General features: G+C 60.0%; 98 protein-coding genes, 1 tRNA gene and 1 pseudogene (1 of these 100 cut by a window edge). 56 read left to right on the top strand and 44 right to left on the bottom strand.

What is annotated here, in order from left to right; all coding sequences use genetic code 11:
• On the bottom strand, positions 1-260 hold a 260-nt coding region (locus tag TSA66_RS28205; protein ID WP_232429446.1), incomplete at its 3' end, for a hypothetical protein.
• A gap of 29 nt (positions 261-289) precedes the next feature.
• Between TSA66_RS28205 and TSA66_RS10020 the strand changes: the two genes are divergently transcribed.
• Both TSA66_RS10020 and TSA66_RS10025 read left to right on the top strand, forming a co-directional pair.
• Positions 290-832, top strand: coding sequence for a YggT family protein (locus TSA66_RS10020; RefSeq protein ID WP_040039891.1), 543 nt, complete (start codon positions 290-292; stop codon positions 830-832).
• Positions 829-1,137, top strand: a complete 309-nt coding sequence (locus TSA66_RS10025; RefSeq protein ID WP_040039892.1) for a DUF167 domain-containing protein — start codon at positions 829-831, stop codon at positions 1,135-1,137. Before TSA66_RS10020 ends, TSA66_RS10025 begins: the two co-directional genes overlap by 4 nt.
• A gap of 43 nt (positions 1,138-1,180) precedes the next feature.
• On the opposite strand, the gene TSA66_RS10030 is transcribed toward TSA66_RS10025, so the two are convergent.
• The 9 genes from TSA66_RS10030 to TSA66_RS10070 all read right to left on the bottom strand — a co-directional run bounded on the left by TSA66_RS10030 (position 1,181) and on the right by TSA66_RS10070 (position 8,360).
• On the bottom strand, positions 1,181-1,642 hold the full coding sequence (locus TSA66_RS10030) for an outer membrane lipoprotein (protein WP_084199462.1): 462 nt from the start codon (positions 1,640-1,642) through the stop codon (positions 1,181-1,183).
• A gap of 8 nt (positions 1,643-1,650) precedes the next feature.
• A complete protein-coding gene (locus TSA66_RS10035) occupies positions 1,651-2,583 on the bottom strand; it encodes a carbohydrate kinase family protein (RefSeq protein ID WP_040039893.1) in 933 nt (310 codons plus the stop codon).
• 85 nt (positions 2,584-2,668) lie between these two features.
• The gene (locus tag TSA66_RS10040) at positions 2,669-3,799 is read right to left on the bottom strand and encodes a DUF3426 domain-containing protein (RefSeq protein ID WP_040039894.1); all 1,131 of its coding nucleotides are present in this window, start codon (positions 3,797-3,799) and stop codon (positions 2,669-2,671) included.
• Between the two features lie 2 nt (positions 3,800-3,801).
• Positions 3,802-4,713, bottom strand: coding sequence for a 50S ribosomal protein L11 methyltransferase (gene prmA / locus TSA66_RS10045; protein WP_040039895.1), 912 nt, complete (start codon positions 4,711-4,713; stop codon positions 3,802-3,804).
• A 13-nt stretch (positions 4,714-4,726) separates the two neighbouring features.
• Positions 4,727-6,106: an acetyl-CoA carboxylase biotin carboxylase subunit gene (accC, locus tag TSA66_RS10050; RefSeq protein ID WP_040039896.1), complete on the bottom strand. Its 1,380-nt coding sequence runs from the start codon at positions 6,104-6,106 to the stop codon at positions 4,727-4,729.
• 57 nt (positions 6,107-6,163) lie between these two features.
• Complete coding sequence (gene accB / locus TSA66_RS10055) at positions 6,164-6,628, bottom strand: acetyl-CoA carboxylase biotin carboxyl carrier protein (protein WP_040039897.1); 465 nt, start codon at positions 6,626-6,628, stop codon at positions 6,164-6,166.
• A gap of 79 nt (positions 6,629-6,707) precedes the next feature.
• Positions 6,708-7,145 (bottom strand): type II 3-dehydroquinate dehydratase, encoded by a 438-nt coding sequence (gene aroQ / locus TSA66_RS10060; RefSeq protein ID WP_040039898.1) that lies wholly within the window; start codon positions 7,143-7,145, stop codon positions 6,708-6,710.
• Positions 7,146-7,227: 82 nt separating this feature from the next.
• The gene (locus TSA66_RS10065) at positions 7,228-7,749 is read right to left on the bottom strand and encodes a TlpA disulfide reductase family protein (protein ID WP_040039899.1); all 522 of its coding nucleotides are present in this window, start codon (positions 7,747-7,749) and stop codon (positions 7,228-7,230) included.
• Positions 7,746-8,360, bottom strand: a complete 615-nt coding sequence (locus TSA66_RS10070; RefSeq protein ID WP_040039900.1) for a hypothetical protein — start codon at positions 8,358-8,360, stop codon at positions 7,746-7,748. The genes TSA66_RS10065 and TSA66_RS10070 overlap by 4 nt, the downstream gene beginning before the upstream one ends.
• A 141-nt stretch (positions 8,361-8,501) precedes the next feature.
• Between TSA66_RS10070 and mpl the strand changes: the two genes are divergently transcribed.
• The 9 genes from mpl (at position 8,502) to corA (ending at position 17,234) form a co-directional block, all read left to right on the top strand.
• A complete protein-coding gene (mpl, locus tag TSA66_RS10075; protein WP_040039901.1) occupies positions 8,502-9,878 on the top strand; it encodes a UDP-N-acetylmuramate:L-alanyl-gamma-D-glutamyl-meso-diaminopimelate ligase in 1,377 nt (458 codons plus the stop codon).
• The gene (locus TSA66_RS10080) at positions 9,875-10,453 is read left to right on the top strand and encodes a YqiA/YcfP family alpha/beta fold hydrolase (RefSeq protein ID WP_040039902.1); all 579 of its coding nucleotides are present in this window, start codon (positions 9,875-9,877) and stop codon (positions 10,451-10,453) included. Before mpl ends, TSA66_RS10080 begins: the two co-directional genes overlap by 4 nt.
• On the top strand, positions 10,450-11,013 hold the full coding sequence (locus TSA66_RS10085; protein ID WP_040039903.1) for a chorismate--pyruvate lyase family protein: 564 nt from the start codon (positions 10,450-10,452) through the stop codon (positions 11,011-11,013). Before TSA66_RS10080 ends, TSA66_RS10085 begins: the two co-directional genes overlap by 4 nt.
• Positions 11,014-11,036: 23 nt before the next feature.
• On the top strand, positions 11,037-13,031 hold the full coding sequence (locus TSA66_RS10090; protein WP_040039904.1) for a ribonuclease catalytic domain-containing protein: 1,995 nt from the start codon (positions 11,037-11,039) through the stop codon (positions 13,029-13,031).
• Positions 13,032-13,124: 93 nt separating this feature from the next.
• Complete coding sequence (locus TSA66_RS10095) at positions 13,125-14,012, top strand: TonB C-terminal domain-containing protein (protein WP_040039905.1); 888 nt, start codon at positions 13,125-13,127, stop codon at positions 14,010-14,012.
• On the top strand, positions 14,009-14,821 hold the full coding sequence (gene aroE / locus TSA66_RS10100) for a shikimate dehydrogenase (protein ID WP_040039906.1): 813 nt from the start codon (positions 14,009-14,011) through the stop codon (positions 14,819-14,821). Before TSA66_RS10095 ends, aroE begins: the two co-directional genes overlap by 4 nt.
• 6 nt (positions 14,822-14,827) lie before the next feature.
• A complete protein-coding gene (mtgA, locus tag TSA66_RS10105; protein ID WP_040039907.1) occupies positions 14,828-15,523 on the top strand; it encodes a monofunctional biosynthetic peptidoglycan transglycosylase in 696 nt (231 codons plus the stop codon).
• 15 nt (positions 15,524-15,538) lie between these two features.
• Positions 15,539-15,943 (top strand): hypothetical protein, encoded by a 405-nt coding sequence (locus tag TSA66_RS10110; RefSeq protein ID WP_040039908.1) that lies wholly within the window; start codon positions 15,539-15,541, stop codon positions 15,941-15,943.
• A 328-nt stretch (positions 15,944-16,271) separates the two neighbouring features.
• Positions 16,272-17,234, top strand: coding sequence for a magnesium/cobalt transporter CorA (gene corA / locus TSA66_RS10115; RefSeq protein WP_040039909.1), 963 nt, complete (start codon positions 16,272-16,274; stop codon positions 17,232-17,234).
• Positions 17,235-17,282: 48 nt separating this feature from the next.
• Here the strand turns inward: corA and hemL are convergent, their stop codons facing one another.
• Both hemL and thiD read right to left on the bottom strand, forming a co-directional pair.
• Entirely contained in the window at positions 17,283-18,566 is a 1,284-nt protein-coding gene (hemL, locus tag TSA66_RS10120; protein WP_040039910.1) for a glutamate-1-semialdehyde 2,1-aminomutase, read from the bottom strand.
• A 24-nt stretch (positions 18,567-18,590) separates the two neighbouring features.
• On the bottom strand, positions 18,591-19,421 hold the full coding sequence (gene thiD, locus TSA66_RS10125; RefSeq protein WP_040039911.1) for a bifunctional hydroxymethylpyrimidine kinase/phosphomethylpyrimidine kinase: 831 nt from the start codon (positions 19,419-19,421) through the stop codon (positions 18,591-18,593).
• 96 nt (positions 19,422-19,517) lie between these two features.
• On the opposite strand from thiD, the gene TSA66_RS10130 reads away from it, so the two are divergent.
• The 12 genes from TSA66_RS10130 to TSA66_RS10185 all read left to right on the top strand — a co-directional run bounded on the left by TSA66_RS10130 (position 19,518) and on the right by TSA66_RS10185 (position 34,203).
• The gene (locus tag TSA66_RS10130; RefSeq protein ID WP_040042419.1) at positions 19,518-19,670 is read left to right on the top strand and encodes a rubredoxin; all 153 of its coding nucleotides are present in this window, start codon (positions 19,518-19,520) and stop codon (positions 19,668-19,670) included.
• A 155-nt stretch (positions 19,671-19,825) separates the two neighbouring features.
• Complete coding sequence (locus TSA66_RS10135) at positions 19,826-20,227, top strand: response regulator (protein ID WP_040039912.1); 402 nt, start codon at positions 19,826-19,828, stop codon at positions 20,225-20,227.
• Between the two features lie 22 nt (positions 20,228-20,249).
• Entirely contained in the window at positions 20,250-20,615 is a 366-nt protein-coding gene (locus TSA66_RS10140) for a response regulator transcription factor (RefSeq protein ID WP_040039913.1), read from the top strand.
• 7 nt (positions 20,616-20,622) lie between these two features.
• Positions 20,623-21,192, top strand: a complete 570-nt coding sequence (locus TSA66_RS10145) for a chemotaxis protein CheW (protein WP_040039914.1) — start codon at positions 20,623-20,625, stop codon at positions 21,190-21,192.
• Positions 21,193-21,236: 44 nt separating this feature from the next.
• Entirely contained in the window at positions 21,237-23,561 is a 2,325-nt protein-coding gene (locus TSA66_RS10150) for a methyl-accepting chemotaxis protein (RefSeq protein ID WP_040039915.1), read from the top strand.
• Positions 23,562-23,651: 90 nt separating this feature from the next.
• Positions 23,652-29,531 (top strand): hybrid sensor histidine kinase/response regulator, encoded by a 5,880-nt coding sequence (locus tag TSA66_RS10155; RefSeq protein ID WP_040039916.1) that lies wholly within the window; start codon positions 23,652-23,654, stop codon positions 29,529-29,531.
• Between the two features lie 88 nt (positions 29,532-29,619).
• A complete protein-coding gene (locus TSA66_RS10160) occupies positions 29,620-30,297 on the top strand; it encodes a YqgE/AlgH family protein (RefSeq protein ID WP_052452225.1) in 678 nt (225 codons plus the stop codon).
• Between the two features lie 7 nt (positions 30,298-30,304).
• On the top strand, positions 30,305-30,694 hold the full coding sequence (gene ruvX, locus TSA66_RS10165) for a Holliday junction resolvase RuvX (RefSeq protein ID WP_040039917.1): 390 nt from the start codon (positions 30,305-30,307) through the stop codon (positions 30,692-30,694).
• The gene (pyrR, locus tag TSA66_RS10170; protein ID WP_094299002.1) at positions 30,681-31,187 is read left to right on the top strand and encodes a bifunctional pyr operon transcriptional regulator/uracil phosphoribosyltransferase PyrR; all 507 of its coding nucleotides are present in this window, start codon (positions 30,681-30,683) and stop codon (positions 31,185-31,187) included. The genes ruvX and pyrR overlap by 14 nt, the downstream gene beginning before the upstream one ends.
• Positions 31,180-32,139, top strand: a complete 960-nt coding sequence (locus TSA66_RS10175; protein WP_040039919.1) for an aspartate carbamoyltransferase catalytic subunit — start codon at positions 31,180-31,182, stop codon at positions 32,137-32,139. The genes pyrR and TSA66_RS10175 overlap by 8 nt, the downstream gene beginning before the upstream one ends.
• Positions 32,140-32,142: 3 nt before the next feature.
• Complete coding sequence (locus TSA66_RS10180; RefSeq protein WP_040039920.1) at positions 32,143-33,429, top strand: dihydroorotase; 1,287 nt, start codon at positions 32,143-32,145, stop codon at positions 33,427-33,429.
• Between the two features lie 9 nt (positions 33,430-33,438).
• A complete protein-coding gene (locus tag TSA66_RS10185; protein ID WP_052452226.1) occupies positions 33,439-34,203 on the top strand; it encodes a lysophospholipid acyltransferase family protein in 765 nt (254 codons plus the stop codon).
• Here the strand turns inward: TSA66_RS10185 and TSA66_RS10190 are convergent.
• Positions 34,182-35,003: a symmetrical bis(5'-nucleosyl)-tetraphosphatase gene (locus TSA66_RS10190; protein WP_040039921.1), complete on the bottom strand. Its 822-nt coding sequence runs from the start codon at positions 35,001-35,003 to the stop codon at positions 34,182-34,184. The genes TSA66_RS10185 and TSA66_RS10190 overlap by 22 nt on opposite strands.
• 128 nt (positions 35,004-35,131) lie before the next feature.
• On the opposite strand from TSA66_RS10190, the gene TSA66_RS10195 reads away from it, so the two are divergent.
• The 3 genes and pseudogenes from TSA66_RS10195 to TSA66_RS26845 all read left to right on the top strand — a co-directional run.
• A complete protein-coding gene (locus tag TSA66_RS10195; protein ID WP_040042422.1) occupies positions 35,132-36,538 on the top strand; it encodes a mannose-1-phosphate guanylyltransferase/mannose-6-phosphate isomerase in 1,407 nt (468 codons plus the stop codon).
• 74 nt (positions 36,539-36,612) lie between these two features.
• A complete protein-coding gene (gmd, locus tag TSA66_RS10200) occupies positions 36,613-37,716 on the top strand; it encodes a GDP-mannose 4,6-dehydratase (RefSeq protein ID WP_084199464.1) in 1,104 nt (367 codons plus the stop codon).
• Between the two features lie 127 nt (positions 37,717-37,843).
• Positions 37,844-38,008, top strand: a pseudogene (locus TSA66_RS26845) (IS256 family transposase); the annotation flags it as partial.
• A gap of 40 nt (positions 38,009-38,048) precedes the next feature.
• Here the strand turns inward: TSA66_RS26845 and TSA66_RS10210 are convergent.
• From TSA66_RS10210 to TSA66_RS26855, 5 genes are all read right to left on the bottom strand, one after another.
• Positions 38,049-39,136 (bottom strand): IS3 family transposase gene (locus tag TSA66_RS10210; protein WP_094299003.1). Its coding sequence is split into 2 segments (ribosomal slippage): positions 38,049-38,887 and positions 38,887-39,136, totalling 1,089 coding nucleotides; the frame shifts between segments, so codons are not numbered across the junction.
• Positions 39,137-39,424: 288 nt separating this feature from the next.
• A complete protein-coding gene (locus TSA66_RS26145; protein ID WP_232429448.1) occupies positions 39,425-40,861 on the bottom strand; it encodes a phosphomannomutase in 1,437 nt (478 codons plus the stop codon).
• Between the two features lie 34 nt (positions 40,862-40,895).
• A complete protein-coding gene (locus TSA66_RS26150) occupies positions 40,896-42,788 on the bottom strand; it encodes a WecB/TagA/CpsF family glycosyltransferase (RefSeq protein ID WP_084199468.1) in 1,893 nt (630 codons plus the stop codon).
• 514 nt (positions 42,789-43,302) lie between these two features.
• On the bottom strand, positions 43,303-43,539 hold the full coding sequence (locus tag TSA66_RS26850; protein WP_157691651.1) for a hypothetical protein: 237 nt from the start codon (positions 43,537-43,539) through the stop codon (positions 43,303-43,305).
• Positions 43,540-43,894: 355 nt separating this feature from the next.
• Positions 43,895-44,224, bottom strand: a complete 330-nt coding sequence (locus TSA66_RS26855) for a hypothetical protein (protein ID WP_157691652.1) — start codon at positions 44,222-44,224, stop codon at positions 43,895-43,897.
• 520 nt (positions 44,225-44,744) lie between these two features.
• On the opposite strand from TSA66_RS26855, the gene TSA66_RS10225 reads away from it, so the two are divergent.
• From TSA66_RS10225 to TSA66_RS10235, 3 genes are all read left to right on the top strand, one after another.
• On the top strand, positions 44,745-45,416 hold the full coding sequence (locus tag TSA66_RS10225; RefSeq protein WP_157691653.1) for a hypothetical protein: 672 nt from the start codon (positions 44,745-44,747) through the stop codon (positions 45,414-45,416).
• Positions 45,417-45,554: 138 nt separating this feature from the next.
• On the top strand, positions 45,555-45,872 hold the full coding sequence (locus tag TSA66_RS10230) for an H-NS histone family protein (protein WP_040039925.1): 318 nt from the start codon (positions 45,555-45,557) through the stop codon (positions 45,870-45,872).
• Positions 45,862-46,563, top strand: coding sequence for an SRPBCC family protein (locus TSA66_RS10235; RefSeq protein WP_157691654.1), 702 nt, complete (start codon positions 45,862-45,864; stop codon positions 46,561-46,563). Before TSA66_RS10230 ends, TSA66_RS10235 begins: the two co-directional genes overlap by 11 nt.
• Before the next feature lie 31 nt (positions 46,564-46,594).
• Here TSA66_RS10235 and TSA66_RS10240 read toward each other — a convergent pair whose 3' ends face one another.
• Positions 46,595-47,455: a sulfurtransferase gene (locus TSA66_RS10240; RefSeq protein WP_040042425.1), complete on the bottom strand. Its 861-nt coding sequence runs from the start codon at positions 47,453-47,455 to the stop codon at positions 46,595-46,597.
• 147 nt (positions 47,456-47,602) lie between these two features.
• Here TSA66_RS10240 and dnaE point away from each other — a divergent pair, with 147 nt between their 5' ends.
• From dnaE to galE, 3 genes are all read left to right on the top strand, one after another.
• Complete coding sequence (dnaE, locus tag TSA66_RS10245) at positions 47,603-51,055, top strand: DNA polymerase III subunit alpha (RefSeq protein WP_040039927.1); 3,453 nt, start codon at positions 47,603-47,605, stop codon at positions 51,053-51,055.
• 295 nt (positions 51,056-51,350) lie between these two features.
• Entirely contained in the window at positions 51,351-51,689 is a 339-nt protein-coding gene (locus tag TSA66_RS10250; RefSeq protein WP_040039928.1) for a hypothetical protein, read from the top strand.
• A 114-nt stretch (positions 51,690-51,803) separates the two neighbouring features.
• Entirely contained in the window at positions 51,804-52,781 is a 978-nt protein-coding gene (galE, locus tag TSA66_RS10255; protein ID WP_040039929.1) for a UDP-glucose 4-epimerase GalE, read from the top strand.
• Positions 52,782-52,820: 39 nt separating this feature from the next.
• On the opposite strand, the gene TSA66_RS10260 is transcribed toward galE, so the two are convergent.
• From TSA66_RS10260 to TSA66_RS10335, 16 genes are all read right to left on the bottom strand, one after another.
• Positions 52,821-53,807 carry a glycosyltransferase family 8 protein gene (locus TSA66_RS10260; RefSeq protein ID WP_052452228.1) on the bottom strand — a complete coding sequence of 329 codons (987 nt, stop codon included), beginning with the start codon at positions 53,805-53,807 and terminating at the stop codon, positions 52,821-52,823.
• A complete protein-coding gene (locus TSA66_RS10265) occupies positions 53,808-54,908 on the bottom strand; it encodes a glycosyltransferase family 9 protein (RefSeq protein ID WP_040039930.1) in 1,101 nt (366 codons plus the stop codon).
• 39 nt (positions 54,909-54,947) lie between these two features.
• Positions 54,948-56,702: a lipid A export permease/ATP-binding protein MsbA gene (gene msbA, locus TSA66_RS10270; RefSeq protein ID WP_040039931.1), complete on the bottom strand. Its 1,755-nt coding sequence runs from the start codon at positions 56,700-56,702 to the stop codon at positions 54,948-54,950.
• Positions 56,703-56,788: 86 nt separating this feature from the next.
• Positions 56,789-58,018 (bottom strand): O-antigen ligase family protein, encoded by a 1,230-nt coding sequence (locus tag TSA66_RS10275; RefSeq protein WP_232429449.1) that lies wholly within the window; start codon positions 58,016-58,018, stop codon positions 56,789-56,791.
• Between the two features lie 214 nt (positions 58,019-58,232).
• A complete protein-coding gene (locus TSA66_RS10280) occupies positions 58,233-59,108 on the bottom strand; it encodes an ABC transporter ATP-binding protein (protein ID WP_040039932.1) in 876 nt (291 codons plus the stop codon).
• Entirely contained in the window at positions 59,105-59,782 is a 678-nt protein-coding gene (gene modB / locus TSA66_RS10285; protein WP_040039933.1) for a molybdate ABC transporter permease subunit, read from the bottom strand. Before modB ends, TSA66_RS10280 begins: the two co-directional genes overlap by 4 nt.
• Complete coding sequence (locus TSA66_RS25495; RefSeq protein ID WP_052452229.1) at positions 59,779-60,189, bottom strand: TOBE domain-containing protein; 411 nt, start codon at positions 60,187-60,189, stop codon at positions 59,779-59,781. The genes modB and TSA66_RS25495 overlap by 4 nt, the downstream gene beginning before the upstream one ends.
• A complete protein-coding gene (gene modA, locus TSA66_RS10295; protein WP_040039934.1) occupies positions 60,186-60,938 on the bottom strand; it encodes a molybdate ABC transporter substrate-binding protein in 753 nt (250 codons plus the stop codon). The genes TSA66_RS25495 and modA overlap by 4 nt, the downstream gene beginning before the upstream one ends.
• Before the next feature lies 1 nt (position 60,939).
• Positions 60,940-62,403 (bottom strand): ribonuclease G, encoded by a 1,464-nt coding sequence (gene rng / locus TSA66_RS10300; protein WP_040039935.1) that lies wholly within the window; start codon positions 62,401-62,403, stop codon positions 60,940-60,942.
• Entirely contained in the window at positions 62,400-63,020 is a 621-nt protein-coding gene (locus TSA66_RS10305) for a Maf family protein (RefSeq protein WP_040039936.1), read from the bottom strand. Before TSA66_RS10305 ends, rng begins: the two co-directional genes overlap by 4 nt.
• Positions 63,021-63,026: 6 nt before the next feature.
• On the bottom strand, positions 63,027-63,497 hold the full coding sequence (gene rlmH, locus TSA66_RS10310) for a 23S rRNA (pseudouridine(1915)-N(3))-methyltransferase RlmH (protein ID WP_040039937.1): 471 nt from the start codon (positions 63,495-63,497) through the stop codon (positions 63,027-63,029).
• Positions 63,498-63,505: 8 nt separating this feature from the next.
• Positions 63,506-64,174, bottom strand: a complete 669-nt coding sequence (gene rsfS / locus TSA66_RS10315) for a ribosome silencing factor (RefSeq protein ID WP_040039938.1) — start codon at positions 64,172-64,174, stop codon at positions 63,506-63,508.
• Entirely contained in the window at positions 64,174-64,827 is a 654-nt protein-coding gene (locus TSA66_RS10320) for a nicotinate-nucleotide adenylyltransferase (protein ID WP_408639476.1), read from the bottom strand. Before TSA66_RS10320 ends, rsfS begins: the two co-directional genes overlap by 1 nt.
• A complete protein-coding gene (gene hemF, locus TSA66_RS10325) occupies positions 64,824-65,744 on the bottom strand; it encodes an oxygen-dependent coproporphyrinogen oxidase (protein ID WP_040039939.1) in 921 nt (306 codons plus the stop codon). The genes TSA66_RS10320 and hemF overlap by 4 nt, the downstream gene beginning before the upstream one ends.
• A 106-nt stretch (positions 65,745-65,850) precedes the next feature.
• On the bottom strand, positions 65,851-67,128 hold the full coding sequence (gene purD, locus TSA66_RS10330) for a phosphoribosylamine--glycine ligase (protein WP_040039940.1): 1,278 nt from the start codon (positions 67,126-67,128) through the stop codon (positions 65,851-65,853).
• A 92-nt stretch (positions 67,129-67,220) separates the two neighbouring features.
• Positions 67,221-67,946: a YebC/PmpR family DNA-binding transcriptional regulator gene (locus TSA66_RS10335; protein ID WP_040039941.1), complete on the bottom strand. Its 726-nt coding sequence runs from the start codon at positions 67,944-67,946 to the stop codon at positions 67,221-67,223.
• Positions 67,947-68,103: 157 nt separating this feature from the next.
• Between TSA66_RS10335 and TSA66_RS10340 the strand changes: the two genes are divergently transcribed.
• The 6 genes from TSA66_RS10340 to TSA66_RS27310 are packed head-to-tail and all read left to right on the top strand — an operon-like array spanning position 68,104 to position 72,980.
• Positions 68,104-69,642: a helicase HerA-like C-terminal domain-containing protein gene (locus TSA66_RS10340; protein WP_040039942.1), complete on the top strand. Its 1,539-nt coding sequence runs from the start codon at positions 68,104-68,106 to the stop codon at positions 69,640-69,642.
• Between the two features lie 60 nt (positions 69,643-69,702).
• A complete protein-coding gene (locus TSA66_RS10345; RefSeq protein WP_040039943.1) occupies positions 69,703-70,626 on the top strand; it encodes a DMT family transporter in 924 nt (307 codons plus the stop codon).
• A gap of 12 nt (positions 70,627-70,638) precedes the next feature.
• Positions 70,639-71,418, top strand: coding sequence for an SDR family oxidoreductase (locus tag TSA66_RS10350; RefSeq protein WP_040039944.1), 780 nt, complete (start codon positions 70,639-70,641; stop codon positions 71,416-71,418).
• A gap of 21 nt (positions 71,419-71,439) precedes the next feature.
• Positions 71,440-71,829 (top strand): methylglyoxal synthase, encoded by a 390-nt coding sequence (locus TSA66_RS10355; RefSeq protein ID WP_040039945.1) that lies wholly within the window; start codon positions 71,440-71,442, stop codon positions 71,827-71,829.
• A gap of 10 nt (positions 71,830-71,839) precedes the next feature.
• Positions 71,840-72,814, top strand: coding sequence for a quinone oxidoreductase family protein (locus tag TSA66_RS10360; RefSeq protein WP_040039946.1), 975 nt, complete (start codon positions 71,840-71,842; stop codon positions 72,812-72,814).
• A 7-nt stretch (positions 72,815-72,821) separates the two neighbouring features.
• Entirely contained in the window at positions 72,822-72,980 is a 159-nt protein-coding gene (locus tag TSA66_RS27310) for a hypothetical protein (protein WP_198358766.1), read from the top strand.
• Positions 72,981-73,019: 39 nt separating this feature from the next.
• Here TSA66_RS27310 and TSA66_RS10365 read toward each other — a convergent pair whose 3' ends face one another.
• Positions 73,020-73,658, bottom strand: a complete 639-nt coding sequence (locus TSA66_RS10365) for a DUF4136 domain-containing protein (RefSeq protein ID WP_052452230.1) — start codon at positions 73,656-73,658, stop codon at positions 73,020-73,022.
• A 216-nt stretch (positions 73,659-73,874) separates the two neighbouring features.
• Here TSA66_RS10365 and pepN point away from each other — a divergent pair, with 216 nt between their 5' ends.
• From pepN to TSA66_RS10380, 3 genes are all read left to right on the top strand, one after another.
• Positions 73,875-76,544, top strand: coding sequence for an aminopeptidase N (gene pepN, locus TSA66_RS10370; RefSeq protein ID WP_040039948.1), 2,670 nt, complete (start codon positions 73,875-73,877; stop codon positions 76,542-76,544).
• A 24-nt stretch (positions 76,545-76,568) separates the two neighbouring features.
• Positions 76,569-77,570 carry a class 1 fructose-bisphosphatase gene (locus tag TSA66_RS10375; protein WP_040039949.1) on the top strand — a complete coding sequence of 334 codons (1,002 nt, stop codon included), beginning with the start codon at positions 76,569-76,571 and terminating at the stop codon, positions 77,568-77,570.
• A gap of 152 nt (positions 77,571-77,722) precedes the next feature.
• Positions 77,723-77,798: transfer RNA gene (locus tag TSA66_RS10380), tRNA-Thr, on the top strand.
• Between the two features lie 131 nt (positions 77,799-77,929).
• Here TSA66_RS10380 and hpaR read toward each other — a convergent pair.
• A complete protein-coding gene (hpaR, locus tag TSA66_RS10385) occupies positions 77,930-78,493 on the bottom strand; it encodes a homoprotocatechuate degradation operon regulator HpaR (protein ID WP_052452231.1) in 564 nt (187 codons plus the stop codon).
• Between the two features lie 132 nt (positions 78,494-78,625).
• Here hpaR and TSA66_RS10390 point away from each other — a divergent pair, with 132 nt between their 5' ends.
• The 3 genes from TSA66_RS10390 to TSA66_RS10400 all read left to right on the top strand — a co-directional run bounded on the left by TSA66_RS10390 (position 78,626) and on the right by TSA66_RS10400 (position 84,273).
• Positions 78,626-80,152, top strand: coding sequence for an acetyl-CoA hydrolase/transferase family protein (locus tag TSA66_RS10390; RefSeq protein WP_040039950.1), 1,527 nt, complete (start codon positions 78,626-78,628; stop codon positions 80,150-80,152).
• A gap of 185 nt (positions 80,153-80,337) precedes the next feature.
• Complete coding sequence (locus TSA66_RS25500; RefSeq protein ID WP_052452232.1) at positions 80,338-83,523, top strand: MASE3 domain-containing protein; 3,186 nt, start codon at positions 80,338-80,340, stop codon at positions 83,521-83,523.
• Positions 83,524-83,613: 90 nt separating this feature from the next.
• A complete protein-coding gene (locus TSA66_RS10400; protein ID WP_040039951.1) occupies positions 83,614-84,273 on the top strand; it encodes an energy-coupling factor ABC transporter permease in 660 nt (219 codons plus the stop codon).
• 33 nt (positions 84,274-84,306) lie between these two features.
• On the opposite strand, the gene TSA66_RS25505 is transcribed toward TSA66_RS10400, so the two are convergent.
• Positions 84,307-86,505, bottom strand: a complete 2,199-nt coding sequence (locus tag TSA66_RS25505; protein ID WP_198358769.1) for a CHASE domain-containing protein — start codon at positions 86,503-86,505, stop codon at positions 84,307-84,309.
• 262 nt (positions 86,506-86,767) lie between these two features.
• Positions 86,768-88,351, bottom strand: a complete 1,584-nt coding sequence (locus tag TSA66_RS25510) for a GGDEF domain-containing protein (protein ID WP_052452234.1) — start codon at positions 88,349-88,351, stop codon at positions 86,768-86,770.
• Positions 88,352-88,508: 157 nt separating this feature from the next.
• Here TSA66_RS25510 and TSA66_RS10415 point away from each other — a divergent pair, with 157 nt between their 5' ends.
• Positions 88,509-89,777, top strand: coding sequence for a glycerate kinase type-2 family protein (locus TSA66_RS10415; protein WP_040039952.1), 1,269 nt, complete (start codon positions 88,509-88,511; stop codon positions 89,775-89,777).
• Positions 89,778-89,930: 153 nt separating this feature from the next.
• Positions 89,931-92,294 (top strand): penicillin-binding protein 1A, encoded by a 2,364-nt coding sequence (locus TSA66_RS10420; protein WP_084199474.1) that lies wholly within the window; start codon positions 89,931-89,933, stop codon positions 92,292-92,294.
• A gap of 88 nt (positions 92,295-92,382) precedes the next feature.
• Here TSA66_RS10420 and TSA66_RS10425 read toward each other — a convergent pair whose 3' ends face one another.
• A complete protein-coding gene (locus TSA66_RS10425) occupies positions 92,383-93,840 on the bottom strand; it encodes a HupA family protein (RefSeq protein ID WP_040039953.1) in 1,458 nt (485 codons plus the stop codon).
• A 333-nt stretch (positions 93,841-94,173) separates the two neighbouring features.
• Between TSA66_RS10425 and TSA66_RS10430 the strand changes: the two genes are divergently transcribed.
• From TSA66_RS10430 to TSA66_RS10445, 4 genes are all read left to right on the top strand, one after another.
• Positions 94,174-94,638, top strand: a complete 465-nt coding sequence (locus tag TSA66_RS10430; protein ID WP_040039954.1) for a hypothetical protein — start codon at positions 94,174-94,176, stop codon at positions 94,636-94,638.
• Positions 94,639-94,772: 134 nt separating this feature from the next.
• The gene (locus TSA66_RS10435) at positions 94,773-96,449 is read left to right on the top strand and encodes a TonB C-terminal domain-containing protein (RefSeq protein WP_157691655.1); all 1,677 of its coding nucleotides are present in this window, start codon (positions 94,773-94,775) and stop codon (positions 96,447-96,449) included.
• A gap of 256 nt (positions 96,450-96,705) precedes the next feature.
• A complete protein-coding gene (locus tag TSA66_RS10440; RefSeq protein WP_040039956.1) occupies positions 96,706-97,671 on the top strand; it encodes an alpha/beta fold hydrolase in 966 nt (321 codons plus the stop codon).
• 169 nt (positions 97,672-97,840) lie between these two features.
• A complete protein-coding gene (locus TSA66_RS10445) occupies positions 97,841-98,806 on the top strand; it encodes a bile acid:sodium symporter family protein (protein ID WP_040039957.1) in 966 nt (321 codons plus the stop codon).
• Positions 98,807-98,840: 34 nt separating this feature from the next.
• Here TSA66_RS10445 and TSA66_RS10450 read toward each other — a convergent pair whose 3' ends face one another.
• From TSA66_RS10450 to TSA66_RS10460, 3 genes are all read right to left on the bottom strand, one after another.
• Positions 98,841-99,287 (bottom strand): hypothetical protein, encoded by a 447-nt coding sequence (locus tag TSA66_RS10450; protein ID WP_040039958.1) that lies wholly within the window; start codon positions 99,285-99,287, stop codon positions 98,841-98,843.
• Positions 99,288-99,586: 299 nt separating this feature from the next.
• Entirely contained in the window at positions 99,587-100,285 is a 699-nt protein-coding gene (locus TSA66_RS10455) for a hypothetical protein (RefSeq protein WP_040039959.1), read from the bottom strand.
• A gap of 178 nt (positions 100,286-100,463) precedes the next feature.
• Complete coding sequence (locus tag TSA66_RS10460) at positions 100,464-101,765, bottom strand: NCS2 family permease (protein ID WP_040039960.1); 1,302 nt, start codon at positions 101,763-101,765, stop codon at positions 100,464-100,466.
• 437 nt (positions 101,766-102,202) lie between these two features.
• Between TSA66_RS10460 and TSA66_RS10465 the strand changes: the two genes are divergently transcribed.
• A complete protein-coding gene (locus tag TSA66_RS10465; protein WP_040039961.1) occupies positions 102,203-102,622 on the top strand; it encodes a hypothetical protein in 420 nt (139 codons plus the stop codon).
• Between the two features lie 51 nt (positions 102,623-102,673).
• On the opposite strand, the gene TSA66_RS10470 is transcribed toward TSA66_RS10465, so the two are convergent.
• Positions 102,674-106,006 carry a hybrid sensor histidine kinase/response regulator gene (locus TSA66_RS10470; RefSeq protein ID WP_052452235.1) on the bottom strand — a complete coding sequence of 1,111 codons (3,333 nt, stop codon included), beginning with the start codon at positions 106,004-106,006 and terminating at the stop codon, positions 102,674-102,676.
• A 242-nt stretch (positions 106,007-106,248) separates the two neighbouring features.
• Here TSA66_RS10470 and TSA66_RS10475 point away from each other — a divergent pair, with 242 nt between their 5' ends.
• The 5 genes from TSA66_RS10475 to TSA66_RS10495 all read left to right on the top strand — a co-directional run.
• Positions 106,249-108,003 carry a GMC family oxidoreductase N-terminal domain-containing protein gene (locus tag TSA66_RS10475; protein WP_040039962.1) on the top strand — a complete coding sequence of 585 codons (1,755 nt, stop codon included), beginning with the start codon at positions 106,249-106,251 and terminating at the stop codon, positions 108,001-108,003.
• A 48-nt stretch (positions 108,004-108,051) separates the two neighbouring features.
• Positions 108,052-109,797, top strand: a complete 1,746-nt coding sequence (locus TSA66_RS10480; protein WP_040039963.1) for an alpha/beta fold hydrolase — start codon at positions 108,052-108,054, stop codon at positions 109,795-109,797.
• Positions 109,790-111,319 carry a hypothetical protein gene (locus tag TSA66_RS10485; RefSeq protein WP_040039964.1) on the top strand — a complete coding sequence of 510 codons (1,530 nt, stop codon included), beginning with the start codon at positions 109,790-109,792 and terminating at the stop codon, positions 111,317-111,319. Before TSA66_RS10480 ends, TSA66_RS10485 begins: the two co-directional genes overlap by 8 nt.
• Positions 111,320-111,526: 207 nt before the next feature.
• Positions 111,527-114,298 (top strand): hybrid sensor histidine kinase/response regulator, encoded by a 2,772-nt coding sequence (locus TSA66_RS25515; protein ID WP_052452236.1) that lies wholly within the window; start codon positions 111,527-111,529, stop codon positions 114,296-114,298.
• 165 nt (positions 114,299-114,463) lie between these two features.
• Positions 114,464-115,343, top strand: partial view of an EAL and HDOD domain-containing protein gene (locus TSA66_RS10495; RefSeq protein ID WP_040039965.1) — the 5' portion only. 365 nt of this gene lie beyond the right edge of the window; only the first 880 of its 1,245 coding nucleotides appear in the window; its start codon is at positions 114,464-114,466; its stop codon lies beyond the right edge, outside the window.

A 115,343-nucleotide genomic window follows, 5' to 3' on the forward strand; every position in this document is an offset into this window, starting at 1 on the left:
GGCAGCTGCTCCGAAAAAGGCAGCTGCTCCGAAAAAGGCAGCTGCTCCGAAAAAGGCAGCTGCTCCGAAAAAGGCAGCCGCTCCGAAGAAGGCAGCAGTCGCCAAGAAGCCGGCAGCAGCTCCTGCTCCCGCTGTAAAGACCACGCTGAACCCGGCAGCGGCTTGGCCGTTTCCGACCGGTACCCGTCCGTAATTGACGGCTTGCTTGGATGCCTGATTAAGTTCAGGCAAAATGCCCGTTGTGTGACCTTGGGTTGCACGACGGGTTTTTTTATTTGGAGATCAGATAGTGCTGGAAAGCATACTTACCTTGATAGTCGATAGCGTGGCCGCAGTGTTGGGAGGCGCGCTGTTACTCCGCTTCTGGATGCAGGTCGTACGCGTGCGGCCGCCGTCATCGATCGGCCAGTTCATCTTCCAGCTGACCGACTGGATGGTCAAGCCACTGCGCAAAATGCTGCCTGGCGTCGGCGGTTATGACTGGGCCAGCCTGATTGGCACCCTCTTGGTGATTCTGCTCGCGGTTGCGATCGATCTTGCGGTGATGTCGCACTTTGTTCCGCAATATCTGGTGCTGCTGTCGCTGCTGCGCTTGTGCGAGTGGATATTTTACGGCTTCATGGGGTTGATCATTATCGAAGCGATCTTCAGCTGGGTGAATCCGCATGCGCCGTTGGCACCGTTCGTGCACGCGCTGAATGAACCGCTGCTGCGTCCGCTGCGTCGCGTGATCCCGCTCGTGGGCAGTATCGACCTGTCACCGCTCGTGGCGCTCATCCTGCTGCGTATCGGCCTGCAACTGGTGAGCACACTCCTTTTGTCGGCCGCATGAAAGACTGGTGCAGCGTAGTGCCGCGCGGCATTCGATTGACGGTGCAAATCATGCCGAATGCGAAAAAGAGCGAGGTGATCGGCGTGCTCGACGACGCGCTGAAAATCCGGCTGCATGCGCAACCGATCGAAGGCAAGGCAAATGACGCGCTGGTGCGCTATCTGGCTGATGTGCTCGACGTTCCCAAAAGCGCCGTGACGATTACCCACGGCCACACCAGCAAGCGCAAGATGATTGAAATTGTCGCTTCGCAGCTGACACCCGAGAAAGTGCGCCTGGCGCTGTTTCCTGGCATAAGTCACTAAGGCGCCGCGCAACGTAGGCCTGGCGACGCCTGTGTCCGCAAGCTCAGCGGCTAAGGCGTGTCACGGCGTTCGTAGCGGTAACCTGCACGGCATCGCCGATACGGAAGTCCTGACCCGGATCGACCGAATAGGTGCGTTCGTCACCGTTATCGAAGCGCACCGTTACTTCGGTATGACTATGGGTTGCCGCCGATTGCTCCGCATGCTGTCCAGCCATCCCGCCAGCCAATGCGCCGCCGATGCTCGCCGCCACGCTGCCGCTGCCATTGCCGATCTTGCTGCCGGCGATGCCTCCCAGAATGGCCCCCGCGAACGAAACCAGCCCGGACGACTGGCTGTTGTCACCGCGCACGGTGACATCGCGCACATTCACCACGGTGGCGCTGCGTACCATGGTCGTTCCCTCGGTCGACATCGTGACCGATGGCGATGGCTGCTGGGATGCGCAGGCGCATAACAGCGAAACCGAGAGCGGCAGCACGACGCGCATGATGTTCGTTCTCATGTCGAAATTCAGAACCGGTATCCGTACGCCTTCTGAAAGCGATCCTCGATTTCATCGCGCGACGGCGCGTGATTTTGTGCGCCCTGATAGGCGATCTTGATTGCGCCCATCAGGCTGGCAAGGCGCCCCGTGGTCACCCAATCCATGCCATTCGTCAGGCCGTACAGGAGGCCGGCGCGGAACGCATCGCCGCAGCCGGTCGGGTCGACCACCTTGTCGGCTTGAACGCAAGGGATGTCGATACGCTTGCCGTCGGTGTAGATTTCCGCGCCTTGTTCGCCGCGGGTGACGATCAATGCCGACACCCGTTCGGCGATTTTTTCCAGCGTCAGGCCGGTTCGCTGCATCAACAATTCCGCCTCATAATCGTTGACCGCCACATAGGTAGCGAGTTCAATGAAGCGCTCCAGCTCCGCTCCGCTAAACATAGGCAAGCCCTGACCAGGATCGAAAATGAAGGGCAGTGCCCGTTCCGCGCAATCGGTTGCGTGCTGCAGCATGCCGTCGCGGCCGTCCGGCGCGATGATCGCCAGCTTCACCGGGCCGGCGTCGGCGATCCGGTTCTCATGCGACAGCGCCATCGCGCCCGGATGGAATGCCGTGATCTGGTTGCTGTCGGCGTCCGTCGTGATGAAGGCTTGCGCCGTATACGAAGTCTCGATGGTGCGGATGCAGCGACGGGAAATTTGCTGCCGGTCCAGACGCTCCAGATAAGGGCCGCCGTCTTGGCCAATGGTCGCCATGATGAGCGGGTCGCCTTGCAGCAGCTTCAGGTTGTAGGCAATGTTGCCGGCACATCCGCCAAATTCGCGCCGGATTTCCGGCACCAGGAAGGCAACATTGATCTTGTGCAGCTGATCGGCCAGTAGCGCCTCGGAAAAGCGTCCCTGGAACAGCATGATGGTGTCGAATGCGAGTGAGCCGCAGATGAGGGATGTCATGGATGCCTGTCTAGTGGAAAAGATAGAAAATTGTACGGGTGATGTTTCGGCCCTGCGCGTTATCTTCATGACCGCACAGCACGGCCTACGGATAGAACAAATAAACCCGATATCCGGAAGCCTTCAGCTGTGCCAGCGCAAAGTAAAGCTTGACCGCTTGTTCCGATTTTGGCGCGAAACCCTTGCTGATCTCTTGTGATGCCGGTAGGTAATCACGCGGCGTAAATATGCGGCGGACAATCGGTTTGTCCTCCGTATCGTTCAGGGTCAGCTCGATGTTGGGCCAGGCTTGCACGGTTGCGCTGTGATTGCCAAGCAGGACAGACAGGCTGAAGGTCTTTTGATCGGCCGACGCCGCCTGCAATTCGCTCGATTCGATGGCCACTGTCTCGATTTGCATCGGCAAGCCGACTTCGCATCCGATCAGTTGGCAGGCAGTGAGCAGTGCCGGTTTGGCGTCAGGGAACCTTGCGGCGAGCTGGTTGCGGAAGATATGGATGCCCTGCGCCAGAACGGCGATCAGCAGTATCGGCAAGCCGATGGCCATCAGTATCCGCATAATCCGATGCATGCGCTGCCGGCGTCGTCCCTGCTTCACGAAGGCGGGTTCTTCATAGGCATTGTCGTCGGCTTGATCCGGTTCGTCAGCCGCCGCAGGCAGCTCTTCCTCTTCGGCCGGATCGCGCCAAGGCTGGCGCTGCATGTCGTCGATGGCCTTTTCCAGCGCATCGAGCTCGTCCGCCATGCCGGGTCGCTCAGACGCCGCACCGCGAGTATCGTCGGCCTTTGGCTCTGCAGGCGAGAATTCCATCAGCGTCATGCGCTGCAACGGGTCGTCGCTTGCGTTTTCGTCGTGATGGATCTGCTCGTCGCGGATGTCTTCTTGTGCGGCCGGAGCCTCGTCTGGAATGGAGGCAGGCACTACTTCGTCCGCCGGTGCCGATTCAGCCAGGTCTTCTGCTTCCGGCGCAGTCGCTGGCTCGTTCATTGGCTGCGGGGATTCTGCCGAGGCGGGGGGCGCTATATGTGGTGATGCAACTTGCGGCGTCGGTGCGGGCAGTGCACGCTCGGCTTCCTCCGGGCGCAGCAGGTTCTCGATACCGTTGAATATCTGTTTGCAGGAGCCGCAGCGCACCAGTCCGGCGCGCAGCTTCAGTTGGTCATGCGCGACCCGGAATGTTGTATGGCAATGAGGGCACTGGGTAGCGAGCGCCATGACTAGCGACTGGCGGCTTGCCCGGATAGCGCAACCCAGCCGTCATGCTCGGCCCATACCGACATGGTGATGAAGGGAGCGTAGGCGGCCGCGACCTCGTCGGCCTGGCGCGCAAGGATGCCGGAAAGTACCAGCGATCCGCCGGGGGCAACGCGCGATGACAGCATGGGCGCCATCAGTTTCAGCGGGCTGGACAGAATATTGGCAACTACCACATCGAAGGTCTGCGGCTGGCCGGCGTCCGCAAATTCCTCCGGCAGGTAAAACGCGATGTCGCAACGATTGCGCTCGCTGTTGTAGCGTGCGGACTCGATAGCCTGCGGGTCGATGTCGACGCCGATGACCTGGTCCGCCCCCAGCTTCTTGGCGACCATCGCCAGAATGCCGGAACCGCAGCCATAGTCGAGCACCGATCCTTGCGGCGCATTGGCTTCCAGCCATTCCATGCAAAGCCGGGTGGTGGGATGGCTACCGGTGCCAAAGGCCAGTCCGGGGTCCAGTTCCAGCAGCAACGCAGTGGGATCAGGAGCGTCGTGCCAGCTTGGCACCACCCAGATATTCTTGCCGATGTGGATCGGTTCAAACTGGGATTGCGTCAGGCGGACCCAGTCCTGCTCGGCTACCGGACGCAGTGTGTATGAAACCTTGCCGGCATCGATGCCGGCAGCAGCGGCGGCGGCGGCCACGATGGCGGCATGGTCCGCATCGGCTTCCGCCAATGCGACCACGCGGCTGTGTTCCCATGCCGCTTCGGGCGGCTCCATGCCGGGCTCGCCGAACAGAGGGCGTTCCGCGTCGGTGCCCTCGTCGGCGTCTTCCACCGACACCGACAGCGCGCCCGCATCCATTAATGCGTCGGACAGCGCCTCCGCATGGTCGCGTGCAACTTCGATGACGATTTCAGTCCAGCTCATGTGCGTGCCTTATTTACTTAGCGGTTTTGCCCGAATTTTTAGGCAGATCGGGCTTCTCGGCCAGCTTTTGTTCCAGGTAATGGATATTGGTGCCGCCTTCGATGAAGCGCGCATCCACCATCAGTTCGCGGTGCAGCGGAATATTGGTCAGGATGCCTTCGACGACCATTTCCGACAACGCGATCTGCATGCGGCGGATCGCCTGGTCGCGTGTCACGCCATACGCAATCACCTTGCCGACCATCGAATCATAAGTCGGCGGCACGAAATAGCCGGCGTAGGCATGCGAGTCGACGCGGATGCCGGGGCCGCCCGGGGCGTGCCAAGCGATGATGCGGCCGGGCGACGGCGTAAACTTGAACGGGTCTTCCGCGTTGATGCGGCATTCGATGGCATGCCCGGCCAAGGTGATGTCGCGCTGGCGGAAGCGCAGTTTTTCGCCGGCTGCCACGCGGATCTGTTCCTGCACCAGATCGACGCCGGTGATCATTTCGGTGACCGGATGCTCCACCTGGATACGAGTGTTCATCTCGATGAAGTAGAACTCGCCGTTTTCATAGAGGAATTCGAACGTACCTGCGCCGCGGTAGCCGATCTTGCGGCAGGCTTCCGCGCAGCGGTCGCCGATGCGTTCGATCAGCTTGCGCGGAATGCCGGGAGCGGGCGCTTCCTCGATCACTTTCTGGTGGCGGCGCTGCATCGAACAGTCGCGTTCGCCCAGCCAGACTGCATTCTTGAACTCGTCAGCCAGCACCTGAATTTCCACGTGGCGCGGATTTTCCAGGTACTTCTCCATATAGACTTCCGGATTGCCGAATGCTGCACCGGCCTCCGTCTTGGTCATGGTAACGGCGTTGAGCAGGGCTGCCTCGGTGTGCACGACGCGCATGCCGCGTCCGCCGCCGCCGCCGGCCGCTTTGATGATGACCGGGTAGCCGATCTTGCGCGCAATGCGGATGATTTCCTTCGGATCTTCCGGCAAGGCGCCTTCCGAGCCGGGCACGCAGGGCACGCCGGCCTTGATCATAGCGTGCTTGGCGGAGACCTTGTCGCCCATGAGGCGGATCGATTCCGGCCGTGGGCCGATGAAGACGAAACCGGATTTTTCCACGCGTTCGGCGAAGTCGGCGTTCTCCGACAGGAAGCCGTAGCCGGGGTGAATGGCTTCAGCGTCAGTGACTTCTGCCGCGCTGATAATCGCTGGCATATTCAAATAGCTTTGAGCGGAGGGGGCCGGGCCGATGCAGACCGACTCGTCGGCCAGCTTGACGTATTTAGCATCGCGGTCGGCTTCCGAATGGACGACCACGGTTCTGATGCCCATCTCGCGGCAGGCGCGCTGGATACGCAACGCGATCTCGCCGCGGTTGGCAATGAGGATTTTTTCAAACATGTTTATTGTGATGCGTTAAGTGCGTTTGGGAACGGCGTGAACTAGGATGCGCGACACTTAACCGATCACGAACAGCGGCTGGCCGAACTCCACCGGCTGGCCGTTTTCAACCAGGATCTGCTTGATGACACCCGACGCGTCGGCATCGATTTCATTGAGCAGCTTCATCGCTTCGATGATGCACAGGGTGTCGCCTTCCTTCACGGTCGAACCGACCTCGACGAATGGCGGCTTGCCCGGGGCGGAAGCGCGGTAGAAGGTGCCGACCATCGGCGACTTCACCACATGGCCTTCCGGCTCGGCGGGAGCAGCCGCAACAGGCGCGGCGGCGGGCGCTTGCGGCGCGGCAGGCGCCGCCATGTTCTGCGGCATCGATTGCTGCGGCATCATGACGACCTGGCTTTGCGGTACGCCAGAGGATTTGACGATACGGACTTTGCTGTCGCCCTCGGTCACTTCCAGTTCGGCGATGTCCGATTCGGCGACCAGGTCGATCAGCGTCTTGAGTTTTCTTAGATCCATATGAAATCCCTCAGATTATTTGTGTGTCACGTTTCAATTCGCCGCAAATTATAAGTTGTTCGCGGCAAAATCCCGGAAATTAGAGTTTTTTCAACGCGAATTCGATCGCTGCCCGATATCCTTCCACCCCCAGCCCGCAAATGACGCCTACCGCGATTGCAGACAGAAAGGAATGATGCCGGAATGCTTCACGTTGATGAACATTAGAGATATGTACTTCGACAAAAGGAATGGCAACTCCCGCCAAGGCATCACGCAGCGCGACGCTGGTATGCGTCAAGCCACCCGGATTGATGACGATGGCATCGATCCCTTCTTTCCTGGCATCGTGAATGCGGTCGATCAGCGCGCCTTCGTGATTGCTTTGATAGCTGACGAGAGCTGCACCGGCAGCTTGCGCTTGCTCGATTGCTGCGCGTTCGATATCGGCGAGCGTCGTCGATCCGTAGACTTCCGGTTCACGCGTGCCCAGCAAATTCAGGTTCGGGCCATTAACCAGAAGAATTTTTTTTGCCATGGAGTTGCCGCTCCGTTTGACGAGAATGGCGCATTTTGCCGCCAAATGATGCCGATTGGCAAGGAGAAAAGATATCTTGCCTTTACAGTGCTTTCAGGTCGTTCTTTAACGCCTGCATCTTGAGTCTGCCGAGATAGGTTTTCCTGACCCGACCATCCGAGCCGATTATGACCGTAAACGGAAGGCCGCCTGCCTGATTGCCAAGTTGGCGCGCCAATTCGGAGGCATTCATTCCGCCCACATAAAGCGGGTAAGCAATCTTATATTTGGTTGCAAATTCGGCGATATTTGCAGCGGAATCAATGCCAATGCCAAGAATCTGGACTTTGGTCGGCGCCAGTTCGGCCTGCAAAGCAGACAACTCCGGCATTTCAGCAACGCACGGCGCACACCATGTTGCCCAGAAATTTACAATCAGCGGTTTCCCTTCCCATTGGTCCAGAACCTGAGGTTTACCGCTGGCGTCGGGCATGGTTTCCGACAATAGCTTGGCCACGGCTGCCATATCGGGCGTCTTGGGTTGCTGCTGGGCGTTGCTCAGGAAAAAGCCGAGCGTAGCGAATGTCAGTGCAATTGCGCTAAATAAGAGAATATTTTTCTTCATTTTTCTTCAGATTCCGCGATGAGCGTGCGGACCGCATCCTTGTCGGCACGAACCAGCTTGCCTTCCGCGCCGCCTTTGAGCGCACCACGCAAGTCATCTATTTCGTATAGAGCAAGATGTATGCCTTCGTTTTGCCAGAGAAAACTCAGGGTTTCCACCGGCTCACCCCGTCCTTTGAAATGCGCGCTTTCCGAGACTTCGAAATCGACATTCTTATTAATAAGAAAAATTTCTACATCCTTGGCGCTGTCTGGAAAAAGTTGCAAGTGGATATCCGAATGCTCGCCCGCCGTACCATTCAATACGGCGCCGATCAGATAGGGCGTAAATTGCGCCAGCTCGTCCATCATGCGCAGCGCTAGTTTCCTAAGATGCAATAGGCGCGCCGGTTGGCTGTCTGCAAAGAACAATTCATTATATTGCCGAACTTCTTCTTCAATCTGGGCGTTATCGGGCATGATGTCGCCACGAACTTTTGTATTCCCCAAGATTTGCTTGGCTGCCTTACGCTTTGCGGTGCCATAATCGGCGCCGTCTTCGGCAATCATGCGCGCTGCTGCTGCTGCAATTTCGGCACGCAATGTCTCTATATTGGAGGAGTAATTGCTCATGGCGTGGATGATACCCCGTAGCGAGGACGAGGGTCAGGTAAAATCTTGGATTCGCCAGAAATTGCTTGCGCGTGCTGGCCAGTCTTTCTGATTGGACCTTTTGCCGCGTGTTTTGGTCAGATTTAATTTTCATTTCATACGATGCACATCCATATTCTCGGCATCTGCGGCACCTTCATGGGCGGCCTTGCAGTGCTGGCCAAGGAAGCCGGCCACAAGGTGACTGGCTGCGACGCCAATGTTTATCCTCCAATGAGCACTCAGCTCGAAGCGCAAGGCATCGAGCTGATTGAAGGCTTCGGCCCGGAACAGGTGGACTTGAAGCCCGACCTGTTCGTGATCGGGAATGTCGTTTCGCGCAGCAATCCGCTGATGGAAGAAATCCTCAACCGCGGCCTGCGCTACACCTCGGGACCGCAATGGATCGGTGAGCACATCCTGCAAAACAAATGGGTGCTGGCGGTCGCCGGCACCCACGGCAAGACCACTACCTCGTCGATGCTGGCCTGGATTCTGGAAGACGCCGGCTACCATCCGGGTTTTTTGATCGGCGGCGTGCCGATGAATTTCGGCATTTCCGCGCGCCTGTCGGGTAAGGAAGCCGATTCTGCCTTTTTCGTGATCGAGGCGGACGAATACGACACGGCGTTCTTCGACAAGCGCAGCAAGTTCGTGCATTACCGGGCGAAGACGGCCGTCCTGAACAACCTGGAATACGATCACGCCGACATTTTCCCGGACCTGGGCGCGATCGAAACCCAGTTCCATCATCTGGTGCGCACCGTGCCCGGCGTCGGACGTCTGATCGTCAACGGCCGCGAAGAGTCGCTGCAGCGCGTGGTGGCACGCGGCTGCTGGAGCGACAAGGAATGGTTCGGCGTGGATGGCGGCAATGGCTGGGCCTTCCGCACGCATGAAGACGGCAGCTTTGATGTGCGCTTCGATGGCGAAGTGCAGGGGACGGTGGACTGGGAACTGACCGGCGAGCATAACCGGCTCAATGCAGTCGCCGCGATTGCCGCTGCGCGCCATGTGGGCGTGCCGCCCGCGCAGGCGATCGAGTCGCTCGGCAAGTTCGAGAACGTCAAGCGTCGCATGGAAGTGCGCGGCGCGGTCAACGGCGTGACGGTCTATGACGACTTCGCCCATCATCCGACGGCGATTGCGACTACCGTGGCCGGCCTGCGCAAGAAGGTGGGGAGCGCGCGCATTCTGGCCGTGCTGGAGCCGCGCTCCAATACCATGAAACTCGGCACCATGAAGGGGGCACTGCCCGACAGTCTGGTCGATGCCGACCTGGTGTTCGGCTACGGCGCGAAATCCGGCAAGGATGCGCTCGGCTGGAACCTGGGCGAAGCACTCGCGCCGCTCGGTGCCAAGGCGGCGGCGTTCGACGAGCTGGATGGGCTGGTGCAGGCAATCGTGAAGGCGGCCAAGGCGGGCGACCATGTGCTGGTGATGAGTAACGGGGGATTCGGCGGGGTGCACCAGAAGATCCTGGACGCGCTCGCGCAATGATTCTTTATCTGCACGGCTTTCGCTCGTCGCCGCAGTCATTCAAGGCACGCCTGCTTGGAGAACGCCTGCGGGCGCTTGGACAAGAAGGTCAATACCGCTGCCCGCAACTGCCGGCGTCGCCGCGCGAAGCGATTGCGCTGGCCTCGCACATCGTGCGAGCTGCCGGTCCAGCGGCGACCCTGATCGGGTCATCCTTGGGCGGCTATTACGCGACCTGGCTGGCCGAGCAGTTCGGCTGCCGCGCGGTGCTGCTCAATCCGGCGGTCAAGCCGCCGCGCGACCTGGAAAAATACGTTGGCGTAAGCACCGCCTACCATTCTGACCAGCCGTTCAAGTTCAAGCGGGAATACATCGATGAACTTAGGGCGCTGGAAGTAGCGCGCGTCACGCGCCCGGAGCGGTATTTCCTGATCGCCGCCACCGGCGACGAAGTGCTCGACTGGCGCGAGATGGTGGCGCATTATCCGGGCGCCAACCAGCTTGTGATCGAAGGCAGCGACCACGGCATTTCCGAATTCGGGCGATACGTGGATCGGGTATTGACATTTTGCGGCGTCGGGGAGGCGTGCAAGTGACATTTCACGCAGTAGGGCATGCGCGCTGGGTGTCGCATGTAAATGGGGTCAATCCGACGCGCGCCATGCGCGGCTGGCTGACCGACACGGAATCGCTGACGGTCAAGCTGATTGCGCACAGCCAGCATTTCCGGGTGCGCCGGCTGCACCAGGCGCGCGCTTTCTGTCTGGCGGACGAGCATGCGATGATCGACCTGCCGCGCCGCGCCTGCGTGCAGGAGCGGGAAGTGCTGCTGCAATGCGACGGCCGCCCGGTCGTCTATGCGCATACGGTGGTGCCGCTCAGTGCAACCACTTCCGACTGGCCGTTTTTCGGCACGCTGGGCGAGCGTTCGCTCGGCACCACGCTGTTCGGCGACCCGCGCGTGATGCGCGGCACCTTGCAATTTGCACGATTGCGCGAGCAGCATCCGCTGGCGCGGCGGGCCCGTAAGGCGGTAGGACGCGACGCAGTCAATTTTCCATTGTTCGCACGCCGCTGCCTGTATCGCCGCAAGAACGGCGTGTTGCTGGTCACCGAGCTGTTTCTGCCGGCGATCGCCGCGCTGACACGAACATAGTTTTTATATAAGCAAAGCAATCGATGAATCTTTTTTTCGAGGAATCCGGCGACTTCAAAGCCGGCACGGTGTTGTCGCAACAAGGCGAGGCTTATCAGGTCGAAATGCAGACCGGCAAGCGCACCAAGGTCAAAGCGCGCGACGTGCTGCTGCAATTTGCAACGCCCGAGCCTGCGCAGCTGATGGCAGATGCACAGGCGATTGCTGACGACATCGACCTGGATTTTTTGTGGGAAGTCGCTGGCGAAGAAGAGTTTGGCTTTGCCGAACTGGGGGCGGAATATTTCGGCCACGCGCCGCGCCCTGACGAGGCCGCCGGATTGCTGCTGCGCCTGCACAGCGCCCCCGTCTATTTCTACAAGAAGGGCAAGGGGCGCTACAAGGCGGCGCCGGAGACCTCGCTCAAAGCCGCGTTGGCAGGCATCGAAAAGAAAAAGCAGCAGGCGCTGATCCAGGCGCAGTATGCGGAAGAGCTGAAAGCGCACCGTCTGCCGGACGCCATGAAACCGCTGGCGCTGCAGCTGCTGTTCAGGCCGGACAAGAACGGCATCGAATACAAGGCGCTGGAGGCGGCGTGCGCTGAGCTGCAGACGTCGCCGCAACGCCTGATGCTGGCCGCCGGCGGGATCGGCTCGCCGAAGCAGCTGCATCTGGCGAAATTCCTGTTCGAGTATTTTCCGAAGGGGACCGGTTTTCCATCCATCGACCTTCCCGTGGTGCCGGAGTTGCCGGTTGCTGATGTGCGGGCCTTTTCGATCGACGATGTGACGACGACTGAAATCGACGACGCGTTGTCGGTTGTGCAGCTGGACGACGGCAAGGTGCGGGTTGGCATTCACATCGCCGCCCCGGCGCTCGGCATCAAGCGCGGCGACGCGATCGACGCGATCGCGCGACAGCGCCTGTCGACTGTCTACATGCCGGGAGACAAAATCACTATGCTGCCGGATGCGCTGGTCGACGCGTTCACGCTGGCCGAAGGCAAGACCTGCCCGGCGGTATCCTTGTACGCGACGCTCGACCCGGCCGACTGGTCGGTGGTATCGACCGAGATCCGCGCGGAAGCAGTGCCGATCGCTGCCAACCTGCGCCACAACGACCTGGATGAACTGGTCACCGAGGAAAACCTGGCGGCCGGCGCCGGCGAGTATGCGCACAAGGACGAGATCGCCTTGCTGTGGCAGTGGGTACAAGTGCTGGAAAAGGCGCGCATGGCCAAGCGCGAGAGCTTCGGCCTGAAGCCGGAGCAGACCAATCGCGTCGACTTCAATTTCTATGTCGAGGATGACGTCGTCTCCATCGTGCGCCGCAAGCGCGGCGCGCCGCTGGACAAGATCGTTGCCGAGCTGATGATCTTTGCCAACAGCACCTGGGGCAAGCTCATGCACGACCACGGCGTGCCCGGCATTTACCGCAGCCAGGGCGGCGGTGGCGGCGGCTGGGCGGCGAAGATGCAGGTGCGGATGGTGACGCACGCAGCGCCGCATCAGGGGCTGGGTGTCGACCAGTATGCATGGAGCACCTCGCCGTTGCGGCGCTACACCGACCTGGTGAACCAGTGGCAGATTCTGGCCTGCGCCGAGCATGGCGTGACGGCGCCGCTGGTGGCGCCGTTCAAGCCCAAGGACGCCGACCTGTTTGCGATCGTTTCCGCGTTCGACGCCGCCTATTCGGCGTATGCCGATTTCCAGTCCGGCATGGAACGTTACTGGTGCCTGCGCTGGCTGGCGCAGGAAAACGCGCGGCAGGTCGATGCCGTGGTACTCAAGGATGAAGTGCTGCGTCTGGTTGACATTCCATTAATCATTCGCCTGCCCGGCATGCCGCAGGCTGCGCGCGGCGTGCACGTCAAGCTCGATCTGATCCGCTGGGATGAAGTCGATCTCACGATCGAGGCAAGACTGATCGAAATGACAACAGAGCCGGCCGACGCCGAGGAGGCGTCCGCGCTGGTGGTGGAGGAGGAAGACGCCGCAAGCGAGGAGGAAGCTGCGGCCGAGTCGCCCCAGCAGCAATAAAGACGGCATTATTCACCGCTATTCACAACACTTTCCGTACGGCCTTTATCGTAAAATTCCATCCTTCTGCAATCGCCGTCTTGTATACGCGTAATGCTATTTGATCAAAACCGCACGTTGTCCATCGCCGTGGCGGCATCGGTGCTGTTGCACGGCGCGTTGCTGGCAGTGCGATTCGCTGCGCCCGAGGCCTTCCAGTTCAAGCCGGTCGACCCCGGTCTGGAAGTCATTCTCGTCAACGCCAAGCATGACAGGAAGCCGCTGAAGGCCGACGCGCTGGCGCAAGCCAACCTCGACGGCGGCGGCCATGCCGAAGCCGGGCGCGCCACGTCGCCCTTGCCGGACATGGGCAAAAGTGCCGATGGCGAAGCGATGAAGGCGCTGCAGCGGCGCATCGACGAACTCGAAAAGCAGCAGCGCATGCTGACCCAGCTGAATAAAAAGGCGCGCTTCACGTCGGCGCCGGTCAGGGATCAGCACAAGCCGGAGGCGCAGGCGCGGCCGGATGGCACCGACATGACCGAGAGTGCGCGCGAAATCATGCGGCGCGAGGCCGAGATCGCCAAGCGCATCGAGGATGAAAACAAACGGCCGAAGAAGACCTTCATTTCGCCCGCCACCCGGGAAGTCGGCTATGCGATGTACTACGACAGCGTGCGACGCCGCATCGAGCAGATCGGCACCCTGAACTTCCCGCAGAAGGACGGCAGGCCGCTGTACGGCAAGGTCATGATTTCGATCTCGGTATTCCAGGACGGGAAGCTGTACAGCGCGGATGGCGACAATGGCATCACCATCGACCGCCCGTCCGGCAACCCGGCACTCGACGAGGCCGCCAAGCGCATCATCCGCCGTTCGGCACCGTTCGGCGTCTTCCCACAGAACATGCGCTCGTCGCGAGGCGACGTCTGGGTGATGACGGCATTGTTCGACTTTACGCGAGAAGGCTTGCAGGCGACCATGCGGGAGGGCGTGAATTGACTGGGCGTTACGTGGTCATCGGCAATCCGATTGCGCACAGCAAATCGCCTGAAATTCATGCGCGCTTTGCCGCACAGACTTGCCAAGACATGGCCTACGAACGTGTCCTGGCGCCGCTCGACGGGTTCGAGCAGACGGTCCGGAGTCTGATCGGGCAGGGCGTCAAGGGCGCCAACGTGACGGTGCCGTTCAAGCTGGAGGCTTACGCCCTTGCCACTTCGCACACCGAGCGCGCGCAGGCGGCCGGAGCGGTCAACACGCTCACGTTTTCCGAGGGCGCGATCGTCGGCGACAACACCGACGGCATCGGCCTGGTCAATGACATCGTTCGCAATGCGGGCACCGAAATCAGCGGGAAAAAGGTCTTGCTGCTTGGTGCCGGCGGAGCGACGCGCGGCGTGCTGCTGCCATTGCTGCAGCAGCGCCCGGCAGCGCTGGTGATCGCCAACCGCACGGTGTCGAAGGCCGACGACCTTGCGCGCCAGTTCGCCAGTCAGGGCAACGTTCGCTCATGCTCCTTTGAAGCCTTGCAGGAATCCTTTGATATTGTAATCAATGCGACGTCCGCCAGCCTGAACGCCGATCTGCCGCCCGTCGCGCCGGTCGTGTTTGGCAAGGACACATTTGCCTACGACATGATGTACGGCGCGGAGCCGACCATCTTCATGCGCTTCGCCGCACAGCACGGCGCTGCCGTGCGTGACGGGCTTGGCATGCTGGTGGAGCAGGCTGCCGAAGCCTTCTTCGGCTGGCGCGGCGTACGGCCGGAAACGGCGCCGGTGTATGCCGAACTGCGCGCGGCGCTCTGATTCCAGATGAAGATGCTGCGCAAGCTATTGCTGTGGCTTGTCCTGGTGCCGGTGCTGTTCGTGCTGGTGATGCAGTTGTTCTTCTTCATCCAGATATGGTGGTGGGTGGACCACAACCCGGACTCGACCAGCTTCATGCGGCGCCAGCTTTCGGTGCTACGCGAAAAAAATCCCGATGCGCAGCTGCAGCACAAGTGGGTGCCTTACGGCCGCATCTCGAACAACCTCAAGCGCGCCATCATTGCTTCCGAGGATTCGAATTTCTCCGAGCATGAAGGCGTCGACTGGGAAGCCCTGCAAAAAGCGTACGAAAAAAACTCCAGGAAGGGCAAGGTGGTGGCGGGCGGCTCCACGATCACCCAGCAGCTGGCGAAAAACCTGTTCCTGTCGGGCGACCGCAGCTATGTGCGCAAGGCGCAGGAAATCGCGATCACCTACATGCTTGAATTCCTGATGGATAAAGAGCGCATCTTCGAGATTTACCTGAATGTGGTCGAATGGGGGAACGGCGTGTTCGGCGCCGAAGCGGCGGCTCAGCATTATTACGGCACGTCCGCTGCCAGTCTGAGTGCGAGCCAGGCTGCGCGGCTTGCCGTCATGCTGCCGCGCCCGCGCTACTACGACAAGAACCGCGCCTCGACCTATTTGGCTCGCCGTACCAACCTGATCTTGCGCCGCATGGGCGCGGCCGAACTTCCCTGAGCGTGGAGGGCGTGGATGAAATTGACGTACCAGAGAGGCGAACTGAGTTTGTTTTGGGCTGCGGTCGTCATCGGTGTCGTGACCCTGGCGGCAGTCGGCACACTGTTGTCAATGCGGCACGAACGTAATCTGTTTGGGGATGCATGGCAACGTGTCAAGCGTACCGATGCCGGCCAAACCGTGCAGGATGTGGCCGCGCAGGCAGGGCGCACGGAATCCGCAGCCATCCGTAAATGCCTAATTGATGGAAAGGTGACCTACTCCAACGTGGAATGCGGCGCGGGAAATCCGACCAGCCGCCGGCTTGCACTGCAGGACACCAAAGGCATCGAGGCGCCGAAGGCGTCGCCTGCTTTGCAGCCGACCAATCTGCCGGAAACAGTGCAGGAAAAGATGATCGAAAAGGCTGTACAGCGCTAAGGTTACGCACGCGAATCACGCACGGAATGAATTGGCGGTTGCCACCTTCAATGACCCTTGCTTGCCGCTATCGTTATCAGTACACTTGCGCTGTTTTTGTTTCCGGAGACCCGACTTGGGTAGTCCCAGTACAACTTGTCAGCCATCAGCGGACAATCCATCGGCAAGCTAGTGCTTTAGCGGCAATCCGTTTCAAAGCGCCACTCGCCGATAGCCGGTGGGCGGCGCGTCCTGACCATCCAGATGGTCGCGCTCCCTGTCATTCAATCGACCTGTGGCTACCCGCCACGGGAGGGCCATGTCATGACACTCATGGCCGGGAGAGCACATGATTAATGTTTTCGTCTTGCAGAACGGACGGTTGAACCAGGTCAACATCGAGAGCAGGCTCGACCTGGAACGAACGGCTCCGGTATGGGTCGATCTGACCGATCCGAATGACGAGGAACGCGCATGGGTGAAGAGCATCTATGGCGTGACCCTGCCGGGCGAAGACGAAGTCAAGGATATCGAGGCCTCCGCCCGCTATTACGAAGCGGAGAATGGCGACCTGCACCTGCGCACCGATTTCCTGCTCGAAGAAGACGATGGGCCGTCGCGGGTCGTGACGGTCGCGTTCATCCTCGCCAAAGACATGCTGTTTTCGATGCACACCGACGACTTGCCGGTGTTTCGCCTGGTGCGCATGCGTGCGCGTTCGCGGCCGGGGTCGATCGGCGATTACAAGGATGTGCTGCTCGACTTGTACGCAACCGATGCCGAATACTCGGCCGACGCCCTCGAAGGCATCTATCAGAGCCTGGAAGACGTCAGCCGCAGCGTGCTGCAAAAGGAATTGAACGACCAGGATGCGGCAGCGGCCCTGAATGCCATTGCGCAGGAAGAAGACTTGAACGGCCGCATCCGCCGCAACATGATGGACACGCGGCGCGCGGTAAGCTTCCTGATGCGCGGACGCCTGCTGAATTCGGAGCAGTTCGAAGAAGCGCGGCAGATCCTGCGCGATATCGAATCGCTCGACGGCCATACCGCCTTCCTGTTCGACAAGATCAACTTCCTGATGGATGCCACCGTCGGCTTCATCAACATTAACCAGAACAAGATCATCAAGATCTTCTCGGTGGCCTCGGTCGCCTTCCTGCCGCCGACGCTCATTGCCAGCATCTACGGGATGAACTTCAAGATTCTGCCCGAGCTGCAGTGGGATATGGGATATCCGTTCGCGCTGGGATTGATGGTGGCCAGTGCCGTCGTACCGTTCTGGTATTTCCGTCGGCGCGGCTGGCTCTGACGAGGGCGATGTCCGCGCGTTGCATGCGCGGACATCTGAAGAGCCGTCTTAGCTCAGCGAGGAAAACGCCTTGCGCGCAGCCTCAACGGTGGCATCGATCACCGCATCGTCATGCTGCGCCGATACGAATCCAGCTTCGAAGGCGGACGGCGCGAGGTATACGCCGAGTTCCAGCATGGCGTGGAAGAATGTATTGAACTTGGCCTTGTCGCAGGCCATCATCTCGACATAGCTGCCCGGGATGCTTGGCGCAAAATACAGGCCGAACATGCCGCCCACCGAGTCGGCGCAGAACGCAATGCCTGCATCCTTTGCCGCTGCCGACAAGCCTTGTGCCAGCTTGGCAGTTTGTGCCGACAAGGATTCGTAAAAGCCCGGAGCCTGAATCAGTTTCAGCGTGGCCATGCCGGCCGCCACGGCCACCGGATTGCCGGACAGGGTGCCCGCCTGGTAGACCGGGCCGAACGGAGCCAGGTGCTTCATCAAATCCTTGCGCCCGCCGAAAGCCGCCACCGGCATTCCGCCGCCGATCACTTTTCCCATCACCGTCAGATCGGGCATGATGCCGAACAAGGTCTGCGCGCCGCCCAGGCCGACACGGAAGCCGCACATCACTTCATCGAAAATCAGCACGGCACCGTGCTGCGTACACATCCGGCGCATCGCCTGCAGGAACTCGGGCTTTGCGCGCACCAGGTTCATGTTGCCGGCCACCGGTTCGACGATCACGCAGGCGATTTCGCTGCCCATCTTCGCAAATACGTCTTCCAGTTGCTGCGCATCGTTATAGTCGAGCACCAGCGTATGCTTGGCAAAGTCTTCCGGCACGCCTGCCGAAGTCGGGTTGCCGAAGGTGAGCAGCCCGCTGCCGGCCTTCACCAGCAATGAGTCGGCGTGGCCGTGGTAGCAGCCTTCGAACTTGATGATCTTGTCGCGACCAGTCGCGCCGCGCGCCAGGCGCAAGGCGCTCATGGCTGCTTCGGTGCCGGATGACACCAGGCGCACCTGCTCGACTGAAGGGAGAATGCGGCAGATCTCCTCCGCCATCTCGATCTCGCCTTCGGTCGGGGCGCCGAAGGACAGTCCGCGCGCAGCCGCATCCTGTACTGCTTTGATGACGTGGGGATGCGCATGGCCAACGATTGCCGGGCCCCACGATCCGATGTAATCGATATAGCGCTTGTCGTCGGCGTCCCAGAAGTAGGGGCCTTCGGCGCGCGTGATGAAGCGCGGCGTGCCGCCGACCGAGCGGAATGCTCGTACCGGCGAGTTGACGCCGCCCGGGGTGCTGGTCTGCGCCCGTGCAAAAAGGGTGTCGTTCCTTGATGTCATATTAAATAGGGTGGTGAGAGGAAGTTACTGAGTTGAGTCGCTGTCGGGCTCGCGCGCCCAGAAGTAGCGGTCGGGCGTGAGTTTGCCCATGCCGAGGCGGTGCGCATTGGATAGCGCCGCATGCGTGAATTCCTGTGCTTCGAACACCGCTTCCGGCACATCGACACCGTTGGCGAGCATTGCTGCAATGGTCGCCGACAGCGTGCTGCCGGCGCCGCTGAAGGAACCGGGCAATCTTTGCCAGCTATCCTGGCGCAGCATTCCCGATTCGTCGAACAGGGAGTTGGCCACGTCATGCACGTCGGAGGGCGTGCCGGTGACGAAGACGTATTCGCAACCCATGTCGATCAGGCGCATGACGTCCAGCGGCAGCATGTCTTCACCGGACGGCTCGCGCCAGGTTTCGGCCAGGCGCGACAGTTCCACGGCCGATGCCAGGAACAGCGTCGTCTGCGGAATCAGCAGTTCGCGGATGGCGACCAGCATGTCTTCGCTGTCCGGCCCCTGATCAGGGATGGCAGAGATGAACGGGTCGAGGATCAGCGGGATATCGGGATAGTCGGACACGATTTCCGCGATCACGGTGACGCTTTCGATGCTGCCCGGCGTACCGACCTTGAATGCCGTCACCGGCATGTCCTCGAGCACGATGCGGGCTTGATCGGCCACCCAGTCAGCGTCGATCATCTGGATGTCTTCGACGCGCGCCGTGTCGCCGATCAACAGCGACGTGACGACCGACAAGCCATGGCATCCCATTGCCGCGAATGACGCGAGGTCCGCCTGTATGCCGATCGCGCCGATCGGATCGGTGGCGCCGAAAGTCAGAATGAGGGGGGAAGTTTGGTTTTGCACGGCCGGTAGATTAAGATATTCGACTTTGCATTTTACTTGATTGAAGGGCAGTCAACTGTGAGTAACAACGAAACGAAGATCGAATACAAGACTTGGATGTGCCTGATTTGCGGCTGGGTCTATGACGAAGCGGCCGGCTTGCCGGAAGAGGGAATAGCACCGGGAACGCGCTGGGAAGATGTGCCGATGAATTGGACTTGTCCGGAATGCGGCGCGCGCAAAGAAGATTTTGAGATGGTCGCCATTTAAGCTTTGACGCTTTGCAGCAATTAACGTTGTCTTTCTGTTAACTTTCGCATAAAAGCCACGTTAGGCGTAACTGAGAGTAACACCTTGTTTTAAAGCATCTTGCTTTTTGTTACAGTTGCGCCGTATATTGGGCAGAAGTTTACTGGGATTACGTCATGACAACATCAGCGGATAGTGCCAGTCTCAAGATCATGGTGATCGACGACAGCAGTACGATTCGTCGCTCCGCAGAAATTTTCTTGGGCCAGGCCGGTTACCAGGTTGTGCTTGCCGACGATGGCTTCGATGCCCTCGCCAAAATGAACGACCACAAGCCAGCCCTGATCTTTTGCGACATCCTGATGCCGCGTCTTGACGGGTACCAAACCTGCGCGCTGATCAAGAAAAGCGCGAAATTCCATTCCACGCCGGTCATCATGCTGTCGTCCAAGGATGGACTGTTCGACCGTGCGCGCGGAGCGATGGTCGGCTCCGACGCTTATCTCACCAAACCCTTTACCAAGGACAGTTTGCTCAAGACGGTGCGCGAATACACCGCTCAAGCGCTTGCCAAGTAATTTCTCGACATGAAGGTTGAAAATGCCGATACAGAAAATTCTCGTGGTTGATGATTCCCCCACCGAGCGCTATTTCCTTACAGATATTCTTGTAAAAAACGGATTTTCCGTTTCCACCGCCGAAAACGGCGAAGAAGCTCTGGCGAAAGTCAAGGCGGACAAGCCGCAATTGATTTTGATGGACGTCGTGATGCCGGGGCAGAACGGATTCCAGATCACGCGCGCCATCGCCAAAGATCCGGAAACGCAAAACGTGCCGATCATTATCTGCACCAGCAAAGGCCAGGAAACCGACCGCATCTGGGGCTTGCGCCAAGGCGCGCGCGACTACATCGTCAAGCCAGTCGACCCGCAGGAATTGTTGTCGAAAATCGCCGCGCTCGGCTAGGTCTCCCATGACCCAATCCACTTCGGATCTGAACTCAGGACTCGCGTCTAAGATGGCCGATTCCGGTGCGCGCCGCACCCGTTTGCGTGAATTCCAGACGCAGCTGGTGGAGCGCATGCAGGCTGCTACCAGCGGCGCGACGTCGCAAGCCCGGCAACTCGGCGTGATGATCGGACAAAGCCGCTGGCTGCTGAACCTGCAGGAAGCGGGCGAAATCGTCTCGGTCGGCACCATTGCCAAGGTGCCGCTGACGCAGGATTGGTTTTTGGGCCTGACCAACATCCGCGGTAATTTGATCAGCGTGGTTGACCTCGCGCACTTTAGCGGCATGCCGCCCACACCGATCGACAAGGAAAGCCGGATCGTCGCGTTTGCCCCGGCGCTCGGCTTCAACTGCGGCTTGCTGGTGTCGCGTGTCATGGGCTTGCGCAACGTGGCCGACATGACGTCTCAATCCGGCGGTGCCGATATTGCCTGGGCGACGCAACGCTATGTCGACCGCGATGCGCACGTCTGGACAGAACTCAATCTTTCTTTCATCGTACAAGATCCACGGTTTTTGCATGTCGGGTTGTAACCCATTGTCGACCGGCTGCCGAATAACAATTAGGAGACTCAGTGATGGCGTTTAATCTTCCGTTCTTTTCCAAAGGTAACAAAGGGGGACTGGCTGCGGAAGCCGCTACGCAGGGATACATTCCTGATGCAGCCGGCGATCATGCAGGGCTTGCCACTGGCATGGTGCACGACGCAACAATGGAAAGCAGCACCGGCAGCGCGGCGTCCGGGCCGACGACTGTCATGCGCAATCCGAATGCGACCTTCATCGGCGATGCGCTGCAGAAGACGGGCGATATCCGCCTGCCGATCATCGGCGCGATGCCATTGCAGGAGCAGGTCCGTATCCTGCTGATGATGCTGGGCGGTTCGCTGGTGCTGAGTGGCGGTTTCGTCTGGTTCAACTCCAATCATTCGATCCTGGCGTCGACCCAGACCCAGATTGCAGGTGACGCGCTGATGCACTCTCAGCGTATCGGTAAGGCCGCACCGAACGCGATCCAGGGCAACCCGGAAGCGTTCAAGCAGCTGGAGGAAAGCCGCAAGGAATTCAATCGCGACCTGACCGTGCTGTCCAAGGGCGGCGAGTACCAGGGGCGCGATATCGACCGGCCCAATGCCGAGATGGAAGCGATGCTGAAGGATGCCCAGAAAGTCTGGAGCAGCTCCGACAAGGCCGCCGAGACCATCCTGAAAATGAAGAAGGAATTGACAGGCTTCGGCACGACTCTGCAAAAGCTGAATGAGCTGTCGCCGGTGCTGCTGGAGTTGACCGAGCAGATCGCAACGCTCAAGGTGCAAGCCGGCGCTTCGCCGCGCGAAATTTCGGCCGCCGGCCAGCTGGTGATGCTGACCCAGCGTCTGGGCCGCAGCGCCAACGAGTTCCTCACTTCGGAAGGCGTGAACCCGGAAACCGCGTTCTTGCTGGGGAAGGATACCAATACATTCCGCGACATTACCGAAGGCTTCTTGAACGGCAGCGAAGTGCTGCGCCTGGCCGCCACCACTGAGCCGGATACGCGTGAAAAGCTGACTGAGCTGAAAAACGCATTCGCGGAATATCAGAAGTCGGTGGCGTCCATTCTCGGCAACCTGCAAAACTTCATCGCGGCAAAGCAGTCCGAGCAGTTGATCTTTGCCGAGAACGAAAGCCTCAAGCAGCGTATCACCAACCTGCAGAAGGCCTATCGCGCGGAGGAAGACTCGTCGCACTGGTCGTTCTGGCTGATGATGGGCTTCGCGCTGCTGGCGCTGACGTCCGCGGTCGGAACCGCGCTGGTCCTGCTGCAGGACAGCCGCAACCGTACCAAGGAAGCGGATCAGCGCCGTCAGGAAGCGGAAGAGCAGCGTCTGCAAGCGCTGCGCCAGGAAGAGGAAGCCAAGCGCGCCAATGACCAGAACCAGGCGGCGATTCTGCGGCTGATGAACGAATTGCAGGAAGTGGCGGACGGCGACTTGACGGTGCAGGCAACGGTGTCGGAAGACATTACCGGCGCGATCGCCGACTCGGTGAATTACACCGTGGAAGAGCTGCGCGGCCTGGTTGGCCGCGTCACGAAGACCGCGGAGCAGGTGACGTCCGCATCCAACCAGGCGCAGAACATTTCCAACGAGTTGCTGGTCGCGTCCCAGAAGCAGTCGCGTGAAATCCAGGAAACCGGCCAGGCGGTGCTTGAAATGGCTTCGCAGATTACCGATGTTTCCAAGTCCGCCAACGAATCGGCAGAGGTGGCGCGCCAGTCGGTGAGCGCTGCGGAGCAAGGCACGAAGGCGGTGGAAGACGCGATCAAGGGCATGAACGAAATCCGCGAGCAGATCCAGGAAACCTCGAAGCGAATCAAGCGCCTGGGCGAATCGTCGCAGGAGATCGGCGAAATCACCGAGCTGATTTCCGACATTACCGAACAGACCAACGTGCTGGCGCTTAATGCAGCTATCCAGGCGGCGTCCGCCGGCGAAGCTGGCCGCGGCTTCTCGGTGGTGGCCGAAGAGGTGCAGCGCCTGGCGGAACGCTCCGGCGAGGCAACCAAGCAGATCGGCGCGCTGGTGCGCACGATTCAGACCGACACGCACGATGCGGTGGCGGCGATGGAAAAGTCGACCCAGGGCGTGGTGGAAGGTGCCAAGCTGTCCGACGCGGCCGGTGCCGCGCTGTCCGAGATCCGCAGCGTGTCGAACCGCCTGGCAGAGCTGATTCAGAGCATTTCCGCCGCAACCGAACAGCAGGCGACATCCGCCAACGGCGTGGCGCAAAACATTCAAAACATCCTGACGGTGACCGAGCAGACGCAGCAGGGTACCCAGCAGACGGCAGAGTCGATTCGCGAGCTGTCCAAGCTGGCCGAAGAGCTCAAGAATTCGGTGTCGCGTTTCCGCGTGACGGCCTGATTCCGATCCATTGTCGGCCTGCATAGGCTCTCTAGTGATGCTTGGCGGCGCGCGTTTCGGCGCGCCGCTTTTTGAACCCGCGAGGCAGTCATGACTACCCCTTCTTCCGCCTCATCACAAGGCGCCCGGGACTTCGATGCCGGGCCGCTGTCCTGGGTGATGGGTGAGATTCGCGAAGCACTCAACCGTTCCAAGACCGCGCTGCACGAAGCAGTAACGCAGGATGCGGAATCCCGGGCGACATCGCTGCGCCATGCGAAAACCTATCTGCATCAGGCACATGGCGCGTTGCAGATCGTCGATGTCGACGGCGTGGCCATCATTACCGAAACGGTCGAGGATTTACTGGACCGCGTCGATGCTGGTCAGCTGGAGCTTAGTTCGGCGCTGTCGGATGCCATCGGCAACGGTTACACGGCCCTGATCGAGTATCTCGACGAGCTCCTGTCTGGCATGCCGCATCAGCCGGTACGCCTTTTCCCGTATTACCGCGCGTTGCTGGAAGCGCGCGGCGCCGAGCGGATTCATCCGGCCGACCTGTTTTTCCCCAACCTCGCGATTCGCCCGCAGCTGCCAATCACTGAGCCGGCAAATGCCGCTTCGCCCGAGCAGTATGTGGGCATGCGCAAGCGCTTCGAGAAAGCGCTGCTGCCGTTCCTGAAAAGTTCGGATCCCGCCGCCGAGCGCGCCACTGCGGCCGCCATGCGCGAGCTGGTCGGCGAAATTGAATGCATGCAAGGCCAGCAGCAAGCTCGCAGTTTCTGGTGGGTGATGCACGGCTTCGCGGAAGCGGTGGCGGCGGGCCAGATTCAGAACGAAATCTACGTCAAGCAGCTGTTTGCCCGCATCAATCTGCAACTACGACGCCTGTCGCAAGGCTCGTCGAGCATCACCGAGCGCCTGCTGCGCGACGCGCTGTTCTTCATCGCGAAGACGAAAAATCCATCACCGCGCGCGCAACAGATCCGTGCCGCCTACAGGCTCGACGGCATGGTGCCGGCCGACTACGACAAGAAGCGCTACGGTCAGATCGACGTCGACGCCCTGGCCGCAGCCAAGGAGCGGCTGTCGCAGGCGAAAAACATCTGGAACCGGATTGCCGGAGGTGATGTCAGCGTGGCGGAATCGTTCGAACACGAGATGCGCATGCTGGCCGATGCCGGTGCCAAGCTGAACGCCCCCTCGCTGACCAAACTGCTGCGCGAACTCAAGGGCATCGCGCGCCATGCCGCGCATGCCAAACCGGGGGAAGCGCTTGGTCTGGAAATGGCAACCAGCTTGCTGTTTGTTGAAAACTCGCTGAACAACATCGGACGCTTGCAGGAAAACTTCGCCGAGCGTGCCGATGCGATGACAGCTAGGTTGCTTGCCGTCGTGTCGGGCGAGGCGCTGGCCGAATCCGCACCCTGGCTCGACGACATGTCGCGCCAGGCGCAGCAGCGGCAAACCATCGCGGCGCTGGCGGGTGAAATGCAAGCCAGTCTGCGTCAGGTCGAGAAGATGCTCGACGAATTCTTCCGGGACCCATCGCAACGCGATCCGCTGGGCCAGCTCGATTCGGTGCTGCACCAGATTGAAGGCGCACTGGTCGTTCTCGATCAGGAAGACGCGGCGCGCACGGTCGAACACACGCGATCGGCAGTACAGCGCTTTGCAGCTGGTGATGTACAGCCGCCGGCCGAGCAGGAATTCCAGCAGGTGGCGCAGAACGTCGGCGCGCTCAGCTTTTTCATCGAAACGCTACAACATCAACCGGACAGCGCGAAAAAGCGTTTTTCGTTCGATGACCGGAGCTGCTCCTTTCGTGCAAATCTGATCGAACCCAAACCAGCTGCAGACGACACCGAGCTCGTCGTGGAGGTGCCGCAAGCGCCCGCAGCGTCGTCCGAGCCGGAGGTGCCGATACTGACGGTGGAGAATGAATTGGCGCAGCACCAGCGCCAGACCGCCGAACTGGCCAAGTCGCTCACGGAGCAACCGGACAACCCTGTTTTGCAGGAACAGCTGAAGGAATCGCTGGAGCAGATCCGGCTCGACGCGGCGCTGATCGACATGCCGGAGGCGACCGATCAGGCGCGAAGCGGCATCGAGCTCCTTGGCAGCCTGGATTGTCAGCCATCGCAGGAAGCGCTGGCCAAGATCATCTCGGCGACCACGCCAGCACCGGCGGCGTCCGCCCCGACGTTGCCGCCGGTGGTGACGCCGGCCAGCGATGAAGCGATCGATGCCGAATTGCTCGAAATCTTCTTGCTGGAGGCGGAAGAAGTGCTGGGCGCCGTGCGCCAGACGCTGCCAGAGTCGCGCAATGCGCCGCACAACCAGGAACATCTGACAACGTTGCGGCGTTCCTTCCATACCTTAAAGGGCAGCAGCCGCATGGTCGGACTGGTTGCGTTCGGTGAAGCCGCATGGAGCATCGAGCAAGTACTGAACCTGCGCCTGGCGGATGGACGCGGCGGGGATGCCGACCTGTATGCATTGCTGGAAAAAGCGGCTGAGATTCTCGCCGCTTGGGTGCAGGATCTGAAGGAGTATGGAAAGTCGGGCCAAACTCAGCACGCGCTGGTGGCTGCAGCCGAGCGAATGAAGGAGGGCGGGGGCTTCGTGTTCGAAGACCGCGCGGCGACGCCGCTGGCCGTGGAACACGAGGCTCCGGCCGATGTGCCTGCATCCGAGCCGTTACCGACATTCGTGTCGGAACCGGTCATGACGACGGAAGAGGTACCGGATGTGGAGGTTGAACCGGCGCTGTCGGATGACGGCATCGACGATGCGCCGTCCATTGTGGCGGAAAGCTTCGCCGAGCCGGTACCGGAGACCTTGCCGGACTTGCCGGTGGCGGAAGAGATCCAGTTGTCCGATGCCGATTTGGCGATGTTCGAGCCGGCGGTGAGCGAAAGTCTGCCACCGCAACCTCCTGTGGTGGAAAACGCCTTGGCGCCGGTGGCATCGATTGCGGAAGTCATCGAATTCCCGACCCTGCAGGCGCCCGAGGTCAAGCCGAACGATACCGTCAAGCGGATTGGCGACCTGGAAATCAGCGTCCCGCTGTACAACATCTACCTGACCGAGACGGACGAACTGGTCAGAACCCTGGCGCAGGACATGGCCGAATGGCGTCATGAACCGGAGCGCGAAGTCAGCATTCAGTCGGTACATGCCGCGCATTCGCTCGCCGGCAGTTCCGCCACCGTCGGCTTTACCTCGCTGCAGGAAGCGGCGCATGCGCTGGAAATGGTATTGCAACTGCTTTCCCGCAAGCCGGTGCGCCTGCTGCCGCATGAATTCGATGCACTGGAACAAAGCGTCGAGCGACTCAAGCTGATGCTGCAAACGTTCGCATTGGGAGAAATGCCGGCGTACCAGTCGGAATTTGCACGCCTTCTGCGCAGCGTACAGCAGGATATCGAGCAGCGCTCGGAGCAGCGCACCGGCGTCGACACCCTGCAAAGGGACGACGAACCCGAACCGCAGGATGAACCAGCGGCCGTGTTGTCTGCACAGCCCGAGCCGGAAGTCGCACCCTTTGCCGAGCCTGTTTTTGCCGGTGAAAGCGGCGCGCCGAGCGAGGCGGCGCTCAAGGATGAACTCGACGCCGATCTGCTGCCGGTATTCTTCGAGGAAGGCCGGGACATTTTCCCGCAGATGGGATCGGTGCTGAGGTCCTGGCAAGAGCAGCCATCCAATGGCGAGCTGCCGCAGTCGCTATTGCGTCAGTTGCATACGCTCAAAGGCAGTGCGCGCATGGCGGGGGCGATGGGACTCGGCCAGCATTTGCACGACATGGAAACGCGCGTCGAAAATCTGATGCATCTCGGTGCGCCGTCGGCGATCGCGCTGGAAGACTTGCTGGTGCGTTACGACCATGGCTTGCAAATGTTCGAGCATTTGCAAAATCCGCAAGCGACGCCAGCGCCCGTCATCGAGACGGCGCCAGCCTCGCCTGTTGCAGACGAAGCCAAGTCGGCGGTTCATGAGCCGGTCGTGCTGGCGCCATTGATGCCGTTACAGGCAGGCAAGGTTGCGCCGACGCCCATTGCGACTGCGCGCGCCGTCGCCACGCCCGCAGCGCCTGCACAACTTGTCCGAGTGCGCGCCGACATTCTCGACCGTCTGGTGAACCAGGCCGGTGAGGTATCCATTTCCCGTTCCAAGCTGGAAACGGAGGTCGGCACGCTGCGTCAGTCGCTGTCCGAGCTGACGGATAACGTATCGCGTTTGCGCGACCAGTTGCGCGAAATCGAAATGCAGGCGGAAACGCAGATTGCTTCGCATATGGGATCGTCTGCCGACCGGGAATTCGATCCGCTCGAGTTCGACCGCTTCACCCGCCTGCAGGAACTGACCCGCATGATGGCCGAGAGCGTCAATGACGTCGGGTCGGTGCACCATAACCTGTCCCGCACGCTCGACAGCGCCGCCGGCGACCTGATCACTCAGGCGCGACTGACGCGCGAATTGCAACAGGACCTGATGCGGGTACGCATGGTCCAATTCGCCAGTATTTCGGAGCGACTGTTCCGCGTTACGCGCCAGGCGGCGAAGGAGGTCGACAAGCGCGTCAACCTCGATATTCGCGGCAGTGCCGTGGAAATCGACCGAGGCGTGCTGGAAAAAATGACCGGTCCGTTCGAGCACCTGCTGCGCAACGCGGTCGCGCACGGCATCGAGTCGCGCGAGGCGCGCCGAGCAGCTGGAAAGAGCGAGACCGGAGAATTGCTGGTTGAAATTCGACAGGAAGGCAATGAGGTCGTCATCCAGTTCTCGGACGATGGCCAGGGCCTGAATGTCGATCGCATCCGTAACAAGGCCAAACACGTCGGCCTGCTGGCCAGCGATGGCGATATGTCCGACGATGAAGTGCGTGATCTCATTTTTCATCCGGGCTTTTCCACGGCCGAGCAGGTGACGGAGCTTGCCGGGCGCGGCATCGGCATGGACGTGGTCCGGTCTGAAGCCGCCGCGCTAGGCGGTCGGGTATCGACATGGTCCGAGCCGGGCACGGGTACGCGGTTCACGATTCACCTGCCGCTGACACTGGCGGTGACGCAGGTCGTGCTGCTTTCCACTGGCGGCAAGATCTATGCGGTGCCGTCGGTGCTGGTGGAACAGGTGCAGCAGCTCAAGACCAATGCGCTGGCGGCCGCCTATAACGATGGCGTCGTGGTGTGGCAGGGCGTGCGCGTGCCGATGTACTACCTGCCGGCGCTGCTGGGCGACACGGCGGCTTCACCGGTGTCGCAGCATTATTCGCCGCTGTTGATCCTCAAGAGCGGCAGTGACCGCGTGGCGATCCATGTCGATGAGGTAGTCGGCAACCGTGAAGTGGTGGTCAAGAATATCGGCCCGCAACTGGCGCGCTTGATCGGCATTGCCGGTGCGACCGTGCTCGGTTCCGGCGATATTGTGCTGATTCTCAACCCGGTCCCGCTGGCGCTGCGGGCTGCGCACGAAAACATGCGTGCACCGCGCATTCTTGCTTCCGATGCCCCGGCGAGCATGGGGGCGATTGCGGAAATGGCGCCGCACGATCCCTCTCCACCTGCGCCGCTGGTGCCGCGATCCGAACCGGTACAGGGATTGCGCCGCCAGCACATCGTGATGGTGGTGGACGACTCGCTGACGGTGCGGCGCGTAACGCAACGCCTGCTGACGCGCGAAGGCTACCAGGTCGTGCTGGCGAAGGACGGCGTGGACGCACTGGAGCACTTGCAATCGGTGACGCCGGATGTAATGCTGGTCGATATCGAGATGCCACGCATGGACGGCTTCGATTTGACGCGCAACGTGCGCGGCGACGAACGCACGCGCCATATTCCGATCATCATGATCACCTCGCGCACTGCGGGAAAGCACCGGAACTATGCGCTGGAACTCGGCGTCAACGAGTATCTCGGCAAACCCTATCAGGAAGAGGAGTTGCTGAGGCTGATCGCCGGATATGTGAACAAGGAGACGCCGGTAGCGTAACGCCGGTTTCCTCCGTGGACAAAGGCCCGCGATGTTGCGGGCCTTTGTTTTTCAAGGGGCCGCTGCCAAAACTGTTAAAATGGCTATTATGGTGAAAGCAAGCAAGAAAGCGAGCAAAATCGGCTCGTTCCGCTCCCCACCCGGATCTTCCCGGGATACTCTCGATTTATCCTCGTCGTCCGAAGCCAGTCCCGCGATTGAACTCAATCTCGTCGATCATTTTCTGATCGCAATGCCGTCCATGCTCGATCCCATCTTCGGCGGCACGGTCATCTACCTGTGCGAGCATAACGCCGATGGTGCGCTTGGCGTCATCATCAACAAGGCGACCGACATGACGCTGGACGTGTTGTTCGAGCGCATAGAACTCAAGCTGGAAGACGTGCCCGGCAGGGCGCCTCTCGGCGGCAAGCCGGTGCTGTTCGGTGGGCCGGTGCAGGTCGAGCGCGGCTTCGTGCTGCACACGCCCCACGGTGGGTATTCGTCGATGATGAAGGTCACCGACGAGATCGCGCTGACGACCTCGAAGGATGTGCTGGAAACGGTCGCGGCCGGCAATGGACCGCAACGCATGCTGGTGACGCTCGGATGTTCCGGCTGGAGAGCCGGGCAGCTGGAAGACGAAATCGTGCGCAACGGATGGCTGACCGTGCGCGCCGATCCCGCCATTATTTTCGACGTCCCGATCGAAGAGCGTTTTACCGCGGCAATGAAGCTGCTGGGCATAGACCCGACAACGCTGACCGGCGATGCAGGGCATGCGTGAGACCTGAGTGGAAACGGTACTTGGTTTCGATTTCGGCTTGAAGCGCATCGGCGTCGCCGTCGGCAATACCTTGCTCAAGCAGGCACAGCCCCTCATCGTGATCTCCGAGCCGACCAACGAGGCGAAATTCGCCACGATTGCCACGCTCATCAAGGAGTGGCAGCCGAAAACCTGCGTGGTCGGTTTGCCCAGCCATCCAGACGGCACCGAGCATGAAATGACAGTGCGGTGCCGGCGCTTCGCCAATCAACTGAATGGACGCTTTGGCGTGGCAACGGCGCTGGTCGACGAGCGTTATTCTTCAGCAGTAATTTCCCAGCAGCGCGGCCAGCTGATCGATGCCGAAGCTGCAGCCATCATTTTGCAACAATACTTCAATGACTATGCCGAATCCTGATTTCGACGCCGAAGCCCTGTACCAGGTGCTCGCGCAACGCGTCAAAGCCGGCCTTTCCAACGCACGCAACACCGCCATCGTCGGCATTTATTCCGGCGGCGCCTGGCTGGCCGAGCGACTGGCCGATGAATTGCAGCTCAAGGACCGACTGGGCTTCATCGACGTCTCGTTTTATCGAGACGACTATGCGGAAAAGGGCTTACACGCCGAGGTCAAGCCGACCCAGATTCCGTTCGAGGTCGAAGGCGCGACCATCGTGCTGGTGGACGACGTGCTCTACACCGGGCGCACCACGCGCGCCGCGATCAACGAATTGTTCGACTACGGGCGCCCGGCCAGGATCATGCTGGCCGCACTGGTGGACCGCGGCGGACGCGAACTGCCGATTGCGGCGGACTTCGTTGCCGATACCGTGTCCCTTTCCGATGACCAACAACTCGTACTGCAACGCGCCGACGACGGCCGATTCTCCCTGACGGTGGACCATGCTTAACCCGCAATTGAACAAAAACGGTGAGCTGCAGCATCTGCTCACCATCGAAGGCCTGCCCAAAGCGGTCATCACCCATATTCTCGATACCGCCTCGTCCTTCGTCAGCGTGAGCGACCGCGAAGTCAAGAAGGTCCCGCTCATGCGCGGCAAGAGCGTGTTCAACCTGTTCTTCGAGAATTCAACCCGCACCCGCACGACATTCGAGATCGCGTCCAAGCGCCTGTCGGCTGACGTGATCAACCTGAATATCTCGGCATCGAGCACCAGCAAGGGCGAGTCCCTGCTCGACACCATCGACAACCTGGCCGCCATGCATGCGGACATGTTCGTAGTCCGCCATGCGCAGTCCGGTGCGCCCTACCTGATTGCCAAGCACCTGGTCGATACCCATCGTCCGCATGTGCATGTAGTCAATGCCGGCGACGGCCGCCATGCGCATCCGACGCAAGGCTTGCTCGACATGTACACCATCCGGCACTACAAGAAAGACTTTACTAACCTGACCGTCGCCATCGTGGGCGACATCCTGCACAGCCGCGTGGCGCGTTCCGACATCCACGCGATGACCACGCTGGGCGTGCCGGAAGTGCGTGCAATCGGCCCGCGCACGCTGCTGCCGGGCGGCCTGGAACAGATGGGCGTGCGCGTCTTCACCGACATCAACGAGGGCCTGAAGGGCGTTGATGTGATCATCATGCTGCGCCTGCAGAATGAACGCATGAGCGGCGCCTTGCTGCCGTCCGCGCAGGAATTCTTCAAGAGCTATGGCTTGACGCCAGAGCGCCTGGCGCTGGCCAAGCCGGACGCGATCGTGATGCACCCTGGCCCGATGAACCGCGGCGTCGAAATCGATTCGGCTGTCGCCGATGGCGCGCAGGCGGTGATCCTGCCGCAGGTGACGTTCGGCATTGCGGTGCGCATGGCGGTGATGAGTATTTTGGCGGGAAATTAATCAATGAAAATCCATATCAAGAATGGCCGTCTGATCGATCCGGCCAACGGTATCGATGCGCAAAAGGATGTGTTCATCGCCGCCGGCAAAGTGGTCGGCATCGGGGAGGCGCCGGCAGGTTTTGCCGCCACCAAGGTCATCGATGCCACCGGGCGGATTGTGGCGCCCGGCCTGGTCGACCTGAGCGCGCGCTTGCGCGAGCCCGGCTACGAATACAAGGCGACGCTGGAATCGGAAATGCAGGCGGCGATGCAGGGGGGCGTCACGAGTCTGGTCTGCCCTCCCGATACTGACCCAGTGCTGGACGAGCCGGGGCTGGTCGAAATGCTCAAGCATCGCGCCAAGGGCCTGAACCAGGCCCATGTCTATCCGCTCGGTGCGCTCACGACAGGCCTGAAGGGGGAATCCTTGACGGAGATGGCCGAACTGACCGAGGCTGGCTGTATCGGCTTTTCCCAGGCGGATCACCCGATCCTCGATACGACGGTCCTGATGCGCGCGATGCAGTACGCGCAGACCTTCGGCTATACGGTCTGGCTGCGGCCGCAGGACCCTTTCCTTGGCATCGGCGGCATTGCGCACAGCGGCCCTGTCGCGTCGCGCCTGGGGCTGTCGGGCGTGCCGGTGATCTCGGAGACAATCCAGCTGCACACGATTTTCGAACTGATGCGCGCCACTGGCGTGCGGGTTCACCTGTGCCGCCTGTCGTCGGCGGCCGGGCTCGAATTGGTGCGTGCCGCAAAGAAGGAAGGATTGCCGGTGACATGCGATGTCGGCGCCCATCACGTGCATCTGACCGATGTCGATATCGGCTACTTCGACTCGAATGCCCGCGTTACGCCGCCATTCCGTTCGCAGCGCGACCGCGATGCGATCCGTAAGGCGCTGCTCGACGGCACCGTCGATGCGATTTGCTCCGACCATACCCCGGTCGACAACGACGAAAAACTGCTGCCGTTCGGCGAAGCCTCTCCCGGCGCGACCGGGCTGGAGCTACTGCTGTCGCTGGCACTAAGGTGGGCCGATGAATGCATCGACAAAGCGCAGCAGCCGCTGCTGAAGGCGCTCGCGAAAGTGACGTCCGATGCTGCGCGCGTGACGGGGCTCGCCAGCGGACGCCTGTCGGTCGGCAGTGTTGCAGACGTCTGCGTATTTGATCCGCAGGTGCGCTGGAAGGTCGACGCCAAGGCCCTTGCAAGCCAGGGCAAGCACACGCCTTTCCTCGGCTACGAGCTGACCGGGCGGACGACGACGACGATCGTCGCCGGCCATGTCGCGTTCGAGCGTTGAGCGACGCGCATGGTCGCTTTCCGCTTGCTGCGCATCGTGCTGCATCTGTTCGCGGGGCTGGGCACCTGTGCGCTGATCTTTCCGTTCATTGACGTACAGGCGCGCACCGCGCGTATCAAGCGCTGGTCGGTCAGGCTGCTTGCGTTGTGCGGCGTGCGGGTGCAGTTCGAGGAAGCTGGCGTGCGCGAGGCAAGCCGTGCGCTCATCGTGTCCAACCATGTCTCCTGGCTGGATATTTTCGTCATTAACGCTCTGCATCCGTGCCGTTTCGTCGCCAAATCCGATATTCGCGGCTGGCCGCTGATCGGCTGGTTGAGCGAACGGGCGGGCACGATTTTCATATCGCGCGGCAAGCTGCGGGATGTGCGGCGGATTTACCAGGGATTGGTGGCCAGCCTGCATGCCGGCGAGCATGTCGCGTTCTTCCCGGAAGGGACGACCTCAGCGCAAGGAACGCTGCTGCCTTTTCATGCCAACCTGTTCGAAGCGGCGATCGAAGCCGAAGTGCCGGTACAGCCATTTGCGTTGCGCTACGTCGACTCCCGCGGGCAACTGCATCCGGCTGCCGATTTCATCAATGACATGACGTTCGTGCAGAGCGTCCTGACAATTCTACGTGCGGGGACAATGACAGCACACTTGATCGTGCTGCCGCCGATTCCCACCGGCGCGGCGTCACATCGCCGCGAACTTGCCGACCTCGCCGGTGATTCAATTGCACAGGCGCTCGGCTACAGTGCGGCGCCGGAACATCAAATGCTGCCCGGCCGCTGATACTGTGGGCAATCGACTTGAATCGGGCGACGGTCCTCCAGGCAGACAGCACTCAGCTTGCCGCCCCATAAACAACCCGTATCAAGGCTGATCAGATTGGGGCGCATGATCAATCCCAATGTCGACCAATGCCCGAAGACGACGGTGACGTCCTCGGTTTTCCGGCCCGGCACTTCGAACCACCGCATGTAGCCCGGCAGTTCCGTTTCCGTTCCCTTGGACGTCAGATCCATGGTTCCGTCCGCCGTGCAGAAACGCAGGCGCGTCAGTGCATTGACAATGCAGCGCAGGCGATCGGCGCCTTGCAGGCTGTCGTCCCATCTTGCCGGAGTATTGCCATACATTTGCCGTAGGAAACTCACCCATTGCGGGCCGCGTAAGACGCTTTCGACTTCCTGCGCAAGTTCCAGCGTCTGTTGTGCTGTCCATTGCGGAACGACGCCGGCATGCACCAGTAAATGGCCGTTTTCGAAAATGGCCAATGGTTGGCGCCTCAGCCAATCAAGCAATTCTTCGCGATCAGGCGCCTGCAAAATGGCATCAAGCGTATCGGAACGATGTGCAGCACGAATGCCTTGAGCAACGGCAAGCAAGTGCAAGTCGTGATTGCCGAGCACGATACGGGCCGCATCGCCAAGCGAACGCACCAGCCTGAGCGTGGCCAGTGAGTGCGGCCCCCGATTGACCAGGTCGCCGACAAAGATAAATTGTGCCTCAGCGGAAGCGGCGCGAATCGCGTGCAGCAATTCTTCCAGCCGATCATGGCACCCTTGTACATCTCCGATTGCGTAAATTGTCATGCAGAAAGTTGTTGGTGAAAAATAACAGACACGCCATTTGTCTAATAACAATAAGGGGGCGCAGGGCGTGCTCTATAAAGTGAGAGTGTCAATTGGCCGCAACGGCCACGTCAACGCTCACTTATATCATGTTAACTCCTATCATTCTTTCCGGTGGTGCGGGGACTCGGCTCTGGCCGGTATCCCGTGAGGCGCACCCGAAGCCGTTCATGCGTATTGGCGACGGCAAGAGCTTGCTGATGAAGACTGTTGAGCGGGCGCAAGCGGTGTGTGGCGACTGCGCGCCGCTGATCGTCACTAACCGCGATTATTACCTGCGTTCGCAAAATGAACTGGCAAGTCAGGAAATCAAGCCGCAGTACCTGCTTGAGCCGGTCGGCCGTAATACTGCGCCGGCAATTGCGTTAGCCGCGTTGTGGGCGGCAGAGCAAGACCCGGACGCCTGCCTGCTGGTGATGCCCGCCGATCATCTGATCACCGACACCGTCTCCTTTCACAAGGCTGCTGAACATGCCGCAACCCTGGCGCGCGACGGCTTCCTAGTGCTATTCGGCATTCGTCCCACTGCATCTGAAACCGGCTACGGCTATATCGAAATGGGCAACCAGATCAGCCAGCAGGCAAATGCGGTGCAGCGCTTTGTCGAAAAGCCGGACGCCGCGACCGCCATTGCTTATCTGGAGCGGGGCAACTACGTCTGGAACAGCGGAATATTTTGCTTCAAGGCTAGCACTATCTTGGACGCGCTTGCCACTTACAACCCGGCCTTGTACGAATCCGCGCGTGCGGTATGGAATGAATCCAAGGCCGACGGCGACAAGGTCGACTTGCATACCAGTTTTTCGCGGCTGGAAAACATCTCCATCGACTATGCAGTCATGGAAATGGCGAAAAATATCGCGGTCGTTCCAGGCGATTTCGGCTGGAGCGACATGGGTGCATGGAGTGCCGTAGCCGACGTCACGCCGGCTGACGAGAACGGCAACAAGGTACATGGTTCCGACGCCATCTTCATCGACAGCCATAACACCTACATCGATTCCAAGGACCGGCTGGTTGCAGCAATCGGCTTGGAAAACATGGTCGTCATCGACACGCCGGATGCGTTGCTGGTCGCCGAGCGCTCCAAGAGCCAGGAAGTACGACAGGTTGTCAGCCGGCTCAAAGCCAGCGGGCACGAGGCCCACAAGATTCATCGCACCGCGGTGCGACCGTGGGGAACCTATACAGTGCTCGGCGAGGGACAGGGATTCAAGATCAAACGCGTCGTGGTCAAGCCCGGCCAGTCGCTGTCGCTGCAGATGCATCACCACAGAAGCGAACATTGGGTGGTGGTCTTCGGCACCGCCAACATCACCGTGGGCGATACGACGACGCTGATGACGCAAAACCAGTCCAGCTATATTCCGATCGGCGCGAAGCACCGGCTGGAGAACCCGGGTATTACCGATCTCGTGTTGATTGAGGTGCAGTGCGGAAGTTATTTGGGGGAGGATGACATCGTACGATTCTCCGATTGCTACGGAAGGATGTGAAACAAGCGCGCATCTAGTAAGACGGCTCCCTCGTTAGTCCTTAACGTAACTGGTAAACTTATCAAGGAAGTCCAATGCTAATGAAGTCAAAAGTAAACAAAGTTGCACTCATCACCGGCGTAACTGGGCAAGATGGTGCATATCTGGCGGAGTTGCTTCTCTCTAAAGGCTACGAAGTTCATGGAATCAAGCGACGCACTTCCTTATTCAACACTGATCGCATCGATCATCTATATCAGGATCCGCATGAGCCTGACGTGCGCTTCAAGCTGCACCATGGCGATTTAACCGATGCGACAAGCCTGATTCGTATTATTCAAACAGTGCAGCCGGACGAGATTTATAACCTTGCCGCACAAAGCCACGTCGCCGTTTCATTCGAAGAACCGGAATACACTGCTAATTCAGATGCATTAGGAGCGCTGCGGATTCTGGAAGCGATTCGTATTTTGGGGCTGGAGAAGAAAACGCGCTTTTATCAGGCATCGACTTCAGAGCTGTATGGATTGGTGCAGGAAATCCCACAAAAAGAAACGACGCCGTTCTATCCGCGCAGTCCTTATGCCGTCGCCAAGCTTTATGCATATTGGATTACGGTGAATTATCGCGAGGCGTACGGCATGTATGCATGTAACGGCATTCTGTTTAACCACGAAAGTCCGAATCGTGGCGAGACGTTCGTTACGCGCAAGATTACTCGTGCGTTGGCTCGCATCAAGCTTGGCTTGCAAGACTGCCTGTATCTCGGAAATTTGAATGCTAAGCGTGACTGGGGACATGCGCGTGACTATGTCGAAATGCAGTGGCTGATGCTTCAGCAAGACAAGCCGGAGGATTTTGTTATTGCGACCGGCGTGCAGCATAGCGTTCGTGATTTCATTAACGCTTCAGCAAAAGAGTTACGCATGCCGATCCGTTGGGAAGGATCAGGCAGTGATGAAAAAGGTTATGACGTGAACGGCAAATGCATTATTGCCGTCGACCCGAAGTATTTTCGACCGGCGGAAGTGGAAACTTTGCTAGGCGACCCGAGCAAAGCTATGGCCAAGCTAGGCTGGTCGCCCAGGACGGCGTTTGCTGATCTTGTCGCCGAGATGGTTCGTGAAGATTTGAAGTCAGCAGAGCGAGATGAGTTGGTTAAGCGGCACGGCTTTCACACTTTTAATTATCACGAGTGATTAACGGTGGTTTGTTGAAATTGGGGGACTAAGGGGCTAGGGTGGTAGCAGGAGGTACCATTGTCAAGGAGTCTGTCAAATTTTTTGTATGCAAGAGGTCATGAGATGATACCGAAAGGGAACCAGCATGACCGTAGCCATGAGCACGACCAAGAAGACGAAGAAACTGAAGGCGCCGAAGCTTTTTCCGGATGAACTGATCGATAAACTGCTGGCGCAAGTCCAGAACAAGGACGCCGAATCGATTCTCGGCGAATCGGGCTTGACAGGCCAGCTCAAGACGCAGCTGGCAGGGTAATCCCCCCATTTTTGAAGCGGCCTGAGAGTAGAAACTAAGCGGACAAGGCCAATTTCTGTTTCGGCGTGATGCCGCCGATGGCCATGTTGGGGCGCTCGTGATTATAGGTCCATAACCAACGGGTCGCGAATTCCTGTACTTCCTCGAAGGTGTCGAACAGATAGTGCGCCAGCCAGTCGTAACGCACCGTCCGGTTGTAGCGCTCGATGTAAATATTCTGCTGCGGCTTGCGGGGCTGAATGAACTCGACGTGAATGCTGCGCCGATTTGCCCATGCCATCAGTGCTGCGCTGACGTATTCCGGGCCATTGTCACAACGTATCCGATCAGGCCTGCCGCGCCATTCGATGATGCGCTCCAGCGAACGGATCACGCGCTCGGACGGAAGGGAGAAATCCACTTCAATGTCCAAGCCCTCGCGGTTGAAGTCATCGATCACATTGAACAACCGAATGCTGCGGCTGTCCGACAGTTGGTCATGCATGAAGTCCATCGACCACACCTGGTTGAGTGCCGTCGGCTCGGACAGCGGCTCCGGCTTCTCGCGCACCAGACGCTTCTTCGGCTTGATGCGCAGGTTCAGTTCCAGCGCCCGGTAAATCCGGTAGACACGCTTGTGATTCCAGACATAGCCTTTGACGTTGCGCAGGTACAGGAAGCACAGGCCGAAGCCCCAGTTGCGCTGGTTCGTCGTCAGACGAATCAGCCAGTCTGCAATCTCGCTGTTCTCTGAAGACAGCTTCGCTTGATACCGATAGCAGGTCTGGCTGATGCCGAACGCTCGGCATGCCACTCGAATACTGACAGCCTTGTCTTGCACTGCCCATTGCGCCATCTCGCGTCGTCGAGATGGCGCTACCACTTTTTTTGCAGCGCCTCAGCGACGATCTCGGCCTTCAGGCGCTCTTCTGCATACATCTTCTTCAGGCGACGGTTCTCTTCTTCGAGTTCCTTCAGCCGCGCCATCATGGAGGCGTCCATGCCACCGAACTTACTGCGCCAGCGGTAAAACAGTGCAGAGCTCATGCCGTGTTCCCGGCACAGTTCCGGGACTGGAGTGCCGCCGTCGGCTTGCTTGAGAATGGCGATGATCTGGCTTTCCGAAAACCGTGGCTTCTTCATGTAAAACTTCCTCGATTCAATGTTGAGAAAATTCTACTTTCAAATCCGCTTCTTTTTCGGGGGGATTACCCCGGCATCTGCCTGCTTCAGAAACCCAATAATCTGCTCGTCGGTAAACCGCTTCTTCACGTTCGTTCTCCCTTTCGAAAACGGACTTTACTAGATCCCGATTGGCACTCTTTATTGGGAGCACATCACAGCAGGCATAATGTGAGGGCCCGGGACAGCAACGATGACCTCCTTCAAACCCTTACGCCGCTTCTCAAGTATTTATTATAAAGAGCGCTTTTAACTATGAATACGCGAAATATGTGCTAAGCAATCGTCGCAGAGCTGTTGCGCTCGTTCTTGGTTATTCGATTCTGCATAGCATCGCAGTTCCGGTGCATTGCCGGAAGGGCGTAGGTGGACAATGTCGCCACTAGTAAACGTCACTCGAAGCCCATCAGTGCTATCAATATGTGTCACCTTTCCAGCGTCCGGGGCCATTAGCCGCTGAGCCGCTGTTGAAGATGCTCGCAGCTGCTCGATAATGGATAGACTGGATTCTATTGAAAAACTCTGTAGTCGATTGCTGAATGTAAAGCGCTGTGGTAGCGAGGCGGTTAATCTCGAGAGTTTCCAACCTCGTTCGCGAGCAGTGCATAACAAAGCTAGCATAGGCAGAACTGCGTCGCGTGTTGGTAAAGCCGAGAGGCGGTGCCCATTTCGCGTTAAATCATTTCCGACCAAAAAGCCACCATTGGCTTCGAACCCAACGACAACAGCATCACTGTTGTTCAGTTCTGTTTCCATGTCAGCGATTACATATGGAGAGCCGATGCGAGTTCGTACCACTTTCTTAAACTGGCCGCATTTTTCTACGGCAGTGTTACTGCTCACCGGGGTGACCACCACCTCCGCATTCAAAAATTGCGCACACAAGATGCCTACTACATCACCACGAAGCCAATGACCATTCTCATCCCCGATCAAAGGCCGGTCCGCGTCGCCATCCGTCGATAGAATCGCATCGAACTTATGATCATTTGCCCAAAGCTTGGCTTGCTTAACGTCTTCGCTGCGTACTGCCTCAGTGTCGATGGGCACAAAGGTGTTTGTTCGCCCCAAGGGAATCACATTGGCTCCCAGTCCCTCCAGAATTTCACGTATTACATCTCGGGCCACACTGGAATGTTCATACACGCCAATCCGCATGTCGGATAATGCATTGGGTTTAAAGAACTGTAAATAACGTTGCACATAGGTTTCATATGCCGAAGAGTCAACTATTGGCAAGGTTGTCTGCAATGTTATAGGCAGCGTGTTGATCACTGCATTTGCAATGGATTCCTCATCGGATTTTGAAATTTCTCCGTCAGCGCGATAGAACTTGATGCCGTTGCGATCGAAAGGGATGTGGCTGCCGGTTACCACAACTGCAGGTAGGCCTGCGTGGAAAGCGTAATAGGCTAACGCCGGTGTAGGAAGTGCTCCGCAGTAGGTTACTTCGCGCCCGCTTTTGCGAATTGCGTCCGCGCATGCTGCTGAAATTTTTGGGCTGCTGGGGCGCAAATCATGTCCCAGCACGACGCATTCGGCAGCGCCTGCGCACGATTCCAGAAAGGCAATGACATAGGCAAAGCAGACTTCATCGGTCATATCAGAAACCAAACCGCGTACGCCGCTTGTGCCGAAACGTACTCCGGACTCGTTTATCAAATCAACAATACGGCGAATACTCACGTTTTCTTCCATCAATTTAGACTGTGCTTTCCTACTATCGCCGCCTCGTTGTACCGAATGAACCTATTGCAAGGTAATAAAAGAAACGGAACGAGAAAAACAGGCGATGTAGTCTTTTCCATGATGGCTCTTGGACCAGGCGATATATTCCCTCAAGCCCAATAGTGCTCAGAAGCCGCGGGGAGCGATTAAATTTCCCAACATAAAAATCTACGCTGCCGCCACAGCAGAAGATTAGATTCAGTTCGTAGATTAACCGCTTGCGCAATTGAAGCGCAAAGAGCTCTTGTTTTGGCGCACCAAGTGCGATGAAAACAATTTCGGGTTTCTCTTCGTTGATTTTCTGAGCGATGTGTTCAATGTCGTCCGATGTCCCATCGGAACTAACTATCGGAGTAAACGCAAATGCTTCGATATTCTTCGTACTTAGGCGTGCGAGGAATTGATCCGCTACGTCAGGCGATCCGCCAATCAAGCATGCCTTCTTGAATTTTCCATATCGCGCCATGTCGAGCAATTCGAAAATGAGATCTGACCCCGATATTTTTTCAATTGTCTTAGTGCGTAAAAGTAAACGTCCTGCGATCACAGGAATTTGTCCATCCAAACATATTTGGAAGTCCTCAGTCGAGCCTTTAAGCGTTGAATTGGTATTTAACAATGTGATTATTTGAGCATTGGCCGTAACCAGAATGGGGCTATTGCCTAAAGTAATTGTGCTGGCCAGAGTTTTACGTGTAGTGCAAGTAACCGGAATGCCGGCTAGATAAATTTTTGAATTTTGTTCAACCAGATTTATTTCACTAGCGATGCTTCTCGAAATTGATCGATGCATAAGTGGAAGCGAAAGCAGGCGAGGTGTTTGAAACCGCGCGATGCTTGTGTACACCCATAGGTACGATACCGCGAACAGAGCAATGAATCCTGCCAGTATTAACGAGTTGCTCCAGAAGATCACGGCCGGAACCGCCGCTAGCAAATTGAGTATCCATAGAAAAGGTGAAGTCATCGCATTCCCCCTGGATCGAATCGAGTCGCCGATCCGGTATGACACACGCCATCTTACTAAGCGCTTGTTGATCATCTGATGTAAATGCATGGCATCAGGTGCGCCTGGAGATTGCCCGCGCACAAACTTGCGCCGGTAAATGCTGAACAACGTTTCGAAGATCGGATAAATTATCAGGAGTAGCGGGAATAAAACGGACACTCCGGGGTTGCGCTCATGTACGAGAACCGACAACTCCGCGATGATGAACCCGACCAGATAGGCTCCGCCATCGCCAAGGAAAATCTTGGCGTTCGGGTAGTTCCATACTAGGAAGCCGGCGACCGCGCCGGCCGATGCGAGCGCAATGATGAAAATCATTTGGTCACCCGCCATATATGCAACTGCACCGAGCGCAAGCAAGGTGGTCACACAGACGAAGCCGGAAAGCCCATTGAATCCATCAATTAGGTTAACTGCATTAGCCACCCCTGCGACTGCAACCACGGTGAACAGCAGGGCAACCAAGTTGATCTGAAAGATCGTATCGATGAACGGAACGCCGAAAGTACGCACAGTTGCGTTGAACAACAGACTTCCGATCAATGCGGCAAACATGGTAACGGTCAATCGCATGCGGACCGATACGCGTTTGGTCAGATCTTCCAGCAGGCCGACAGCAAACACAAAAAACGACGGCACTAGGAATAAGAGGAAGAAGTCGCGGTGCTTCCATTGTGCGAACCATAACCAAAGTACAGTACATACCAGGCCGGAAAAAATACCGATACCGCCAATGCGTGGCACTGGTACCGCATGAACCTTTTGTACTCCGTCTAAGTCGTGGTCAGCACTCATATGTGAGTGCAAGTGATCAAGACGAACAATCAGGAAGGTAATTAAGCTCGAACAGATGAGGGAAAAAACAGAATACATCATAGGGCTTGCCGTAAGTGCAATGACTTCCTTGTTCTATTGCGCTACTGATATGGTGTTCGGCCCCGCGGCGTAGATATCGCAATGTGCCTACCGTCTACAAATCAGCTAGAGCGTGGGATCAGACGTACAACGAAGCTTCAGCCCCAGTTTTACTTCTGATTAACATGAGCCGAGAACGGCAAGTCTTATTTCTTGCCGGTATCAATTTTAGCGGATCGCTATGTTTCTGCTGAGTTATTTTCAGTCTTTTGTATTATTTTGGGCAGGAATGCGGCTCATCGACGTCACTGTGAAAAAGTCAATGCCATATTTATGGGGAAATGAAAGATATGGCTATTAAAGTGTGACCTGCTAAGAATCGTGTAGCCACCCGCTAGGTGAGTCTTCATGTGGTAGGCAACGCAAGGACTGTGCACTGATGCATTGAAAGCGTGGACTTACAATAGGGCAACAGCGAGAAGTGTGTCAACTATGCTACGGGAAGGGTTAGACGGACATACTTGAAATTATTTGCCTAAGGTTGGTGGCGGTTGAATATGTAAGATGGAGCCGTCCACCATGAGGCAATGCTAGATCCAATATGGGCCAACAGGCCGGCAACAAGGAACACATCCGAATAGCAAATCCCTCTGGCAGGCAGGATAAAATAGTGGTCAGACGCTACACCTAAACTAACAAGAGCAGCGCCAATAAAGATCAGGGTGTTTGCGGCAAACGTGATGAGATCGTTGGCATTTAGTTTTGTGACCATGCTGCTTCCCCTGTTGGAGAACTCTCAGATATTGCTAATTGAGATCGCCAAAATATTTGTCCAGATTTGTATTGCTTAGTTACTTTGCTCACGGTAGCAGTCGTGAGCGAAATGAAGTTGATTGGCGTCAAGAAAAGCGATGGGTCGGCGACGAAATAAAGTCGCAGACACAAGCACCGATTGATGGTCAGGATAGGAGGGTGCCGCCGGTGCTAACTCTGTGCCAACGCGTTACGTCGGACGATTTGCATAAGATCCGATGGTGGATTTATGGGGCTGTGCGTCGTTTTATTGCGCTGGAGGGGGGGCTTGATCGGAAGAAAGAAGGTGGCACAGTCCAGTGCCACCTAAGGCATTAATGATGCGTGGTGGTTGTATGGCTGGTGGTAGTCGAATTGTCGCTGGCCACTGCTGCTACGCCGGCAACTGCGGCGCCAATCGCTGCCATAGCACCAACACTGAGTCCCGCAGCGGTTGCTGCGCCAGCGGCCGCCGCAGTACCAGCAGCAGTACCAGCAGCAGTACCAGCAGCAGTACCAGCAGTAGCGGTGCCAGTCGTGCCAGCAGCAGCGCCAGCCGATGTCGTGCCGGTTGTAGAGGAAGTGGCTGCGGCTTCAGTGGACTGAGCCAAAACTTGACCAGAAATCATGCTGAAAATCGCAGCAACCAAGAAAACTTTCTTCATAAGGGAATCCTTTCTTCGGGGATAAGAAGACAAACGCATAAAAAATTTTGCAGCGATTGGCATTGTATCAACTGTTAGTCGCTGACGAAAATTTCATTGACAATTTACAACATCTTACAAAATCGGTCTACGAATTTGCACAGCATGGGGTCAATACTCCATTGAAGCTAATCGATTATCTGTTGCAATGGTTCACGGAATTGCGTCTTTTGCAATCTTTCGACATCGTCGGTTCTCGCCGAAGTCGTAAATTTTTTCCTGCCCGATTTGACGGCAATCCATCTGCCTGATTTTCGTTTTTCTACACTCGGCACCAATTCTGCCCCTTCTATACAGCTTTCCAAAGATAAATTTGGCGTCCTGACGTCAAGCTTGATCCAAGTCCATCTCGTGCCTAAAGAAATTAACGTTCCGTCAATGTTCTGACACCTGAAGATTTTTATCGTTAGGTGTACCCGGCGCGATGTATCGCCGGCCTCAATTAACCGGTTCTTTATGGCGCGGCTAGAGGGAGTTGTTGATGGACGATTGGACACCGCAGAAGTTTTTCCGTGGTAGTAAAGTTGTTGCAGCTTTCTTGTTTTTGTATACGGCGGGTAGTTGTTATGCACAGCAAGTTGCGGAACAGGCGGCCGTTGCGCATAAGTCGCCAGTTGTTTATGAAGCGACTTCGTCACCATCGAGCTCGCCATCCCAAATACTTAATGCAGAAACTTCGCCAATTTCGTCATCGATAACCACAGACGAAATGGCATACAACGCGCACGATAGTGCGATTACTGCAGCGGTAGCAGATAGCGTTACTACCGGTCTCGCGTTATCTGCTGGCGCTGTAGAAACCAATGCATTAATAACGACTACGCCGCTGGGGTTGGTTGCGCTTGCAGGTATGAAGGTCGGGGTAGTGAAATACGCAGACACGTTGCCTGAACAGGAAAAGCGTACAGCCTTTAAGTCAGCGTCGGCATTATGGGGAGGCGCGGCCGTCAATAATATTATGGTGTTCATGGCGGCGCCGCCACCTTTCCCTATTATCGCTGGCTTGATTGCGGGCTTCGTGACTTGGGCACATGTAGATGAAAAATACCGGAAAGAAGATGAGCGGATTGCGGCTCGAAATAGAAAAACTGGGGAAATTGCAGTCAATAATGGAGCCATGACCGCTAATGGGGTAGAAACGTCCGGTAATTAATCGCTTGTTGATTACGGATTGAATGAATCTCGAAATACGAGTAAAAAGATATAATCGCTAATATTGAAAAATAGCTGGACCAGATCCAAGCTTTTTAAGTGGCACTTTTTATTCTCGTTAATTCGAACAGGTTAGGCAATGAAATCATATAAGGAACTCCAGGCAGAGATTAAGGAACTGCAGGCGCAAGCTGAGAAGGCGCGCCAGGCAGAGCTTGCAAACGCCATTACGGAAATCAAAGCAAAAATCCAGGAATATGGGCTGACTGAAGCAGACTTGTTCTCTACTGAAAAGAAAACCAGGAAGGCTGGCGCGACGGTAAAACCGAAATACCAAAACCCGGAAACCGGCGAAACCTGGACGGGAAGAGGCAAGCCGCCGAAATGGATTGCGGGCGCCAATAGGGCTAAGTTCCTGATTGAAGGGGGGAATAATATAGACTTTCTTGATCGATAAGCTATATTGTTTGAAATGTCGTTCGGTCGCCAATATCAGAGATATTGGCGATTTTTACATCAGCCGCAAGCGCGGACTAAAACAAATATATCACTCCATGGATCGTGTTATTGGCTGGGTGCATACTCTTCTTGTGATGATTGCCCTGATCGTTCAGCCGTGGAGTGCCAATGCTGCAGCAAGCGATGGCACGGATATTCACGTTGCAGTCATAAAAAAAGGGGACTCGGTCACAATTGATGCGAGTTACTTGGTATTGGTGACCGCCGATATCGCTTGGGACGTGCTGACCGATTATGAACATATGGCAGAAGTTTTGCCGCAACTGCGTACAAGTAAGGTGCTGGTCCGAAGCGAAAACAAGCTGCGTGTCTCTCAAACCGGCCGGATTTTCTTCGGACCGATTCCGGTAGCGTTCGACTATCTTCGGGATGTTGAGCTCACGCCGCGCAGCCGGATTCGCTCTCATGTTATAGGCGGCAGCCTTAAGCGCGGCGACGTGACGACTGAGCTGATACCGCGGGAGGCGCAGACACGCATTATTTACCATAGCGAGGCGATGCCCGGTATTTGGCTTCCGTTTGGTATCAGTGAGGCATTCATCCGGGACAACGTGCACGATCAATTCATCCACATGCGAGAGGAGATGATGCGGCGGAAAGAAAAAGCAGCAATGCGTGTGAGCAGCTGAGTTCCGCTCCTGGGGAGAGACTAAGTAGTTATTACTCGTTCGGCCTCGTTAACGCCTTGCGGCAATGCGGGCAAGACTTGCCGGGAACATAATACGGCGACAACTGCTCGCGTGGCGTCACTACCGCTCGGCACGCGAAACATTGCTTGGTGTCCGTTGCTTCCAGCTTTGGATTGAGCGCGGTTCGGTAGTCGAACACGAAGCAGTCGCCGCGGTAGTGCGACCCGCCGACTTCCTCGAAATACTTCAGGATGCCGCCTTCGAGTTGATACACGCTGTCGAAGCCAACGTTCTGCATATGGATTGCCGCTTTCTCGCAGCGGATGCCGCCGGTGCAGAAGGTGACCACGGTCTTGCCACTGAAGTCTTCCTTGTGCTGCGCAACGACTTCGGGGAATTCGCTGAATTTTTCAATGCGGTAGTCGACGGTGTTGTTGAAGGTGCCGACGTCGACTTCGAAGGCGTTGCGGGTGTCGAGCATCACCACCGGCTTGCCGGCGTCGTCATGGCCGCAGTCGAGCCAGCGCTTCAAGGTCGGCGCGTCCACTGCCGGGGCACGGCCTTCCTCCGGCTTGATCAGCGGATTTTTCATTGTGATGATTTCACGCTTGAGCTTGACCAGCATCTTGGTGAACGGCTGGCGGTCGGATTGGCTTTCCTTGACTTCCAGGTCGGCAAAGCGTGCATCGGTGTGCAGCCACGCAAGAAAGGCGTCGATCGATTCGCGCAAACCGGCAAGGAAAAGGTTGATTCCTTCGGGGCTGAGCAGGATGGTGCCTTTTAAGCCCAGCTTTTCACAAACGGCGACGAATTGTGGACGTTTTTCGACGGTATCGTCGAGGGTGATGAATTTGTAAGCGGCAATGTTGACGTAAGTGGGGCTGGATGGCATGGGAAAATGAAGGTAAGCCTTTGATTTATCGCCATTATAGGCGTGTATCGACAATGCGATTTCGTTCGTTTCTTTGTGTTGCAAGTGGTGCAGCCAGGCCTGTTGCAATTGCTCAGTGGAAGCGACCTGCCGAGGTAAAATAGCGCGATGACCTCACCGCAATTCATTCATCTTCGTCTCCATTCCGAATACTCGATCGTCGACGGCCTCGTGCGCATCGACGATGTTGTCAAAGCTGCCGCCAAAGACGGCCAGCCAGCGCTTGCGATTTCCGACCTGGCCAACCTGTTCGGCATGGTCAAGTTCTACAAGGCTGCACGCGGCAAGGGTGTCAAGCCGATTGCCGGCTGCGATGTGTGGATCACCAACGATGCCGACCGCGACAAGCCGTCGCGGCTTTTGTTGTTGGTAAAGAATCGTACTGGCTACTTGCAGTTGTGCGAATTGCTGAGCAAAGCTTGGCTGACCAACGTGCATCGTGGGCGGGCGGAGATCCGGACCGAGTGGCTGGAAAACGGCGCTGCAAGCGAGCTGCTCGCCTTGTCGGGAGCGCATTCCGGCGACATCGGGATGGCGATCGACAACGGCAATATCGTGGCGGCCGAGCACTGCGCCGAGCGCTGGATGGGCATTTTCCCGAATCGTTTTTACATTGAAATCCAGCGCTACGGCCAGCCCAACATGGACAATCATGTGCGACAGGCGGTAGCGCTGGCATCGCGCCTGAAGCTGCCGGTGGTGGCCACGCACCCGATCCAGTTCCTGACGCCCGGGGAATTCATCGCGCACGAGGCGCGTACCTGTATCGCGGAAGGCGAAATCCTCGCGAACCAGCGCCGCGTCAAGCGCTTCAACGAGCAGCAGTGCTTCAAGACGCAGGCTGAGATGGCCGAGCTGTTCGCCGACCTGCCGGCGGCACTGCAGAACTCGATCGAGATCGCCAAGCGCTGCAACCTGCAGCTCGAACTCGGCAAGCCGAAGCTGCCGCTGTTTCCGACGCCGGATGGGATGTCGCTCGATGATTTCCTGGTGCAGCAGACCAAGATCGGGCTGGAAGAGCGGCTGCTGCAATTGTTCCCGGACGAAGCCAAGCGCGAAGCGAACCGCGCGCGCTACGAGGAGCGCCTGAAGTTCGAGAACGATACCATCATCAAGATGAAGTTCCCCGGCTACTTCCTGATCGTGGCCGACTTTATTCAGTGGGGCAAGAACAATGGCGTGCCGGTCGGACCGGGCCGCGGTTCCGGCGCAGGTTCGCTGGTGGCGTATGCGCTCAAGATTACCGACCTCGACCCGCTCGCCTACAACCTGCTGTTCGAGCGCTTTCTGAATCCTGAGCGGGTATCGATGCCTGACTTCGATATCGACTTTTGCCAGGAAAACCGCGACCGCGTGATCCAGTATGTGAAGGACCGCTACGGACGTGACGCGGTGTCGCAGATCGCAACCTTCGGCACGATGGCGGCCAAGGGCGCGGTGCGTGACGTGGGTCGCGTGCTCGACATGGGCTACAACTTCTGCGACGGCATCTCGAAACTGATTCCGTTCAAGCCGGGCAAGCTGGTGACGATTGCGGATGCGATCGAGGAAGAGCCGCTCCTGAAAGAGCGGATGGAAAAGGAAGAGGAGGTCAAGCAGATCCTCGACCTCGCGCAGCAGGTCGAAGGCATCACGCGCTCGATCGGCATGCACGCCGGCGGCGTGCTGATCGCGCCCGGCAAGCTCACCGATTTCTGTCCGTTGTACACGCAGGGCGGCGACGCCGGCGTGGTGTCGCAGTACGACAAGGACGACGTGGAAGCAGTCGGCCTGGTGAAGTTCGACTTCCTGGGCCTGACCACGCTGACCATCCTCGACCGGGCGGTGAACTACATCAAGATGCTCGATCCGGCGCAGGCGGACTTCGATCTGGCCAAGCTGCCGCTGAACGACAAGGCATCCTACGAGCTGCTGACCAAGGCCAAAACGGTCGCCGTGTTCCAGCTTGAAAGCCGCGGCATGCAGGGCATGCTGAAGGACGCGCGTCCCGACCGCTTCGAGGACATCATCGCGCTGGTGGCGCTGTACCGCCCGGGCCCAATGGACCTGATTCCGGATTTCTGCAAGCGTAAGCACGGCGAGAAATTCGACTATCCCGACCCGCGTACCGAAGGGATTCTGTCCGAAACCTACGGCATCATGGTGTATCAGGAGCAGGTGATGCAGATGGCGCAGGTGATCGGCGGCTACTCGCTCGGCGGCGCTGACTTGCTGCGCCGCGCGATGGGCAAGAAGAAGGCGGAAGAGATGGCCGAGCATCGCCAGATTTTCCGCGAGGGCGCGGCCAAGAACGGACTGTCGCAGGAGAAGGCCGACGAGATCTTCGACTTGATGGAAAAGTTCGCCGGTTACGGCTTCAACAAGTCGCACGCAGCCGCCTACGCGCTCTTGTCGTATCACACCGCCTACCTGAAGGCGCATCACCCCGCCGCGTTCATGGCAGCCAACATGTCGCTGGCGATGGACGACACCGACAAGATCAAGATCCTGGTCGAGGACTCGATCGATATCTGCAAATTGCAGATCCTGCCGCCGGATATCAACCAGTCGCATTACCGCTTCATGCCGGTGGGCGAGCCGGGCAAGAAGGCGACGCAGATTCGCTACGGCCTGGGCGCCGTCAAGGGCAGCGGACAGAATGCGATCGAGGCCATCATCGCCGCGCGCGAAGCGGGCGGGCCGTTCACGGACCTGTTCGACTTCGTCAAGCGCGTCGACAAGCGCCAGATCAACCGCCGCACGATCGAGGCGCTGATCCGCGCCGGGGCGATGGACTGCTTCAAGGTCGATCGCGGCATCCTGCTGGCGTCGGTTAATTTCGCGATGGAGTGCGCCGAACAGGCACATGCGTCCGCCAATCAGGTCAGCCTGTTCGGGGGCGACGCCAGCGACCTGGAAACGCCGCCGGAATACGTGAGGGTGCCGCCGTGGAGCGACAAGCAGCGCCTGACCGAAGAAAAGACCGCGCTCGGCTTTTACCTGTCCGGCCACCTGTTCAATTCGTATGCGGAAGAGGTGCGCAAGTTCGTCAAGACCAAGCTGGCGAGTCTGGAGCCGTCGCGCGACGCGCGCGTGATGGCCGGAATCATCACCACCGTGCGGGTGCAGATGACCCAGCGCGGCAAGATGGTGGTGGTCACGCTCGACGACAATACCGCTACCGTCGACGTGACGATATACAGCGAGCTGTACGAACCGAACAGGCATTTGTTCAAGGAAGACGAATTCCTCGCGGTACAGGGCAAGGTGTCGGAAGACCGTTTCTCCGGCGGCTTGCGCGTGACTGCCGAAAAGGTGATGGATATCGCCATGGCGCGCGTGGCGTTCGGCAAGCAGTTTGCGTTTTCGCTGGAGGCGCGCCTCGACGCGTTGCAGATCAAGAACGTGCTCACCCCTTATCGCTCCGAGACCGGCTTGCCGCTGACGATGCGCTATATGCAGCAAGGGGTCGGCTATTGCGAAATCCGGCTTGCCGACGACTGGCGGGTGGCACCGGCCGATGGCTTGAAGCAGACGCTGGCCGAGAAACTGGGCGTACAAGGCGCGATGGTGGAATACTGAATCCGCTATGACGGTATACCGACCACGCAGTCGCTTTCGGCTCGTGGTTTTCCATCGGCACAGTTAATGGAAAGCATTGTCATTCCGGCCGCCTGAGTGCTTTTGATACCGGGACAGATATGCAGCGTCCTTATCTGTCATTGTGTTAATACTTTGGTTTCCTGATTGCATGGAAACTGTCGCCAATAGTTAAAAATGTAACTATTCATTTCCCTTGTCAGCTTTGTCGCTTTGGAACCGTTCTAACGGTACACGCTTCCCGTGTTTCGTTTTTCACTCCAGAAAGGGTACTGAAATGAAGAAACTGATTGCAATGTTGATCGCTGGCGTTTTCGCTTCTTCCGCTTTTGCAGCTAGCCATACCGCAGCTGCGGCTTCCGACCAGGGCTCCACTACGACGATGAGCGACAAGACGGATACCAAGGAACAGAAGGCAGACACCAAGGCTGAAAAGAAAGCTGCGAAAGCCGACAAGAAAGCCGCTAAAGCAGAAGCCAAAGCGAGCAAGAAAAAAGTAAAGGCAGACACCGAAGCCAACAAGGAAAAGGCAGAAGCGAATGCAGACAAGGCAGCCGCTGCTGCGGATGCCAAGGCCGACAAGGCTGAGGCGAAGGCTGATAAGGCGAAGAAGTAAGCGTTCCCAGCTTAACAAAAGGCAGGCTTGGCCTGCCTTTTGTTTTTGGTAAACCGGTATTTATCGGAGGCGTTGGTCGTCACAGTACAATGCTTCCTTTTGCGCTTGTTCTGTATGACAACTATCCTGATCACTGGTGGCGCCGGATACATTGGTTCGCACAATGTCAAATATCTGCGCGAGAAGGGCTACGATATCGTCGTGCTTGACGACCTCAGCCGCAGATTTGCCGACGCAGTCATTGATGCGCCTCTCGTCAAGGGTAATATCGGCAACGCTGCGCTGCTCGACAAGGTATTCACCACACATCACATCGATGCGGTACTCAATTTTGCATCCTTCATCCAGGTCGGTGAATCGGTGCAGCAACCATCAAGCTATTACCTGAATAACGTCGGCAATACTCTGGTGTTGCTGGACGCAATGACGCGTCATGGGGTCAAGAAGCTGGTGTTTTCATCGACTGCTGCGATTTTCGGCAATCCGGAATATACGCCGATCGACGAGGCACATCCGAAGAATCCCATTAATCCGTACGGTCGCAGCAAATGGATCGTCGAGCAACTGCTGCAGGACTACGAGCTTGCATATGGCTTGCATAGCGTCTGCCTGCGTTATTTCAACGCAGCAGGAGCAGACCCCGATGCCTTGCTCGGCGAAAGGCATGAACCGGAGACTCACCTGATCCCGTTGGTGCTGCAGGCTGCGTCCGGAAGGCGCACTCAAATTACGGTCAATGGTACCGATTATCCCACTGAAGACGGCACCTGCATACGCGACTACATTCACGTGGAAGACTTGGCGCAGGCACATTGGCTGGCGCTGCGCTATCTCGATACGCATCAGAACAGTGCAGCTTTCAACCTGGGCAATGGCAGCGGATATTCGATTCGCCAGGTGATCGATATGGCCCGTGCGATAACAGGCTGCAATTTTCGCGTGGAGTTCGGGCCTCGCCGCAACGGCGACCCTTCCGTGCTTGTGGCCGACAGCAACCTAGCGCGGCAGCACCTGGGATGGAACCCGAAGTATTGTGCACTGGAAGACATCGTCCGCCATGCGTGGGCATGGGAGTGCAAGCAAAGCCGGTGACCATTCGGTGCGTACGACAAGCCGCCGGCGTAGAGAATCTTACTTGCGCGACCTGACGCGCAAGTATTGCAGATACCACTTCAAGCTTTCCAGCGGCTTGCCCTGCTTGAACAGGAAGCGCGAATGCATGCGCAATTCTTTGGTATTGCGCGGCTTCTGGTCCAGCGGCATATCGGACCAAGGCGACAATGCATGATACTTGCGGAACATGTTCCTCGCATCGTGTCCGCTCCAATCCGTCCACGGCTTGACGGCCCCAGCGAAGTGAATGAACACTGCATTGCCCACCGGGCGCATAGCTGTTTTATTGACGTTTAAGTCGTGGATCAGGTCGTACAGGTAATTGAATTTCGGATCGATATAGCGTGCCCGTCCATCGAGCACGATATTCAACGCATCCTGGTCGTTAAAACGCAGCTTCTTTCCATGTTGCATTAACGCTTCCATGGTTTGTTCGGTGATATGGTTTTCCAGCCATTTATTCACGTTGATGAACAGGACGCCGCCATTGAAATAATGTGGATGCTTCAGGTTCAGCGCCGCAACCCGCCTTTTCGTGGTGACCGGTGCATCGGGTACAACGACAGCGATGTCATTACTGATATCCATCTCGATCAATTCGTCGAGCTTGCCCACGCATAAGATATCCGCATCCAGATACAGCACGCGATCGGTAATTCCTTTCAAAATCGACGGGATCACCAAGCGCGTAAAGATCGACAGCGAGTAGTAGGAAAACTTGATGAAGTGATCGAACTGCTTGAAGTCGCTGGTATTCAGAACGTGCAGGCAGGTGCGGACATTGAATTTTTTTTCCAGCTCCAGCAGGCGACGGCAGTGCTCCTCCGATGCGGCAAAGGTCAGCACGTGAAAGGTGAAGTGCACCCCGGGATTGTTGTCGATGATGGAGGTAATGGTCGCTCCCATCGCACGAAAATAATTGTTATCGACACAGAACGCGATATGGAAGGAATCGCTCTTGTTGGTCGGATTGGCCAAATCGGCTTCTGTTGAAACAGCACCCATTTATAGTTCCTTCATCACTTGTTCTACAGGGATTTCTTTGACCCAGTCGCTGCGCTTGGCGGCGGTAATCACCACGCTATGGTCCCGGTCAAACGGCACCCATTCAGGGTTTTTCTGACGCATTAGTGCGATTACGGGGACATGAATAGCGTTCGCCAGATGCATCACGGCCGTTTCGACTGAAATGATCAGGTCGCACCGGCTCAGAATGGCCGGTAGCTGGAAAAAGTTTTCTTCGGCGCTGAATAATTGCGTACGCTGCAGTCCGTAGCTTCCAATTACCTTTCGTGCGTTATCCAGTTCCTGCGGAACGGCATTGACGACAAAACACGCATCGCGCCACTTTTCTTGCTTCGTCATCGCAGCGATCAACTCGGCGACCTTGTCGAGCGGCCAGCAGCGTTTCTTGGTTTTTGCGTACGGGTTGATGAACACCAGCCTTCCCGCTCCGGGCTTGAAATCCCACTTCGCCAACTGGTCGTTTGCATAGCGCAACCACTGATCCGGAATGCGTACGAAAGGAAAGCGGTCCGCGGGGCTGATGTCCAATCCACAAAGTTGATTAAACCAGTTCGCATAAACGTCAGTAATATGCTGCGGGTTCGCTTTCGATACTGAATAGGGCGGAATGCTTGCATCCAGCTTCTTGTACGCCAGATGGTGATGGAGTTGGAAGAACTTCATTTTCTTCGTCATCCCGACCACGAAACCGCGCGGGCTGATATTGCGCGCTAGCCCGGCGTAAAGATGGGGGCGCAAGGTCGCCAGCGATACCACGATTGGATAGTCTTCGCGCTGCGCTTCCTGTATTGATTCCTGATAGAGCTGTGGGCTGTAGGTGCGGGTATAGACCTTGGCGAAAAACGGACAACTGACAACCCAGTCATACAGGGAATATTTTTTCAGATGCTCCCACTGCGATGCGTCGCTGGTGCGGCGCACCTCATCTACCCATAGATGAATCTTCAGGTGCGGATAGGCTTGCGCGAACGCTTGAAAGCAATTCTGCAGATAAGTGAAGTCGCCCAGTGCAAGGTGAGCGATGAACAATATCTTGTCCGATTTCTTGAGCAGATCTGCAGGAATGAGCGGTTGTGCCATGGTGATTATTTGATGCCTTACGTGAAACGAGGCGGGAAATTATTCGATCAGGCTTGCAAGGCCGGTGTCGTTCTGGGAGAACTGCAGCCGGTACAGGTTGGCGTACACGCCATCCAGCGCGAGCAGTTCGGCATGGGTGCCGATTTCGACAATCTGGCCATGTGAAAGAACCACGATGCGGTCGGCACGTTCGATGGTCGACAGCCGGTGTGCGATCACAAAGGTGGTGCGGCCTTCCATCAGGCGATCCAGTGCCGCCTGCACCGCGCGCTCGGACTCGGTGTCGAGTGCGGACGTGGCTTCGTCGAGAATCAGGATCGGCGCGTCCTTGTAGATGGCGCGCGCAATTGCCAGGCGCTGGCGCTGTCCTCCGGACAGGCGCGAACCGTTGTCGCCGATCCTGGTTTCTGCACCGTCGGGCAAGGCGTTGACCACATCGGTCAGATAAGCCGCGTCGATTGCCGCATTTATACGGTAACGATCGGGGGTATCGTCGCCATAGGCGATGTTGGCAGCCAACGTATCGTCGAACAGGACCACGTTTTGGCTCACCATCGCAATCTGGCTACGCAGGCTGGTCAGCGATACCTCTTCGATCGGCTGGCCATCCAGCAGAATCTGTCCATCGGTGGTGGAATAAAAACCGGGCACTAGGTTCACCAGCGTCGACTTGCCGCCACCCGACATGCCAACAAATGCGACGGTTTCTCCTGGTCGTACGCTCAAGTTGATGTGTTGCAGCGCGAGGTTGTTATGGCCGGGATAGGAGAAGCTGACATCGACGAAGTCGATCTTGCCTGTGCTGCGTCCCGCAAGCGACTTGCCGCCGGTGCGCTCGGTCGGCTTGTCGATCAAATCGAACACGGATTCCGCCGCCGCCATTCCGCGCTGCAGCGGCCCGTTGACCTCGGCCAGTTGCTTTAGCGGCGTGAGCAGCATCAGCATTGCGGTAATGAACGACACGAAGCCACCGACCGTGATCTGACCGTTGCCTGACTGGACCAGTGCCATCACGACCACTGCTGCGACGGCGATCGCGGTCATCAACTGGGTAATCGGCACCGTCGCGGCGAAGGTGCTGGTCATGCGCATCGTGTAGCGACGCAGGTTTTCGGAGCGTTCCTGGAAACGCGATTTTTCGTATTCCTGGCCGCCGAAGATCTTGATGACTTGCTGCCCGCGTGCCGTTTCCTCGATCACCTGCGTCAGTTCGGCGTTGACGCCCAGTGCGTCGAGGTTCAGCTTTTTCAGCCGCTTGCCGGTGGCGCGCACCACCAACGCGATCAGCGGCAGCAGGATCAGGGTAACGATGGTCAGCTGCCAGTTCAGGTACAGCAGCCACAGCAGCAGGCCCACTACAGTCAGCGCGGAGCGCACGATCGAGGTGAACACCTTGGTAATCATCTCGATGATTTGCTGCACTTCGAACATCATCGAGTTGATCACCTTGCCGACGGTTTGCGTTGCATAAAAGCCAAGCGGCAAATCCAGCATGCGTGCATACATCTGGCGCCGCAATTCATTCATCAGTCGCGTCGACACCCAGGTCATCATGTAGGTGCTGGTAAAGGTCGACACACCACGGATGGCGAAAATACCGATCACGGCTAGCGGGACGAGCCATAGCGAAAATGTTGGCTTGCCCACAAAACCCTTGTCCAGCAATGCCTGCAAGAGATAAGGGACTGCAGGTTCCGTTGCAGCGGTCACGATCATGGCGACGAATGCCATTGCCAGCCGATTCTTGTAAGGGCGATGCAGGACCGCGAGTCTTTTGATACTGGATGGAAGCATTCTGTGCCTTGCGTGTATTTCGCCTTGATCGTTAATGCGGCCGGTTATTGCAGCGTGCCCGGCCGTTCACTCGCTTGTCAGGATCGTTATGCCAGAATCGCCGATACGTTACGATCGAAACTGCGCGACATTGCCCAGAGGACGGCGAGCATAAAGACTAGGATCATCACGCCGTTATTGTGTGTCAAAAATGCCTGAGTAAGGCCGAACAGGATGTACGACACGCACAACAGCACGCCGCCGATCGCATAGGGACGCGCTTGCGGGTTTGCATGCCTTACTCGCCGGGAGAACAACACGAGCGGAATCAGGAAAATTGCTAGGGTTGCCGCCAATCCAAGCGCGCCGCGCTTGACCAGTGCATCCAGGTATTCATTGTGAAGATGGGAATGTTCACTGGTAATCGATCCGACTGCACCAGCTCTGATCAATTCGGCATCACGCTGCATATAGCCTGCCTTTCCCCAGCCGATCCATGGGTGCTCGGGGGCGATCATCAGGCCCATGCGCCACATTTCCAGTCGCGCTCCCGACGAGGTATTTGAATTGCCAGATTTGAAATACTCCTGTGTTTCCGCAACAGCGGAATCGACGCGCGACTTTACGCCGGTGCTCGGGAGTGCATAGAGCATGGCGAAAATACTGACAACGACAATCGTGCCTGCCACAACAAAGCGTTTACCGACATTGCCCCCATAGCATTTATATAAAGCGAAAAGGCAGAACGGTAGGCTGATCCAGCTGCCGCGGCTGCCCGTAAAGAGCGAGCCCAGTATTCCTAATCCGGCGCCTATGACAAGAAGGATAGACCACAGGCGGGCGCGAGGTTGATTGGCTGCCCAGGTTAAGCCTGCAAGGCAGAGCACGCCCAATACAAGGCTGATATTGCCGTACTGAATAGGGTTAGTGTGTCCCTCAGCGCGGCTAATCCCGGTCAGGATTTGCCATGCTGCGAAAAGTCCGCTTGAAATAGCACCAACAGCAAGTCCGCTCCAAAAAGCAGCCGCTCGCGGGGGAAAGGCGAGCAGCAAAAGGAGCGCGGGAATCGCAAGAACAAAGCGGAGCGGCGCGTCATATTCGCGGCCAGGTGCATGATGAATCAAATTGGCTAGCACGAACACCAGGAAGTAGCTTACCAACACGGCGATCAAAGCATAATCCTGCTTTTGCAAGTCCAGCTTGGCTCGATGCCACGGCAAAACCAGTGCTCCTGCCACTAGCAACAAAGGGCCAAATGAAAATCCGCTTGGTACGACAAGCGCAATCGCGGAAAAAAGAAAGACGGCAAAAGAGGTATATCTAGTCATTTTTATCATGATGGCGCCGGTGGCATCGATGCAAGAAAGGCAGGAAACTGGCCGGACGGCAAGAGCGGAGCCACATTTTAATCCAAACGCCATCAAGTTTTTCGATGATATTTCCACGTAAAAAGCGCCGGTTCACCGAAGATGGCTGCTTAATCTACTGTTGAAATGGCAAGGTAGAAAGAGATGATAGGCGCTCACGCGGCGATACCCCGATGGATCGCACTTATCTGCTTATGTTAAGTAAGAACGGGCTGACCGTCTTTGTAGCAACGGAAATGATGTCGCCCGAATGTAATTCGGCGACTTCGTCGTCCGATGCAATGACATCAATAATGTCTTGGCCGATCAATAGGGACACGACATGGATTACTTCCTCGCGCCTGATCGAGAGCACCTGCGCTCGCAGATTGAGTTTGCCGGACAAACGCTGTTTCAGGAAAATCTCGGATGGCGTGCCGCAATGCGTAATACGACCAGCATCAAGGCGCAGCACGCGGCTGGAAAGTTTGAACACTTCTCCTAGGTCGTGGCTCACCAACAGCGTGGTGAGACCCAAGCGCTCGTGGATGCGAAGGAGGTCGTCCTGAAGTTGGCTGCGCAAGGCCGCGTCCAGCGCGGAAAGCGGTTCGTCGAGCAACAGCAGTGCCGGCTTTTTCGCCAATGCGCGCGCCAGCGCGACACGTTGCTTCTGGCCCCCGGACAAGGTTTCGGGAAAACGATGCTGCAACGCGCCTAATCCGGCCAGATCGATTAATTCATCAACCCAGGCTGTATCATCCTTGCGTGCACCATAGGCAACGTTCTGCCTAACGCTTAGATTCGGAAACAATGCGTAATCCTGGAACACGATGCCGATCGCGCGTTCCTGGGGAGGTATGTTGATACGCTTGAACGAGTCGAACCAGGTTTGGCCGGCGACGACAAGCTTTCCGCTGTCAGGTGTAATCAAGCCGGCGAGCATGCGCAAAATGGTGGTTTTGCCGGAGCCGGACGTACCAAACAGCGTGACAAAACTGCGCGTATCGAAGATTGCCCGAATGTCCAGATCCAACTGTCCGGCTGCACTTTTCAAACTCTTGCGCAACGCGATATCGATCATGCTCGGTTCGCCTTCAGCCATTTTTTGTTGAGTACGTACACGGCCAGCAGGATCGCAAACGTAACGCCAAACAGCACTAGCGCATAGAAATTGGCGGCCGCGTAATTCAGGCTTTCCACTTCATCGTAGATCGCAATCGACGCGACTTTGGTAACCCCAGGGATATTCCCTCCGATCATCAGAATCACGCCGAACTCGCCTACCGTATGCGCAAAACTGAGCACCGCGCCAGATAACAATGCTGGTTTGATATTGGGCAGCAGCACGCGGAACAAGGTGGTGACATCGGATTTTCCGAGCGTTCTGGAAGCTTCGATCAAGGACACGGGCAATCCCTGAAACCCAGACTGGATCGGATGCACCATGAACGGCAGGCTGAAAATCACGGATCCGACCACCAGCCCGGCAAAGCTGAACGCCAATCGGACATGAAACCATTGCTCCAGCCATTGGCCGAATGCATGTTGCGGACTGAACGCAAGCAGCAGGTAAAAGCCGAGCACCGATGGCGGTAATACCAGAGGCATGCTGACCAGTGTTTCGATCACGGGTTTGAAGCGCGTGCGTGTGTATGCGACCCAGTAGGCGAGCGGAACCCCAATCGCAAGCAGGATGACGGTCGTCAGTGCGGCCAGGCGGAAGGTGAGCAGCAGCGGTTGCCAGTCGTAGCTCATGGGTACGACTCCGGCATGACCGTCATTTCGTTGGCTTTCACCAGTCCTTCCACCACATCGCCGACAGCGAGCCCGAGCGCATGCGACGATCTGGTAGTAATGACCGATTCGATGAGGTTGTCGCCGAACGCCAGCGTTACTTTGGTCAGCAGCATGCCATGTTCAATCGCCCGAACTATGGCGGGAATGCGGTTGCGCATGCTGATCAGACCGCTCAGGTTCTTGGCGAGCGAGACTTCGGTTTCCTTGAACAGCAGCGTCGCCGGCATGCCGGCAGACCAGGATGCGACTTCATCGCTGGCACCGACCAGTGTCGCGGTAAAACAATGGGAGCCGATTGCGGTATCGACAACAGCGATGCTGCCATGTACTTCAACCGCCACGATCGTAACCGGCAGGCGGTTCATGGCAGCAGGTAGCCGTAGCGTTCCAAGATCGTGCGCGACTTTGCGGAAAACACGAAATCATGGAATCGCTGCGCGAGTTTTGGGTCAGTTTGCTGCGCATGCTTGAGGATGACTACACCTTGCGCGATCGGCTGGTATGCGCCTTTGGGCAATTCGATCCACTTTCCCTGACCTTTCATCTGCGGTGCGAGCACCACCGATTTGGCGGTGAAACCGGCGTCGGCCGCCTTCGAATGAATGTACTGGTTGGTCTGTGCAATGCTTTCGCCAAATACGAGTTTGGGCGCTAATACCTGTTCCAGCCCGAGGTAGGCCAACGTTCTGATCGCTTCGCGACCGTAAGGTGCGGTTTTCGGGTTGGCGACAGCAATTTTGTGTACTACCGGGCTTGCCAGCACGCGTTGCCAATTGCCGAGGTCCAGATCCTTCATCGTCCACAACACCAGCGCGCCATACGCATACGCTTTTGGCGCGGCAGCGGCAAAGCCTCCCTGGTGCAGCTTTTCTGGATATTCCATGTCGGCCGACAGGAAGATGTCGAAGGGCGCGCCGTTCATGATTTGTGCGGCGAGCTTGCCGGATGAATTAAATACTGGCTTGAGGTCGTGGCCACTTTCTTTCTTGAATTCCCACCTCAGTTCGTCGAATGCGTACTGCACATTGGCGGCGACGGCAACTGTCAGCGTTCCGGCGCAGGCGAGCGGCGAAACGATCGATAGCAGGACAGCAAGATAAGAGAGTGGTTTCATCCTACATCAGAATGATGTCGTACTGCTCCTGATGGTATGCCGTCTCCACCTGCAGCGAAATCGGCTTGCCGATGAAGTCACCCAACATCGCCAGGTGCTGCGACTCTTCTTCGAGGAACATGTCGACCACCACTTGCGACGCCAGGATGCGGAATTCGCGCGGGTTGAACTGCTTGGCTTCGCGCAACAGTTCGCGCAGGATTTCGTAGCATACGGTGCGCGCGGTCTTGACCTGGCCCTTGCCGCCGCAGGCTGGGCACACTTCGCACAGGATGTGCGCGAGCGATTCGCGGGTGCGCTTTCTCGTCATCTCGACCAGGCCGAGCTGCGAGAAGCCGGACACCGACACCTTGGTGCGGTCGCGCGACAGCGCCTTGTTCAGTTCGGCCAGCACCGCAGTGCGATGCTCGACGCTTTCCATGTCGATGAAGTCGAGGATGATGATGCCGCCGAGATTGCGCAGGCGCAGCTGGCGCGCGATCGCATGCGCGGCTTCGAGATTGGTCTTGAAGATCGTATCGTCGAAATTGCGGCCGTTGACGTAGCTGCCGGTATTGACGTCGATGGTGGTCATCGCCTCGGTCTGGTCGATGATCAGGTAGCCGCCCGACTTGAGGTCGACGCGCCGACCCAGCGCGCGCTGGATTTCCTCTTCCACGCCGTACAGGTCGAACAGCGGCCGCTCGCCGGTGTAATGCACCAGCTTCGACAGCACCGACGGCGTGTAGCTGGTGCCGAACTGCTGCAGCATCTGGAAGTTCTCGCGCGAGTCGACCTGGATGGTGGAGGTGTTGTCATTGACGAAATCACGCAGCACGCGCTGCGCCAGGTTCAGGTCCTGGTACAGCAGGTTCGGCGCCGGCCGCGTTTTCGCCTGCTGCGTAATGGTTGCCCAGGTCTTGCGCAGGTAATCGACGTCCATCTGCAGGTCGGCGTCGGAGGCATCCTCGGCCATGGTGCGGATGATGAAACCGCCTTTTTCTTCCGGCGGCAGCAGCTTTTGCACCTTGCCGCGCAACAGCTCGCGTTCCGCTTCGTTCTCGATGCGCTGCGAAATGCCGATGTGCGCATCCTGCGGCAGGTAGACCAGCATGCGGCCGGCGATCGAGATCTGCGTCGACAGGCGCGCGCCCTTGGTGCCGATCGGGTCCTTGATGACCTGCACCATCACCGCCTGGCCGTCGTACAGCAGCTTTTCGATTGGCGTAGCAGGTGCGCTGGAATTGTCGTGAGGGCGGGCTTCCCAGATATCGGCCACGTGCAGGAAGGCGGCGCGTTCCAGTCCGATATCGATGAATGCCGATTGCATGCCGGGCAGCACGCGTACCACCTTGCCGAGATAGATATTGCCGGCCAGCCCGCGCGATAGCGTGCGTTCGATGTGGAGTTCCTGGACGGCGCCCTGGAGAATCAGTGCAACGCGGGTTTCCTGGGGGGTGATGTTGATGAGGATGTCTTCGCTCATAGCACTGGTATCCCGGCTTGCTGCAATAGCTGCGCTGTCTCGCGCAGCGGCAGGCCCATGATGCCGGAATAGCTGCCCGTAATGGTTTCGATGAATACGGCGGCCAGCCCCTGCACGGCATAGCCGCCAGCCTTGTCATACGGCTCGGGCGTGGCGCAATAGGCGTGCAGCATGGTGTCGCTCAGCGGCGCGAACGTGACGTGCGAAGTCTGCGTCACTTGAAGGGTTTGGTCGTCATGAAGCAGGGCGACACTGGTCAGTACCTGGTGCGTGCGCCCGGACAGCTGTTTCAGCATGGCGCTTGCTTCGGCCGGATCGGCCGGCTTGCCCAGTATCCGGCCGTCGACCACCACCGTCGTATCCGCAGCCAGGATCGGCCGCATCGGCAGCCGGCGCCACAGCATGGTTTTCGCGCTGTATTCGACCTTTTCGCGGGTGACGCGCACCACGTAGTCTTCAGCCTTTTCGCCTGGCAGCACTTCCTCGCTGACTTCTGGGCCGCGCGGCGAGTGGTCGCGTAGCAGCAGCAGTTCGAACTCGACGCCGATCTGGCGCAGCAACTCGCGTCGCCGTGGGCTTTTGGAAGCAAGGTATATCTTGTGGTCTACCGGTTTCATGGCGCTTTATACACGGTGGTACGGGTGGTTTTGCGTAATCGACCAGGCGCGATACAGCTGCTCGGCGAGCAGCACCCGCACCATCCCATGCGGCAGGGTCAGGCTGGAAATCCGTACCAGCATATCGGCAGATGCCTTGAAACCCGCATCCAGGCCGTCCGCGCCGCCGATCACGAATGTAACATCACGCCCGTCCTGTTGCCAATGTGTCAGTAGTTGCGACAACTGTATGGTGGTGAGGTCGCGGCCGCGCTCGTCGAGCGCGATCACGCGCGAACCCTTCGGGATGGCCGCTTCGATCTTGGTGCGCTCGGCTGCCATGGCCGTTTCCGCAGTCTTGCTGCCGGAACGCTCGACCGGCTTGATTTCCTTGAGCTGAATGCGGCATTCCGGCGGCATGCGCTTGGCATATTCGCCGAACCCGTCCTCGATCCAGGCCGGCATCTTGTGGCCGACCGCCGCAATGACCAACTGCATGGCGGGGCTTATTCCGCTGCCTTGGTCCTGGGGGCGCGCTTGACGGCCGTTTTTGCAGCCGTCTTGGTTGCAGTTTTGGCGGCCGGCTTTTTGGTGGCGGGGGAGGCGCTCTTCGGGGCGGCAACCTTCACCTTTTTACCGGCCGGGACCTTGGCGGCAGCCGTCTTCGTGGCCGTTTTCCTCGCCGGTGTTTTTGCAGCCGTCTTGGCAGCGGTCTTGCGTGCCGGCTTCTTCGGTTCGTCGTCGTCCAGGGTGGTCTGGCTGGCCGCCAGATGGCGCGAACGCTTCTTGGGTTCCTGCTCGTCTTCTTCGGCGGCGCGCGTCGACTTGCGCTTGGCGGCGCCGAACTTGACTTCCTTGTCGCCCCAGATCTCTTCCAGGCGGTAGTAGTCGCGGATGGCCGGCTGCATGATGTGCACGATCATGTCGCCCAAGTCGACCAGCACCCATTCGCCGGTGTCTTCGCCTTCGATGCTGACGACTTCGCCGCCTTTTGCCTTGACCTTGTCGCGCACCGATGCGGCCAGCGCCTTGGTCTGGCGGTTCGATGTGCCGGACGCGATTGCCAGGCGGTCGAACATGCTGGTCAGGTGGACCGTGTCATAGACACGAATGTCCTGCGCTTTGACATCTTCCAGGGCGTCGATGACGGTGGCTTGCAGTTTTTTGATATCCATTAATTTTGATAGAGATGATGTTGTTTTATATAGTCTAGCACCCCGGGCGGAATGAGCGAATCCGGCCGCTCGCCGTGTTGGAGTGCAGCACGTATTTCAGTAGCAGAAATATCGATCGCCAGATTGGTCGCCACGTAGGCCAATCCGTGCGCGCAGTTGCGCATCTGCTCCGGCGTGCCGGCGCGGCGCGCGAATTCCTGAGCGACTTGTCCGGGAATATGCGCATCGTCCAGCACGAACCCGGGGCGCGATGCGGCGCAAATGTGCGCGTAGTCAAATAGGCGATTCCACTCCTTCCAGGTGTGCAACTGCAATAATTGATCGGCGCCAATCAGGAACACCAGGCTGATCTGCGGACCGAGGTCGGCGCGCAACTGGCGCAAGGTGTCGATTGTGTACGTTGCGGCATTACGTTCGATTTCCTGACGGTCGATGGTGACGGGAACCGGCAAGCCGTCGAATGCGAGCTTGAGCATGTCGATGCGCTGTTCGGGCGAGGCTTGTAAACCTTTCTTTTGCCAAGGATTGCCCGCGGGGAGGAGGCGCAATTCGTCCGGGAACAGCAGCTTGGCGAAGTAACTGCCAAGTGCGACGTGGCCATTATGCACCGGGTCGAAACTTCCTCCCAATAACGCGATGCAACGACGGCTCACACCCAGTCCTTCGGTACCAGGAAATCGGAATACAGTTTCGCTTCCGGCGTGCCCGGTTCCGGGGTCCAGTCGTAACGCCACTTGACGACGGGTGGCATCGACATCAGGATCGATTCGGTGCGTCCGCCCGACTGCAGGCCAAACAGCGTGCCGCGGTCAAACACGAGGTTGAATTCGACGTAGCGCCCGCGCCGGTAAGCTTGGAAGTCGCGCTCGCGCTCGCCGTAAGACATGTCCTTGCGGCGCTGCAGCAACGGCAGATAGGCATCGATGAAATGGTCGCCGACGCTGCGTATCATGGCGAAGCTTTGATCGAAGCCGAGTTCATGGAAGTCGTCGAAAAAGATGCCGCCGAGTCCACGCGGCTCCTTGCGGTGCTTCAGGTAAAAATAGTCGTCGCACCATTTCTTGAAGCGCGGATGCAGGCCGGAGCCGAACGGCGCCAGCGCATCGCGGCACACCTGGTGGAAGTGCTTGGCATCTTCTTCGTAGCCGTAATACGGCGTCAAGTCCATGCCGCCGCCGAACCACCAGACCGGTTCCTTGCCTTCTGCCGTGGCGGAGAAAAAGCGCACATTCATGTGCGAGGTCGGCGCGTACGGGTTGCGCGGGTGCAGCACCAGCGACACACCCATGGCTTCCCAGTTGCGTCCGGCGATCTCGGGGCGATTGGCTGCGGCAGTCGGCGGAAGGCTGGCGCCGCTGACATGCGAAAAGCCGACACCGCCGCGCTCCAGGACGTTGCCCTCCTCAAGAATGCGCGATATGCCGCCGCCGGCGATCGGTCCCGCGCCGTGCGGGCGTTCCCACTGGTCGGTGAGGAAGGATTGGCCGTCGATATGCTCGAGGGCTTCGACGATGCGGGACTGCAAGTCGAGCAGGTAAGCTTTGACAGTAGCGGTGGAGGGCGTAGTCACGGTGGTTCCGATCAGGGACGAACGCGCCCTCTCCCATCTGCGGAAGAGGGCGCCTCAATTTTGGTGCTTTACATCAGCCGGGCGTGCCAGTTGCCCGACAGGGCGTTTACTGCGCGTGCCGTTTCAGCGCGCGCCACCCAATGTCGCGGCGGAATTGCGCGCCGTCGAAGTGGATCTTGTCGACGGCATCATACGCATGTTTTTGCGCGATGCGCACGCTGTCGCCCAGGCCCACCACGCACAGCACGCGGCCGCCCGAGGTAACCAGCTTGTCGCCATTGAGCGTGGTGCCGGCATGGAAGGTCATGCAATCGGGCGTCTCGGCCGGGATGCCGGTGATCGTGTCGCCCTTGCGCGGCGCATCCGGGTAGCCGGCGGCCGCCATCACCACGCCCAGCGCGGTACGGCGATCCCACTCCAGTTCGACCTGGTCGAGCGTGCCGTTGACGGCGTGTTCCATCACGCCCACCAGATCGGTCTTCAGGCGCGCCATGATCGGCTGCGTTTCCGGATCGCCCATGCGGCAGTTGAACTCCAGCGTCTTCGGATTGCCCTTGGCGTCAATCATCAGACCGGCATACAGGAAACCGGAAAACGGTACGCCATCCTTCATCATGCCCAGCACGGTCGGATTGATGATTTCGCGCATCACGCGCGCATGCAACGACGGGGTAATGATCGGCGCCGGCGAATAGGCCCCCATGCCGCCGGTGTTGGGGCCTTCATCATTGTCTTTCAAGCGCTTGTGGTCCTGGCTGGTCGCCAGCGGCAGCACGTTTTTGCCGTCGACCATGACGATGAAGCTGGCTTCTTCGCCGGCCAGGAATTCCTCGATCACGACGCGCGCGCCGGCATTGCCGAGCTTGTTGTCCGATAGCATCATCTCGACGGCTGCATGTGCTTCATCGACTGTCATGGCCACAACCACGCCCTTGCCGGCAGCCAGACCGTCGGCCTTGATGACGATCGGCGCGCCTTTCTGGTTGATGTACTTGCGGGCGGCTTGCGGATCGGTGAAGGTTTGATAGTCGGCGGTCGGAATGCGGTGGCGCTTCATGAACGCTTTCGCGAAATCCTTCGAGCTTTCGAGCTGCGCGGCTTCCTTGGTCGGGCCAAAGACTTTCAAGCCGTGTTCGCGGAAAATATTGACGATGCCGGCCGCCAGCGGCGCTTCCGGGCCGACCACGGTCAGCGCGATGTTTTCCTTGATCGCGAACTGTGCCAGCCAGGCTGGATCGGTAATGTCGACGTTCTGCAGGCGCGCATCGAGTGCCGTGCCGCCGTTGCCCGGTGCAACATAAACCATTTGAATCCGCTCGGATTGCGCAAGTTTCCAAGCCAGGGCATGTTCGCGGCCGCCTGAGCCGACTACCAGAATTTTCATGGATATAACTACTCGTTGGAAGCGGGGCAGTGCCGACGGCAGCCCCACTGTAATTTACTTGTGAAACGGGTAAAGCGAAAGGCCAAAAACGATCACTCTTCAATCACTGCGTTGGTATAGACCTCTTGAACGTCGTCAAGGTTTTCCAGCGCGTCGAGTAATTTCTGCATCTTGACGGCGTCGTCGCCGGTGAACACGGTTTCGGTCGACGGCTTCATCACGATTTCGGCCACTTCGGCCTTGAAGCCGGCTTTTTCCAGCGCATCCTTGACGGCCGAAAAATCGTGCGGCGCGGTGATCACTTCGATGCCGCCTTCGTCGTCGGTGACCACGTCTTCCGCACCGGCTTCGAGCGCGGCTTCCATCAGCGTGTCCTCATCGGTGCCCGGCGCAAAATACAATTGGCCGCAATGCTTGAACAGGAAGGCGACCGAACCTTCGGTCCCCATGTTGCCGCCGAATTTGGAAAAGGCATGGCGCACTTCCGCCACGGTACGCACACGGTTGTCAGTCATGCAATCGACGATGATCGCGGCACCGTTGATGCCGTAGCCTTCGTAGCGGATTTCTTCGTAGTTGACGCCTTCCAGGCCGCCGGTGCCGCGCTGGATCGCGCGCTGCACGTTATCCTTCGGCATGTTGGCGTCCGCCGCCTTGTCCACCGCCAGGCGCAGGCGCGGATTGCTGGTCATGTCGCCGCCGCCCATGCGGGCCGCGACCGTGATTTCCTTGATCAGGCGCGTCCAGATCTTGCCGCGCTTGGCGTCGGTCGCGGCTTTTTTATGCTTGATATTGGCCCATTTACTGTGTCCAGCCATGGCAAAACTTTCTTGGAAATAGAAGGAGGAGTTGGGCAGGGAAAGCTGATTTTGGAGTAACAATTTAATCCAAAATAAGTGACTGCCCGGCCGAAAAGCAATCTACAATTTTAGCATATCGCCCCCACCCAAAATTTGCCAGGAAGCTTCTACTACGATGTCAAACCCACTACTGATCGCAAAGAACCAGACCCGGGAACTGGAGCTGCTACCCAATCTCGCCAACCGCCACGGCTGCATTACCGGCGCCACGGGGACTGGCAAGACCGTCACGCTGCAAGTGCTGGCGCAGGCGCTGTCCGATATCGGGGTGCCGGTGTTCATGGCCGACGTCAAGGGCGATCTTTCCGGATTGGCAAAGCCAGGCTCGGCGACGCCCCGTATCCGCGAGCGGCTCGACTTGCTCAAACTGGAGGAGCCGGCATGGGCTGGGTGCCCGGTGACGTTCTGGGACGTGTTCGGCGAGCAGGGCCATCCGGTGCGCGCGACGATCTCCGACCTCGGACCGCTTTTGCTGTCGCGCATGTTGAACCTGAACGAGGTCCAGCAAGGCGTGCTGCAACTGGTCTTCAAGGTTGCCGACGACCATGGCTTGCTGCTGCTGGATATGAAGGATTTGCGTGCAATGCTGCAGCATGTGGCTGAGCATGCGAGCGAATTGCAGACCGAATACGGCAATATTTCCGCCGCCAGTATCGGCGCCATCCAGCGCGGCTTGATCGCGATCGAGGAGCAGGGCGGCGACCGCTTCTTCGGCGAACCGATGCTCAATATCGACGATTTCATGCAAACCGACGGCAACGGCCGCGGCATGATCAACATCCTCGCCGCCGACAAGCTGCTCAATTCCCCCCGCCTGTACGCGATTTTCCTGTTGTGGATGCTGGCGGAGCTGTTCGAACGCCTGCCCGAGGTCGGCGATGTGGACAAGCCCAAGCTGGTGTTCTTCTTCGATGAGGCGCACCTGCTGTTCGACGAGGCGCCCAAGGCCCTGCTGCAAAAGATCGAGCAGGTGGTGCGCCTGATCCGCTCGAAGGGCGTCGGCGTGTATTTCGTCACGCAAAATCCGCTCGATATCCCCGACACGGTACTCGGCCAGCTCGGCAACCGGGTGCAGCATGCCTTGCGCGCTTATACCCCGCGTGACCAGAAGGCGGTGCAGGCGGCGGCCGAGACGTTCCGGCCCAATCCGCAGCTCGACACCGCGCAAGTCATTACCGAACTGGGGGTGGGCGAGGCATTGATTTCGTTTCTTGACGATAAGGGCCGACCCAACATCGTCGAGCGCGCCTATGTCGTCCCGCCGGCCTCGCAGATCGGCCCGGTTTCAGCGGCGGAGCGCAGCGAAATCATCGCCAATTCCATGATTGCCGGCGTATATGAAAAGGTCGTCGACCGCGATTCGGCCTATGAAAAGCTGAAGGGCCGCGTTGTCGCCCAGGCGCAAACCAGGGATGCGGCGCCGGCATCCAAGCCGGCCGGCACCGTCCAGAATCAGAATGCGCCGCAAGAAAGCGGGCCGTCCATCGGCGCCTCGGTACGCGACATGATGGGCGGCTTGTTCGGCGGCAGCGGCGTGGGGCGCCGCAAGGACACGATGGTGGAAGCGATGGTCAAGTCGGCCGCGCGCTCGATCGGTTCGCAAGTCGGGCGCGAGCTCATCCGTGGCGTGCTCGGCTCACTACTGAAGAAATAAGGGGCGGGGCCGCTCGAGCCCCGTCCTGCCGGAAAATCATTCGCAGCGTAAAATCGCTGCATGACCGCGACCACCTCTTCCCCTATACATCCTGCATTTTCCCGCCAGGCTTATCTGTCAGGACTGGCGATCGCGATTGCCGGCGCCATCCTGTTTTCTGCCAAGGCGATCGTCGCCAAGCTGATCTACCGCTACCACGTCGATGCCGTCACGCTGATCGCTTTCCGCATGATGTTTTCGCTGCCGTTTTTCGCGGCGGTCGCGTTATGGAAGGCGCGCTCCGAACCGGCGCTGGAAAAATCGGATATCGGCAAGCTCATTTTGCTCGGCTTGCTGGGCTACTACCTGTCGAGCTTCCTGGACTTTCTCGGCCTGCAGTACATTTCCGCCGGGCTGGAGCGGCTGATTTTATTCCTGACGCCATCCTTCGTACTGCTGATTTCGTTTGCCTTCCTGAAGAAAAAAATTACCATGCTCGAGTGGGCTGCGCTCGGCGTGGCCTATCTCGGCACGGTGCTGGTGTTCCTGCACGATGTGCGCTTCGGTAGTTCGAATGTGATGCTCGGCGGCATGTTCGTTCTCGGCAGTGCGATTTCGTATGCAAGCTACCTGCTGTTGTCGGGCGCCCTGGTGCGGCGTGTTGGCGCCATGCGCCTGGTGGCGTACGCGATGTGCGCGTCGAGCGCGGCATGCATCTTGCAATTCTTCCTGTTGCGGCCGAGTTCGATGCTGGTGCAGCCGATGCCGGTGTATGGCCTGTCGCTGCTCAATGCGGTGCTGTGCACCGTCTTGCCGGTTTTTCTGACGATGGTTGCGGTCGCGCGCATCGGTGCGGCGGCGGCATCGCAGGCGGGCATGATCGGGCCGGTGTCGACCTTGTTCATGGGCGCGGCGATCCTGGACGAGCCGGTGACCGGCATCCAGCTGGCCGGCACGGCGCTGGTGCTGGTCGGGATTTATCTGGTTTCAAGGAAAAAGGCGTAGGGGGGGGGCAGCATGGATTTCGGACTGCGCGGCAAACAGGCGCTGGTATGCGGTGCCAGCAAGGGGCTGGGGCGCGGCTGCGCCGAAGCGCTGGCAGGCGAGGGCGTCAACGTGACGCTGGTGGCGCGCACGGCCGAGACGCTGGAGCAGGCGGCAGCCGAGATCCGGAACAGGACCGGCGTGGCCGTGACGACGGTGGCCTGCGACATCACCACCGCCGACGGCCGCGCGCTGGCCCTGGCGGCTTGCCCGAACCCCGACATCCTGGTGACCAATGCGGGCGGTCCGCCGCCCGGCGATTTTCGCAACTGGTCGCGCGATGACTGGATCGCGGCACTCGACGCCAACATGCTGACCCCGATCGAACTGATCAAGGCCACGGTGGATGGCATGATGGCGCGCCGCTTCGGGCGCATCGTGAACATCACGTCCAGCGCGGTGAAGGCGCCGATCGACATACTCGGATTGTCGAATGGCGCGCGCTCCGGGCTGACCGGTTTCGTGGCAGGGCTGGCGCGCAAGACCGTCGCCCACAACGTCACGATCAATAACCTGTTGCCGGGCCAGTTCGACACCGACCGGCTGAAAAAGACGCTCGGCGGAGCCGCCGCTGCCGCCGGCAACAGCGTGGAAGAAGCGTTCGAAGCGCGGCGCAGGCAGATCCCGGCGCAGCGCTTCGGTACGCCGGCAGAATTCGGCGCGGTCTGCGCCTTCCTGTGCAGCGTGCATGCGGGGTACATGACCGGCCAAAATGTGCTGCTCGACGGCGGCAATTACCCGGGCACTTTTTAGTTTTAGCGAAACGGAGTCACGGTGAAAAAGCGCATTGCACTGATCGCCCACGATCAGAAAAAGGACGACATGGTGGAACTCGCCTCGGAGTACGCGGACCTGTTGCGCCAGTGCCTGCTGGTGGCCACCGGCACGACCGGCAAGCGTCTGGCCGACGAGGTGGGCCTGACCGTGGAGCGCAAGCTGTCCGGGCCTTACGGCGGCGACTTGCAGATCGGCGCTGAGCTGGTCGATGGCAAGATCGATTGCGTGATCTTCCTGCGTGATCCGATGACCGCGCATCCGCACGAACCGGACGTCAACGCGCTGGTGCGCGCCTGCGACGTGCACAACGTGCCGTGCGCCACCAATGTCGTATCGGCCAAGCTGTTGCTGGCACAAATGGTTCCCCATCACCATCATCATTCATAAAGGAACAACAATGACGAAGGCAATCCGCATGTCCGCCGCTGGCGGCCCCGAAGTGATGGAATATGTCGATGTCGAGGTCGGCGAGCCCGGGCCGGGCGAAGCGCGCGTGCGCCAGGCCGCCTGCGGCTTGAACTACATCGACGTGTACTTCCGCACCGGCGCCTACCCGCAACCGCTGCCGGCCGGCTTGGGCATGGAGGGCGCCGGCACGGTGGAAGCTGTCGGAGCGGGCGTCACGCACGTGAAACCGGGCGACCGTGTCGCTTATGCGGGGCGTCCGCCGGGCGCGTATGCGCAGGCGCGCGTCATGCCGGCGGCGGTGCTGGTCAAGCTGCCCGACGAGATCGATTTCGAGACGGCCGCCGCGATGATGCTGCAGGGCTTGACCGTGCAATACCTGTTTCGCCGCACCTTCCCGCTGCGCGGTGGCGAAACCATCCTGTTCCATGCGGCCGCCGGCGGCGTTGGCCTAATCGCTTGCCAGTGGGCGCGCGCCTTGGGCGTGACGATGATCGGCACTGTCGGCTCCGACGAAAAGGCGGAACTGGCCAAGGCGCATGGCTGCGCCCACACCATCAACTACAACAAGGAAAACTTCGTCGAGCGCGTCAAGGAAATTACCGGTGGCAAGGGCGTGCCGGTGGTGTACGACTCGATCGGCAAGGATACGTTCATCGGCTCGCTCGATTGCCTGGCCCCCTTGGGCATGATGGTCAGCTTCGGTGCCGCCTCCGGTCCGGTGCCGCCATTTTCGTTGAATGAACTGGCATCGCGCGGCTCGCTGTTCATTACCCGGCCATCGCTGTTCAATTACATTGCCAAGCGCGAAGACCTGGATGCGATGGCGGCCGACCTGTTCAGCATGGTGATCAGCGGCAAGGTCAAGATCGATATCAACCAGCGCTATGCATTGCAGGATGCGGCGCAGGCGCACCGCGACCTTGAGGCGCGCAAGACAACCGGTTCGACCATCCTGATTCCGTGAGCCGATCATGGACCGACCCGACGACAATCCGATGAACCATCCGGCCGAACAGCCGGCGGGGAGCGACGACGATAGCCCGAAGTTCGGACGGCTGCTCATCGTGCTGCTGTGCGCGGTGCTGGTGATCGTGGCGATCACCCTCATTTCGGAAGCGCTGTATACCTGACGCCAGAACTTCGCCCCGCCCGGGGCGAACGCAGATAGATCACTGCATCTTCAATTCCACCCGGTGCGGCACGCCGTTCTTGCCGGGGAAGTCGGCGAAGGCGCTTTTCACCATGTACGGCATCACGGCTGCCAAGGAGCCGTTGCGGCCTTCGCTGACCACCGTCGTTTCATACAGTTTCTTGCCGTCGGCTACCTGCGCCATCACGATGCGCAGCTGGCGGGTGTAGAGCTGGTAATTCTCTTCGCGCTGCTCGACGATCGGCGGCCCGTACCAGAACGGATCGTAGAACGGGCTGTAGTAGCCGCGCCAGGCCGGCCCGTACCAGTACGGGTTCATGATGGGTGCTGGATAGGGATTGACCACCACCGGATACACTTCGCGCACGTCGCGTACCCTGATGCTGTAACTGAGCATGATCTTCAGCTTGGGTGGATGCGCCGTGCTCGCCTCGGTGAAGCCGAGCCGGTTCAGCTCGGCGCGCACTAGGTTTTCATAGTTGCGGTATTCCAGGTTGTTGTCCTGGTCGCGGGTGCGTTCGAAGACATAGGATTTGTCCTGCAGCTGCGCCGGCCATTCATGAAATGCCGTGACCTCGCTCTGGACCGTGGTCGTGGCGCAGCCTGTCAGCAGCAAACCCGACACGGCCAGGCAGGCCGCGATCAGCCAACGTTTCATACCGTCTCTCCAGCTAAACATTCCGAATTTCAGCATAAGCCAGGTGCAATTGAAGTGCGTAAGTATTTGTAACCGCGATGGGATGGCATGAATGCGCATCAGCGAGCTGCGATCACGAAAAGCGCAAATGTCGACTGCGACGGAATAGGCTCGCCTACCATAGGTTGGTAAAATGTGAGTTTGCGCCACATTATCCTCCGATTTACGGACCTCGCTATGCGTACCGATACTCCCCTGACCATTTATCGCAAGGACTATACGCCGCCCGGCTTTTGGGTCGAGACGGTTGAGATGGGCTTCGACCTCGATCCGGAAGCGACTCATGTCGCCACCCGCATGACGTTAAAGCGCAACCCCGCCAGCCAGAACAAGAGCCTGCTGCTGTACGGCGAAGCCTTGCGCCTGGTGCAGCTGCGCATGAATGGTAAGGCGCTCACCAAGCGCGCTTACACACTGGGCCCGGGCACCCTGGAAATCAACAACCCGCCCGACCATGTCACGCTCGAAATCGAAACCGTCACCCATCCGAACCTGAACACGTCGCTGATGGGCTTGTACGTGTCTGACGGCAATTTCTTTACGCAATGCGAAGCCGAAGGCTTTCGCAAGATCACCTATTTCCCCGATCGTCCCGACGTGATGGCGAAGTATAAGGTCATGCTGCGCGCCGACAAGGAGAAATATCCGGTCCTGCTGTCCAACGGCAACCTGATCGAAGAAGGCGACTTGGGGGATGGACGTCATTACGCCGTATGGGAAGACCCGTTCAAGAAGCCGTCCTACCTGTTCGCCTTGGTGGCAGGCAAGCTCGTGTGCCAGGAAGAAAAATATACGCTGCACTCCGGGCGCGAAGTGCTGCTGCAGGTCTGGGTGGAAGAGGGTAACCTCGACAAGACTCAGCACGCGATGGATTCGCTCAAGCGCAGCATTCGCTGGGACGAGGAGCGCTTCGGACTGGAGCTCGACCTCGACCGCTTCATGATCGTCGCCGTCGGCGACTTCAACATGGGCGCGATGGAAAACAAGGGCTTGAACATCTTCAACACCAAGTACGTGCTGGCCAATCCGCGCATCGCGACCGACACCGATTACGCCAACATCGAATCGGTGGTCGGCCACGAGTACTTCCACAACTGGACCGGCAACCGCGTCACTTGCCGCGACTGGTTCCAGTTGTCCTTGAAGGAAGGCCTGACCGTCTTCCGCGACCAGGAATTTTCGGCCGACATGATCGGCACCGACAGCGCGCGCGCGGTCAAGCGCATCGAGGATGTGCGCGTGCTGCGCCAGGCGCAGTTCCCGGAAGATGCCGGCCCGATGGCGCACCCGGTGCGGCCCGATTCCTACGTCGAAATCAATAACTTCTACACGGTCACCGTCTACGAAAAAGGCGCGGAAGTGGTGCGCATGTACCAGACGCTGTTTGGCCGCGACGGCTTCCGCAAGGGCATGGACCTGTACTTCCAGCGCCACGACGGCTGCGCGGTCGAGTGCGACGATTTCCGCCGCGCGATGGCCGACGCCAACGGGCGCGACCTGTCGCAGTTCGAGCTGTGGTACTGCCAGTCCGGCACGCCGCATCTGAAGGTCGATACGCACTACGATGAAGTGGCCAAGACGTACGCCATCACCTTGACGCAATCCTGCCCGGCGACGCCGGGACAGGCACAGAAGCAGCCGTACCACATCCCCGTCGCGGTCGGCCTGCTCGACGGCAGCGGGCGCGACCTGCCGCTGCATCTGGGCGGCGTCGAGATCGACGGCCCCGCGCCGACGACCATGGTGCTGGAACTGACGCAGCAGCGCCAGAGCTTCGAATTCCGCAACGTGCCGGTGCATCCGGTACCGTCGATCCTGCGCGGTTTTTCCGCGCCGGTCGTTCTCGAGATCGACTACTCCGACGCCGAACTCGCCTTCCTGATGGCGCACGACAGCGACCCGTTCAACCGCTGGGAAGCCGGGCAGCGCCTAGCGATGCGCCGCCTGCTTGCGCTGGCCGACGCGGTGCAGAAGGATCATGCCTTGTCCGATTCTGAATTGCAGGAAACCGCGCTTGGCAAGGCCTACCACAAGATCCTGTCCGACCGTATGCTCGATCCGGCGTTCTGCGAACTGGCGCTGACGCTGCCATCCGAGACGGTCGTCGCCGAACAGGTAGACGTGGTCGACCCGCATGCCATCCATGCGGTACGCCAGTTCATGCGCCGCTCGCTGGCAGCGGCCATGCGGGTCGAGTGGGAAGTGGCTTACCAGGCAAACCGCACGCCCGGCTCCTACAGCCCGGACGCGGCAGCGGCCGGCAAGCGTGCCCTGAAAAACCTGGCGTTGTCCTACCTGATGGAACTCGACGAACCCCAGATGCACCTGCTGGCGCAAGGTCAGTATGACCAGGCGAACAACATGACCGACCGCATCGCCGCGCTGTCGGCGCTGGTCAACAGCAGCGCCGCCGGCAGGGACGAAGCGCTGGCGCGCTTCTATGCCGAGTTCGAGCAGGAGGCGCTGGTGATCGACAAGTGGTTCGCGCTGCAGGCCATGGCGCGCACGACCGATGTGGCCAAGGTGCGCGACTTGATGGCGCATACGGCCTTCACCCTGAAAAACCCGAACCGCGCGCGCAGCCTGATCTTCAGCTTCTGCAACGGCAATCCGGCGCAATTCCATGCCGTCGACGGCAGCGGCTATGAATTCTGGGCCGATCAGGTCATCGCCCTCAATGCGATCAACCCGCAGGTCGCCGCGCGCCTGGCGCGCAGCCTGGACCGCTGGCGCAAGTATGCGCCGGCCTTGCAGGAAAAGATGCAAGCCGCGTTGAAGCGCGTCGCCGCCACCAAGTCGCTGTCGAAAGACGTGCTGGAAGTGGTCACCAAATCCCTCGCCAATTAACCAATCTTGATTCTGGAAATGCCTATGAAACGGATCAGCCTCACGCAGTACCTTGTTGAAGAACAGCGCATGAATAACAGCATCCCGGCTGAATTGCGCCTGTTGATCGAAGTGGTCGCACGCGCCTGCAAAACCATCAGCCATGCCGTCAGCAAGGGGGCGTTGGGCGAAGTGCTCGGCAGCGCCGGCAGCGAAAACGTGCAAGGCGAAGTGCAGAAAAAGCTCGACGTGCTGTCGAACGAGATGCTGCTCGAAGCCAATGAGTGGGGCGGTCACCTGGCTGCCATGGCGTCCGAAGAAATGGAAACCATCCACCCCATCCCGCACCGCTACCCCAAGGGCGAATATCTGCTGCTGTTCGATCCGCTCGACGGCTCGTCCAACATCGACGTGAACGTATCGATCGGCACCATTTTCTCGGTGCTGAAGGCGCCCGAGGGTATGTCGACCCCGAGCGAGCAGGATTTCCTGCAGTGCGGCACTAAGCAGGTCGCCGCCGGCTATGCCGTCTACGGCCCGCAAACCGTGCTGGTGCTCACCACCGGCAACGGCGTGAACTGCTTTACGCTCGACCGCGAGATGGGTTCCTGGGTGCTCACGCAGCGCGACATGAAGATTCCCGCCGAGACCAAGGAATACGCGATCAACGCGTCCAATGCGCGCCACTGGTATCCGCCGGTCAAGCGCTATGTCGATGAACTATTGGCTGGCAAGACCGGCCCGCGTGGCAAGGATTTCAATACACGCTGGATAGCCTCGATGGTGGCGGACGTGCACCGCATCTTGAACCGCGGCGGCATCTTCATGTACCCGGCCGACGCGCGCGAACCGGACAAGCCCGGCAAGCTGCGCCTGATGTACGAAGCCAATCCGATGGCCTTTATCGTCGAGCAGGCCGGCGGGGCGGCAACCAACGGCAAGCAGCGCATCCTCGACATCCAGCCGCAAAAGCTGCACGAGCGGGTCGCAGTGTTCCTGGGATCGCGGAGTGAAGTGGAGCGCGTGACCAGCTATCACAACGCATAAGAACGCTTGCGGCAGTGGCGGAAGGCCGATTTAGCCGGCTTTCCGTCAAATTTCATGTCGAAATGCGCTTCGACATGCAAGCTCCCTAGTGACACGACTTACTTTTTTGATAGAATACGCGCTTTCGCTGATGTAGCGCGATTACTCAGCGTGCCGGTGTAGCTCAGTTGGTAGAGCAATTCATTCGTAATGAAAAGGTCGGCGGTTCGATTCCGTCCACCGGCACCAGACATCGGGCAGGCAGCCGTCAAGTGCTGCAGGCCGAAAGAAAAACGCCTCGGTTTCCGAGGCGTTTTTCTTTTATGCGGATCATTTGATGATGATTTCGCGTAACCTAAGTGCGCGGGGGCGGCCACGCCTCATTGTTCTGCCTTGCGCCGCATGGCCGCAACCGATATCCCGCCTGCCTTTTCCGAAGCTGGAAAACGACTGCCTGAATGGGGCGTGACGCTTGCTGCCGGCAAGCTCACATGCTCGACCGACTCCCCTTCCGCCGCTATAAACCCTTCCAGCGCCTTGAACAGCTCGTCGATTGCCCGCTTGCCGAAAGCCTGCTCGATGTGCTGATACTGTAAGTCGATCATTGGTGCCATCTGGCTCATGAGGGCGTCGCCTTCGGGCGCAAGCCGCACCAGGACGCGGCGCTGATCTTCCGCCACCCGGTTGCGCTGGATCAGGCCGGTTTCTTCCATCCTCGCCAGCACGCCGGCCATGCTGGAGCTGAGGAATTGGCACATTTCGCACAGCTCGCGCGGTTCGAGCTGCCCGTATTCGTCGAGCACGCGCAGGATGCGCCACTGCTGTTCGGTCACGCCGAAATGGTTGAGAATGGGGCGGAAATGCGACATCAGGCTCTCGCGCGCTTTCAGGAATAGCTGCGGCAAGTTGCGGTAGTTGATCCGATGTTTTACGTCGTTTTCCATCTCAAGCCTTTCGCCAAGTGGGGTCGAGCGGATTATACCTGTCTTGACTCGCTCACATATGAGTGATCTAATCACTCATATGTGAGTAATTAATCGTCCCCAACCAAAGATTCTTATTAAAAGGGTTTCACCATGCGAGACAACTTCCACGACCGTATCCGTTTGCCGTCCTTGCGGGAAAAGGTGACCAGCGCCGCCGCCGCCGCACATTGGGTGCGCGACGGTATGACGGTTGGCATGAGCGGCTTTACGCGCGCCGGCGATGCCAAGGTCGTGCCGTTGGCGCTGGCCGAGCGCGCGCGCCATGAACAGTTGAAGATCACGTTGATGACCGGCGCCTCGCTTGGCAACGACATCGACAAGACGCTGACCGAGGCGGGCGTGCTGGCGCGGCGCATTCCATTCCAGGCCGACCCGGCGCTGCGTTCGGCGATCAATCGCGGTGAAGTGATGTTTGTCGACCAGCATCTGTCGGAGACGGTTGAATTGCTGCGTACGCGGCAGATGGCGCCGATCGATGTGGCGATCATCGAGGCAATCGCCATTACGGAAACCGGCGCAATCGTGCCGACGACGTCGGTCGGCAATAGCGCGAGCTTTGCAATCCTGGCCGACAAGGTCATCGTAGAAATCAACCTGACGCAATCGCCGGAACTGGAAGGATTGCACGATATTTTCATCCCGAAGCGCCGCCCGCAGCGCGAGCCGATTCCGATCATGAGCGTGCGCGACCGCGTCGGCACCACCGCGATCGAAATTCCTCCGGAAAAGATCGTCGCCATCGTCATCACCGAAAAAGCCGATAGTTCTTCCAACATCCTGCCGCCGGACGCGGAAACGGCACAGATCGCCGGCCATCTGGTGGACTTCTTCAAGAACGAGGTCAAGCAGGGGCGCCTGACCGAAAGCCTGCTGCCGCTGCAGGCCGGCATCGGCACCATCGCCAACGCGGTGCTGGCCGGTTTCATCGACAGCCCGTTCGAGCATCTGACGATGTACTCCGAAGTGCTGCAGGACTCCACCTTCGACCTGTTCGACGCCGGCAAGCTCGACTTCGCCTCCGGTTCGTCGATCACGCTGTCGCCGCAAAAGAGCCGCGACGTATTCGCCAACATCGGGCGCTACAAGGACAGGCTGGTGTTGCGCCCGCAGGAGGTGAGCAATCATCCCGAAGTGATTCGTCGCCTGGGCATCATCGCGCTCAATACCGCGCTGGAAGCGGATATCTACGGCAACGTGAATTCGACGCACGTGCTCGGCACCCACATGATGAACGGCATCGGCGGCTCCGGCGACTTTGCGCGCAATGCGTACATGGCCATTTTCGCGACCAAGTCGCTGGCCAAGGGCGGTGATATTTCGAGCATCGTGCCGATGGTGTCGCACGTCGATCACAACGAGCATGACGTCGACATCCTGGTGACCGAGGTGGGGCTGGCCGACTTGCGCGGGCTGGCGCCACGCGAGCGGGCGCGAGCCATCATCGGCAACTGTGTCGCCGAGCCGTACCGGGAGATGCTGCGCGATTATGTCGAGCGCGCCAGCCGGCGTGGCGGACAGACGCCGCATCTGCTGGAAGAGGCATTTTCCTGGCACGTGCGCTATCGCGATACCAGCTCGATGCTGCTGCCGCTCGAGGAAGCGCGCCTGCGCGCCTAGCAGGCGCAGCGCGTGCGCAAAAGAAAGAAAATTTTGCGTCAGATCAAAGATTGCCGGAATCACTATTTCCGTAGTGGAATAGCAGCGCAATGTGAGATTAAATAAAGGTTGGTAAAAAATTACTGACTGACAATAATCACTGCGCTGCGGTATCCACACGCGCTGTAGCGCGTACTGCGATGACGATGAATCGGCAAGAATCGATGATGGCCCAGCCTGCGCCTCGACATAGCGGCTGGGATCGCGTGCTGCGTTACAGTCGTGCGCTGCAGTGGCAAGGACTGCTGGTATTTCTCCTGGCAGCGCTATTCTTGTTGATCCGGCTGGCGCCGCCGCGCCATGCATTCGAGGGTGCAGCCCACTATGCCTGGCTGCACCTGATGCTGGAAACGCTGTCCATCCTGGTGGCCGGCATGGTCTTCGGGGTGGCATGGAATGCATACAGCCGGGAACGCGCCGGCAATGTCATCGTCCTCGCGGTCGGGCTGCTGGCGGTCGGCATCCTCGATTTCGCGCATGCGCTGTCGTTTCAGGGCATGCCGGATTTCGTCACGCCATCGCACCCGGAAAAGGCAATCAACTTCTGGCTGGCCGCGCGCATCACGTTCGCTGTCATGCTCACGGCGGTGGCCTTGCGCCCCTGGGCACCGCTGCGGCGGCCGTGGCTGCGTTACGCCGGACTTGTCGCGGCGCTCGCGATGGCGGCAGCCGTCGTCTGGGGCGGATTGCTTCATCAAGGCGAACTGCCGCATACCTTTATCGCCGGCAGCGGACTGACGCCGCTAAAAGTCGGGGCGGAATACGCGATCATCGCCATCCTTGCCGTTCCCGCCGTCGTCTTCCTGTGCCATGCGGGACAGGGGCAGGAGTACGATGCGCCCAGCCTGTTTGGCGCGGCGGCGGTGTCGATTCTGGCCGAATTATGCTTCACGCTCTACACGGACGTGACCGATGTCTTCAATCTGCTCGGCCATATCTACAAAGTTGTCGCTTTCGGCATGATTTACCGCGCCGTGTTCGTGGGCAGCGTGAAGGAACCGTTTAAGCGCGTGATCGAGGCGGAAGGCAAGATGCGGGCGGCTTCCTTTTATGCGCGCAGCCTGATCGAGGCGAGCATTGACCCGCTGATCATGATCAACCCCGAAGGCAGGATCACCGATGTCAACGAGGCTGCGCTAAAGGCGGCCGGCCTGAGCCGGGACCGGCTGGTCGGCAGCGATTTCGCCCGTTACTTTACCGAGCCCGACAAGGCGCGCGCCGGCTACCAGGCAGTGCTCGCCGACGGCGTGCTGCGCAATTATCCGCTCGCCATCCGGCATACCTCGGGACACGACCTGGACGTGATCTGCAACGCGACCGCGTATCGCAACCAGGCCGGTAAGATCGAGGGCATCATGGCGGCGGCGCGCGACATCACCGAAATGCGGCGCACCGAGCGCGCACGGGTGCGCCAGCATGCGCTGCTGTCGAAAATCACCGAAACCAGCCCGATCGGCATCACGGTCTGGGATACCGATGGAAAGATCTCGTTTGCCAACGCACAAGCGGAGAAAGTGCTGGGGCGCGCCAAGGATGAACTCATGCGCCTCGCGTATAACGATCCTGCCTGGCGCATCACGGATCATGCGGGCAATGCCGTGCCGGCGGACGAGCTGCCGTTTCGCCGGGTCGTTGCGACCGGCAATCCGGTGTACGACGTCGAAATTGCGCTCGGTACGACCGCGGCAAGCCGGGTTCTGCTGTCGGTGAATGCGTCGCCCCTGCTCGACGAGAATGGCCGGATCGAGGGCGTGGTCGCAACGCTGGACGATAGGACGCAGCGCAAGGCTGCGGAAGAAATGCTGCGCACCAGCGAGGAGCGCCTGAAGATTGTGATGGACGCAGCCCGCATGGGCACCTGGACCTGGGATGTGGCCAACGACCGGATCCATTATTCTCCCGAGTACAGCGCGCTGATGGGGTTGCGGCGCGGCGAGTCGCCGGTGGACCGGGACGCGGCGCTGGCCATGATGCACCCGGATGACCGCGAGCGGGTCGACCAGGCGCTGCAGCAGGCGCTCGTCAAGGAACGCGGCCAATGGGTCGATTTCCGCGTGGTCTGGCCCGACGGCAGTCTGCACTGGGTGAGCGTGCATGCGAGCGTGGTGCGCGATGCGTCGGGCAGGGCGGTGAGCGTGTCGGGTATCGGCATGGATATCACCGAGCGCAAGCAGAGTGAATATGCGCTCAATCGCGCCAACCGCACGCTGCGCACGCTGTCGGCCGTCAACGAACGCCTGATCCATGCACGGGATGAAGCCGAGCTGCTGCATGCGGTGTGCCGCGTAATCGTCGATGTCGGCGGCTACCGCATGGCCTGGGTCGGCAAGGCGATGCATGACGAGCGCAAAACCGTGCAGGCCGTGGCGCAGTGGGGTGACGATACCGGCTATATCGACGTGGCGCAGATCGTCTGGTCCGATACCGAGCGCGGGCGCGGCTCGACCGGAACGGCGATCAGGACCGGCGCGACGCAGGTCAATCAGAATTACGCCACCAGTGCGCAGATGGCTCCCTGGCGCGACGAGGCGCTCAAGCGCGGCTACCAGTCGAGCATCGCGTTTCCGTTGCGCGATGCGGCTGGCGTGCATGGCTCCTTGACCATTTACGCCACCGAACCGGATGCCTTCGACGAGGATGAAGTCAGGCTGCTGCAGGAACTGGCCAACGACCTAGCGTTCGGCATCGTCACGCTGCGCACCGGCGTCGAGCACGACCGGATGATGCAGGAGCAGCAGCACTACGATGCCAGGCTGCGCGCCAGCCTGGTCGATTCGATTCAGGCGATTGCCGCCACACTGGAAATGCGCGATCCATACACCGCCGGCCACCAGCGGCGCGTGGCGGCGCTGGCCACCGCCATCGGGCGCGAGATGGGGCTGACCGAGACGCAGGTGGAAGGATTGCATCTGGCCGCGTCGATCCACGATGTCGGCAAGATCCACATCCCCTCGGAGATCTTGAACAAGCCGGGGCGGTTGAGCGCGCTCGAGCTGGAACTGATCAAGACGCATGCGCAGGCTGGCCACGATATTCTGAAAGACATCCGCTTTCCGTGGCCGATTGCGCGCATTGTGCTGGAGCACCATGAGCGCATCGATGGCAGCGGTTATCCCCATCGGTTACGCGGCGACCAGATCCTGTGCGAGTCGAAAATTCTGACCGTGGCCGACGTGGTGGAAGCGATGACCTCGCACCGCCCCTACCGCCCGGGGCTGGGGCTGGAGGTGGCGCTGGAGCATATCGCCAGCCATCGCGGCGATTGGTACGACCCCGATGCGGTCGATATCTGCCTGCGCTTGTTCCGCGAGTCGCGCTACAGCTTCCAGTAGCCGGCGCGTGCCCTGGTTTGACATTTGGTAATGCCGGCGTGGGCGAGAATGCTTTGATTACGGACGGGTAATTCCTATAATGGTCACGTCATGGGCATCTTTCTTTTTTCATTACCGGTCGCGACCGGTTTCCTGGCCAGTCTAGCCTCGCTCATCCTCATCGCCCAGGCGGTCAGGACCGCGCCGTGGAAGGCGCTGCTTGCGCCCGGCGCGTTTTCCGCGTGGTGCGCGTTCATCATTGCGCTGCCGCTGCTGTGGCGCTTTGACGTGCCGATCACCGGCGGCATGGCGCTTCACCTGCTGGGCATGCCCCTGTTCGTGCTGATGTTCGGACGGCAGCTCGCCATCGCCGGCATCGGGATTTCGGTCATCGCGTACACCGTCATACACGACGGCCTGTGGGCCAACCTCGGCATGAATCTGTTGCTGCTGTCGATACTGCCGGCTTACTGCGGCGAAATCGTCATGCGCCTGACGCAGAAGTATTTCCCGCGTAATATTTTTGTGTACTTGCTCGGCAATGGTTTTTTCGGCGCGATGGCCATGCTGGCGACCATCGGCATCATGTCGCTCGGCGCCAATGAATTGTGGGTGATGCATGCACCGACCCGTGGCGACACTGTTGCCTACATGCTGCTGCTGGCGTGGGGGGAAGCATTCCTGACCGGGTTTTTGCTGACGATCTTTACCGTCTATCGCCCGCAATGGGTGCTGACCTTCGACGACGAGGTGTATTTGCGCGGAAAGTGAGCTGCCGGCGCCCCCGGCAATGCGTTGCGCCAGTCACTCCCGCCGATTGGAGCGTGCGCGTTCCGCGCCGGTGGCGTTTTCCTGCGGCTTTTCCGCCGTGGCGAGCGGGATGTGGATGGTAAGGGTCGTGCCCTTGCCGGGCATGCTCGTGATCACGAACTTGCCGTTCAATCCGTGCACCCGCTCTTCCACACCGACCAGCCCGAACGAGTTGCCATTCTTGCGTGCGTCGGGATAAATGCCGATGCCGTCATCGGCGATCCGCATGACCAGATGCTCTTCTTCCTTGGTCAGCTCGATGCGCACGCGGGTCGCCTTGGCATGGCGGATCACGTTGGTCAGCGATTCCTGCAGAATGCGGAACAGCGTGGTGGCGCGCGCATCGTCGACCGCGAATTCTTCTTCGCCCAGCACCAGGTCGCAGGAAATGCCGCTGCGGCGCCGGAACTCATTGACCTGCCATTCGATGGCGGCGGTCAAGCCCAGGTCGAGTACCGCCGGGCGCAGGTTGTTGATGATGGTGCGGATGGTGCGCACGGTGGCGTCGATGTACTGCAGGGCGCTGCGCACCTTTTCGTTGAGCCGCGGGTGCGACTTGCCGGTGCGCGCTTCCAGCATCGACACGTCGATGCGCAGCGCCAATAGCGTCTGCCCCAGTTCATCGTGGATTTCGCGCGCGATGCGCCGCCGCTCGTCTTCCTTCACGCGGTCCTGGTAAGCGGTCAGCTCGCGCAGCAGTTCGCGCGAGCGCTTCAGCGCCTCGACCGTCTGCTTGCGTTCGGTGATATCCATGATGGTGCCGCGCAACACGATCACGCCGTTGTTGTTGCTCGGTCGGCAGATGGTTTGCACCCAGCGCGTGGTGCCGTCCTGTCGCACGATCCGGTGCTCGGTGCTGAATTCCTCTCCGCTGCGCAGCGACTTCGCCAAGCCGGACTGAACCCGTTGCCGGTCTTCTTCATGGATGCGGCGCAGGTAGTCCGAATAGTCTGGAAGCGCCGAATACCGCTCCAGGCCGAACAGATGGAACGTTTCGGCCGACCAGGTCATCGTCTGCGTGGTGATGTCGAGCAGCCAGCTGCCCAGATGCGCCATGTGCTGCGCCTCGGCCAGGCTGGCTTCGCTGGCACGCAAGTCCTTGGTCATTTCCTTGGCCAGTTCCACCGCCCGCCGGCGCGCGGAAGTCAGCGAATAGATGATGCTGAATAACAACCCTGCCGCAAACAGACCGATCACAAGAACGATGTGCGGCAGGGAAGTGTCGAATTCATCCTTCATGTCGGCCTTGCTCGCGGTGAATTCGACCTCCCACACGCGCGGCCCGACCGTCATCGCGACCCGTTTGACGAACACCGGCCCAGACAGGGCGGGCGACCTGGTTGCATCGCCTGTTTCGCTATCGAACATCAGGCGGCCCGGATCCCTGGTGCCGGACTTGGAATGGTCGTCGGACAAACCGATGTCATAGATCCGGTATCGCAGGTGCGGCAGCACGTTTTTGTCGACCGCGCCCAGCATCAGCTTGCTGATGTCGAAACCGGCTCCCACCGAGCCGTAGTAGGCGGCACGCCTTTCTTTGATGGTTCTGGCAGGCATGCCAAGCCGGTACAGCGGCATACGCATTGCCATGCCCACGTGCTGGTTGGCGCCGGCAACCTGGATGAGACGTCCCGATGACACCAGCTGGCCGGTATCGCGCGCCACGGCCAGCGTCTTGGCGACGAGATCGATCGATGCGATATCGAGGCCGAACGACAACGGACTGGCATGCAGCGGCTCCAGGTAAGTCAGCACATGGTAGTCGGGACGTTCGCCGGCGGGCGTGATGTGAAAGTCGGGGTATCCGGCGGCGTTCAGGCTGGTGTCGGCGCGTACCGTTGCTTCGAATCCATCCTTTTCGGCCGCCGTGACATGAAAGGCGACGTTCAGATTGGTAATGCCCGGGAAGCTTTGCTCGAGCCGCAGCTGCGACACATAGGCGTGGAACTGTTCCCGCGACACGTCCTTGCTTGTATAGAACAGGGCGTTCGCGCCGCGCAGTACATCGATATAGGAGCGCATCCGGGTCTGGATCGCCAGTTGCGCATTGTTGACCTGATAATCAAACACGGCTTCGGTTTTACTATCGACCATCCTGGCCACGAGCAGGGCCAGCACAAGCGATATCGCTACCCCTAGCCACCAGACGGTGGAGGAGAGCAAGGCTTTGATGAATCGAACCGAAAGGCGCATCTTGCGGCGCATAAATTTCGTTGGCTGACGGGGCTTTCCGATGCGAGATAAGGGGTGCGGGAAATTACCGTTTAGAAAAAATGAAGCCGAAGTGTATAACTTTTCTTGCCAGTAGTTGTCGAAATTGCTTGACGTTCCAGCGTCGTTTAATGATGCCAGAAGGCATTGTCTAGCGGATAGCTAATTTCATCGCCTTTGGTAGGAAAAAGGTGTAAATGCTACATTAAATTTCCAGAAGGAAATATTTTCAGCCTTTTTCTGCTCAGCGCAGCACCACCCGGTTGCGTCCACTGTTCTTGGCTTCATACAGGGCTTCATCGGCGCGCTTGAGCGTTTCATCGATGCTTGCTTCCTGCGCGCGAAATTGCGATACGCCACAGCTGAGCGTGATGCGCAGCGGCGTATCACTGACCACGATGGTTTGTTCCATCATCGTGGTGCGCAGCCGTTCCGCCGCCGCGCAGGCTGCGGTACTGTCGCTGTTGGGCAGTGCCATGATGAATTCCTCGCCGCCGAAGCGCGCAAACACATCGGTCTCGCGCAGCGTCTCCTTGCAGATTTCGGTCAGCTTGCGCAGCACCTGATCGCCGGCCGGGTGTCCGTACAAGTCGTTGATGCGCTTGAAGTGATCGACATCGATTGTGACGATCGACAGCGCGGACTGATGGCGATGGACGGCGCTGACCAATTTGCCGGCCGTTTCGAAAAAGAAGCGCCGGTTGTAGGCGCCGGTCAGCGGATCGGTGATCGCGGTGATGCGCAGCTCCTCGGTCAGTGTCTGCAGTTCGCGGTGCTGCTGTTCCAGCGCCTTGTGCGTGCGCTCCAGCTCCTGCCGCGATTTTTCGCGTTCCCGCGTGCGGTGGCGTGCCTGCCGCACGTACATTACGGCCAGCATGAAGAACGCGAGTGCGCCGGCGCCGGCCACTCCCGTGCTCACCGCGCGCAGGTTGGCGTCCGCCGCCGGAATGAGCACGTTGACGGCCCAATCGGAGCCGGCCAGCGGCGCGCGCTTGATCAGGTAGCGCGCTTGCCGACGGCCGTTCGCGCCGTCGTTTTGGGCGATATCGGCCAACGCTTCGTTCGGCTGCAACTGCGCAAGCGTCGTGATCGGCAGCGGCTCCTTGAGCACTGCGTCGTACTGGCGCGTGCGCCTGACCTGTTCGCGTGTGGCCGCCGATAGTGGAGCGAGCGGCCGGTACTTCCAGTCGGCGCGCGAACTCAGGAAGATCACGCCGTGCTCGTCCGTTACGAAGAATTCGCCGCCCAGGCGGGTGCTGTCCCATCCCGCATCCAGGTCGCTCAAGTCGACCTTGACCACGGCCACGCCGAGCACCTTGTCGCTGTCGCGCACGGCATGCGAAAGGAAAAAGCCGGGTGCCAGGCTGGTCACGCCGACGCCATAAAACTGGCCGCTGCCGTCGCGCAGCGCATCCTGGAAATACGGGCGAAAGGTGTAATTCTGGCCAACGAAACTGGTTGGCTGCTGCCAGTTGTTGGCCGCGATCACTACACCCTTGTCATTCAGGATATAGGTGGCGGCCGATTTGGCACTGTCATTGATGCGGTCGAGAAAGATATTGGCCAGGCGCAGCCGCTGCTTGTCGTCCTGATGCTGCAATGCATCGATGATCTGGGGCTGCAGCGCGACGAGCGCCGGCAGGTAACTGTATTTGTTGATCGGCGCGAACAGCGTTGCGCTGGACATCACCAGCCGACGTTCCGCCTTCTCATGCAAGGCGCGCATTTCGGCATTGCGGCTTAAGCAATACGACAGGTAACCGGTCGCGGTAATCGCGGACAATGCCAGCAGCATTCCTCCCAGCTTCTTTATGATCTCAGCGCGCATCCATTATTCTCGTTAAACTGCTGAAATCAGTTTCAGCCTTATTACGTTTTACGTCAATGTGTGACGCATCCTTCGTCGCCTCAGCAGCAACGACGGGCGTGCTCGCCATGTATTTTTGCTAATCCGCTTGTCCGGTCAATCCATCTCCCGAACTCCTATGCACGCAATCGATCCCCGTCAACTGCTGCTTGACATGTATGCCAGCGCCGTTGGTGCCGTCAGCGCCGAAAAGTGCCTGCCCGCTTTCCTGCCGGAGCCGCAAGCCGGCGGGCGCACGCTCGTCATTGGCGCAGGCAAGGCAGCTGCGGCCATGGCCAGCACGGTGGAGCAGCATTGGCAGGGCGAACTTTCCGGGCTGGTGGTGACGCGCTACGGCCATGGCGCTCCATGTCGGCATATCGAAGTCGTCGAGGCGGCGCATCCGGTGCCCGACGAGGCCGGTCGCCATGCCGCCGGCCGCATGCTGCAGATGGTGCAGGGCTTGAGCGAACGCGACCTCGTGCTGTGCCTGATTTCCGGCGGCGGCTCGGCCTTGCTCGCGCTGCCGGCGCCAGGCGTCACGCTGGAGCAGAAGCAGGCGATCAACAAGGCGCTGCTCAACAGCGGCGCGACGATCTCGGAAATGAACTGCGTGCGCAAGCACTTATCCGCCATCAAGGGAGGCCGCCTCGCCCTGGCCTGCGCGCCGGCGCGCGTGGTTACACTGCTCGTTTCCGACGTGCCGGGTGACGACGCGGGCATCATCGCCAGTGGCCCCACGCTGCCCGACCCGACCAGCTGCGCCGACGCGCTGGCGGTGCTGCGCAAGTACCGCATTCCCGTTCCAGCCGTGGTCGAAGAGCATTTGATGTCCGGCGCGGGAGAAACGCCCAAGCCGGGCGATGCGCGCTCCCTGCGCAACGAGCATCATGTCGTCGCCACGGCGCAGCAGGCGCTGGAAGCCGCCGCCACGACGGCGCGCGCGGCCGGCGTAAGGCCATATATCCTGTCCGACTGCATCGAGGGGGAAGCGCGCGACGTGGGCTTGATACATGCCGCCATCGCGCGCCAAGTCGCGCAGCGCAATGAGCCGTTTGCGCGGCCCTGCGTGCTGATCTCCGGCGGCGAGACTACCGTGACCGTGCGCGGCAGCGGACGCGGCGGACGCAACGCGGAATTCCTGCTGAGCGTGGCGGCGGCGCTTGGCGGCATGCCGGGCGTGAGCGCGATCGCCTGCGACACCGACGGCATCGACGGCACCGAAGACAATGCCGGCGCACTCTATCTGCCCGATACGATGGAACGCGCCGCCCGGCTCGGCCTGCATCCGCGCGCCATGCTCGACAATAACGACGGCTACGGATTTTTCAGTGCCCTGGGCGACCTGGTGGTGAGCGGGCCGACGCGCACCAACGTCAACGATTTCAGGGCGATTCTGGTCGTGTAGGCGCATCGGCCGCCAATACCGGCGAGCGCGGCATTTGTAAATTTTTCTTGCGGGAAGACAAATCGCCGTACGACTTCTTATACTTGTCGACGTCCGGGAAACGCCCCTTGCGCCACGCGCCGGCAATCCCCCAACACGTCATCCGGTATCAAATTGACCACGTCCAAAAAAGCTCCGCCCAAAAAGGCGCCGTCTAAAAAGGCAGCGCCGCGCTCCCGCAGCATCCTGTGGCCCTTCCTTTTCGGCCTGCTCGCCATCGCCGGCGTGCTTGCCGCCTTTGTCGTTGCCTATATCAAGCTCGTCATCGAGCCGAATCTGCCGTCGCTCGACACGCTGACCGACTACACGCCGAAAATCCCGCTGCGCGTCTACACGGCAGACAATGTGCTGATCGGCGAATTCGGACAGGAGCACCGCGAATACGTGCCAATCAAGCAAATCCCGCCGATCCTGAAGACGGCGCTGCTGGTCACCGAGGACGAGGGCTTTTATTCGCATGGCGGCATTGCCTTTACCGGCGTGCTGCGGGCGATGGTGGCCAACCTGGCCGGCGGCGGCATGGGGCAGGGCGCGTCGACCATCACGATGCAGGTTGCGCGCAACTTTTTTCTGTCGCGCGAGAAGACTTATACGCGCAAGCTGTACGAGGTCATGCTCGCCTACAAGATCGAGGAAGCGCTGACCAAGGACCAGATCCTCGAGCTGTACATGAACCAGATCTATCTCGGCCAGCGCGCCTACGGCTTCGCCAGCGCGGCGCGCACCTATTTCGGCAAGCCCATCCAGGAAGTGACGGTCGCCGAATCGGCCATGCTGGCAGGCCTGCCCAAGGCGCCGGCGGCCAACAATCCGGTCGCCAACCCGAAGCGCGCCCGGCAGCGCCAGCTGTACATCCTGCAGCGCCTGCGCGACCGCGACTACATCACCGACGCACAATACCGCCAGGCGGCGCGCGAGGAGCTGCACGTGCAGAGCGACGGGCAGGAGTTCGGTGCGCACGCCGAATACATCGCCGAAGCGGCCCGGCAGGCGATGTACGAACAGTTCAAGGAAGACACCTATACGCGCGGCTTCAACGTCTATACGACCATTCTCAGCCGCGACCAGGATGCCGCCTATGTGGCGTTGCGGCGCAACGTGATGGACTACGAAACGCGGCACGGCTATCGCGGTCCGGAAGCCTTCGTCGCCTTGCCCAAGGCGGCCGACGCGCGGCTGGAAGCGATCGAGCAAGAGCTGGCAAAACGCCCGGCCAGCGACGGTCTGCTGCCCGCCGTGGTGCTGGGCGCATCAACGAAAATGGTGCGGGCGCTGGCCGCGTCGGGCGACGTCATCGACATTGCCGGCGAGGGCCTGCGTTTTGCGGCGGCCGCCCTGTCGGCGAATGCGCAGCCCCACCTTCGCATCAAGCCCGGTGCCGTGATCCGCGTGATGCAGGATGAAAACAAGCGCTGGCGGATCACCCAGCTGCCGGAAGTGGCGGCCGCCATCGTCGCGCTCAACGCCGACGACGGTTCTTACCGCGCCCTGGTGGGGGGATTCGATTTCAGCCTCAGCAAGTTCGACCATGTGACGCAGGCATGGCGCCAGCCGGGGTCGAGCATCAAGCCCTTCGTCTATTCGGCGGCGCTGGAGAAAGGCTTCGCGCCCGGCACGCTGATCAACGATGCGCCGCTGGCCCTTGGCTCGGCCGACACCGGCGGCCAGGCGTGGGAACCGAAGAACGACGACGGCTTCGACGGACCGATCTCGATGCGTCGCGCCCTGGCGAAATCGAAGAACATCGTTTCCGTGCGTATCCTGCGCGAGGTCGGCGTGCCCTACGCCCATGCGCATCTGGAGCGGTTCGGCTTTGGCGCCGACAAGCATCCGCGCAACCTGACGCTGACCCTCGGCACCGGCTCGGCAACGCCGCTGCAGGTGGCAGGCGGCTATGCCGTGTTCGCCAATGGCGGCTACCGCGTCAATCCTTATCTGATCCGCAAGGTCACCGATGCACGCGGCCGGGTGCTGTTCAGCGCGAAGCCGGCGCGCGCCGGCATGCAAGGCGCGCGCGTGATCGATGCCCGCAATGCGTTCTTGATGGACAGCATGCTGCGCGACGTGGTGCGTTCCGGCACAGGTGCCGCGGCGGGACAGAAGCTCGGGCGCGGTGACATCGCGGGCAAGACCGGCACCACCAACGATGCGCTCGACGGCTGGTTCGCCGGCTACGGCGCCAATGTGGTGGCCGTGGCCTGGATGGGGTACGACGATCCGAAATCGCTCGGCAGCCGCGAGTTCGGCGCGACGCTGGCGCTGCCGATCTGGGTCGACTACATGCGCGTGGCGCTTGCGGGCAAGCCGGAAGCCCAGAAGCCGACACCGGCCGGGTTAGCCGTGGCCGACGGCGATTGGCGGTATCAGGAGTACGTGGCGGGCGGCGGGGTACGCCGCGTTGGGTTCGATGAGGGTAGTGAAGCGTCGGATGCGGTGCGCGCGCTATCGATCTTGAATGGTGTTGATGTGGGCAAGTAAAAGAGAGATTCAATGACAGCGCGATGCCCAGGCTGAAACGGAGCAAATTAAAAAAGGGCAGGTAATCCTGCCCTTTCCTGCATTGCTGTTATGGTAGGTTTCGCTTGATTGCAATGATGCCGCCAATCAGCGTAACGCCTGTGCCGGAGTCCTGCATCCTGATGGATGCGCCAATCTCGGCTGGACCGTTGCCGCCGACACCAGTCTCGACCGGGCCGAAGAAGCGTCCGCCGAGGCCGCCCTTCAGATTGCCGTTGGCGAGCGCACCAGTCATGTAGTTTGCGACATTCGAGCCATTCGGCCCCATAAGAATATCTGTCGTTGATGTGAAGTTCAGGGCTGCCAGTGGCGTATTTGGATTTACCCCGACATTAGTCCCATTGACCGCTGTCACCGCCACGGTGCGCGCTGCAAAATTAGCTGTTATCGTCACCTCGGCACGGAACGGCACGGGGTTCGGATCGTTAACAGTACTTGCATACCAGCCATAGAACCAGCCCTTGTAGGTGGCGGTGCCGGTGGCCGGGATCTTCGTCGAGTCCGTCACATCGCCGAATGCGACGACGCCGCGGCGGTTCTGGGTATGTTCGGTGACTGTCTGAACGCCTTTCCACTCCGCGATCTCGACCGTATCCTGCGACAGCCACTTGGTCACATTGGCGTAGCGGTAACTGTAGTTGGCAAAGTCGCGGTATCCCTTCGTTCCGGGGAAGGGAACATCCGGTGTTCGAGAAACGTCGCCGTCCTCGTGGAGGCGCCCGGCATCGGTCTCGTCCGGATCAGTGCCGGGGACTGGGTCTTGCCAGTTGCCTTTTGTGAAAGCAAATTTGGCGGCAGTTGTTTCAGCCGGACATTCCGCCGTTCCACGCGTCGTACCAGGCGGACAGACCGAAGCCGGGGCAGTGCGCGGAAAGTAAGTGTTGTTGGCGTAGCGCGACTGATATGCCGGGTCGTTGCGTTTGGTAGCGTCGAAGGTGCCGAAGACTGGTAGAGCAACAACCGAGATAACCTTGTTTGCGCCGAATTCCGTGCGGCCCTGCGTGGACAGGAACCTTTCAATAATCTGCGGCCTTTCGGTTGTGCCGTCCCATTTGATGCCTAGATTGTTAAGCAGAAGGGATGGCTTCGACACCGTGCTCGCGCCTTTGAACAACCTGATCTCGGCAATGCCGTCCGTGGTCAGCGCCAGACCCTCTGCCGTAGTTTGCTTATCAACGGAGGATTTGGCAATCACCTGGACCCCGGAATTGGTCACCAGCACGCCATTGCCTTTGTCCGCAGTAATGGCTATGTCGCCGCTGCACTGCTCAGTCGTACCTGCGTCAGCCACATCCTGAGGACATGCCATGACCATGGATGCGGTAGTAGTCGGGAAGGTGCCCGTATTGCCGGTGTTGCCCGTATTGCCGGGTTGCGAGCCATTGTTGTTGCCGCCCGTTTGCCCGCCGGAGGCTGCGGTATCGGAGCCGCCTCCGCCGCCCCCGCATGCAGCAAGAGCGAGCGATACGGAGAGCGACAGGAGTGTGAGGCGCAGATGAGTTCGCATTGACGTTGGTCCTCGAAATTGGAGTTGGGAAATTCCTCCCTCAAATCGATTGTTCGAGAGAAGGAGTTTCCTCAATTTATCCAGCGAGCACCTCGCCTATTTTGAGATCGAGCAACGGCGCGGACTAACCATGCGTCATTAAAACCAACCTTTGATCAAGCTCTATTTTTCCTTTTTGAAATTGAACTGTCCCTCAGGAATCACCTGTCGGCATCTGTATTGCGTTATGCTACGGCACAACTAAGATCCGGGCATGGCTTGGCGAAAGAGAGAACAAGAAACGCGGTTGATGTGCATGCCGCGACTAGCCATGTTGCATTCAGGGGAAACGAATTGACCACTTACTACACTATCCGTACCGACACGTGGATCATGTCCTTGCCTTCAGACTGGGGACAACGCGACGCGAGCAGTAGCAGTTCGCTCTACTTCGAAGCAAGCGACGGCACCAAGGGACTGTATATCAGCACCTGGAAATTGCGCGAGGACGATACGCGTGCTGCAGAGCAAGTCGTCAAGGTGTTTCGCGCAAACGACCTGAAGTCGCTCGATAACATGGGCGGCTATCAATGGCGCATCGTCGACGATGAAAGCGACACGCTCGACGGCGCCTGCGTTGCGATCACGGACTGCATGGCACAGGACAACAACTACCGCGTGATCGGCAAGATCATCGCAGCGCCGCCATTCGTGGTGCGGGCATCCTTCCACGACTACGCCTGCATCGATTACGCACAATCCCGCGCCTATTTCTCGCCATTGCTCGAATCGCTCTGCCTGCTCAAAGAGCAGTCGTGACGATCAGCACGATGCAGGTCGCCAGTGAGCACGCTTCCGTCGTCTGACGCATTGCAACCGCGCATGGGCGCGTTTTGGCTCCGATGATGCAGTGCGCACCTCCTCCAGCGGCCGGGGCCGGCCGCCATCCTGACGTGAGGCAGCGCAGCCGGCTCACCGTTGCCGTCATGCTGTCCCTGCTGGCCCATGCATTTGTCATGTCACTGCAGTTCGGACTTCCCGGGCTGGGGTTGCCCGGCCTGGAACTACCCTGGCATCAACGGCGGGCGCAGGCAGACGGATTGCGTGTCGTGCTGATGGAGGCGACACGCCCCGAGCAAGCGGCGAACCAGCAGGGCGCGGTGGCTGCGGCGGGCAGCGCGGGTGCCGGGACGCAAATGCCGAAAAGTGCCGAAGCGCGTCCATACACTTCATTGCCCGCTCGCCCCCGCGTGCAACTGGCGCCGGCGGACATGCCAGTATCCGCAGCGCCTGCGGCGCGCGCAGGCGTAGCGAAACCGGTTCGCGCGCCGGCCACCTCCAAGCCGCGCCAACGCAGACAACCGGCACCGGCCGCAACGGGGCCGCGCCTGCTGACCCAGGATGACATGGGACAGGAGACATTTTCAGTACCGCTTCCCGTTCTGGACGGGCCAGCACGCACAGCCGCGGCGCCATCCGGTGCGCTGCCGGAGCTTGTGCCTCCCGCACTGCCGGATGAGGCCATGCCAGCCGAGCCGACTGCGCCGGATCAGGAACAGATGCGCGCAGATGAGCAGGCCGCACTACGCATGCGTGAAGCCGAAGCAAGGGCTCTGGAAGAACAACGCGAGGTGCAGGAATTGGAAGCGCGCAGGCAGGCGCAGGCACTCGCCATGCAGGAGCGGCAACGGCGCGAGGAGCAAGAGCAGACACGGCGCGCACTGGAGCTGGAGGCGCAACGGCAGGAGGAAAAACGGCTGCAGGACATCGCGCGCGCAGAACGCGAGGCGCAGGAACTGGACGCACGCAGGCAGGCAGAAGACGCGGCACAACAGCAGGCGCAGCAACGGCGGCAGGAAGAGGAAAATGCGCGCCGGGAGCAAGAGATGCAGGTGATGGAAGCGAGAAAGCGTGAGGAGCTGAGGCTGCAGGAAGCGGAGCACGCACGGCGCGAAGCGATGGAGCGGGAAGCGCGCAGGCAGGCGCAAGAAGTGGCGTTGCGCCAGAAGCAGGCGGAGGAACTCGCCGCCAAAGAGCGCGCGCAGGCCGAGGCGCAAGCCGCTGCGGCAAGGCAACGCGAGCAGGCGATGGCAGAACGGGAAGCGGCGGCAGCGTCGCCCGCTTTGCCGCGCAATGCTCCCGGCATCAGCCTGGCCGCGCGGGCACTGGAACAGGCCAGGAAAACGGGCGACATGCAGAGCAGCCCGGCGCTGCAGGCTCCGTTGCCGCGCCCGATGCCCGAACCGATGCCGCAGGCGGCAGATCCCGCGCGCCGCCGCTCGGTGCTCGGGCGCGTCGATCACGACGTCGGCTTGATGATGTATGTGGAAAGCTGGCGCCTCAAGATCGAGCGCAACGGCCGCCTGAATTACAGGCAATCGCTGGTCGATTCCGCGTATACCGAACCGATCGTGACCGTGGCCGTGCGCAGCGACGGCAGCGTTGAAGAAATCATTTTCCACCGTAGCAGCGGACGCCCCGAACTCGACGAAGCGGTGCGGCGCATTATCAGGCTCAACGCGCGTTACGCCGCATTTCCGCCAGAGCTGGCGAGGCGCTTCGACGTAATCGAGATCCGGCGCGCCTGGCGCTTCGACGAGCAGCTCAGGCTGCTGGAAGAAGTGCGCTGAAGACCTGGCCGCGGTACGGGATGGCTCATGAAGCCATGGGTTTGGCCTCACCTGTCAGCATAAAAAGCGATCGTGTCGATCCGGTGGTCTTAACATTTTGGCATGTGCGATTGTGTTGCACTGTGCACGCGCCATTCCGCACGATTTCCTGCTCGCCGGGCCGGCGCAATGCCGACGGCGTATGCCGTTCGCGCAGTAGCGGAATGCGCCGCAGCGGCCCGAACCATCAAGTGACTTTTTCAAAGAAGGCCCCGACATGACTTTGCATCAGCGACTTATTTTCCCGTTTCTGCTCGCGCTGCTGTTTCTGGCCGGGTGTGCGGGGCAGGCGCCGACACTCACCAACTTCGCGATCAACATGGACCGGAAGAAGGCCAATCTGGAGCGCCATGAAATCGATCTGCCGGATGGGCTGCATTACGCTTATCTGGCGGGTGGAAAAGGCGAGGTGCTGATGCTGCTGCACGGATTTGGCGGCAACAAGGACAATTTCACGCGCGTGGCCGGCGGCCTGACCAAGGACTACCGCGTCATCATCCCGGATCATGTCGGCTTCGGCGAATCGACCCACCTGCCGGACGGCGATTACACGCCGGCCGCCCAGGCCAAGCGCCTGCATGCGTTTGCGCAAGCGCTCAATATCAAGGATGTCCATCTCGGCGGTAATTCGATGGGCGGGCAAATCGCGATGGCTTACGCGGAACTGTACCGCGACGAGGTCAAGAGCCTGTGGCTGCTCGATCCTTCCGGTATCTGGGAGGCGCCCAAGAGCGAATTTGCGGAAATTTACCTGAAGACCGGGAAAAATCCGCTGATCGTCCGGAACGAGGACGAGTTTGCGAATGTCGTCAAGTTTGTGATGAGCGATCCGCCGTTTGCGCCGCGGCCCGTCCTCAACACCATGGCACAGGAACGCATCAAAAATGCCGACCTCGAGGAAAAGATCTTCCAGCAGATCGTCAACGATCCTTCCATGGAAACGCGCATCAAGGATTTGCCGATTCCGACGCTGATTGTCTGGGGCACCGAAGACCGCGTCATTCACCCGGGGACTGCCGACATCCTGCACAAGCTGCTGCCGAACTCGAAAGTGATCATGCTGGAGGATACCGGCCATATGCCGATGCTCGAACAGCCGGGGACGACGGCATGGGACTATGTACGCTTCCGCAAGAACTACGTCGCCAAGCTACCGGCGCCCAGCCCGCAGGCGGCCAAGTAGCACGGACCTGACGCCTCGCGCAGCCCGGCGCGCAACGGTTTTCCCAGCGCCCGCCGGGGCTGCAGCCATGAAGAGCCTATTCTGATGGGGCAACGGGCTCTTGACTTATAATGCGTCGTCGCGTCCGGTCAGGAGATGCTCCTGACGCGACGCTCCGAGAAAATCCATCATGGCCCGCCCCGCTTACTTTCCCGATAATTTCACACTTGCGCTGGCCGCTACGGTCGCCCTTGCCAGCTTTTTTCCCTGTTCCGGAGCGATCGCAGACGTGTTCAATGCGATCACTTACGCGGCGATCGCCTTGCTGTTCTTCCTGCACGGCGCCAAGCTCTCGCGCGAGGCCGTCATTGCCGGTGCCATGCACTGGCGCCTGCATCTGGTTGTCCTGGCGAGCACCTTCGTGATGTTTCCGCTGCTGGGCGCGCTGATGAAGCCGCTGGCGCTGCAACTCATTACGCCCGACCTGTACCTCGGCATTCTGTTCCTGTGCGTGCTGCCGTCGACGGTGCAGTCCTCGATCGCGCTGACGGCGATGGCCAAGGGTAACGTGCCGGCAGCGGTATGCAGTGCGTCGGCATCCAATCTGCTCGGCATTTTCATCACGCCGCTGCTGGTCAGCCTGATATTTGCGGGTAGCAGTGCCAGCCATGCATCGTTGGACGCGGTGCTGTCGATCGTGCTGCAGCTATTGCTGCCGTTCGTCGCCGGCCAGATGGCGCGAAAGCGCATCGGGAAATGGGTCGACCGGCACAAGGCCGGCCTGCGGCTGGTCGATCAGGGTTCGATCCTGCTGGTGGTATACACCGCGTTCAGCGCAGCTGTGAACCAAGGACTGTGGCATCAACTGCCGCCGGCCGCGCTGGCCGGTCTGGTGCTGGTGAATGTCGTGTTGCTGGCCGTCGCGCTGATGCTGTCACGTTTTTGCAGCCGCCGCCTGGGTTTCAACCGGGCGGATGAGATCGCCATCGTTTTTTGCGGCTCGAAAAAGAGCCTCGCGACGGGCGTGCCGATGGCCAAGGTCCTGTTCGCCGGCCATGCGGTCGGCATGATTGTGCTGCCGCTCATGCTGTTCCATCAGATTCAGCTGATGGTCGGTTCAATACTGGCGCAGCGCTATGCCCGTCTGAACGGCTAAGGGTCTTCCACGCGGGCGCGGGAGGCGAGCCGCTTCAGTGGCGCTGAATCGGAATGTCGAGGGCGCGCCGCAGCGCGGCGATCTGGTTCCGGCTCTCGGTTGCGCCGTCATGCTGCTGGCGTTCGCTTTCCCGTCGCGCCTGTTGTTCGGCCATTTCCTTTTCATGCATGGCTTGTGCCAGGATCTCCTGGTACCGAAGATGGCTGTTGCGCGCTTCCGCGCGGATCAGTTCGACTTCCTTCGCCTTTGCCTCGTCCTGCCGAACATGGGGCCGGTTGGTCAGTGAAATCAGTCGCAGTTGCGCAGCTTGTGCCACCGATCTCGCTTTCTCGATTTCCACTTCCCATTGGGCCTGCGCAAGGTCAAGCTTGTGATCCAAATAGAGCTGCAAGCCGTATCGCCCGCCAAGGAGCAGCAGCACGCCCAGCAGGATGGCCGCTTTCCAGAATGATTGGTCGCTTGCATAAAACTCGTTTCGCATTTTTCATCTCCACTCTCACGCTATTGTTCTCAATGCGAGTCTTTTCTGTCGCCAAGACAGACGTCTAAGCTCGCGCTGGCTGAGAATATGGAGAGAATATCCATATTGCACGAAACGGCATTGATGACGTGCAATCACTTCGGCGGGCTTAAGGCCTTAGTTTTATATTGCAAAAAACATAATTCAAGTAAGCCGGCCCTTGCTGCCAAGAAGTTGGCTCCGCATGTCAGCATCAAGGCCGGAAGCAGGCGGCCTTGAATCCGATTTAGTGCAATACAGAAAGAATTGCCGTAGATAAGCTACTGCGGCGCTTGCCCCGGGTTTTGCTGTGGCGACTGGCCGGGCTGCGTGCCGCCAGAAACGTTCGATCCGGACGTGCTGCCCTGTGTCCCGGTGGTATTGCTGGACGAACTTCCGCTGGATGCGCTGGGTTGTGGCGACGCCGAGGTGCCGGAAGTATCCGGCGTGCTGCCGGATGTTGGCGCTGCTCCAGCCTGTCCCGATTGGGTGGATTGGCTGGGTTGGCTGGATTGCCCCGACTGACCGGAGGCGGTGCTGCCTGAGGCGCTGGCGCCGGAGGAGGTTTGGGTCAGGGATTGCCGCTTCGCTTGGGCGATGGCGAGGTCGCGCGAGGCTTTGGCGACATCTTCGCAAGCTTTCTTCGCATCGCCCACCTGATCGTTGCATTGGGCCTTGGCGAGCTTGTACTGGGCATCGGCTTTTGCCTCCTCCAGGTCGAGACGATTCTTTGGGGTATCGCGTGCGTTTACCTTGGCTTGCGCTTCCGATACCTTTTTTTGCCCATCGACTTGGGCCTTGCAGATATCCTTCGCATTGCCCTTCATGTTGTCGCAGTTATCCTTGCCCCCCTGCTGCTGTTGAGCGCCGGATTGATTCTGGGATTGCTGCGACGAAGAACTGGAAGAGGATTGGGCGTGCACGCTTGCCGAAAAAGATAGGGCAAGCGCGGCAGCGATAACGGTCAAGTTTGCTTTCATGGCTGATCTCCTTGTGTTGAGGTGGTCAGCCAGTTGTCAGCAAACTCTATGCCATTCCGTTTAAGAAGTGATGAGGGGAATGATGCATCAACCGCGAAGAGCCTGACGCGCATGGATACGCTTCAGGCTCTTGGCGATGAGTGTTGTGGCAGCGCAGTGGATGCGCGGCCGAACGTGCTTAATCCGCGCCCAGGTAGACGTAGCGGAAAACGAAGATCGCGGCAATGATCCATACGATGGCCGGGACTTCCTTGGCGCGGCCGGTAAACAGCTTCAGGCCCGCATACGAGATGAAACCGAAGGCCACGCCGTTGGCGATCGAGTAGGTGAACGGCATCATCAGAGCGGTGACCACCGCCGGCACGCTTTCGGTGGTGTCGTCCCAGGCGATATCGACCAGCTCGCGCAGCATCAGGCAGGACACGAACAACAGCGCAGGCGCGGTCGCGTACGCCGGCACGGCACCAGCCAGCGGCGCGATGAACAGGCAGGCCAGGAACAGCACGGCAACGGTCACCGCCGTCAGGCCGGTACGGCCGCCGGCCTGCACGCCGGCGGCGCTTTCGATATACGCGGTGGTGCTGGAAGTGCCGAGGAAGGAGCCGGCGACAATCGCGCTGCTGTCGGCCAGGAGCGCCTTGTTCAGGCGGTCCATCTTGCCTTCCTTGAGCAGTCCGGCGCGGTTGGCCACGCCCATCAGGGTACCGGTGGCGTCGAACAGTTCGACCAGGAAGAACACCAGCACGACGTTCAGGATGCCGACCGACAGCGCGGCGGAAATGTCGAGCTTGAACAGGGTCGGCGCAATCGACGGCGGCATGGACACGACGCCGCCGAACTGGTTACCGCCAAAGAAAAAGCTGAGGATGGTGACGGCCACGATGCCGATCAGGATCGCGCCTTTCACCTTCAGGCGGTCGAGCGAGACGATCAGGAAAAAGCCGACGATGGCGAGGATCGCCGGCGCCTTGTGCAGGTCGCCCAGCGTGATGTAGGTGGCCGGATGCGAAGTGATGATGCCGGCGTTCTTGAGCGAGATGATCGCGAGGAACAGGCCGATGCCCGCGGTGATCGCGGTGCGCACCGAATGCGGAATGCCGCGGATGATCATTTCGCGGATGCGCACCAGGCTGACGATCACGAACAGGATGCCGGAAATGCAGACCGCGCCCAGCGCTGCTTCCCAGGAAAAGCCCATGCCCTTGACGACGCCGTAGGCGAAGTAGGCGTTCAAGCCCATGCCCGGCGCCATCGCGATCGGGTAATTCGCGTACAAGCCCATCACCAGCGTGCCGATCGCTGCGGCGATGCAGGTGGCAACGAATACCGCATCCTTGGGCATGCCGGCGTCGCCGAGGATGGACGGGTTGACAAAGACGATATAGGCCATGGTCAGGAAGGTGGTCAGACCGGCCAGCACTTCGGTGCGCACGTCGGTGTTCTGTTCCCTTAGCTTGAAGAGCCGTTCCATCAAACTCATTTTTTTCTCCAGGTTGCGTTAGACCAAGAATTAGTCAGGCCGGTATTTTGCCGCAAGACATCATTGCGTGATCGAAAGACGGTAAAAATTTCGTCAAATATGAAACAGGGGACAGGAAAAACGCGCAGTGGATCCCGGCGCGCTCCGTTCTTGCTGTTGCCGGCCGCAAGTGAAATGGCATTATGAATTCCTCATTGGAAATGACGCCACATGGCAAAGCAGCCGCGTGGACAAAGGGGAAGATGCATGGTACTGTATGAATGAACAGTATGTGGATTTGATGGTCAAATTTCTTTTGATTGATTTGATCGTTGCAAGGTTTTCACGATGTTTTTCCTGCGTTTTTTACAAGTAACGCCGTTATTACTGCTTGTTGGTCGTCTGTGCTGTATCAGGTCATCGCAAAGCCTCGATTCACTCAGTAAAGGAGATCAAGCATGGTAAAGACAGGTGCCTGGGTGGGAGCGGAGCGCTGGTCGAACCGGCATGCGCATCCTAATCAGTGGTCCAGGCCGATTCGCGGCCAGGTTCTCGATTTCTGCGATGTACGCGCTTGGGCCAATTCGATCCATTTCCCGGAAGACGTGCCGAACGTCGGCGACGTGATGGGGATGGCATTGAAGCTGAAGGCGGAAGGCAAGCTCGACGGCTTGACGCCGGTGTGCTGGGATTTCATTACGCACCGGCGGGTGCTGTGGGAAAAGACTGCGGCGCTGCGTCCGTATGAAGACGACGTTTTACTGTGGAAGGCAGCGCGCGCCATGCGGCTCGACCAGATCGAGCATCCGCGCCGGCGCAAGCCGCGCGACATCCGGGAATTCTTGCCGGAGCAGCAACGGCATCTGGTACTCGCCTGAGCGGCAAGCCGGACGGGAACCTGTATTGGCTCCGCGCGGCAATCGCTGTGTTCACGCAATGGCGGCGCTTTTGCCTGCCAGCGCTTGCGCGACGATGCCCAGGGTTTCCTCGATCAGTGAAATAAAGCTTGTCAGCTGCTGGCCGGTTGCACCGTCGCGGGCGAGCGCAGCTTCCAGTTCGGTGGCGGCTGCGGCTAATTCCGTAGCCCCGACATTGGAAGCCATGCCGCGCACGCTGTGCGCAATCGATGCCGCCGCTGCTTGGTCGCCGGCATCGACCGCTGTCTTGAAGCGGGCCAGCGCATCCTGCAGCGTCGGCGTCAGCATGTCCAGTACCTGGTAATACAGCGTCACGTCGCCGGCCAGGCGATCGAGCGTATCGGCGGTGTCGAAGCCGGGTATCTCGATGGCAGGCAGGTCCGGCGCCGGTTCGTCGGCCGCATGCGCGAAATGGGGCACCGCTGATCCCCGTGGCAGCCAGCGCGCCAGCGTCTGGTAAAACAGCGCCGGATTGATCGGCTTGGTGATGTGGTCTTGCATGCCGCTCCTGACGCAGGCTGCGCGCTCCTCCTCGGTGGCGTGGGCGGTCATGGCGATGATCGGCAGCGTCGCAAAGCGCGGGTCCATGCGGATGCTGCGCGTGGCGTCGTGCCCGCCCATTTCCGGCATCTGGATATCCATCAGCACCAGGTCGTACTCGCGCGGGCCTGCGGTCAGCAGTCGTTCCAGGGCGATGCGTCCATTGGCCGCGAGATCAACTTGCAGACCGGCTGCAGCCAGCATTTCTAGCGCGACCTGCTGGTTGACGTCGTTGTCCTCGACCAGCAGGATCTTGCGTCCGTCGAAACGCGGCACGCCCTGTCGCGGTGACGCGGCCCGCACGCCGGTGTCGCGCGCCAGCACGTTGACCAGCGTATCGTGCAGCATCGACTGGTCGAGCGGCTTGAATAGCACGGCCGCCAATGGCGCGGTCTCGGCCTGCCTGATCACTTCCTCACGACCGAATGCGGTCACCAGAATCACTTTGGGCGTGTGCAGCAGGCCGGCTGCGGCGATCGCACTCGCCAGTTCCAGCCCGTTCATGCGCGGCATGCCGAGGTCGGCCAGCACCACGTCGTAAGGCATGGTGGCGTCGGCGCGGCGAATCGCAGCCAGCGCTTCGGCGGCACCGGACTCGGCGTCGGCCGTCAGGCGCAGGCCGGCGATCATCTGCACCAGGATTTCGCGTGCTGCCGGATTGTCGTCGACCACCAGCACGCGGCAGCCGAGCAGGCGTTCCGGCAGGTACGGCAGCATGGCCTGCAGCGCGGCGCCCAGACCAAAGCGCAGCGCGAAGCTGAAAGTGGAGCCGGCGCCGGCCTTGCTGTACAGCGTTAACGTGCCACCCATCATTTCGATCAGGCGCTTGGAAATCGCCAGCCCGAGCCCGGTCCCGCCGTACTTGCGGGTCGTGGAATCGTCCGCTTGGGGAAAGGCCTGGAACAGCCGGCTCTGCTGCTCCGGCGTCATGCCGATGCCGGTGTCGCGCACGTCGAAGCGCAGCTCGACGTCCTTGTGCGACACGCGCTCGACGCGGCAATGCAGCCTCACATCGCCTTGCGGCGTGAACTTGATGGCGTTGCTCATCAGGTTGATCAGCACCTGGCCCAGCCGCAGCGGGTCGCCAACCAAATGTACCGGCACATCGTCGGCCACGTCGAACAGGTAGTGTAAGCCCTTTTCGTGAGCCTTCTGGCTGGTCACGGAATTGACGTTGCCCAGCACTTCATTGAGCGAAAACTCGGTTTGCTCGATATCGAGCTTGCCGGCCTCGATCTTGGAAAAGTCGAGGATGTCGTTGATGATGCCGAGCAGGGAAATCGCGGCGCGGTGGATCTTTTCCACGTAGTCGCGCTGCTTGCCGGTCAGCTCGGTGCGCAGCGCCAGATAGGCCATGCCGATGACCGCATTCATCGGGGTACGGATTTCATGGCTCATGTTGGCCAGGAATGCCGACTTCATGCGCGAGGCTTCCTCCGCTACTTCCTTGGCCGCCTGCAGTGCCTGTTCATGCTCGCGCAGCTCGGCGTTGGTGCGCGACAGTTCCGCTGTGCGCTCCTCGACACGCTGTTCCAGCATGCGTTCGGAACGTTTCAGACTGTCCACCAGCTGCTGCTGCGCCGCTTCCTTTTCGGCCCGGATCAGGTTGAAGCGGTCGGCCAGCGCCAGCGAGAACAGCAGCATCTCCAGCGCCGAGCCGAGCTGCATGCCGTTGGTGGTGAAAAAATTGGTGGGAACCAGGCCGAAGCTGCGCAGTGCCGTCAGCAGCGCCGTCAGCACCAGCGCGCCGAACGCCAGCAGGAAAACGCGCGCGCTGCGCTGGCCGCGCCGTAGGCACACGATTGCCACGAGCGCCGAAAACAGCATGTTGAGCGCATCGATGGCGATGCCGACCTTGACCATCGGAGAGAACGGCAGCCAGATGAAGCCGATCATCTGCAGCACGTTGGCCGCCATGAAGGCGAGCATGACGCGGTCAAGTGCCGGCACGGTAGCCTGGGTCGCCATCAGGTGGCGCTGAAACAGCAGCAGCGCCAGCCCGTTGGAGGCAAAGCCGATCATGCTGGAGATGTTGGCCCAGTGCGGCGACTGCGGCCAGAGGAACTGAAAGCCAATGCCGCTATAGGACAGCAGGCTCAGCGCGCTGGTCGCCGTAAACATCACGTAGTAGAAATAGGAGCGGTCGCGCAGCGAGACGAACAGCAGCAGGTTGTACAGGCCGAGGGCCAGCCACATGCCGAAGTAGAGCGCCTGACCGATGTACTGGCGCAGGCTTTCGGTCTCGAAAGCCTGCGGCTCCCACAGCGTGGCTGGAACGTCGAGCGAACTGTCGGATGCCACGCGCAGGTAGACGGTGGTATCCGAGTGCGCCGCCAGCTGCAGCGGAAAAACGAAATAGCGGTGCGCCAGCGGGCGCTGCGCGAACGGGTAGGCGTCGCCCGCCGTCATCTTGCTGTATCCGCCTTGTTGCGGCACGTACAGAGCGATGTTGTCGAGCTGCGGAAACGCGATTTCGATCCGGCGCTCGATATCGGCCGCGCTACTGTTGCGCAAGGTGACGCGCAGCCAGACGGCGGAAGAGCTCATGCCGAAATTGATGGAGTCGGCTTCCCTGTCCAGCAGCTGCCTGGCCGGGGCGACGAAGCGGGCGGCATTGTGCGGTTGCACGATGTCCTCGATGCTCCACGCACGCGGAACGTGCTGCAGCGCGTCCCAGTATGGCGTCAGGTTAAGCGGCGCCGTATTGCTTGCTTCGACGACGCCGGCATGTGCGGCTGCATTAAATAAAAGCCATGCCACTACCGGCAGGAAGCAAAAGCGGAAGAATCGGAAGAGCACAGCCATCGGGTCAAAGCGTACTGTCAGAAGTTTCAAATATGAAACACATCGTAACTGATCGTAACAGATTCATTCCCTGCCGCGATCAATGCCGAACGAGACAACAGGGAAACAAATTTTCCATTCATTGACAGAAATCAAATATTATCCCTGCAAATAATTGCCAATAGTCAACAATAAGTGACAAATCAGCGGCGTAGTCGCAGTGGCCTAGTGGCCTGCGCAACAGCTGGTCAAGGGAGGGGGAAATGGGTGTCAGTCTGGAATACGAGGCGGTCGTCATCGGTAGCGGCTTCGGCGGTGCGGTGATGGGGGCGCGCCTGTCGAAGAAATGGCCGGGCAGGGTCGCTCTGCTCGAACGCGGCAAGGCCTATGCGCTCGGAGCCTTTCCGCGCAGCCCACACGACATGGCCGACAACGTCTGGTGCCCTGACGGCGACCGGATGCGGCGTCCGCGCGCCGTGCAGCGGCGCAAGGAAAGGCGCGGCCATCTGGATGGCCTGTTCGACATCCGCCATTTCGACCGGATCGATACCGTTACCTCTGCCGCCCTGGGCGGCGGTTCGCAGATTTATGCCAATGTGTTCCTGCGCCCGCCGGCTGCGGTGTTCGAGCAAAACTGGCCCTGCAATGTCAGCCGCGACGCGCTCGCGCCATATTACGACGTGGCGCAGCAGGTGCTCGGCGCGCGTCCCGTGCCACCGGCGGAAGGTCCGCACGACCGGCGCTACATCCGGCGCACCGGGCATTTCCAGGCTTTTGCGCGCGCCGAGCGGCTGCCGACGGCGCTGGCCGACATCTGCGTCTTCTTCGGCAATGGCTACAGTGACGGCAGCGGGCCGCCCACGCCGCTGGGCGTGCAGGAAACGAACCGCTACGGCGCGCTGCAGACCTCGTGCACGTACTGCGGGGAGTGCGACATTGGCTGCAACGTGCAGGCGAAGAATTCGCTCGACCGCAATTACCTGCATGCGGCGCAGGCGCGCTACCGGCTTGCCATTCGCACCGGATCGGAAGCGGTGCGCATTGTGCCGCTCGACGCGCAGCTGCAGGACGATCCGGACGGCGACGGCCGTCACGGCTACCGGGTGGTATATCGCGATGTACAAAGCGGCGTCGAGCATGGCGTCACCGCGCGCCGCGTGGTGCTGGCCGCCGGTACGCTGGGCAGTACAGAACTGCTGTTGCGCTGCCGCGACGTGCATGCCACGCTGCCGCGCATTTCGGCCTGTCTGGGTCAGCGTTTTTCCGGCAATGGCGATTTCCTTGCGTTTGCGCTGGACGGCAAGCGCGAGATCGATTCCACCTACGGCCCGGTGATCACCCAGTACGCCGACCATCGCCTGTTCGACCGGCTCGACCGCAGCCAGGCCTTCCTGCTGCAGGATGCCAGCTACCCGACCCAGGCCGGGTGGGCGGTGGCGGCGGTTGGCCCAATCATGCATCCGCTCGCAAAGCTGTGGCAGGTGCTCCGGTATGCATTCGACCGCGCTTATCCCGGGCGCAAGCGCAACAGCGCCGGCTATCTGATGCAGAAACTGTTTTCGCATGACGTGTCGCGCTACAGCGCCGTATTGCTGTGCATGGGGCTCGACACGGCCGACGGCACGCTGCGCCTGAACCGGCACGGCTATCTCGACATCGACTGGCCGCAGGACAGCAATCGTCCGCTGTACAACGCGATCGTCCGGCTCGGCAAGCGCTTCACGCGCTTCATCGGCGGCCGGCGCTATCTGCCGATGCCGAACTGGCTATGGCCGATCAATAACAATGTGACGGTCCATCCGCTCGGCGGCTGCGCGCTGGCGGATTCGCCGCAGCTGGGCGTGGTGAGCGCGCGCGACGGCAGCCGCGGCCAGGTGTTCGGTTACCAGGGGCTGTATGTGGCGGATGGCTCGCTGATGCCGACCGCGCTCGGCGCCAACCCGGCAGCAACCATCACTGCGCTGTCGGAATGGATCGCCCACGAGATGACGGGAAATGTGCCGGACGCCGATCTGTGACGGCCTTCCATCCCGGGAAAACGGATTTTCACCAGAGAAGGCTGCTCGATGCCAAACAACCTGCACAGCGTAACAATCGCATTTTCCGAAGTCATGAAGGGCTACGTCAGCGCCGAAGCCACGACGTTTGCGCACGGTTATGCCGATGGCGAGGCAGCCGGCCACAGCATGTCCCTGCATGTCACCGTCAGCATCGGCGACCTGGCATCGTTCCTTCAGCAGCCCGACCATGCCGGCGCCTTGTCCGGTTACATCGACTGTCCGCTGCTGGGCGGGCGCTGCCCGGTACGCGCGGGCACATTCCGACTGCTGGCCGATAGCGCCGACCTCAACCGCAAGGTGATGTATTACCAAGCGTATTGCGAGACGCCGCAGGGCGAGCCGTTCACGTTCATCGGCGAAAAACAGGTGCAGCACAACGCGCCGCTCGACCTGTGGCGCGATACCACGACCTTGTTCGTCAACGTGTTCCGCGGCCATGCCGACCCCGCCCGGCCCGCCCAGGCGACGCACTGGGCTTGCGGCATTCTCAGCCTCGGCCTGACGGATTTCATGCGCGTGTTGCGCGGAATGCGTGCGACCGCTGCCGACGGCGGCGTCAGCCTGGAGGGACTGGCGGCGTTCGGCGCCTTCTTCGCCGGCAAGCTGTGGGACGTGTACGGCCCCGCGCTGCCTCCGCCGCTTCATCAGCCGGTGCCGCATTTTGCGCGCTTTACCAGCGAAGGCGTCGCCGACGCCGCCATCACCGTGCATCCGTTTTCCACCGCCGACGGCCTGGGACTGACGCTCACGAACTACCGGCGCGCCACCTGCGACGACGTGGTCCTCGTCGTGCACGGGCTGACAACGTCGTCGGACATGTTCATCATGCCCGAGCATCGGAACCTGGTGCAGACCCTGCTCGACGATGGCTTTGGCGACGTCTGGATGCTCGATCACCGTGGCAGCAACCGGTTTCCCTACAACCTGTCGCGCAGCAGGTACAACCTGGACGACATCGCATTGTTCGACCACCCGGCGGCGGTCGCCGAACTGCGCCGACACATCGGACCGCATCGCCGCATCCATGTCATCGCGCACTGCGTCGGCGCGTTGACGATGGCGATGAGCCTGTTCGGCAAGGCGGTGCAGGGCATCCGCAGCGTGATCCTCAACAGCGTGGCGCTTACTCCCCACGTGCCGGCATGGTCGAAGGTGAAGCTGGCGGTGGGACCGTGGGCCTCCGATTACCTGCTCGGCATCGAATACTACAATCCGCGCTGGCGGCGCCAGCGCGGCTGGTCGGTCGGCACGCTGCTGGCGGCGGGCGCCGACCTGCTGCACCGGGAATGCACGTCGCCCGAATGCCACATGCTGAGCTTCATGTGGGGAAGCGGCGATCCCGCGCTGTTCAACCACGAGAACATGGCGCCGGAAACGCACGACCGGCTGGGCGATCTGTTCGGCGGCATATCGGTGCACTACTACCGGCATGTCAACAAGATGGTCAGGAGCGGCAACACCGCGGTCAAGTTCGAGCCGGGCAATCCGCGCTACGCGGCGCTGCCGGACAATTACATGGAGTGCGCGGCCGACATTCCTACCCCGACGCTGCTGATCCAGGGGCAGGACAACCGCGTATTCGCCGATTCCATCATCCAGTGCCACGCGCGGCTGGAAAAGATCGTGCCGGGGCGGCACCGGCTGCATGTGTTTCCCGGCTACGGTCACCAGGATATCTTCATGGGCAAGGATGTCGCGGCCGATATCTTCCCGCGCCTGCTGGCGTTCCTGCGGGAGCACGCGCGTGACTGACGCCGCACCTGGCCTGGTGCTGTGGCCGGCCGGCACCGCGCAGCGCAACCGGCTGTGCGTGCTGATCTCCGACATCCATTGCACCGATTGCACGGTGGGCAATCAGACCGCGTCGGAGGCCGACTGGCAGCTTTTTTTCGAACAGATGGCCTTTGCCGTCTGCAATCCTGGCGACATGACCGTCACGCCGGCGGTGCAGCAGGTCGAGGAGCTGATCCTCATCCTCAACGGCGACATCGTCGACCTGGTCCGCAGCAGCAAATGGGCGCAAGCCGGCGTCTATCCGTGGCACCGGGATGATCCGCGCTTCGAGCAGGTGCTGGTGGAAATCATGCGCGACATCGTCGCGATCCATGCGAAGGAAAGGCCGGACGACAGCGAGCAGCCGTATTCCGGGTTTTTCTACTGGATGCGGAAAAGCGTAGGCCGGCTGCGCGAGCGGGGGATCGCCACGACGATCGTCCCCATCGTCGGCAACCATGACAAGGAATTGCAGGTTTCTCCGGCGGCGCGCCAGGTGTTCTACGAGGAGTGCCTCGGCCTCACCGCGCTCGACATTTCCGACAGCTACCGCGCCTGGGTCGCCGCGCAGCTCGGCACCTCCCGTGACGAGTTGTATCCCTGCCTGCCGTTCTATTTCGCCGACACCGGCCTGCGGCTGCTGGCCACGCACGGGCAGTGGCGCGACCAGGATAATGCGCGCGCAACATCGCACTGGAATGCGCGGTGCGGCTGGCTGCCGCAGCAGTGGCGCAAGGAGCGCTACCGGGCGTTCAGCGATCCGTGCTTTGGCGATACGGTGGCCGCCGGCATGCTGTCGCACTTCATCTGGAGCACCGAGGCCGCCATCGATCGGGCGCTGCCGGGCGCCAAGCGCCTGTGCAACCTGCTCGACGAAATGGACTTGTACCGCCCGTCGGTGGCGGCTGTGGTACGCCTGCTGCGTGAATCGCGACGTCAGGCGCGCCGGCTGCCACAAGCGCGCGATTTGCATGAAACAGTACTGTGCTGCTTTCGCGCCAGCCTGCGCGCCTGGCTGGCGCATACGGCGACCTGGGACAGCGCCTGGGGCACCACGAAAATCGGACTGATCGGATTGAGTTGCCTGTCGCGCCTGCGTTGGTACTGGCTCGACATGCTGCTCATGCGCCTGATGGCCAAGGCGCAGGAGCCGGAAGCAAGCATCGCGACCCGATCCCTGCTGGCGCTGCCGGCCTTCCAGCCCGCCTATCGCGCACTCGGCTTGCGCCTGCATGTGGAGGGGCATACCCACGTGGCATTGGAAGCCGATGTGCAATTCCCGCAGCCACGCCAGGGGCGCAACAACTATACCTACGTCAATTTGGGCGCCTGGCGCGATACGATCCTGCCCAAGCGCAATCGCGGCTACCGGCGCCGCGGTGTTGGCCGGGCATTGTTCATTTTCGACCTGGCACGTCTGGCGCAGCGCGCCCCGGCCGATTCCTACCGCTTCTACGTGCGCGACATGACTGGCTGGGGCGACCGGCTGGATAGCTGGTGATCGTCGTTGCCGGACAAGGCGCAAATGCCATGAATATGGGATTGCTGAGTAGCAAGTCTTGCAACATAGTCGCATAGGCCGGCAATCGGCCATTCCCGCTCGCGTCACCGGCAGCCTGGGCACTGCCGCCGCATCCTGCAGCCTTACTTGCGGCGCCGGCGATGACGTCCCGGACCGAAGAACGATGTCCGCACCAACCGAATACGTATGAAGCCGAGCAGCACGCTATTTCGCAAGCATCTGATCAACTTTGTCGCCCTGGCCGGCCTGCTGCTGCTGGCCTGCGGGGCGGCCGTCCTCTATCTTTCCTGGCAGGATAGCCGCGACGCCTTCCTCAACCTGCAGCGCGAGCGCGCCGAGGCGGCTGCGGACGGCATTGCGCAGCGTCTGTCGGGGCTCGTGCACCAGATCGGCGCCAGTGCGCCGCTGCAGCCGGGGCAAGACGCTATTGCGCATCGCACGCATGAAATCACCGTGTTGCGCCAGTTGCCGGGGATTTCCGACATCCTGTTGCTTGACCACGAAGGCCGCGAACTGCTGCGCATGCCGCGCGCCGGTTCGCAGGCGGACGGCAGCAAGACCGATTATTCGCTCAGTGCCGCATTCCAGGCGGCGCGCTCGGGTCAGCCGTATATCAGCCCGGTCTATTCAGGCGGCGACCACGAGCCCCACATCACGATCGCCATGGCGGCCGGACCGGAGGCTGGTGTCACCGTGGCCGAGATCGATCTGCGCTTCCTGCTGGACGGGCTGAGCCGGATTGCCGCCAGCGGGCCTGTCTACGTGGCCGATGCGCACGGACAAGCGATTGCGCTGGCCGATCCCGAGTTGAAGCTGCAGAAAGCCGGCCTGGCATACCCGATGGCCGACATGGACGCGCAGGCGATGGTGGCGCCATTGGGCTGGAAAGTATCGATCGAGGCGGCACCGTTGTCCACGCTGGCTACGCTTGGCGTCGCGCTGCTGCTGGCCGGGCTGATGATGGCGGCGACGGCCGGACTGATGATGGCGAACCGCATGAAACGGCAAGTCGCCGTATTGCGGGCAAAACATGAGCAACTGGAACGGCGGGCGGCCCACTTCGAGCATGCCGCGCAGGATGCGCAGCAGGAAAAGCAGGCGGCAGAACTCGCGCACACGCACCTGCGGGACATGATCGATGCCTTGCCGCTGGCGGTGTACCAGTACCGCGAGGCGGCCAACGGCGAATCCGGCTTCACCTTCGTCAGCAAGAATGCGCGCGGCGTGCTGGGGGTGGAGGCGGCAGCGATCATGGCCGACAAGCAGGCGCGCTGGCGCACCACGCTTCCTGAGGACCGGGTCGTGATCGAGCCGGTCCTGCAGCAAGCGTTGGCTGCACGCCAGCCGGTGGATTCGCATCAGCGCGTGCAGGTGGGCGGCGCCACGCGCTGGGTCCGATCCTGCACGGCCATGCCGCGCCAGGTCGACCGCGGCTGGATCTGGAACGGTTGCTGGCTGGACGAGACAACGGCGCGCAGGCGGGAAGAGGACATGCAAAAGGGCCGGGAAGAGGCGGAAAACCTGGCGCGCGCCAGGTCTGCCTTTCTGTGCAATATCAGCCAGGAAATCCGCGCGCCGCTCAATTCCATCATCGGCTTGAGCCAGCTCGCGCTCAACGTCGACCTAACGGCGCCGCAGCGCGACTGCATCGGCAAGATCCACCAGGCCGGCACCGACCTGTCCGCCGCCATCAACGACATCCTGGACTTTGCCAGGATCGACGCCGGCAAGCTCGTGCTCGCCTCCGCCGATTTCCGGCTCGACCATGTTATCGACAATGTTGCTGCCGCATTCGGCCGGGCGGCCGCCGGCAAGGGACTGGCACTGACCTTCAGCGTGCCGCGCAGCCTGCCACGCGCGCTGCGCGGCGATCCCCTGCGCCTGGAGCAGATTCTCGCCAACCTCGCGGGCAACGCCATCAAGTTCACCGAGCGCGGCGAAGTGGCGGTGCGCGTCGAGCGCGTGTACAGCACCGACACCCATGTCATGCTGCGGTTCGTGGTGCGCGACACCGGTATCGGCATGTCAGACCGGCAGCGCGAGCGCTTGTTCGAGATGCCGCCGCGCGAGGGCCGCGCAGGTGCGAACGGTAGCATCGGGCTCGGTCTGATCATTTGCCGGCGCCTGGTCGACATGATGGGCGGCGCCATCGCCGTCGAAAGCCGGCCCGGCGCCGGCAGCACGTTCTGCTTTACGGCCAGGTTCGGGCTCGGCACGGCCGAAGCGCAGCCGGACGACGGCATCGACGGCATGCGCGTGCTGCTGGTGGAAGACAATGCGCTCAACCAGCAAGTCGTGGCCGAGCTGCTGGAGGGGGCGGGCGCGCAGGTGAACGTGGCTGGCAACGGACGCATCGCGCTTGAAAAACTGAAGTCGGACGCGCCATTCGACGTCGTGCTGATGGACTTGCAAATGCCGGAGATGGACGGCTTCGAGGCGACTGCCACGCTGCGTTCCGACCCTGCCTTGGCCGAACTGCCGGTGCTGGCCCTGACCGCCCACGGCACGCAACAGGACCGGGCACGCTGCATCGCCGCCGGCATGAACGACCACCTGACCAAGCCGGTCGTCCCTCACGTGCTGATCGATGCGCTCAAGCGCTGGGGCTGGCGCGCGCGCCAGGACAGGCAGGGCGCGGCCGCCGCAGGAAGACCCCAGCCGGAACATGCCTTCTGGCATACACCGCCGCGCGTGGCCGCAATGAAGGGCGGGACGCCGGCAGATGGCCGGGCCGCCGGGCGGATTTCGAAAGAGACCTTTCAGCAGCTGGTCGGCTACCTGTCGAGCGGCGACCGCGTTGCCCTGGACTGTTTTGCCGCGCACCGCGACGAGCTGGCCTGCGCGCTCGGCCGCAAGGTGGAGCAACTGGAGCAGGCGATCGGCGCGAGCGACTTCGAAACAGCCCTCGGCCTGCTGGACAATGTGATGACGCGGCTCGATTTCGGGTTCGGGCGCTAAGCCCTCCGCGCCCTGCCACGCGCCGCCTGGCCGCTTGTTGATAACAAGTCAACGCCGGCGCCCCTCAAGACTCCTTCAACTGCTGCCGTAAACGAGGTGACGGGAGCGCTCGGCGCATGCGCGCAGCGCCCCGGCCCGCCGCATGAGCAAGCAGAGGAGGACAGCATGAGCACCATCGTCACATTCAGCAGCGCGCACGTACTGACCTCCGAATTCTTCATGACGCGCCGCCCGGTGCTCGACAGCCGCCAGCATCTGGCGGCGCATGAATTGCTGTTTTGCCAGGCAGGCGCGGAGGGGGGCACAGCCGCTGTCATCGCCGACGTCATGCAGCATGGCGTAACGCGCATCCTCGGCGACATGCCCGCCTACCTGCAGGCCGACGCGGCCTTACTGGAAAGCGACCTGATGCAGGCCATCCCGCCGCAGCACGTGGTGCCGGCCATTCCGGCGTCGACTCCAGTGACGCCGCATCTGGTATCGCGCATCGGGCAACTGGCGCAGGAAGGCTTCGTGTTTGCGCTCGATGCCGCCAGCGATGCGCAGGCGGTGCGCCAGTGGCTGCCGCTGGTTGCCACGGTCAGGATCGATATCGCAGCGGTCGCGCCGGAACGGCTTGCGATCCTGTGCCGGGATTTCAAGGCACAGGGCAAGCAGTTGCTGGCGCAGGGCGTCGACACGTTCGCGCAATTCGAGGTGTGCAGCGCGCTCGGCTTCGACTACTTCGAAGGCTATTACTTCATCAAGCGTCAGGCCCAGAGCGGCAAAAAGCTCAATCCCACGCAACAGGCGATTACCGAACTGATTGCGCTGATCGACTCCGATGCCGCCGATGCCGAGATCGAACGCTGCATCAAGACTAATGTCGCGCTCGGCCTGAACCTGCTGCGGCTGGCCAACACGCCGGCCACCAGCTCGCACCGCATCGATTCGCTGCGCCAGGCGCTTGCCGTGGTCGGGCGCAATCAGTTGCGGCGCTGGCTGCAGATCATGCTGCATGAAGAGATGAGCATCGATGCCCACCGCATGATGCCCTTGCTGATGC

The sequence above is a fragment of the Noviherbaspirillum autotrophicum genome (assembly GCF_000818395.1).
Taxonomy (GTDB): domain Bacteria; phylum Pseudomonadota; class Gammaproteobacteria; order Burkholderiales; family Burkholderiaceae_D; genus Noviherbaspirillum; species Noviherbaspirillum autotrophicum.

Coding starts and splice junctions, on each gene's coding strand:
- TSA66_RS10025 (WP_040039892.1), top strand. CDS start 829: ATGAAAGACTGGTGCAGCGTAGTGCCGCGCGGCATTCGATTGACGGTG.
- TSA66_RS10480 (WP_040039963.1), top strand. CDS start 108,052: ATGCCAAACAACCTGCACAGCGTAACAATCGCATTTTCCGAAGTCATG.
- TSA66_RS10440 (WP_040039956.1), top strand. CDS start 96,706: ATGACTTTGCATCAGCGACTTATTTTCCCGTTTCTGCTCGCGCTGCTG.
- TSA66_RS10345 (WP_040039943.1), top strand. CDS start 69,703: ATGACCGCGACCACCTCTTCCCCTATACATCCTGCATTTTCCCGCCAG.
- accB (WP_040039897.1), bottom strand. CDS start 6,628: ATGGATCTAAGAAAACTCAAGACGCTGATCGACCTGGTCGCCGAATCG.
- TSA66_RS10340 (WP_040039942.1), top strand. CDS start 68,104: ATGTCAAACCCACTACTGATCGCAAAGAACCAGACCCGGGAACTGGAG.
- dnaE (WP_040039927.1), top strand. CDS start 47,603: ATGACCTCACCGCAATTCATTCATCTTCGTCTCCATTCCGAATACTCG.
- modB (WP_040039933.1), bottom strand. CDS start 59,782: ATGAGCTACGACTGGCAACCGCTGCTGCTCACCTTCCGCCTGGCCGCA.
- TSA66_RS10455 (WP_040039959.1), bottom strand. CDS start 100,285: ATGAAAGCAAACTTGACCGTTATCGCTGCCGCGCTTGCCCTATCTTTT.
- gmd (WP_084199464.1), top strand. CDS start 36,613: ATGCTAATGAAGTCAAAAGTAAACAAAGTTGCACTCATCACCGGCGTA.
- TSA66_RS10240 (WP_040042425.1), bottom strand. CDS start 47,455: ATGCCATCCAGCCCCACTTACGTCAACATTGCCGCTTACAAATTCATC.
- TSA66_RS10460 (WP_040039960.1), bottom strand. CDS start 101,765: ATGAGTTTGATGGAACGGCTCTTCAAGCTAAGGGAACAGAACACCGAC.
- rlmH (WP_040039937.1), bottom strand. CDS start 63,497: ATGCAGTTGGTCATTGCGGCGGTCGGCCACAAGATGCCGGCCTGGATC.
- TSA66_RS26150 (WP_084199468.1), bottom strand. CDS start 42,788: ATGATGTATTCTGTTTTTTCCCTCATCTGTTCGAGCTTAATTACCTTC.
- mtgA (WP_040039907.1), top strand. CDS start 14,828: ATGAAGATGCTGCGCAAGCTATTGCTGTGGCTTGTCCTGGTGCCGGTG.
- TSA66_RS10465 (WP_040039961.1), top strand. CDS start 102,203: ATGGTAAAGACAGGTGCCTGGGTGGGAGCGGAGCGCTGGTCGAACCGG.
- rsfS (WP_040039938.1), bottom strand. CDS start 64,174: ATGGATATCAAAAAACTGCAAGCCACCGTCATCGACGCCCTGGAAGAT.
- TSA66_RS25515 (WP_052452236.1), top strand. CDS start 111,527: ATGAAGCCGAGCAGCACGCTATTTCGCAAGCATCTGATCAACTTTGTC.
- TSA66_RS25495 (WP_052452229.1), bottom strand. CDS start 60,189: ATGAACCGCCTGCCGGTTACGATCGTGGCGGTTGAAGTACATGGCAGC.
- TSA66_RS10145 (WP_040039914.1), top strand. CDS start 20,623: ATGACCCAATCCACTTCGGATCTGAACTCAGGACTCGCGTCTAAGATG.
- TSA66_RS10095 (WP_040039905.1), top strand. CDS start 13,125: ATGCTATTTGATCAAAACCGCACGTTGTCCATCGCCGTGGCGGCATCG.
- pyrR (WP_094299002.1), top strand. CDS start 30,681: ATGCCGAATCCTGATTTCGACGCCGAAGCCCTGTACCAGGTGCTCGCG.
- TSA66_RS10350 (WP_040039944.1), top strand. CDS start 70,639: ATGGATTTCGGACTGCGCGGCAAACAGGCGCTGGTATGCGGTGCCAGC.
- TSA66_RS10030 (WP_084199462.1), bottom strand. CDS start 1,642: ATGAGAACGAACATCATGCGCGTCGTGCTGCCGCTCTCGGTTTCGCTG.
- TSA66_RS10180 (WP_040039920.1), top strand. CDS start 32,143: ATGAAAATCCATATCAAGAATGGCCGTCTGATCGATCCGGCCAACGGT.
- modA (WP_040039934.1), bottom strand. CDS start 60,938: ATGAAACCACTCTCTTATCTTGCTGTCCTGCTATCGATCGTTTCGCCG.
- purD (WP_040039940.1), bottom strand. CDS start 67,128: ATGAAAATTCTGGTAGTCGGCTCAGGCGGCCGCGAACATGCCCTGGCT.
- TSA66_RS10140 (WP_040039913.1), top strand. CDS start 20,250: ATGCCGATACAGAAAATTCTCGTGGTTGATGATTCCCCCACCGAGCGC.
- TSA66_RS26850 (WP_157691651.1), bottom strand. CDS start 43,539: ATGGTCACAAAACTAAATGCCAACGATCTCATCACGTTTGCCGCAAAC.
- hpaR (WP_052452231.1), bottom strand. CDS start 78,493: ATGGAAAACGACGTAAAACATCGGATCAACTACCGCAACTTGCCGCAG.
- TSA66_RS10160 (WP_052452225.1), top strand. CDS start 29,620: ATGGTGAAAGCAAGCAAGAAAGCGAGCAAAATCGGCTCGTTCCGCTCC.
- TSA66_RS25505 (WP_198358769.1), bottom strand. CDS start 86,505: ATGCGCCTTTCGGTTCGATTCATCAAAGCCTTGCTCTCCTCCACCGTC.
- TSA66_RS10175 (WP_040039919.1), top strand. CDS start 31,180: ATGCTTAACCCGCAATTGAACAAAAACGGTGAGCTGCAGCATCTGCTC.
- TSA66_RS10040 (WP_040039894.1), bottom strand. CDS start 3,799: ATGGCGCTCGCTACCCAGTGCCCTCATTGCCATACAACATTCCGGGTC.
- rng (WP_040039935.1), bottom strand. CDS start 62,403: ATGAGCGAAGACATCCTCATCAACATCACCCCCCAGGAAACCCGCGTT.
- TSA66_RS27310 (WP_198358766.1), top strand. CDS start 72,822: ATGGACCGACCCGACGACAATCCGATGAACCATCCGGCCGAACAGCCG.
- TSA66_RS10425 (WP_040039953.1), bottom strand. CDS start 93,840: ATGCGAACTCATCTGCGCCTCACACTCCTGTCGCTCTCCGTATCGCTC.
- TSA66_RS10450 (WP_040039958.1), bottom strand. CDS start 99,287: ATGCGAAACGAGTTTTATGCAAGCGACCAATCATTCTGGAAAGCGGCC.
- TSA66_RS10150 (WP_040039915.1), top strand. CDS start 21,237: ATGGCGTTTAATCTTCCGTTCTTTTCCAAAGGTAACAAAGGGGGACTG.
- TSA66_RS10080 (WP_040039902.1), top strand. CDS start 9,875: ATGATTCTTTATCTGCACGGCTTTCGCTCGTCGCCGCAGTCATTCAAG.
- accC (WP_040039896.1), bottom strand. CDS start 6,106: ATGTTTGAAAAAATCCTCATTGCCAACCGCGGCGAGATCGCGTTGCGT.
- TSA66_RS10065 (WP_040039899.1), bottom strand. CDS start 7,749: ATGAAGAAAAATATTCTCTTATTTAGCGCAATTGCACTGACATTCGCT.
- TSA66_RS10130 (WP_040042419.1), top strand. CDS start 19,518: ATGTGCCTGATTTGCGGCTGGGTCTATGACGAAGCGGCCGGCTTGCCG.
- TSA66_RS10280 (WP_040039932.1), bottom strand. CDS start 59,108: ATGATCGATATCGCGTTGCGCAAGAGTTTGAAAAGTGCAGCCGGACAG.
- TSA66_RS10070 (WP_040039900.1), bottom strand. CDS start 8,360: ATGAGCAATTACTCCTCCAATATAGAGACATTGCGTGCCGAAATTGCA.
- msbA (WP_040039931.1), bottom strand. CDS start 56,702: ATGCTTCCATCCAGTATCAAAAGACTCGCGGTCCTGCATCGCCCTTAC.
- TSA66_RS10155 (WP_040039916.1), top strand. CDS start 23,652: ATGACTACCCCTTCTTCCGCCTCATCACAAGGCGCCCGGGACTTCGAT.
- TSA66_RS25500 (WP_052452232.1), top strand. CDS start 80,338: ATGAATCGGCAAGAATCGATGATGGCCCAGCCTGCGCCTCGACATAGC.
- TSA66_RS10375 (WP_040039949.1), top strand. CDS start 76,569: ATGAAACGGATCAGCCTCACGCAGTACCTTGTTGAAGAACAGCGCATG.
- TSA66_RS10135 (WP_040039912.1), top strand. CDS start 19,826: ATGACAACATCAGCGGATAGTGCCAGTCTCAAGATCATGGTGATCGAC.
- TSA66_RS10185 (WP_052452226.1), top strand. CDS start 33,439: ATGGTCGCTTTCCGCTTGCTGCGCATCGTGCTGCATCTGTTCGCGGGG.
- TSA66_RS26855 (WP_157691652.1), bottom strand. CDS start 44,224: ATGAAGAAAGTTTTCTTGGTTGCTGCGATTTTCAGCATGATTTCTGGT.
- TSA66_RS10400 (WP_040039951.1), top strand. CDS start 83,614: ATGGGCATCTTTCTTTTTTCATTACCGGTCGCGACCGGTTTCCTGGCC.
- TSA66_RS10230 (WP_040039925.1), top strand. CDS start 45,555: ATGAAATCATATAAGGAACTCCAGGCAGAGATTAAGGAACTGCAGGCG.
- TSA66_RS10265 (WP_040039930.1), bottom strand. CDS start 54,908: ATGGCACAACCGCTCATTCCTGCAGATCTGCTCAAGAAATCGGACAAG.
- TSA66_RS10445 (WP_040039957.1), top strand. CDS start 97,841: ATGGCCCGCCCCGCTTACTTTCCCGATAATTTCACACTTGCGCTGGCC.
- TSA66_RS10305 (WP_040039936.1), bottom strand. CDS start 63,020: ATGAAACCGGTAGACCACAAGATATACCTTGCTTCCAAAAGCCCACGG.
- TSA66_RS10090 (WP_040039904.1), top strand. CDS start 11,037: ATGAATCTTTTTTTCGAGGAATCCGGCGACTTCAAAGCCGGCACGGTG.
- TSA66_RS10225 (WP_157691653.1), top strand. CDS start 44,745: ATGGACGATTGGACACCGCAGAAGTTTTTCCGTGGTAGTAAAGTTGTT.
- hemL (WP_040039910.1), bottom strand. CDS start 18,566: ATGACATCAAGGAACGACACCCTTTTTGCACGGGCGCAGACCAGCACC.
- TSA66_RS10335 (WP_040039941.1), bottom strand. CDS start 67,946: ATGGCTGGACACAGTAAATGGGCCAATATCAAGCATAAAAAAGCCGCG.
- aroQ (WP_040039898.1), bottom strand. CDS start 7,145: ATGGCAAAAAAAATTCTTCTGGTTAATGGCCCGAACCTGAATTTGCTG.
- TSA66_RS10035 (WP_040039893.1), bottom strand. CDS start 2,583: ATGACATCCCTCATCTGCGGCTCACTCGCATTCGACACCATCATGCTG.
- galE (WP_040039929.1), top strand. CDS start 51,804: ATGACAACTATCCTGATCACTGGTGGCGCCGGATACATTGGTTCGCAC.
- TSA66_RS10390 (WP_040039950.1), top strand. CDS start 78,626: ATGCGAGACAACTTCCACGACCGTATCCGTTTGCCGTCCTTGCGGGAA.
- TSA66_RS10275 (WP_232429449.1), bottom strand. CDS start 58,018: ATGATAAAAATGACTAGATATACCTCTTTTGCCGTCTTTCTTTTTTCC.
- corA (WP_040039909.1), top strand. CDS start 16,272: ATGATTAATGTTTTCGTCTTGCAGAACGGACGGTTGAACCAGGTCAAC.
- TSA66_RS10190 (WP_040039921.1), bottom strand. CDS start 35,003: ATGACAATTTACGCAATCGGAGATGTACAAGGGTGCCATGATCGGCTG.
- TSA66_RS25510 (WP_052452234.1), bottom strand. CDS start 88,351: ATGCGCGCTGAGATCATAAAGAAGCTGGGAGGAATGCTGCTGGCATTG.
- TSA66_RS10110 (WP_040039908.1), top strand. CDS start 15,539: ATGAAATTGACGTACCAGAGAGGCGAACTGAGTTTGTTTTGGGCTGCG.
- TSA66_RS10360 (WP_040039946.1), top strand. CDS start 71,840: ATGACGAAGGCAATCCGCATGTCCGCCGCTGGCGGCCCCGAAGTGATG.
- TSA66_RS10250 (WP_040039928.1), top strand. CDS start 51,351: ATGAAGAAACTGATTGCAATGTTGATCGCTGGCGTTTTCGCTTCTTCC.
- TSA66_RS10475 (WP_040039962.1), top strand. CDS start 106,249: ATGGGTGTCAGTCTGGAATACGAGGCGGTCGTCATCGGTAGCGGCTTC.
- TSA66_RS10260 (WP_052452228.1), bottom strand. CDS start 53,807: ATGGGTGCTGTTTCAACAGAAGCCGATTTGGCCAATCCGACCAACAAG.
- TSA66_RS10470 (WP_052452235.1), bottom strand. CDS start 106,006: ATGGCTGTGCTCTTCCGATTCTTCCGCTTTTGCTTCCTGCCGGTAGTG.
- TSA66_RS10365 (WP_052452230.1), bottom strand. CDS start 73,658: ATGAAACGTTGGCTGATCGCGGCCTGCCTGGCCGTGTCGGGTTTGCTG.
- mpl (WP_040039901.1), top strand. CDS start 8,502: ATGCACATCCATATTCTCGGCATCTGCGGCACCTTCATGGGCGGCCTT.
- prmA (WP_040039895.1), bottom strand. CDS start 4,713: ATGAGCTGGACTGAAATCGTCATCGAAGTTGCACGCGACCATGCGGAG.
- TSA66_RS10415 (WP_040039952.1), top strand. CDS start 88,509: ATGCACGCAATCGATCCCCGTCAACTGCTGCTTGACATGTATGCCAGC.
- TSA66_RS10195 (WP_040042422.1), top strand. CDS start 35,132: ATGTTAACTCCTATCATTCTTTCCGGTGGTGCGGGGACTCGGCTCTGG.
- pepN (WP_040039948.1), top strand. CDS start 73,875: ATGCGTACCGATACTCCCCTGACCATTTATCGCAAGGACTATACGCCG.